This window comes from Trabulsiella odontotermitis (genome assembly GCF_001297775.1).
GTDB classification, from domain to species: domain Bacteria; phylum Pseudomonadota; class Gammaproteobacteria; order Enterobacterales; family Enterobacteriaceae; genus Trabulsiella; species Trabulsiella odontotermitis.
The window spans coordinates 114,613-229,142 of record NZ_LIFX01000008.1 but is presented as its reverse complement, the minus strand read 5'-3'; the positions used below and the strand labels follow the sequence as shown (position 1 = coordinate 229,142).

The window sequence follows — 114,530 nt, the reverse complement described above, 5'->3', positions numbered from 1 at the left end:
GAGTTGCGTGAGAAAGTGAACGGCGCGCTGAAAACACTGCATGAAAACGGTACGTACAACGAAATCTATAAAAAATGGTTCGGTTCAGAACCTAAATAATTCTGCCTGAATTCAGGTTTGTAACGCCCGGTGGCGCTTGCGCTTACCGGGCCTACGTTTTTCGATTTTCACCACGGTATACAGGAACTTATCATGCAGTTTGACTGGAGTGCCATCTGGCCTGCCATTCCGCTTTTGATGGAAGGCGCCAAAATGACGCTGTTGATCTCTGTTGTCGGCCTGATTGGCGGCGTGATCATCGGTCTGGCAGCGGGTTTTGCGCGCTGCTTTGGCGGATGGATTTCCAACCATCTCGCGCTGGTCTTCATCGAAGTGATCCGCGGCACCCCGATCGTCGTGCAGGTGATGTTTATCTACTTCGCCCTGCCGATGGCGTTTACCGACCTGCGTATTGACCCGTTCAGCGCCGCTGTCGTCACCATTATGATTAACTCCGGCGCCTACATCGCGGAAATCACCCGCGGCGCGGTGTTGTCTATTCACAAGGGCTTTCGCGAAGCCGGTCTGGCGCTGGGGTTGTCCCGCCGCGAAACCATTCGCCATGTGATCCTGCCGCTGGCGTTGCGCCGTATGCTGCCACCGCTCGGCAACCAGTGGATCATCAGCATTAAAGATACCTCGCTGTTTATTGTTATCGGCGTTGCCGAACTGACCCGTCAGGGCCAGGAGATCATTGCGGGTAACTTCCGTGCGCTGGAAATCTGGAGTGCGGTCGCCGTGTTCTATCTGATCATCACCCTGGTGCTGAGCTTCATTCTGCGTCGTCTTGAAAGAAGGATGAAAATCCTGTGATTGAATTTAAAAACGTCTCCAAGCACTTTGGCCCGACCCAGGTGCTGCATAACATCGATCTGAACATCAAACAGGGCGAAGTGGTGGTGATTATCGGTCCGTCAGGCTCCGGTAAATCGACGCTGCTGCGCTGTATCAACAAGCTGGAAGAGATCACCAGTGGCGAGCTTATTGTTGACGGTCTGAAGGTCAACGATCCGAAAGTGGACGAACGCCTGATTCGCCAGGAAGCGGGCATGGTGTTCCAGCAGTTCTACCTGTTCCCGCATCTGACGGCGCTGGAAAACGTCATGTTTGGCCCGTTGCGTGTGCGTGGCGCGGACAAAGCCACTGCCGAGAAACAGGCGAAGGAGTTGCTGGCGAAAGTGGGGCTTGCCGAACGCGCGCACCACTATCCGTCTGAACTTTCCGGCGGTCAGCAGCAGCGCGTCGCCATTGCCCGCGCGCTGGCAGTAAAACCGAAAATGATGCTGTTTGATGAGCCGACCTCGGCACTGGATCCGGAACTGCGTCATGAAGTGCTGAAAGTGATGCAGGATCTGGCCGAAGAAGGCATGACGATGGTGATTGTGACCCACGAAATCGGCTTTGCTGAGAAAGTGGCTTCCCGTCTGATCTTCATCGATAAAGGCCGCATCGCGGAAGATGGCGACCCGCAAGTGTTAGTCAAAAACCCGCCGAGCCAGCGCCTGCAGGAGTTCCTGCAGCACGTTTCCTGATTGTCCGCCCTGCTCTCTCCCCGCCGGGGAGAGAGTGATTGCCTCACCAGATTGTTCTCAAAACCCGCGCGCTTCCGCCTGCCTTCTATACTTATCATTTTGTTGGACATTTTTGATGGAGGTTATCGTGCCGTGGGTTTTCCTCTTCCTTTTCGCCCTGTTCAGTGCGCCGCTACAGGCAGTGACGATCCCGGGCGTAACCACCAGCACTTCGTCCGACACCAGCCAGGCGTCCACTCAGGAGCCTGATCTGGCGCAGAAAAAAGCGGCCTATGCGGCGCTGGCGGATGTTCTGGAAAACGACACGTCACGTAAAGAATTGATCGACCAGCTGCGGCAGGCGGCAGCCACACCGCCTGCGGAACAGGTGCCAAAAATCACCCCGCCGGAAGTCGCTGAACAAAAAACGGTGCTCGAAAACGTCACCGATCTCAGCCGTCACTATGGCGAGCAACTGTCGTCGCGCTTCGCCCAGCTGTGGCGCAACATTACCGGCTCGCCACACAAGCCGTTTAACCCGCAGACCTTCACCAACGCCCTGACCCATTTTCTGCTGCTGGCTGCGCTGGTGTTCGCCATCTACGGCCTGTTACGCCTCTGTGCGTTGCCGCTGTACCGCAAAATGGGGCAATGGGGGCGAAGGAAAAACCGCGAGCGCAATAACTGGCTGCAATTACCGTCGATGATTGTTGGTGCGTTTATTATCGACCTGCTGTTGCTGGCGCTTACGCTGTTCATCGGCCAGATGCTGAGCGATAACCTGAACGCCGGCAGTCGTACCATCGCCTTTCAGCAGAGCCTGTTTCTCAACGCCTTTGCGCTGATCGAGTTTTTCAAAGCCATTCTGCGGCTGGTCTTTTGCCCACGGGTCGCCGAGCTGCGTCCGTTTAATACCCAGGATGACGTCGCGCGTTACTGGAACCTGCGGCTGAGCGCGCTGAGCAGTCTTATCGGCTACGGGCTGATTGTGGCGGTGCCGATTATCTCCAACCAGATTAACGTGCAGGTAGGCGCGCTGGCGAACGTGGCGATTATGCTGGTGATCACGCTCTGGGCGCTGCGGTTGATTTTCCGCAACAAACAGAACATCACCCATAGCCTGCAGCAACTGGCTGACCATTCGCTGCCCTTTTTCAGCCTGTTTATCCGCGCCTTTGCGCTGGTGTGGCACTGGGTGGCGAGCGCTTATTTCATCGTGCTGTTCTTTTTCTCGCTGTTCGACCCCGGCAACAGCCTGAAATTTATGATGGGCGCGACGGTGCGCAGTCTGGTGATCATCAGCATTGCGGCTTTCGCTTCCGGCATTCTCTCCCGCTGGATCGCGAAAACCATCACCCTGTCGCCGGAAACGCAGCGCAGTTATCCTGAACTGCAAAAGCGGCTGAACGGCTGGATCTCCGCATCGTTAAAATTTGCCCGCTTTCTGATTGTCTGCGTCGCCGTCATGATGCTGCTCAGCGCCTGGGGGCTGTTCGATTTCTGGCAATGGCTGCATTACGGCGCGGGAGAGAAAACCGTCGATATCCTGATCCGCATTGCGCTGATCCTCTTTTTCTCTGCGCTGGGCTGGACGGTGCTCGCCAGTCTTATCGAAAACCGCCTCGCGTCAGATATTCATGGCCGCCCGCTACCCAGCGCGCGCACCCGCACATTGCTGACGCTGTTTCGCAATGCGCTGGCAGTGGTGATCAGTACCATCACAGTAATGATTGTGCTGTCGGAAATTGGCGTCAATATCGCCCCGCTGCTGGCAGGGGCCGGGGCACTGGGTCTGGCGATTTCGTTCGGTGCGCAGACGCTGGTGAAAGATATTATTACCGGGATCTTCATTCAGTTTGAGAATGGCATGAATACCGGCGACCTGGTGACCATCGGGCCGCTGACCGGAACGGTGGAACGGATGTCGATTCGATCTGTCGGCGTGCGTCAGGATACCGGTGCGTATCACATCATTCCCTGGTCGTCGATCACCACCTTCGCCAACTTTGTGCGCGGTATTGGCTCGGTGGTGGCGAACTATGACGTCGACCGCCAGGAAGATACCGACAAAGCCAATCAGGCACTAAAAGATGCGGTTGCCGAATTGATGGAGCAGGAGGAAATCCGCGGGCTTATCATCGGCGAACCGTCGTTTGCCGGGCTGGTAGGGCTGACCAATACCGCGTTTACTCTGCGCGTCTCCTTCACCACCCTGCCGCTGAAGCAGTGGACCGTGCGCTTTGCGCTCGACACGCAGGTGAAAAAACATTTTGACCGCGCGGGGATTCGCGCCCCGGTGCAGACCTACCAGATGCTGCCTGTCAGCGGCGCCGCACCCGAAGGCCAGCCACCGCCGCAGGAGCCGACGCTTTAGCGCGAGCGGGAGGCGAAACGACGACGCTGCTCGTCATTCATAAAGGTCCAGGCGATAAAGCGGCTCTGCTTTTGCCCCTGGGCCATCTCTTTTTTCACGACTTTCACGGCGCCTGCCTGCGTCAGCGCGCGGTACAGTTCCGGCAGATTATCGCCACGGGAAACCAGCGAGGTGAACCACATCACCTGGCGCGCGAACGACTGGCTTTCGGCGATCATTTTACTGATGAATGCCACTTCGCCACCCTCGCACCACAATTCCTGTTGCTGGCCGCCAAAGTTGAGTGCGTCGTGTTTGTCCTGCCCCAGATTGCGACGCTTGCGCTCACTGCCCTGACGCGCCGCGGCGGCAGAATCATGGAACGGCGGATTGCACAGCGTGGCGTCATATTCTTCATTCTTATGAATGATGCCATTGAAGATCTGCTCCGGGTTTTTCTGCCTGCGCAGACGGTTCTGGCGGCTCAGCCCGGCATTGCCGCTGACAATCGCCTGCGCGCTGGCGAAGGCGTCAGCATCTACTTCACTGCCGGTAAAGCGCCAGCCATATTCATGTGCGCCAATCAGCGGATAAATGCAGTTGGCACCGATGCCGATGTCAAGAACAGTGGCATTACGCGGGATCTCGCCAGTCGTTTCACCCAGCAGATCCGCCAGATGGTGGATGTAATCAGCGCGCCCCGGCACCGGCGGGCAGAGAAAGCCGTCGGGAATGTCCCAGTGCTCAACGCCATAAAAATGCGCCAGCAACGCTTTGTTCAGCGCCTTTACCGCCAGCGGATCAGCAAAATTGACCGTCTGCTCCCCTGCCGGGTTGAGCGTTAAAAAGGGCGCCAGCTGCGGGCTGGTCTGGCTCAGCGCGGTGAGATCGTAGCGAGTGTTATGACGGTTACGCGGGTGCAGTCCCGGCTTCTGGGCTTTCATGGCTTTCTCCTGTGTTCCGCGGCGTAAGATACCCGTTGACGGCGGCCGGGTAAATAAGTGAGGCTGGAGAAAATCATGACGACAACAAGGTGCGCTATGTATTTCTATCAACCTTCGCAGGGACACGGACTGCCACACGACCCGCTGAACGCCATTATCGGCCCGCGCCCCATCGGCTGGATCGCCTCCCTCGACGCAAAAGGAAGGCGTAACCTGGCGCCCTACAGCTTCTTCAACTGTTTCAACTATCGCCCGCCAATTATCGGTTTCGCCAGCAGCGGCTGGAAAGACAGCGTGCAAAACATCGTGGAGACGAAGGAATTCGTCTGGAATCTGACCACGCGAGAGCTCGCCAGCGCCATGAATGAAACCTCCGCCAGCCTGCCCCACGGCGAGGACGAGTTCGCCGTCGCCGGGCTGACTCCGGCAGCAAGCCGCTTTGTCACCGCGCCACGCGTGGCGGAAAGCCCGGTCAACTTCGAATGCAAACTGTCGCAGTGCATCCAGCTCACCGCCGCCGACGGCACCCCGGTTGATACCTGGCTGGTGCTCGGAGAAGTGGTCGGTATTCATATTGATGAAACCCTGCTGGAGAACGGTATTTATCAGACCGCCAAAGCCAACCCGGTGCTGCGCGCGGGCGGCCCTACGGCGTATTACACTATCAGCGACAGTCACCGGTTTGATTTAGTGCGGCCGGATGCGCGGTAATTCCTCATAAAACAGTCACTTCCAGGTGGCTGTTTTGTCAGTGAAACGTCAGTTTATGTCATTCAAAAAATACGCTTTTTACCATCAATTTTTTGCGCGATTCCTCGCTTCGTGACCACCTACACTTTTAAGGTATTCCGTCGAAACAGCGAGGTTGTCACCATGAAAAGAAGTCTTGCGTTGATTGCTGCTGGCGCGCTCGCCGCCTTCTCTTTCGCGTCACAGGCGGAGCCGCAGCAACTGAATCCGGGTCAAACCGGGCAGCTACGTCCGGCAGGCACGGTGTCTGCAAGCGGTGCCAGCAGCCTGGATGATCTGCAGGCTAAACTGGCAGAAAAAGCGCATGAAGAAGGGGCATCAGGTTTTGTGATTAACAGTGCCAGCGGTGAAAACAAAATGTTCGGTACTGCCACCATCTATAAATAACGCCCTTTTCTTCCCCCGTCAGAATGCACTCACACCGTGGGTGCATTATTTTTTTCGGTCTCTTGTTTGTTTAATTTTTGACCGCATATAATAGATTTCAATGATGTGACAATGTCGGAGGTGAGACATGGCTTCAGGATGGGCAAGTGATGACGCCGTCCAGCAACAAATCGACAGCACCGTTGATGATGCCGTTGCGCGCGTGAGAAATGCCATTTCAGGCGGCGAGAGCCTCAAATTTTGTGATGAATGCGGAGAGGCTATTCCGGAAGCACGCAGAAAGGCCGTTCCGGGTGTGCGATACTGCGTCAACTGCCAGCAGCAGAAAGATTTACATAACTCTACATTTTCGGGATATAATCGTCGAGGCTCAAAGGACAGCCAGCTTCGCTGACAAATCATTACCGGTTTACACAGAATAACCCAACGTCTTTACGACCACGATTTACGGCGAAATAAGTCGCATTCCGTGCCTTTTTCGCCAGGTGATCGCCGTCACACTTCTTTTCGATTTGCTTTCTGAAAATAATTTATTAATAATCAATAAATTAATATTGATTCAAATTATTTGATGAACACTGTCAATTATGTTCGATTTTCTCCATCGACAAAAACCGTGATACTCATCACATCGACAGAACATCGTCCCTACAAACCACCTGCGAGAATCTGAACATGAAAAACGTTAAATATGCTGTTGCCGCCATCGCTCTTTCTACTCTCTCTTTCGGTGCTTTCGCTGCTGACGCCGTTTCTCCGACGCAAGCGCAGGGCATGAACAAAATTGGTGTGGTTTCCGCTGAAGGCGCAAGCACGCTGGACGGTCTGGAAGCAAAACTGGCTGAGAAAGCGGCGGCTGCAGGCGCAACGAGCTACAGCATCACCTCCGCTAACACCAACAACAAAGTGAGCGGTACTGCCGTTATCTACAAGTAAGACATTTACCCTCTGTGTTGATTAACCCTCATTAACCCTGTTTGTTACCCTTGCTTGCCCGTCCTCGCCACTGGACGGGCTTTTTTTATCTTCTGGCGACAGTTACCAGCATTCCGCCACACGGGCCAGGCCCGCTTCCAGGCTTTCGACTTCACCCGTCGCCAGTAAACAGCAGGCGAGCTGAATTTTCAGCGACTGCGGCACCGGCTCGCTGCCCGCCACACAGCGCTCAATCCAGCGCGCGGTCACCATCGGATCTTTCGACGCAGGCAGGATAACGTCCTGGTTCTCGTCACTCTGACGCTCAGCCAGCACCTGCACTCCGTTTTCATCAATCAGATTAAGCTGCGGGCAGCGCTGCGGGCTGGCATACACCTCGCCTTCCGTGCCGTGCAGCAAAATGCCGCGCCCGCCGATATCCGTAAAAAAGCGGGCGACGCGGGTGACATATTCCGGGTGAGAGACGCTCGACAGGCGCAGCGCGGCGCTTTCCTCAAACGGCGTTGCCAGCTTCGCCAGCGTGTGCGCGCTGTTACGTACGCCCATCCGCCAGCGCATCGCCAGCTGTTTTTCCATTGGCGGGCACAGCGCGCTGACCGGCATATAAACCGGCTGATGACCTTCCAGTTTTGCCTGCGCCTGCCCGGCGTGGCGCGTGGCGTCGATGCCAATCATCTCAAAAATGGTTTCCGTCAGGATGCGAGTGGGATCTTCGCTCACACCATGCACTACCACCGGAAAGCCGAGTTTGTGCAGCAACATGGCGAGGAGTGGCGTCAGGTTGGCCTGCTTGCGCGCGCCGTTATAGCTGGGAATGACGATTGGCATCGGCTTTCCCACTGGCGGCGTCAGACGGATGGTTTGCTGCTGCATTGCCTCATAGAAGCCGCGCATTTCCGCTTCGCCTTCGCCTTTAATCCGCAGCGCAATGAGAATACCGCCCATTTCGAGATCCGGTACGTCACCCTCCAGCATTCGCGTATACAGGGCACGCGCAGTATCGAAATCGAGGTCGCGGGCATGATTCTTTCCTCGCCCGACTTCTTTGATGATGGTGCGATAATCCATGTTAACTCCTTGCCTGCGGCTATCGTCGTTTACGACGGCTCTGTTTTGCTTTGCTCTTTACTATAACGTCTGGCACATCGGGTTGCTCGATAGGAAACACCGGCAGCGCATTAAGTAAGCGCTTACCATAACTCTTGCTCAGCAGACGCTTATCATAGATCACCACTTCACCCCAACAACTGTGGCTGCGGATAAGACGCCCGACCTGCTGGATCAGGTTAAACGAGGCGCTCGGCAGGCTCTGCACTTCGAACGGATAACGGTTGAGGCTTTTCAGCCATTCGCCTTCGGTGATCACCACCGGGCTGTCGATGGGCGGAAAGGCGATTTTATGAATATGCACCTGGCTTAACAGTTCGCCTTTCAGATCCAGCCCTTCCGCGAACGACTGCAACCCCACCAACACGCTCCGCTCACCGCTTGCCACGCGCTTGCGGTGCAGTTCCACCAGCCGGTAGCGCGGCTGGTCGCCCTGTACCAGCAGCATCAGACGCAGGTCAGTGACATATTCAAGAAAGCGCTGCATCGCCCGCCCGCTGGCAAACAGTACCAGCATGCCAAGATGTTTTTTGCTTTCCAGCGACTGGCGAAAGAAGGCGGCCATTTCGGCGATATGCTGCTCTTCGTTTTCCATCAGCGGCTCATAGCGCATCTGTGGGATCACGATTTTGCCCTGCTCGACATGATTGAAGGGAGAATCCAGCGCCACAAAGCGGTCGCCCGCGACTTCTTTCAGGCCGCTCATCTCCTGCAGGCGTGAAAAGCTGTTCAGCGAACGCAGTGTGGCGGAGGTGACGACAATATGCGGCACACTACGCCACAGCAGCTTTTCCAGTTGATCGCTGACGCGGATGCCAACGCAATGGAACATGACATGTACCTGTCCGTCACGGATTTCCCGCGTCGCCCATTTGCTCACCGGCGCGCCGGATGCCTGCACCATCGCCGCCAGTCGCCACAGTTTGCTCTGGCTTTCGAACATGCCAAGGGCGCGATTCATCTGCAACAACACGCGATGTAAACGCACGATATCGTGGCTGCCGGTTTTTTCGCTGAGATCATTGAGAAACAGCTCTGACAGCCCGCGCAACTGTTCGGTGAGCTTCGCCAGCCGCTGGCAAATCGCCATTACCTCGTCAGGCAACTCGCCCATCGTGAAACGGTGCTCGGCCTCCTGAGTGGCAGGCATGTAGTGATTAAGCAAAGTATTCAGCGATGAAATCAGTTCGTACAACTCTTCGCAGTGCGCATTCAGCCGTTCCGGTATCGCCAGCGGCGGCGTGGTTTTCGGGCGAAACTGTTCGAGACAGGTCGCCACCAGTTTGGTGAACATATCCAGTTGCAGCCGGTACCAGGGCGCGCTGATCTCTGCGCTCATCTCCAGCGCATCACGTGCAACGTCCGGCAAGTGATGGCCTTCGTCGAGCACCAGCAGCAGGTTTTTCGGTTCCGGCAGCACCGCTTCGCTCTCCATCGCGGCCATCACCAGCGCATGGTTGGCGACCACCACTTCTGCCTCCTGAATTTCCCGCCGGGCGACAAAAAACGGACACTCGCGATAATAATGGCAGTTGCGGTTCAGACAGCTGGCTTTATCTGTGCTCAGCCGCCGCCAGAGATTGTCGTCTATGGCGAGGTCGGTGTGATCGCGCAGGCCATCCCATTTATAACCATCGAGATCTGCTTTCAGCTTCGCGCAGCGCTTCTGTTCTTCCTGATTGTTAGGGGTTAATTCGTCGTCAAGAAAGGCGAGCAGATCCTGTTGCGTCGGTTCGGTACTGGCGAGCGCCGTCAGGTTGCGCGGGCAAACATAGCGCCCACGGCCAAAGGCCGCGGTAAAGCGGAGGTCAGGGATGATTTTTTTCAGCAGCGGCAAATCTTTGCTGTAGATCTGATCCTGCAAGGCGACGTTAGCAGTGCTGACCACCAGCGTTTTCTGCTCTTCGCGGGCGATGGCGATACCAGGAATTAAATAAGAGAGGGTTTTCCCGACGCCGGTAGGAGCTTCGATGGCCAGGTGCCGCCCTTCTTCTCCGGCGAGGGTCTTCGCCACATCAGCAATCATCTGCCGCTGCGGAGGTCGCGGGATAAAGTCGGGGATCTGCTCCTGAAGCGCCTTATACCAGGCGGCAATCTGCGCCTTCAGCGCGGCGGTAAGTGACATCGGGACAACCTGAATACTGTATAAACAGCCACTATTGTGGCACTTTCCAGGCCGGTGGGCAAAGTAAAAGCCCAGCTTTTCGGCCGGGCTCGCAAATTACTCTGCAATCTTACGCGGACGGCGGCGACGCGGCTTTTCTCCGGTCGGTTTGTCGTCCTGACGGCGTGGCGCTTTTGGCTTCGCACTGCCGCCGTCATTACGGCGCGGTTGCTGTTGCCCGCGCCCCGGATTCTGCCCCTGGCCCTGACTGCGACCACTGCGCCCCTGGCGACCATTCTGGATAGGTTCCGCTTTGATGGACGGGTCCGGCTCGAAGCCCGGCAACGCAATGCGTGGGATCTCTTTTTTCAGCAGACGTTCGATGTCACGCAGCAGTTTATGTTCATCAACACACACCAGTGACAGTGCTTCGCCGGTGGCCGCCGCACGACCGGTACGGCCGATACGGTGCACGTAATCTTCCGGGACGTTTGGCAGTTCGTAGTTCACCACATGCGGCAGTTCTTCGATGTCGAGACCACGCGCGGCGATGTCTGTCGCCACCAGCACGCGGAGATCGCCGGATTTAAAATCCGCCAGTGCCCGGGTACGCGCGCCCTGGCTTTTATTGCCGTGGATTGCCGCGCTGCGGATGCCGTCTTTATTCAGTTGTTCCGCCAGGTGGTTGGCGCCGTGTTTGGTACGGGTAAAGACCAGCACCTGCTGCCAGTTGCCCTGACCAATCATCAGCGACAGCAGTTCCCGCTTGCGTTTCTTATCGACAAAATGGACGTGCTGCGTCACCTGTTCAGAAGCCGTATTGCGGCGCGCCACTTCGATTTCCAGCGGATTGCGCAGCAGTTTTTCGGCAAGGGCTTTGATGTCGTCAGAGAACGTCGCGGAGAACAGCAGGTTCTGACGCTTCGGCGGCAGTTTCGCCAGCACGCGACGGATATCGTGGATGAAGCCCATATCCAGCATGCGGTCGGCTTCATCGAGGACGAGGATTTCAATGCTGTCGAGCTTCAGCGCGTTCTGATGTTCGAGGTCGAGCAGACGCCCCGGCGTTGCCACCAGCACATCAACGCCGCCTCGCAGTTTCATCATCTGCGGGTTAATACTGACGCCACCGAACACCACCAGCGAGCGGATATTGAGATATTTACTGTACTCACGCACGTTTTCGCCTATCTGCGCCGCCAGTTCGCGGGTCGGGGTCAGGATCAGCGCACGGATCGGGCGACGGCCTTTAGCGTGAGGTTCTTTAGAAACTAAGTGCTGCAACAGCGGTAAGGTAAAACCGGCGGTTTTCCCGGTGCCGGTCTGGGCGCTGGCCATCAGGTCACGGCCTTCCAGCACCGCAGGGATCGCCTGCTTCTGGATAGGGGTAGGCTCGCGGTAACCCTGCTCTGCAACAGCGCGCAGGATCTCCGGATTCAGGCCAAGGGTATCAAACGACATAACAACTCCGCACCGCCCCGACCATCGCAGGTGTAGTTTTCAGGGTGATAGTAAACAAACAGATGACAAAAACCACAATGTCAGAAAGAGGCGGAGTGTAGCAGCTTTTGTGACGTAGCGCATAAATTATCCCTTCATGCCGAAAGTCTCCCCGCCTGACTGGACAAGGTGCAAAAACAGACATAATCTTAATCAATCGATTGATTAATTTTTGAATGCGCGATGAATACAACTCCCACCACCAGCAAAGGTGAACAGGCCAGAAGCCAGCTGATTGCCGCCGCCATCGCCCAATTTGGCGAGTACGGGCTGAACGCGACCACCCGCGAGATTGCCGCGCAGGCCGGGCACAACATCGCCGCCATCACTTACTATTTTGGCTCGAAAGAAGACCTTTACCTCGCCTGCGCCCAGTGGATCGCTGATTTTATCGGCGGGAATTTCCGCCCGCACGCTGAAGCCGCCGAAAAGTTGCTGGCGCAGCCCACGCCGGATAAAACCGCCATCCGCGCGCTGATCCTCAGCGCCTGCCGGAATATGATCCTGCTGCTGACCCGTGACGAAACGGTGAACCTGAGCAAATTTATCTCCCGCGAGCAGTTGTCGCCGACGCAGGCGTATCAGCTGATTCACGATCAGGTGATTTCCCCGCTGCACAGTCATTTCACGCGGCTCATCGCGGCGTACACCGGGTGCGACGCCAGCCAGACCGGGACCATTTTGCATACCCACGCGTTGCTCGGTGAGGTGCTCGCCTTCCGTCTGGGTCGGGAAACCATTCTGCTGCGCACCGGCTGGGCGCAGTTTGATGAGCAAAAAACCGAACAGATCTACCAGGTCATTACCAGTCATCTCGATTTTATCCTGCAAGGATTAACGCAAAGGAGTCTGACGTCATGAAGAAGCCTGTGGTCATCGCGCTGGTTGTCGCGGTGGTGGTCGCCGTCATCGGTGCTGGCACCGCGTGGTACCAGAGTCGTCAGGATCAAGCCCTGACCCTCTACGGCAATGTGGATATTCGCACCGTCAATATGAGCTTCCGCGTCGGAGGACGTCTGCAGGCACTGCAGGTCGATGAAGGCGATGCGATCAAAGCCGGGCAGACGCTCGGCGAGCTTGACCGCGCGCCTTATGAAAACGCGCTGATGCAGGCGAAAGCGAACGTCTCCACCGCCCAGGCACAATATGATCTGATGATGGCGGGCTACCGCGCCGAAGAGATTGCCCAGGCTGCGGCGGCCGTGCGTCAGGCGCAGGCAGCGTATGATTACGCACAGAACTTCTACCAGCGTCAGCAGGGATTGTGGAAAAGCCGCACCATTTCCGCCAACGATCTGGAAAACGCCCGTTCATCACGCGACCAGGCGCAGGCCAGCCTGAAATCCGCGCAGGACAAACTCAGCCAGTACCGGGCCGGTAACCGTCCGCAGGAAATCGCCCAGGCGAAAGCGAATCTGGAACAGGCGCAGGCGCAACTGGCGCAGGCGCAGCTGGATCTGCACGATACCACGCTGATCGCACCGTCTGACGGCACGCTGCTCACCCGTGCTGTTGAGCCGGGCAGCATGCTGAATGCGGGCAGTACCGTACTGACGCTGTCACTGACGCGTCCGGTGTGGGTGCGGGCGTATGTCGATGAAAAAAATCTCAACCAGGCGCAACCGGGCCGTGAACTGCTGCTCTATACCGATGGCCGCCCGGATAAACCGTATCACGGCAAAATCGGCTTCGTCTCGCCGACCGCCGAATTTACGCCAAAAACCGTGGAAACACCGGATCTGCGTACCGATCTGGTGTATCGCCTGCGCATCATCGTGACGGATGCCGACGACGCGCTGCGCCAGGGCATGCCGGTTACCGTGCGCTTCCCTGACGGAGAGTAAGATGACGGAAGCGGTGATTACCCTCAACGGGCTGGTCAAACGCTTCGCGGGCATGGATAAACCCGCCGTGGCGCGACTGGACTGCACCCTTCAGGCCGGGTATGTGACCGGGCTGGTCGGCCCTGACGGCGCCGGAAAAACCACCCTGATGCGCATGCTCGCCGGTCTGCTGAAGCCCGACGAAGGCAGTGCGTCGGTGCTGGGGTACGACCCGGTGAAAGATGACCGCGCGCTGCATGCGGTGCTCGGCTACATGCCACAGAAGTTTGGTCTGTATGAAGATTTGACGGTGATGGAAAACCTCACGCTGTATGCCGATCTGCGCAGTGTGGTGGGGGAAACTAGGGAAAAAACGTTTGCCAGGCTGCTGGAGTTCACCTCGCTGGGGCCGTTTACCGAGCGGCTGGCCGGGAAGCTCTCCGGCGGCATGAAACAGAAACTGGGGCTGGCCTGTACGCTGGTCGGCGAGCCGAAAGTGCTGCTGCTCGACGAGCCTGGCGTTGGCGTTGATCCTATCTCCCGCCGTGAACTGTGGCAGATGGTGCATGAGCTGGCAGGCGACGGCATGCTGATCCTGTGGAGCACCTCCTATCTCGACGAAGCCGAGCAGTGTCGCGATGTGTTGCTGATGAATGAAGGCGAAATGCTCTGGCAGGGCGAGCCGACCGTGCTGACGCAAACCATGGCCGGACGCAGTTTCCTGATGCACAGCCCGCAGCTCAACAACCGGCAGTTGCTGCAACGCGCCCTCACCCTGCCGCAGGTCAGCGACGGTGTGATCCAGGGGAAATCGGTACGCCTGATCCTGAAAAAAGAGGCCAGTACCGACGATGTGCTTTCCGCGCCCGGTATGCCGTCGTCCATTGAATGTAATGAGACCGCGCCACGTTTTGAGGATGCGTTTATTGATTTACTCGGCGGCGCCGCGACGTCGGAATCCCCGCTCGGAGCGATTCTGCATACCGTGGACGGCGAGTCCGGCGAAACGGTGATTGAAGCCAAAGCGCTGACCAAAAAATTTGGTGATTTCGCCGCTACCGATCATGTGGATTTTGCCGTGACGCGTGGTGAAATTTTCGGCCTGCTCGGCCCCAACGGCGCCGGGAAATCCACCACCTTTAAGATGATGTGCGGCCTGCTGGTGCCGACCTCCGGTAAAGCGCTGGTGCTGGATATGGATCTCAAAGTCAGCTCCGGCAAAGCCCGCCAGCACCTCGGCTATATGGCGCAGAAATTCTCGCTCTATGGCAACCTGACTGTCGAACAGAATCTGCGTTTCTTTTCCGGCGTCTATGGGCTGCGCGGTAAAGCGCAGGATGAAAAAATCGCCCGCATGAGCGACGCTTTCGGCCTGAAAAGCATCGCCAGTCATACCACCGATTCTCTGCCCCTCGGCTTTAAACAGCGGCTGGCGCTGGCCTGCTCGCTGATGCATGAGCCGGATATTCTGTTTCTTGATGAACCCACTTCCGGCGTCGATCCCCTGACCCGCCGCGAGTTCTGGCTGCACATCAATAGCATGGTGGAGAAAGGCGTGACGGTGATGGTCACCACTCACTTTATGGATGAGGCCGAATACTGTGACCGTATCGGGCTGGTGTATCGCGGTAAGCTTATCGCCAGCGGCACGCCGGATGACTTAAAAGCGCAGGCCGCCGACGACAGCACGCCGGATCCGACCATGGAGCAGGCCTTTATCACGCTGATCCACGACTGGGATAAGGAAAACGCCGATGCCCAATAACAGCCTGATCTCCTGGCGGCGCGTGCGCGCCCTGTGCGTGAAAGAGACGCGGCAAATCGTTCGTGACCCGAGTAGCTGGCTGATTGCGGTGGTGATCCCGCTGATGCTGCTGTTCATTTTTGGCTATGGGATTAACCTCGACTCCAGCAAGTTGCGCGTCGGGATTTTGCTCGAACAACAAAGCAACGAGGCGCTGGACTTTACCCACGCCATGACGGGTTCGCCCTACATTGACGCCACCATCAGCGATAACCGCCAGGCGTTGATTCAGAAAATGCAGGCGGGGCAGATCCGAGGCCTGATAGTGATCCCGGTGGATTTTGCCGCGAAGATGGCGCGGGACAACGACACCGCACCCATTCAGGTGATCACCGACGGCAGCGAGCCAAACACCGCGAACTTTGTGCAGGGTTATGCCGAAGGGATCTGGCAGGTGTGGCAGCATCAGCGCGCGGAAGACAGCGGGGAAAGCTTTGAACCGCTGATTGACGTGCAGACGCGCTACTGGTTTAACCCGGCCGCCATCAGCCAGCACTTTATTATTCCTGGTGCGGTGACCATCATCATGACGGTCATCGGCGCCATTCTGACCTCACTGGTGGTGGCGCGCGAGTGGGAACGCGGCACCATGGAAGCGCTGCTATCTACTGAAGTGACGCGGGTCGAGCTGTTGCTGTGCAAGCTGATCCCCTACTATTTCCTTGGCATGCTGGCGATGCTGCTGTGCATGCTGGTGTCGGTATTTATTCTCGGCGTGCCATACCGTGGCTCGCTGCTGGTGCTGTTTTTGATCACCAGTCTGTTTTTGCTCAGTACGCTGGGCATGGGACTGCTGATTTCCACCATCACCCGCAACCAGTTTAACGCGGCCCAGGTGGCGCTCAACGCGGCGTTTCTGCCGTCGATTATGCTGTCCGGTTTTATTTTCCAGATAGACAGCATGCCCGCGGTGATCCGCGCGGTGACCTATATTATTCCGGCGCGTTACTTCGTCAGCACGCTGCAAAGCCTGTTTCTGGCGGGAAATATCCCCATTGTGTTGCTGGTTAATGTGCTGTTTTTGATTGCCTCGGCGACGATGTTTATCGGCCTGACGTGGCTGAAAACCAAACGGCGGCTGGACTAACCAACGTGCCCGGATTTCGCCCGGCGGCGCTTCGCTTGCCGGGCCTACAGGAAATAGCGCCACCCGACACGAGGATGACACCGATATGTTTCATCGTTTATGGACGTTAATTCGTAAAGAGCTGCAATCCCTGCTGCGCGAACCGCAGACCCGGGCGATCCTGATTTTACCGGTGTTGATTCAGGTGTTTCTGTTCCCCTTCGCCGCGACGCTGGAAGTGACCAACGCCACCATCGCGATTTACAACGAGGACAGCGGCAAACACGCCATCGAACTGACCCAACGTTTCGCCCGCGCGAAAGCCTTTACCCATATTCTGCTGTTGAAAAGTCCGCAGGAGATCCAGCCGACTATCGACACCCAGCGCGCCCTGCTGCTGGTGCGTTTCCCGGCGGATTTTTCGCGCAACCTCGATACTTTCCAGCCCGCGCCGATGCAGCTCATCCTCGACGGGCGCAACTCCAACAGCGCGCAGATTGCCGCCAACTATCTGCAGCAGATTGTGAAGGAGTATCAGCAGGAACTGATGGAAGGCAAAGCGAAGCCGAATAACAGCGAACTGGTGGTGCGCAACTGGTATAACCCGAATCTCGATTACAAGTGGTTCGTGGTGCCGTCGCTGATCGCCATGATCACCACCATCGGCGTGATGATCGTGACATCGCTGTCGGTGGCGCGCGAACGTGAGCAGGGAACACTGGATCAACTGCTGGTGTCGCCGCTTTCCACCTGGCAGATTTTCGTCGGCAAAGCGGTTCCGGCGCTGATTGTCGCGACATTTCAGGCGAGCATCGTGCTGGCGGTGGGCATCTGGGCCTATCAGATCCCGTTTGCCGGGTCGCTGCTGCTGTTCTATTTCACGATGGTGATTTACGGGCTGTCGCTGGTGGGGTTTGGTCTGTTGATCTCATCGCTTTGTTCGACTCAGCAGCAGGCGTTTATCGGCGTGTTCGTCTTTATGATGCCCGCCATTTTGTTGTCGGGGTATGTGTCGCCGGTGGAGAATATGCCGGTCTGGCTGCAGGATCTGACGTGGATAAACCCCATCCGCCACTTTACGGATATCACCAAGCAGATTTACCTGAAGGATGCGAGTCTGGAAATTGTGTGGGGAAGTTTGTGGCCGCTACTGGTGATAGCGGCCACGACGGGCTCAGTGGCGTACGCGATGTTCCGGCGGAAGATCCTCTAGCTTTGTCTTTTCTTTCGCCAGTAACGACACCACGGCAGGGCCAGCGAGCATCACGGCCCCTGCCATCGCTAACAGCAAATTGTTATGCAGCACGCGTGACAGTAGCCACAGCACAATCATTGCCGCACCAAAATACCAGGTGGTGGTGAGCTCTTCGAGCGCATCACCCACATTCCGCCAGCGTTCTTCCTGGTGACGCTGCAAAAAGAGCATCATCACCACGGCGACGCCATACAGCACGCACAGGCCTGAGCCGACGCGCACCAGCGCACCGCTGGCCCACCCCATGACCAGTACCGCCACTACCAGCAAATGCAACATTATCTGCCAGCAACTGAGGCCAGTGGTGACACGAACGCGTTGTTGCCACTTCATGGCTTCTCTCCTGGGAAATTTTCAACTGACTATTCAGAGTATCGAACTTTACGGAAAATTCCGTTACACCGCATCTTTTTGTGACGCCGACTACACTATTTCAATCAGGAAAGTGACGTTGACGGGAGAATCATGACGCAACAAACACCACCATTTTCAATAAAAGTGCTCACGATTAACACACATAAAGGCTTCACGGCACTCAACCGCCGCTTCATTTTGCCTGAGCTGAGAGACGCGGTTCGCACCGTCAGCGCGGATATCGTCTGCCTGCAGGAAGTGCTCGGCGCGCATGAGGTGCATCCGCTGCACGTCGAGAACTGGCCCGACACCAGCCACTACGAATTTCTGGCGGATACCATGTGGAGTGATTTTGCCTACGGCCGCAACGCCGTCTACCCGGAAGGCCACCACGGTAACGCCGTACTGTCACGCTATCCTATCGCCTCCTACAAGAATCTGGATATTTCCGTCGGCGAAAGCGAGAAGCGAGGCGTTTTGCACTGCCAGATAGCGCCGCCGCATCTTGACCATCCTATCCATGTGTTGTGTGTGCATCTGGGCCTGAAAGAGATCCACCGTCAGCAGCAGCTTTCGCTGCTCTCGGATTACGTCAACGAACTGCCGGAAGGCCAGCCAGTGGTGGTGGCGGGCGATTTCAATGACTGGCGGCAGCGGGCGAATCATCCGCTGAAAGTCCAGGCCGGGCTGGAAGAAATTTTTACCCGCGCTACCGGGCGCCCGGCGCGTACTTTTCCGGTGCGCTTTCCCCTGCTTCGTCTCGACCGTATTTATGTTAAGAACGCCAGCGCCTCCAGCCCGACGGCGCTGGCGCTCAGCAACTGGCGGCATCTGTCCGATCATGCCCCTCTCAGTGCGGAGATCCATCTATGAAATGTAGCTGGCGCGACGGCAATCGTATTGAACTGCTGGAAAATGGCGATAACTACTACCCCGCCCTGTTTAACGCTATCGACAGGGCGGAAAGCAAAGTCATCCTCGAAACCTTCATCTGGTTCGAAGACGAGGTGGGTAAACAACTACATAGCGTTCTGTTGCGTGCCGCACAGCGCGGCATTCAGGTCGAGGTGCTGCTCGACGGCTACGGCTCGCCGGATCTCAGCGATGATTTCGTCGAAACCCTGACGTCTGCAGGCGTTATTTTTCGCTATTACGATCCGCGTCCACGGCTGTTCGGCATGCGCACCAACCTGTTCCGCCGCATGCACCGCAAGATTGTGGTCATCGACACCACCGTCGCGTTTATTGGCGGCATCAACTACTCCGCAGAACATATGACCGATTACGGCCCGGAGGCGAAACAGGATTACGCCGTGCGGGTGGAAGGACCGGTGGTGCTTGATTTTGTGCAGTTCGAACTGGAAAACCTGCCGGGCAACGAAACGCTGCGCCGCTGGTGGAAACGCCGCACCCGCGCGGAAGAGAACCGCGCGCCGGGCGAGGCGCAGGCGTTGTTTGTCTGGCGCGATAACGGCGAGCATCGCGACGACATCGAACGCCATTACCTGAAAATGCTGGCGAATGCGCGGCGCGAGGTGATTATCGCCAATGCCTATTTCTTTCCTGGTTACCGCCTGCTGCACGCCATGCGCAACGCGGCCCGTCGCGGTGTCACCGTGAAGCTCATCGTGCAGGGCGAGCCGGATATGCCTATCGTGAAGGTCGGCGCACGGCTGCTGTACAACTATCTGGTCAAAAGCGGTGTGCAGATTTACGAATATCGCCGCCGCCCCCTGCACGGTAAAGTCGCGCTGATGGATGATCACTGGGCGACGGTCGGCTCCAGTAATCTTGATCCGCTCAGTCTGTCGCTTAATCTTGAAGCCAATCTGATCATTCACGATCGCCAGTTTAATCAGACCCTGCGCGATAACTTAATGACCATCCTGCACCAGGACTGCCGCCGGGTTGATGAAACGATGCTGCCGAAACGTACCTGGTGGAACCTTGGGAAAAGCGTCGTCGCCTTCCACTTTTTGCGCCACTTCCCGGCCTGGGTCGGCTGGTTACCCGCCCATACGCCGCATCTGGCGCAGGTGGCGCCACCAGTGCAGCCCGAACTGGAAACGCAGGATCGGGTTGAGGCGGAGAATCAGGAGGTAAAATCCTGATGAGCCATTCACATCCGCGCTGGCGACGGGCGAAAAAAATCCTTACCTGGCTGTTTTTCATCGCGGTGGCGGTGCTGCTGGTGGTCTACGCTCAAAAAGTGGACTGGGGGGACGTCTGGAACGTGGTGCGTAATTACAACCGCACCGCGTTTTTCAGCGCCATTGGACTGGTTATCGTCAGTTATCTGCTCTACGGCTGTTACGATCTGCTGGGGCGCGTCTACTGCGGCCACAAGCTGGCGAAACGCCAGGTGATGCTGGTATCGTTCATTTGTTACGCCTTTAACCTGACGCTCAGCACCTGGGTCGGCGGCATTGGCATGCGTTACCGGCTCTATGCCCGGCTTGGCCTGCCGGGCGCGACCATCACCCGCATCTTCTCGCTCAGCATTACCACCAACTGGCTTGGCTATATTCTGCTCGGCGGGCTTATCTTCACCTTTGGCGTGGTGCAGCTCCCTGAACACTGGTATATCGACGAACAGACGCTGCGCATCCTCGGCATCGTGCTGCTGGCCATTATCGTTATTTATCTCTCGGCCTGCGCCTTCGCCCGTCGCCGCAGTCTGACCATCAAAAAGCAAAAACTGGTGCTACCGAAATGGCGCTTTGCCTTGTTGCAGATGGCGATTTCCAGCGCCAACTGGATGGTGATGGGCGCGATTATCTGGATCCTGCTGGGTCAGTCTGTCGACTACTTTTTCGTGTTAGGCGTGTTGCTGGTCAGCAGTATTGCAGGGGTTATCGTCCATATTCCGGCCGGAATTGGTGTGCTGGAAGCCGTTTTTATTGCGTTGCTGGCGGGGGAGCATACGTCACAGGGCACGATTATTGCCGCCCTGCTCGCCTACCGCGTGCTGTATTATTTTATTCCGCTGTTGCTGGCGTTGATCTGCTATTTGTGGCTGGAAAGCCGGGCGAAGAAACTGCGGGAGAAAAACGAAAAGGCGCTGGCAAAGTGATGTCCCCCTCCCGTGCGGGAGAGGGAACAGCGCGAGAATTAACGACGGTTGCCGAAAATACGCAGCAGCATCAGGAACAGGTTGATGAAGTCGAGATACAGCGTCAGCGCGCCAAGAATGGCGTATTTGCGCAGATTACTGCTGTCGCGGGTATCAATCTGCTCGCCGATGTTTTTCAGCTTCTGAGTGTCATACGCCGTCAGGCCGACAAACACGATCACCCCGATATAAGTCACCGCCCACATCAGCGCTTCACTCTTCAGCCAGAAATTCACCAGTGACGCCAGAATGATGCCAATCAGCGCCATAAACAGCATATTGCCGAAACCGCTGAGGTCGCGTTTGGTGGTGTAGCCGTAGAGGCTCATCACGCCGAACATGCCGCCGGTCACCACAAAGGTGCTGGCGATGGAGGAATAGGTGTAAACCACGAAAATGCTCGACAGCGTCAGCCCGGTGAGCGCCGAGTAGAGCATAAAGAGCGTGGTCGCCATGCCTGCGCTCAGGCGCTGCACCATGGCGGAAAGGGCAATCACCAGCCCCAGTTGTACGATAATCAGCCCGAAAAAGGTGATTTTGCTGGAGAAGACGAACATCATTACCGCCGGGGTGTTGGCGGCATACCAGGCGATAAACGCTGTCAGCAACAGGCCGCAGGTCATCCAGCCATACACCTGCGCCATGTACGTCTGCAGGCCGGAACGCGCCTGTACGATGGAATCCGAACGTGGGAATCGATCCATGATACTAACCTCAGAAATTGATAGTGTGTGATGGTAAGACTAACACATCCTGCACAGGCCGCGAGTGTCCTGCAACAGACTTACCAGCGTTCCGCGGCCTGTTTGTCGCTGTCACGCGATTCCACCCAGCGATCCCCTTCCGGCGTGGCTTCCCGCTTCCAGAACGGCGCACGGGTTTTCAGGTAATCCATGATGAACTCGCCAGCCGCGAACGCGCTACTACGGTGGGCGCTGGTCACGCCAACAAAGACGATTTCTTCACCGGGCCACATTTCACCAATGCGGTGGATCACCGTCACGCGACCCAACGGCCAGCGGTGACGAGCTTCATCGACGATCTCCGCGAGGGATTTTTCGGTCATGCCGGGATAGTGCTCCAGTGTCAGCGCCTTAACGCTGTCGCCCAGATTGTGATTGCGCACCTTACCGGTGAAGGTCACCACCGCGCCGTCTTCATCACGCTCGGCCAGCCAGCAGTACTCGTCGCCCACGTTAAAGCGTGCGGGCTCGACGCGAATACGCGTTTCGCTCATTTCAGCCTCCGGTAACCGGCGGGAAAAACGCCACTTCATCACCGGCGACGACCGGATGGTCAAACCCGACCAGCGTCTGATTCACCGCCGCCAGCAGTTTGCCCTCTTCCAGCGCCAGCGCCCAGCGATCGCCGCGCGTCGCCAGATGCTGACGTACGGCTTCCACCACCGGAAAGTCGGCGTCAATCGACAGGCTGTCAGTGCCCACCAGTTCGCGCACCTGCGCAAAAAATAAGACTTTAATCATCGGTATCTACCCTGAAATCGCCAGATTTGCCGCCGCTTTTCGCCAGCAGGCGAACCGGGCCAATCACCATATCTTTTTGCACCGCTTTGCACATATCGTAGATAGTCAGCGCCGCGACAGAGGCCGCGGTTAACGCTTCCATTTCCACGCCGGTTTTGCCGGTCAGACGGCACAGCGATTCAATGCGTACGCGATTGTGTTCGGGCTGCGCCAGCAAATTCACTTCCACTTTGCTGAGCATCAGCGGGTGGCACAGCGGGATGAGATCCCACGTACGTTTCGCCGCCTGAATCCCGGCAATTCGCGCGGTCGCAAAGACGTCGCCCTTGTGATGGCTGCCGTCGATAATCATCGACAACGTTTCCGGCAGCATGGTGACAAAGGCTTCCGCCCGCGCTTCGCGCACGGTTTCCGCTTTGGCGGAGACATCCATCATATGCGCTTCACCGGCGGCGTTGATATGGGTCAGTTGCGACATAATCTATTTCTTTAAATGAGGATGAAAATTACAAGGACGCGTCCGCGCATCCAGTTGTGGTGCAATAATATTTTCCCAGGCCGTGCGGCAGGCTTTGGTCGAGCCTGGCATCGCAAAGATCAGAGTATTATTGGCGATACCCGCTACCGCGCGGGATTGCAGCGTGGCTGTGCCGATCTCTTCAAATGACAGCATGCGGAACACTTCACCGAAACCTTCGATTTCTCGGTCAAACAGCGGCAGCAGCGCTTCAGGCGCCTGATCGCCCTCTGTCAGCCCGGTGCCGCCAGTGATCAGCACCACCTGCACGTCATCGCTGGCGATCCAGTGCGACACCTGCGCACGAATGGCATAGCGGTTTTCTTTCACGATCGCCTTATCGACAATCTTGTGCCCGGCTTCGTGCGCCTCGTCGCGAAGATAGTGACCGGAGGTATCGTCCTCTTCGCCACGACGATTAGAAACAGTAAGAATGGCAATACGCGTCGGAATAAATTCTGCGCTTACCTGGCTCATCATAGTCTCCCTATGTCTGATAACGGTTACCCGCGATTATCCACCAATGTAGGACAGATTTTGGGTAATGCCGGTGTTGCCCTGATGCAGGAAATGAGTTTGCTTTTTATGCGTCAGCGCGGCGGCAATGCGCGTTTCCAGCGCCTGCTGTTGAGACTCTGACGCCAGTAAATCGCGCAGATCAACACCGCCGTCGCCAAACAGGCATAAATGCAGCTTGCCGATGGAGGAGACGCGCAGCCGGTTGCAACTGGCGCAGAAATCTTTCTCGTACGGCATGATGAGGCCGATTTCGCCGTCGTAATCGGGGTGGCAAAAGACCTGTGCCGGGCCGTCGCTGTGGTGTCTGAGCTGGTGGATCCAGCCGCGTCTGAGCAGTTCATCGCGCAGTACCATGCCGGAAATATGGTGCTTGCGGAACAGCTCGCTGCCCTCGCCGGTTTCCATTAACTCGATAAAACGCAGCTGGATGCGGCGCGGTTTGATCCACGCCAGAAAGGTGTCGAGCTGGTGATGGTTCACATCGCGCATCAGCACAGTGTTAACCTTCACTTTTTCAAAGCCCGCGGCAAACGCGGCATCAATGCCATCCATCACCTGACGGAATTTATCCTGCCCGGTGATGGCATGAAACTGACGGGCATCGAGGCTGTCGACGCTGACGTTTACCGCCGTCAGTCCGGCGTCGCGCCAGGTGGCGGCATCCCGCGCCAGACGGTAGCCGTTGGTGGTCACCGCAATCTGGCGGATATCCTGGTTTTCGCGAACGGCCGCTATAATGTCGGTAAAATCACGACGCAGCGACGGTTCGCCACCGGTAAGACGCACTTTTTCGGTACCGAGCGCGGAAAACGCCCGGGTCACCCGACGCACTTCGTCGACCGTTAAAAAGCCGTTATTGTTGACGCCGCTGGGCTTGTAGCCATCGGGCAGACAGTAGGTGCAACGAAAGTTGCACACATCGGTAATTGACAGGCGCAGGTAATAGAACTTGCGTGCATAAGCATCAGTCAGTTGTGTGGCCATGTACACCTTTCCAAATACGGGAGGCACAGTCATTTCTTCCTGTACCCTGGTGGCTTTCGCCACGGCCAGAGCACCATATCCGGGGGGACGTAGGCACAAAGGCTAGAGTGTTTTTCCTTAGCATTATGCTAAGACTGGTATGCCGATAGTAGCGCGTCAGGATGACTTTCGCCAGACGCGCCTTCGCTATATAATTATGTATATAGCGACATGATCGTGCATTTTTACTACAGAATACGTAAAAAGCCCCCTTTTGCATTGACATGCATCATTTTAGCTCAGGCGAAATATCGTCTTTTAGAGGTAGATCAGGTATTTTATGGCACTCACTGACGGAAGGAATGGATATGCGCACTCGCACTCTGGCGGATCTTGATCGTGTTGTCGCACTGGGCGGAGGCCATGGGCTCGGGCGCGTAATGTCTTCTCTGTCATCATTAGGTTCCCGCTTAACCGGTATCGTCACCACCACCGACAACGGCGGCTCTACCGGGCGTATTCGCCGCTCCGAAGGCGGTATTGCGTGGGGCGATATGCGCAACTGCCTGAATCAGTTAATCACCGAACCGAGCGTCGCTTCGGCCATGTTTGAGTATCGTTTTGGCGGTAATGGCGAACTTTCCGGTCATAACCTCGGAAATCTGATGTTAAAAGCGCTGGATCACCTGAGTGTCCGGCCTTTAGAGGCGATCAATTTAATCAGAAATCTCCTCAAAGTAGAGGCTTCGCTGATCCCGATGTCAGAAACCCCCGTCGACCTGATGGCGCTTGACGACGAAGGCCATGAAATCTACGGCGAAGTGAATATTGATCAGCTAAAAATACCGCCTAAAGAGCTGATGCTTTACCCGAATGTGCACGCCACCCGCGAAGCGGTGCAGGCCATTGCGGAAGCGGATCTGATCCTCATCGGCCCCGGCAGCTTTTACACCAGCCTGATGCCGATTTTATTAGTGGAAGAACTGGCCCAGGCGCTGCGCCGTACGCCCGCCCCGATGGTCTATATCGGGAATCTCGGTCGCGAACTGAGCGTTGCCGCCGCCAGTCTGACACTCACCGACAAGCTTGAACTGATGGAGCATTACGTCGGCCGCAAAGTGATCGACGCGCTGGTGGTCGGCCCGAAAGTTGACGCCTCGGCCATCACTGACCGCATTGTTATCAAAGACACCCTCGAAGCCAGCGACATCCCCTATCGTCATGACCGCCATCTGCTGCACCTGGCGCTGGAGAAAGCGATTCAGGCGTTGGGTTGAATCATCATCATGACGAATGAGTGAAGGATTTATTAAGGTCTTAAGGTTGTCTTAAAAAACCGCCACTACCATGACGAGCATCGTTATCAGCAGGATCTTGTCATGCGCTTACTGTCACGGCGCCCGGTGCTTGGGCGACTAACCTTTATTATTTTGTTCGCGCTCTACATTGCGCTGTTTCTTAACATTGCTTTTTACAAGCAGGTCTTTACGGAACTGCCGGTAGATAATCTGCATAACTGGCTGGTATTTTTAACCATGCCGGTTGTGGCGTTCTGTGTGATCAATATTGTTCTGACGCTGGTGTCGTTCTTATTCCTTGAACGTTTGTTCATTACGCTGTTTGTGCTGGTCAGCGCCGCCGCGCAATATTTCATTCTGACGTTCGGGGTGATTATTGACCGCTCGATGATCACCAACATTTTTGATACCACCCCGGCAGAAAGCTATGCGCTGATGTCGACCAAAATGGTGGTGACGCTGATACTTTCCGGCATACTGGTGGTGTTCTTTGCCTGGTGGTTCAAAACTCAAAATTCCGCGCCCGCCTGGCGAAGCATTCTGCGCCGCGTTAGTAATATCGTGGTTTCCGCGCTGTTGATTGTGATCGTCGCGCTGCTGTTTTACAAAGATTACGCCTCGGTGTTTCGTAATAATAAAGAGCTGGTAAAAGCGTTAAATCCGTCGAACAGTATTACGGCGGTGAACTCCTGGTATGCGCACAACAGGCTGGATAACCTGCCGCTGGTCCGCATTGGCGAAGACGCAAAACAACGCCCAGTAATGCAAAACGGGCCGCGTAAAAATCTGACGATTTTGATCGTCGGCGAAACGTCGCGTGCGGAAAACTTCTCGCTCGGCGGTTATTCCCGCGACACCAACCCGCGTTTAGCCAAAGATAACGTGGTCTATTTCCCGCAAACTGCTTCCTGCGGGACCGCCACCGCGGTTTCTGTGCCGTGCATGTTCTCGAATATGCCGCGGGCGAAATATGACGAAGAGCTGGCGCATCATCAGGAAGGGTTGCTCGATGTACTGCAACGCGCAGGCATTCAGGTGCTGTGGAATGAAAACGACGGTGGCTGCAAAGGCGTCTGCGATCGCGTACCGCACCAGGATATAACGAAATTAAACCTGCCGGGGCAATGTATTGACGGGGAATGTAATGACGAGGTGCTGTTCCACGAACTCGACAATTACATTAATAACCTGCAGCACGATGGCATTATTGTTTTGCATACCATTGGCAGCCACGGTCCGACCTATTACAACCGTTATCCGGCGCAGTTCCGTCAATTTACGCCGACCTGCGATACCAATGAAATTCAGACCTGTTCGCAGCAGCAACTGGTGAATACGTACGATAATACCATTCTGTATGCGGATTATATTATCGACAAAGCCATCACCTTGCTGAAATCCAAACAGGATAAATTCACCACCAGCCTGGTTTATCTGTCTGACCATGGCGAATCACTGGGTGAAAATGGCGTCTATCTGCACGGCTTGCCCTATTCCATCGCCCCGGAAACACAAAAGCATGTGCCAATGCTGCTCTGGCTGTCGGATGATTATCAGCAGCGCTATGGCATTAATTACCCGTGCCTGAAAAAACGGGCTGCCGCCAATCACTATTCGCAGGATAACCTCTTCCCGACGATGTTAGGTATACTTGGGGTCGATACCCGGGAATATCAGGCTGCGGACGATATTCTTGCGCCATGCAGAGGAGAAAGCCGATGAAAATATTAGTCATTGAAGACGATGAGCTGTTACTACAGGGGCTGATCCTGGCGATACAGAGCGAGGGTTACGCCTGTGATGGCGTGGCTACCGCCCACGACGCCGCGCTGTCGATTGCGAACGGCCATTACAGCCTGGTGGTGCTCGATTTGGGTTTACCGGACGAAGACGGTCTGCATTTCCTGGCGCGACTGAGACGCGAGAAATTCACCCAACCGGTGCTGATCCTCACTGCGCGTGACACCATCAGCGATCGCATCGCGGGTCTTGATACCGGCGCGGATGACTACCTCGTGAAGCCGTTTGCGCTCGAAGAACTGAACGCCCGCATCCGCGCTCTGCTCCGCCGTCACCACAATCAGGGCGACAGCGAAGTGAAAGTGGATAACCTGCGCCTCAACGTCACCCGCCGCCAGGTCTGGTTAAGCGATGTGGCGCTGGAACTGACGCCAAAAGAATATGCTCTGCTTTCCCGTCTGATGCTGAAAGCCGGCAGCCCGGTGCATCGCGAAATTCTCTACAACGACATCTACAGCTGGGACAACGAACCCGCCACCAACACCCTGGAAGTGCATATTCACAACCTGCGCGACAAAGTGGGCAAATCCCGCATCCGTACCGTGCGGGGCTTTGGTTACATGCTGGTTACCGGGCCTGAGGCGGAATAATGGCGCTGTTTACAACGCAAAAATGGACGATGCGCAGCAAGCTGCTGCTGACGATTGGTATTATCCTGGTGGTATGCCAGCTCATCAGCGTGTTCTGGCTCTGGCATGAAAGCGAAGAACAGATCCAGTTGCTGGTACAAAGCGCCATTGAAGGTCATAACAACCGCAAACATATCCAGCATGAAGTGCGTGAGGCGGTGGCCAGCCTGCTGATCCCCAGTCTGTTAATTATCGGGCTGGCGCTGTTTATCTGCGTACAGGCGGTAAAACGCATTACCCGTCCGCTCGCCGATCTGCAAAAAGAGCTGGAAACCCGCACACCGGATAATCTGCAACCCATTTGTATCGCCAATAACGTCAGCGAAGTGGAAGCCGTTACGTCAGCCATTAACGATCTGGTTTCGCGTCTGACCCAGACACTGGAGCGCGAACGCCTGTTTACCGCCGACGTCGCCCATGAGTTGCGTACGCCACTGGCCGGGCTGCGTTTGCACCTTGAGCTGATGGCAAAATCCCACGCCATTCAGGTCGCTCCGCTGTTGCAGCGTCTTGATCAGATGACGGAAAGCATCGCCCAGTTGCTACAGCTGGCGCGCGTCGGCCAGTCCTTTTCGGCTGGCAGTTATCAGCAGGTGGATCTGGAAAACGATGTGGTGCAGGCGGAACGCCCGGAACTGGAACGCATTCTCGCCCTGCGCCAGCAGACACTGGTCATTAACCCCGCGACACGGGAAGCGGCGGTTCAGGGTGATGCCACGCTACTGCGCGTACTGCTGCGCAATCTGGTGGAAAACGCGCACCGTTACAGCCCGGAAGGCTCCACCATTACGCTCAGCGTTGACTATGACACCGGTCCGGTTCTGGCGGTGGAAGATGAAGGTCCGGGGATCGATGAAGCGAAAAGCGGTGAGCTTAGCAAAGCCTTTGTGCGGATGGACAGCCGTTACGGCGGCATCGGGCTTGGGTTGAGTATCGTCTCCCGCATTGCGCAACTTCACGATGCAAAATTCTTTCTCAACAACCGAAAACCCGCCGCCGGGGCGCGCGCGTGGGTCAGATTCCACGCGCTACAGCGCTAATCAGTAGGTGATGGTCCAGTGGTAAGCAAAACCGGCGACCAGCAGCAACGAAACCAGCACGGCGAAATATTCACGAAGGTGTAATTTTGGCATGAACACTATCCTCATTAAACTGAGGACAGTGTCGCCGAAAATTATTAAGCCAACATTAAGGGCCTTGCGTTGCTTAACAAATCACGATGCCGCAATAAACAGGTCACGCAGTTGATGGAGCTGATCGCGGATGGCCGCCGCCTCTTCGAATTCGAGGTTCTGCGCATGCTGCATCATCTGCCCTTCCAGCTCGTGGATTTTCTGCTGCAGCGCTTTCGGCGTTAACGCAACGCTGTCTTCCTCAACGATACGCAGTTTACCGCGCCCTTTCGCTTTGGTTTTCGCAATGCCCGCGCCGAGCGCCAGGATATCCACCACTTTTTTGGTGAGCCCTTGCGGCACAATGCCGTTTTCTTCGTTGTAACGCTGCTGTTTCTCACGACGACGTTCCGTTTCGCCAATCGCTTTCGCCATCGACGGGGTGATCTTATCGCCGTACAGAATCGCTTTACCGTTGATGTTACGCGCCGCACGACCGATGGTCTGAATCAGTGACCTTTCGGAACGCAGGAAGCCTTCTTTGTCGGCATCGAGAATAGCCACCAGCGACACTTCCGGCATGTCCAGCCCTTCGCGCAACAGGTTGATCCCCACCAGCACGTCGAACTCGCCGAGACGCAAATCGCGGATGATCTCCATGCGCTCTACGGTGTCGATGTCCGAGTGGAGATAGCGCACGCGCTCGCCGTGCTCTTCCAGATATTCGGTTAAGTCTTCCGCCATACGCTTGGTGAGCGTCGTCACCAGCACGCGCTCATTAATGGCGGCGCGGATACGGATTTCAGAGAGCAGATCATCCACCTGTGTGGCCACCGGCCGGACTTCGATGATCGGATCAAGCAGCCCTGTCGGACGCACGACCTGATCCACCACATCGCCACCTGATTTTTCCAGCTCATAGTTGCCCGGCGTCGCGGAAACGTAGATCGACTGCGGCGCCAGCGCTTCAAATTCTTCAAACTTTAACGGGCGGTTGTCCAGCGCGGACGGCAAACGGAAACCGTATTCCACCAGCGTCTCTTTACGGGCACGGTCACCGCGGTACATCCCGCCGATCTGCGGGATGGTGACGTGGGATTCGTCAATCACCAGCAGACCGTCGGCAGGCAGGTAATCAAACAGGGTCGGCGGCGGCTCGCCTGGCCCGCGCCCGGAGAGGAAGCGCGAGTAGTTTTCAATGCCGGAGCAGTAGCCAAGCTCGTTCATCATCTCCAGATCAAACTGTGTCCGCTGGCTCAGACGCTGCTCTTCAAGCAGTTTATTGTTCGCCAGCAGCACTTTCCGGCGATCGACCAGTTCGTCTTTGATATCTTCCATCGCCTGCACGATACGCTCGCGGGGGGTGACGTAGTGCGTTTTCGGGTAGACGGTGAAGCGCTGAATGGTTGATTCAATATGCCCGGTTAACGGGTCAAACAGCGACAGGCGCTCGACCTCTTCATCAAACAGCTCAATACGCAGTGCGATGTCGTCAGATTCCGCCGGGAACACGTCAATCACCTCGCCGCGCACCCGGAAGGTACCGCGCTGGAATACCTGGTCGTTACGCGTGTACTGCAGTTCGGCGAGACGACGCAGGATAGAACGCTGATCGACAATCATGCCGACCGTCAGGTGCAGCATCATTTTCAGGTACAGATCCGGGTCGCCGAGGCCGTAAATCGCTGACACCGACGCCACGACGATGACATCGCGCCGTTCCAGCAGCGCTTTGGTGGCCGACAGTCGCATCTGTTCGATGTGCTCGTTCACCGAAGCGTCTTTTTCGATAAAGGTGTCCGAGCTGGGCACGTAGGCTTCCGGCTGGTAGTAATCGTAGTAGGAGACGAAATACTCCACCGCGTTCTCGGGGAAGAATTCCTTCATTTCGCCATACAGCTGCGCTGCCAGTGTTTTGTTGGGCGCCAGCACCATCGTCGGCCGCTGGAGGTCAGCAATCACGTTGGCAATGGTGAACGTCTTACCTGAGCCTGTTACGCCAAGCAGCGTCTGGTGAGCCAGACCATCTTCCAGCCCCTCTTTCAGTTTGTCGATGGCCGCAGGCTGGTCACCTGACGGTCGAAAAGCGGAATGCAGCTTGAACGGTTTACTCATGAATGGCGACCTGTGAAGGAATGGACGGCAGGAGAGTAATTTTACTCGCCACGCTCCATTTTGCCAACTAAAAATACTGGATATAAAAACAGTAACATATTATCGTATCTCTGATACACCCCCCTTAAAGGGCGAGAGTCAGCGCTTAATTTTCACCGTAACGATATAAAACACCAGACAACCCAGGTTATCCCCAGAATTTTTTCTCCTTTAACATTTGTCAAGTCAGGTCATGAAACTTTTATGGCAAGGCATGACACTTTTCTTACAACCATTGCTTTTATCTAACTTGCTAATTTAAAACATAAATTCTAAAAAGTCGTCTTTCGCAGCAATTAAGGCGTAACCCGCGTGGTCTCTCGTTTGCCGCAGGTTTTCTAACTCTAATGCACAAGGTTATCCACAGGAATAGTGGATAACTGCGCCCAGGCCATATCCGGGGCTTAACGGCGAAATAACACCAGCAACGAAACGTCGACGAGAAAAAATATTTATCACTATTTTTTGACGTTTTTTCGCTAACGAGAGGGTCAGAATAAGATCAGATCCTTATCACAATTCCGATCTTTTCCCTGATCCAGCCGACCGGGATCGAGATATTTTCCTAAATCGTAAGAATCGACCTCGCCTTCCAGCCAGGGAATTTCCCCCAGCAGCGGCGCAGGCAGCATTCGCGTTAACGTCGCCATGTATTCCTGATGACGTCGCCCCGGCGGTGTCACATCATTCGCTATCCAGCCTGCCAGACGCAATCCCGCCTGTTGCACTGCCTGCGCGGTCAGTAACGCATGGTTGATGCACCCCAGTTTGACGCCCACCACCAGGATCACCGGCAGACGCTCTGCGGTCACCCAGTCGGCGAAACTGAGCGACGGCGACAGCGGCGTATACCAGCCGCCTGCCCCTTCCACCAGTACCCAGTCAGCCAGCGTTTCCAGCTCACGCAGACCCGCAGAAAGGGTGTTCGCGTCGATGGGCCGTTGTTCATCCGCGCTGACGATGTGCGGCGATGTCGGCTCTTCAAAGGTGTAGGGATTCACCTGTTCATAGCGCAGGGAGACGGCGCTGTTGCGCTGTAATGCCAGCGCGTCGCTGTTACGCAGCCCCGCCGGGGTGATCTCGCTCCCGGATGCCACCGGTTTGTAGCCCGCAGTGCGCAACCCCAGACGATTCGCCGCCTGCAACAGCGCACAGCTGGCGACGGTTTTCCCGACTTCGGTATCCGTACCGGTTAAAAAATAACGTTCAGACACGTTCAATCACTCCCCAAAAAAGATGGTATGTCAGCGGACAGACGCCCGCCTGTTGCGGCCATGCCAGCTGTAGCGCTTTGAGCCTGCCGCGGGTTAACAAGTGCGCCGTACGCCCTTCATGAAGATGCGTGGCGCCAATGCCCTTCAGCGAGCGCATCGCGCTCAGTGCGTCGGGGAAGGACAAGGTGATGGATTCCACCCGGGAGCGCCCCTGCCAGCGGGACAGCGCCGTACAGAGGGTTTCTTCGGGAAGGAAACGGTTGGCATGCGGACGATCGTCCACCGCCTGCCAGGCCTGATTCAGCTCCGGCATCGAGCCTGCCGCCAGGGTGGTAAACGCCAGCACACCACCAGGGCGTACCACGCGATACAGCTCACCCAGCGCAGCATGAAGATCGTCGCACCACTGCACGGCGAGGTTGCTCCATACCAGATCAAACTGCGCATCGGCGAGCGGCAGGGCTTCGATATCCGCCGCCACGTAGTGATGCGCTACCCGGTTCAGGCGCGCCTGCGAGAGCATCTGCGGCGACAGATCCAGCGCCGTGACCTCACTGCCGCTGGTTTTCCAGTAGCGACTGGCCGCTCCCGGCCCGCAACCGGCGTCCAGCACACGGTCAAACGTACGCGCCGGTAACTGCGCCAGCAGCCGTTCTGCGCTGCGGCGCTGCAGTTCATCATGCTGCTGATAATGCGATGCCGCGCGGCCAAACGCGGCAGCGACAGCCTGCTTATTGACCGGCGGCATGCAGCACCTCCAGCAGGTGTTCGATATCCTGAGCCTGATGCGCCGCCGTCAGCGTCAGCCGCAGCCGCGCCGTCCCGGCGGGCACCGTGGGCGGGCGGATCGCCGTCACCCAACAGCCCTGCTCGCGCAGGCGTTGCGCCAGTGCCAGTGCCCGATCGTTTTCGCCAATAATCAGCGGCTGGATCGCGCTTTGCGAATCGGTCAACGTCAGCCCCAGCGTCTGCGCCCCGCGGCGAAACGCGCGAATGTGCCCGGCCAGGATCTCCCGCCGTTGCTGACCGTCATCGCTGCGGATGATCTCCAGCGCCGCACTCAGTGCCACGGCCTGCGCTGGAGGCATCGCGGTGCTGTAGATCAGATGACGGGCAAACTGCAGCAGATAATCTGCCACCGCCTCACTGCACAGCACCGCCGCACCGCTCTGGCCAAAGGCTTTGCCAAAGGTCACCACCAGCAGTTCAGGACGAACGTTATGCGCATTGCAGCTCCCGCGCCCCTGCGCGCCGGTCACACCGATACCGTGGGCGTCGTCGACCATCAGCCAGGCGCCGGACGCCCGGGTTGTCTCGTGAATGGCCGCCAGCGGCGCGGCATCGCCGTCCATGCTGAAAATGCCTTCGGTGATCGCCAGTTGTTGCCCGTCAGGCGCGGTCGCCAGCAGCCGTTGCAGGTGGGAAACATCGTTGTGGGTAAAGCGCCGGAGTTGCGCCGGGCTGAGGCTGGCAGCCTCCAGCAGCGAGGCATGACTGAGACGGTCAGCCACCAGCCGATCGTCTTTTCCGGCCAGTGCGGCAATCACCGCCTGGTTGGCGGCGAAGCCAGAAATAAACAACAGCGCGCGCGGGTAGCCGAGCCACTCCGCCAGCGTCTCTTCCAGCTGTTGATGCGCGACGGTGTAGCCGCTGACATGTCCGGAGCCGCCGCTGCCGACGCCATAGCGCGCCGCGCCCTCCTGCCAGGCTGCAACCGCCTGCGGATGCTGGCTCAGCCCCAGATAGTCGTTGCTGGAGAAATTAAGCCAGTGCTGGCCGTCACGTTGCAGCCAGCGCCCCGCGCCGTGCTCTACCGCCAGACGGCGGCGAAAAGCATCTGCCGCACGCCGTTCATTCAGCGCAGCGTCGATGCGTTGTTGCCAGCTCATACTGCTGCCGCGTTGTAATACTGTTCGGTATCCGGCGAGCGCAGCGCCTGCTCCAGTCGCTGTTGTTGTTCGTTATCGCCCGCAGTAACTTCCGTCTGCTCCGGGTTCAGCCCCAGCTTGCGGAACAGCAGCAGATCTTTGTCCTCTTCCGGGTTCGGCGTGGTCAGCAGTTTGCAGCCGTAGAAAATGGAGTTGGCGCCCGCCATAAAGCACATTGCCTGGGTCTGCTCGTTCATCTGCTCACGACCGGCGGACAGGCGCACGTGCGAGGTCGGCATCATGATGCGCGCCACCGCGATGGTGCGGATGAAATCAAAAGCGTCAACGTCGTCGTTATCCGCCAGCGGGGTGCCTTTCACCTTCACCAGCATGTTGATCGGCACACTTTCCGGCGGCACCGGCAGATTCGCCAGTTGCAGCAGCAGACCCGCCCTGTCTTTCTCAGTTTCGCCCAGCCCGACGATGCCGCCGGAACAGACTTTGATGCCCGCATCACGCACTTTGCCGAGGGTATCGAGACGCTCCTGATAACTGCGGGTAGTGATGATGTTGCCGTAAAATTCCGGTGAGGTGTCGAGGTTGTGGTTGTAGTAATCCAGCCCGGCGGTGGCCAGTCGTTGCGCCTGATCGTCAGTAAGCGTGCCGAGCGTCATGCAGGCTTCCAGCCCCATCGCCTTCACGCCCTGCACCATCTGCTCGAGATACGGCATGTCGCGCTCGTGCGGGTTTTTCCATGCCGCGCCCATGCAGAAACGGGTTGAACCGGCATTTTTCGCTTTCCGCGCCGACTCCAGCACCTGCTCCACTTCCATCAGACGCTCCGCTTCCAGCCCGGTTTTGTAGCGGGCGCTCTGCGGGCAGTATTTGCAATCTTCCGGGCAGGCGCCGGTTTTGATCGACAGCAGCGTACTGACCTGAACCTGGCGCGGGTCGAAGTGCTGACGATGTACCTGTTGCGCTTCAAACAGCAGTTCCAGAAAAGGCTTCTCAAATAACTCAGTAACTTGCGACATTGTCCAGCGTGCGTGGTGAGCCATTGGCGTCTCCAAAAGGGTTTTGTTAATTTTTGCTTCGGTGTAAACTCGTAAACCTAAAACTTTTCAAAATGGTTTACAAGTCGATTATGACAATGGACGATCTCGCCTTCGATCAGCGCCACATCTGGCACCCCTACACCTCGATGACCCAACCGCTGCCGGTGTACCCGGTGGTTTCTGCGCACGGCTGCGAGCTGGAACTGGCTAACGGTGAGCGTCTGGTGGATGGCATGTCGTCATGGTGGGCGGCGATTCACGGCTACAACCATCCGCGCCTTAATGCGGCGATGAAAACGCAAATTGACCAGATGTCGCACGTGATGTTCGGCGGCATTACTCACCCGTCTGCCGTCGCGCTATGCCGTCGTCTGGTGGCGATGACGCCGGAAGCACTTGAGTGCGTGTTCCTCGCCGATTCCGGTTCAGTCGCGGTTGAAGTGTCGATGAAAATGGCGCTGCAGTACTGGCAGGCGAAGGGCGAGCCGCGTCAGCGATTTCTCACCTTCCGCAACGGTTATCACGGCGATACGTTTGGCGCGATGTCGGTGTGCGATCCGGATAACTCGATGCACAGCCTGTGGAAGGGGTATCTGCCGGAAAACCTGTTCGCTCCCGCGCCGCAAAGCCGGTTTGACGGCGAGTGGGACGAGCGTGACATGGTGGCTTTTGCCCGTCAGATGGCCGCCCATCGCCATGAAATCGCGGCGGTGATCCTCGAACCCATTGTGCAGGGCGCAGGCGGAATGCGTATGTACCATCCGCAGTGGCTGAAGCGCATCCGGCAGATGTGCGATCGCGAAGGGATCCTGCTGATTGCCGATGAGATCGCTACCGGGTTTGGCCGTACCGGTAAGTTGTTCGCCTGCGAGCACGCCGAAATCACGCCGGATATTCTCTGCCTTGGCAAAGCCCTGACCGGCGGCACAATGACCCTTTCCGCCACACTGACCACCCGCGACGTCGCGAACACCATCAGCAACGGCGAGGCCGGTTGTTTTATGCACGGCCCAACGTTTATGGGTAATCCACTGGCCTGCGCCGTCGCCAGCGAAAGCCTGGCAATGCTTGACGATGGCGCCTGGCAGACGCAGGTGGCCGCCATTGAGGCGCAGCTTAACCGCGAGCTGTCGCCGCTTCGGGGCAATGAACAGGTTGCTGACGTGCGCGTGCTGGGTGCCATTGGTGTGGTGGAAACGCATCAGCCGGTCAATATGGCGCGACTGCAAAAGTTCTTTGTCGAACAGGGCGTGTGGATCCGTCCGTTTGGCCGCCTGATTTACCTGATGCCGCCGTACATTATTCGCCCGGAACAGCTGACCCGCCTGACTGACGCGGTCAAGAGCGCCCTTAACGACAACACGTTGTTTGCCCGGTGATCTACACTGAGGCGTTAGTGGGTTAATCAGGAGCTGCAATGAAACTTATCAGTCACGATCTCAAAGACGGCGAAAAATTGCCAGCCCGCCAGGTCTTTAATGGCATGGGCTACAACGGCGACAATATTTCCCCGCATCTGGCATGGGACGATGTCCCGGCAGGCACCAAAAGTTTTGTGGTGACCTGTTACGATCCCGATGCGCCAACCGGCTCCGGCTGGTGGCACTGGGTGGTGGTGAATCTGCCAGCCGATACCCGCGTATTACCGCAGGGTGCCGGTTCCAGTATCTCTGACTTACCGGAAGGCGCACTGCAAACGCGAACGGATTTCGGTAAAGCCGGTTATGGCGGCGCGGCACCGCCGAAAGGGGAAACGCATCGCTACATCTTTACCGTTCACGCGCTCGATGTGGACAAAATCGACGTCGATGCCGATGCCAGCGGCGCGATGGTCGGTTTTAACGTTCACTTCCACAGCCTGGCCAGTGCGTCCATTACCGCCCTGTACAGCTAAAAAATCGCCCGGTAAACCGGGCGATTTTCTCAGTATTCCGTCACCGCGGCTTCCGCCCGCTTTTTGGCGCGGGTAAACCATACCACGGTCAACAACGCCAGCCAGACCAGCCCGGCAATCAGCGCGACCCGCGTCTCTTCCACCCAGCCGAGTACCACGATCACCAGCCCCATTAACAGCAGCGTCAGCAACGGCGCCAGCGGCCAGAACGGCAGCGGGAAGGCGATCTCGTCACGCTCCTGCGGCGTCAGACTGCGACGCATGGCGAAATGCGACAGCAAAATCATTAGCCACACCCAGATGGTGGCGAAGGTCGCCAGCGACGCAATCAGCACGAAGATCTGCTCCGGGATCAGCCAGTTAAGGACGACAGCCACCAGCAACGCACCGCCCATCACCACGACAGTCATCCACGGCACGCCATTGCTGGCGATACGCAGAAAGCTTTTTGGCGCCAGCCCTTCTTTCGCCATCCCGTACATCATGCGGCCTGCGCCGAAGATGTTGCTGTTAATCGCCGAGATGGCGGCGCTAATCACGATGACGTTGAGAATATTCGCCGCCGCCGGAATGCCCAGCCCGCTGAAAATCAGGACGAACGGACTGCCCGCCTGACCGATGCTGTTCCACGGGAATATCGCCATCAGGATCATCAGCGTGCAGATGTAAAACAACACAATACGCAGAGGAATGGTATTGATGGCCTGCGGGATCACTTTTTGTGGATCCTGCGCTTCTGCGGCAGTAATACCGATAATTTCAATTCCGCCGAAGGCAAACATCACAATGCCGAGCGACGCGATCACCCCGCCCCAGCCGTTGGGTGCAAAGCCACCGTGCGACCAGAGATTCGACAGCCCGGTTGCCGGGAAAGCATGACCAAAACCGAAGAACATGATCCCGGCACCTGCAGCAATCATGGCGATGATCGCCGCCACTTTGACCAGCGACAGCCAGAATTCCATTTCACCGAAGATCCGCACGTGGCAGAGATTCAGGGCGCCAATAAAGCAGATGATGCTCATCACCCAGATCCAGCGCGGCACGTCGGGGTACCACAGCCCCATATAAATGCCGAAGGCGGTGACGTCAGCAAGACAGACGATGACCATTTCAAAGGTGTAGGTCCAGCCGGTAATAAACCCGGCCAGCGGCCCGAGATAGTGACGGGCGTAACTGCCGAACGACCCGGAGATGGGATTGCGCACCGCCATTTCGCCGAGGGCGCGCATGACGATAAATACCGCCGCGCCGCCGATCAGGTACGCCAGCAGCACGGCAGGCCCGGCGGTCTGGATCGCCGCCGCGGAGCCGTAGAATAGCCCGGTACCGATGGCGGAACCGAGTGCGATGAAACGAATATGACGGGCATTCAGCCCGCGCAGCAGATGAGGCTTATGTTGTTGTTGCATTTGCGATTGTCCTGCTCGTTATTATGTGACAGCAAAAATGCGCGTAGGGCGGTCAGGGGGCGGAACGCCCCCCTGACACGGGTACAGAAACAACAGAGATTAGATCTGACTGGGTAAGACAGGAGGTAACAGTGTCGCCAGGTGGCGTTCTGCCAGTAATGTTGTGGCGTTATCAATGTCTGGTGCGAAATAGCGGTCTTTGTCATAGTGCGACACGCGTTCGCGCAGCAGATGGCGCGCCTGCTCCAGCAGCGGGCTGGTGGTCAGCCCTTCACGCATATCCATCCCCTGACAGGCCGACAGCCATTCCACCGCGATCACCCCGCGGGTGTTGGCGGCCATTTCCCACAGACGACGACCGGCGGCAGGCGCCATCGACACGTGGTCTTCCTGGTTGGCAGAAGTTGGCAGGCTGTCAACGCTGTGCGGATGCGCCAGCGCTTTGTTCTCGCTCGCCAGCGCGGCAGCGGTCACCTGCGCAATCATAAAGCCGGAGTTCACCCCGCCGTTTTTCACGAGGAATGGCGGCAACTGCGACATGTGACTGTCCATCAGCAACGCGATGCGGCGCTCCGACAGCGAACCGATTTCGGCAATCGCCAGCGCGATGTTATCCGCCGCCATCGCCACCGGTTCAGCGTGGAAGTTGCCGCCGGAAATGACGTCGTTTTCCGCTGCGAATACCAGCGGGTTATCGGAAACGGCGTTGGCTTCGGTCAGCAACACTTCCGATGCGTAACGCAACTGGGTCAGACACGCGCCCATCACCTGCGGCTGGCAGCGCAGCGAGTACGGGTCCTGCACTTTGCTGCAGTTTTCATGGGACTGCGATACCGCGCTGGTATCGGTCAGCACATGGCGATACAGCGCCGCGGCATCAATTTGCCCGCGCTGACCACGCACGTCATGAATACGGGCGTCGAACGGACGACGCGAGCCCAGCGCCGCTTCCGTGGTTAACGCGCCGCACACCACCGCCGAGGCGAACAGATCTTCCGCTTCGAACAACCCACGCAGGGCGAACGCTGTAGACGTTTGCGTGCCGTTGAGCAGCGCCAGCCCCTCTTTCGCCGCCAGCGTCAGCGGCGCCAGCCCGGCTTTCTCCAGCGCGTCCGCGGCGGGCAACCACTCGCCCTGCCAGCGCGCTTTGCCTTCACCCAGCAGCGTCAGTGACATGTGCGCTAGCGGCGCCAGGTCGCCGGATGCGCCGACCGAACCTTTCGCCGGGATCCACGGATAAACCCCGGCGTTCACCATCGCCACCAGCGTCTGGATCACCTGCAGGCGAATGCCGGAGAAACCGCGTGCGAGGCTGTTGATCTTCAGCACCATAATCAGACGCACCATCGCGTCATCCAGCGGTTCGCCAACACCCGCCGCGTGGGACAGCACCAGCGAGCGTTGCAGATTTTCTAAGTCTTCATTCGCAATACGAGTCGACGCCAGCAGGCCAAAGCCCGTATTAATGCCATAGGCCGTGCGTCCTTCCGCCATAATGGCGTTGACACAGGCCACACTCTCGTTGATAGCGGCGAACGCGCCGTCATCCAGTGTCAGTTGCAGCGGCTGGCTGTAAACATCGCGCAGCTGCGACAGCGTCAACTGGCCGGGAATAAGCGTTAATGTTTTCATGATTAGCGATTCCCCTGCGTTGCGGAGATCATAGGAAGATTGAGCCCCTGCTCTGCGGCGCAGTCAATCGCGATATCGTACCCGGCGTCAGCATGGCGCATGACGCCGGTCGCCGGATCGTTGTGCAGCACGCGGGCGATGCGCGCGGCGGCTTCGTCAGTGCCGTCACAGACAATGACCATTCCGGAATGCTGGGAGAAGCCCATTCCCACGCCGCCGCCATGGTGCAGCGACACCCAGGTCGCGCCGCTGGCGGTGTTGAGCAGGGCGTTCAGCAGCGGCCAGTCGGAGACCGCATCGGAGCCGTCACGCATTGCTTCGGTTTCACGGTTCGGACTGGCGACAGAGCCAGAGTCGAGATGGTCACGGCCGATAACGATCGGCGCGGAGACTTCACCGCTACGCACCATTTCGTTAAACGCCAGGCCGAGCTTCTGACGCCACTCCAGCCCCACCCAGCAGATACGCGCTGGCAGGCCCTGGAAGCTGATGCGCTCGCGCGCCATATCCAGCCAGTGATGCAGATGCTTGTCATCTTTGATGATCTCTTTCACTTTAGCATCGGTTTTGTAGATATCCTGCGGATCGCCGGAGAGCGCAACCCAACGGAACGGACCGATGCCACGGCAGAACAGCGGACGAATATAGGCCGGTACGAAGCCCGGGAAGTCAAACGCATTGTCGACGCCCATCTCTTTCGCCATCTGACGGATATTGTTGCCGTAGTCAAACGTCGGAATACCCATCTCGTTGAAAGCCAGCATTGCGCTGACGTGTTCCGCCATCGCGCGTTTGGCGGCCTGTACCGTGCCCTGCGGGTCAGATTCCGCTTTTTGCTGATACTCTTCCCACGTCCAGCCCTTCGGCAGATAACCGTGCAGAGGATCGTGAGCGCTGGTCTGGTCGGTCACCATGTCCGGGCGCACGCCGCGTTTCACCAGTTCCGGCAGAATTTCTGCCGCGTTGCCGCACAGGGCGATGGAGACTGCTTTGCCTTCTGCGGTGTACTTTTTTATGCGCGCCAGCGCGTCGTCCAGCGAGGTGGCCTGTTCGTCGACGTAACGGGTACGCAGACGGAAATCGATACGGCTCTGCTGACATTCAATGTTCAGCGAGCAGGCTCCGGCCAGTGTCGCTGCCAGCGGTTGCGCGCCGCCCATGCCGCCGAGACCGGCGGTTAACACCCAGCGCCCCTGCAGGTTGCCGTTATAGTGCTGACGGCCTGCTTCGACGAACGTTTCGTAAGTGCCCTGCACAATCCCCTGGCTGCCAATGTAAATCCAGCTCCCGGCGGTCATCTGGCCGTACATCGCCAGCCCTTTGGCGTCGAGTTCGTTAAAGTGTTCCCAGGTCGCCCAGTGCGGTACCAGGTTGGAGTTGGCGATCAGCACGCGCGGCGCGTTGTCGTGGGTTTTGAACACGCCGACCGGCTTGCCGGACTGTACCAGCAGGGTTTCATCGCTTTCCAGTTTCGTTAACGCCCTGACGATCGCGTCATAACATTCCCAGTTGCGTGCCGCACGACCGATCCCGCCGTAGACCACCAGCTCATTCGGGTTTTCCGCCACGTCCGGGTCCAGATTGTTCATTAACATGCGCAGCGGCGCTTCGGTCAGCCAGCTCTTTGCAGTCAGCGCTGTGCCGCGCGGGGCGCGGATCTCCTGCTGGCGATATTTGGTTTGCGACATCGTGGGTCTCTCCTGATTTGAAGTATGACGGGTACAGATACATATACTTGTCTATACATCTATGCACAAGATGAGATTTAACAGAAATGATACAATTTTGTTATATTGCGTCAGCAATCACGCTTTTTGCTGACGCCGGGGATCAGGAGCTGAAATGGCCCTGCAGACGGTAGCGGCTGCCGGGGAACAGCAGACTGGCGTGTGAGACGATATGCGAGGTGGACCAGGTGCGGCGGCGGATCAGCAGGCACGGGTCATGCTCTTTGATATGCAGCAGGCGGCACTCGGCCGGGGTCGCCGCCACAGCTTCGACAATATGCTCCCCTTCGGTCAACGGCGCAATCAGCGACAGATAAGCGTGTGGTGTGGTGGTGGTGTAATCCTGCCGCAGATAGTCCGGCACCACCGTGGCATTAACGCTGCGATCCTCAATCTGCACCGGCACATCATTTTCAAAATGCACCATTCGCGAATGAAAAATCCGCGTGCCCTCTTCAACGTCCAGCGCCGCGGCCTGGGTGAAATCAGCACGGGTCTCTTCCAGCAGCAGCACTTCGCAGCGGTGCTGATGGTGTCGGGCGGCGATCTCATCGGCAATACTACGAATTTCAAACAGCGCTGACTGCCCTTTCGGCTCGGCCACGAACGTGCCCACACCCTGCAGGCGCACCAGCAGCCCTTCGTCGGTCAGTTCGCGCACTGCGCGGTTGATGGTCATCCGGCTGAAGCCAAACTGCGCCACCAGTTCAGCTTCCGATGGAATGCGGTCGTGGGGGCGCCAGATACCGGCATAAATCTTTTCGCTGATAGCCTGCTTCACTTTTTCATAAAAAGGCACCGGCGCGCTGGCAGGGGCCGGTCGGGGACGAGGCGAATACATGGCGCTGGCGTTCCTTATGTCAGTCAATGTCGGCGATGTAACGGCAGTATATCCCGGGGGTTACCATTGCCACCAGTGGGTAATCTGCCAGGCGAGACGGGCGGCAACTTTCGCGCCCTGCCCTTCACGATCGTACATCGGGTTGAACTCGACCAGATCGACCGCCTGCAGCTTGCCGCTACGGCACAATGGCTCAACGATGCGCAGCAATAGCGCCAGCGGTACGCCTAACGCCGCAGGCGCTGATACGGCAGGCATTTCCGTAGCGGGCAGCACATCCAGATCGATGGTCAGGTAGATCCGGTCATAACTTTCAATGCAGCGGGCGATCTCCGGCAACACCCGCGCCTCCAGCGCGTTCAGCACATCAAGATCCTCAATGACCGTGACGTGACGCCGTGCGGCCTCATCCCATAGTGCAGCCGTGTTGGCAGCCATACTGGCACCAATGCAACTGTAATGAAAACCGCGCTGCTGCGCGTCACAGTGCAGCGCCAGCTGGCGAAACGGCGTGCCTGAGCTGGCGCGCGGGGCGTGACGTAAATCGAGGTGTGCATCAAGGTTGATGATCCCCACCCGCTCATCAGGAAACGCGTCAAGGATCGCCGAGCCATGCCCGAAGGCAGTTTCATGGCCGCCACCCAGCACCAGAGTGCGCATCTTCGCCTGTTGGCAGGCAAGCACCGCGTCGTGCAACGCCTGCTGGGCCGCTTCCAGTGCTTCAGGTTGCGCGCGAATATTGCCCATCTCCACCAGCCGATCGTGACCGGCGTGGCTGGCCATATTCGCCAGCGCTTTACGCAGCGTGTCCGGCCCCTGCGCGGCGCCGGGTCGCCCCTGATTACGTTTGACGCCTTCGTCGCACTCAAAACCTAACAGGGCGATTTTGCCGTCATGACGTTGCGGCGCGAATTCACCGCTGTTGTCGATGGTCTGAAACAGGCGCAGCGCGTTTGGTGCTTCGGCGCTGTCATCGCGCCCCTGCCAGAGCGCGCGGTCTGCCGGATGCCATAAATTCATGCTGTCACCTCGCCACGGAAAATACGCTGCCAGAGCGGGTTACGCATCGGTTCATACACCATCTCGACCGGATGTTCCGCATCCCAGACGACGAAATCCGCGACATAACCGACCGCCAGCTGACCATGGCTTTTCGCCCGTCCGAGCGCCTGCGCGGCATGTCGGGTGACGCCTGCCCACGCCTCTTCCGGCGTCAGGCCGAATTTGACGCAGGCCATGTTCATCGACAAATGCAGGCTGGTGAACGGACTGGTGCCGGGGTTAAAGTCGGTGGCGACCGCCATCGGCACCTGTTGCTGGCGCAGCAGTTCCACCGGCGGTTTGCGGGTTTCGTTAAGGAAATAGAATGCACCTGGCAGCAGTACGGCGACCGTGCCGCTGTTACGCATGGCGGCGACGCCCTCTTCGCTCAAATATTCAATGTGGTCGGCGGAAAGCCCTTTATAACGGCTGACCAGTTGCGCCCCGCCCAGCGACGAGAGCTGTTCAACATGCCCTTTTACCGGAATGCCGAAATCACGGGCGGTACGAAAGACCCGCTCGGTTTGCGCCGGGCTGAAACCGACGTTTTCACAAAAGACGTCAACCGCATCGAACAGCCCTTTTTTCCACAATGCAGGCAGGATGGTTTCGCAAACCAGCGAGATATAGCCGTCCGGATTGTCTTTATATTCCGGCGGCGTGGCGTGCGCTGCGAGCAGCGTGCGGCTGACCTCAACCGGGTTCGCCTGCGCCAGCGCCCCGGCAACCTGCAGCATTTTCTCTTCGTTTTGCAGGTCCAGCCCGTAGCCGGACTTGATTTCAAGCGTGGTGACCCCTTCACGCATCAGCCGTTCCAGCCGTTGCTGCGCAAGTGCGGTCAGCGTGTCAATACTGCTCTCACGCGTGGCACGGACCGTGGCGTTAATGCCGCCGCCACGGGCGCTGATCTGCTGATACGAAACGCCGTTCAGGCGCTGTTCCCACTCCTGCGCACGGCTGCCGCCGAAAATCAGATGGGTGTGGCAGTCGATAAGCCCGGGCGTAATCAGACGGCCCTGGACATCGGTCACATTGCGCGTGTTCGCAGGAATATCCGCGTCCGGGACAATCGCGTGGATGCGCCCGTGACGAACCACCAGCGCATGCTGTTCCAGCAGGCCATAAGCCTGCGGTTGTGAGGGATCAAGGGTGGCGAGACGCGCATTGCGCCAGATGTAATCTTCAGCGGTCAGTTCAGTCATAATCTTCACTTGTCATAGATTGTATAGACATTTATTTTCATTCCGCCCGGATTGTCAACAAAGGCTTATGTAAATGTTGATTTTTTGTGACTACTTACCCGCCTGCTTCCCTGTGTTTTCCGCAAAGTGACGAACTTTTTACCGATCCTGCTTCCCGTTTCGCTCAACTTAGTATAAAAAGCAGGTTTTGAAGGACTCATCCTCTACTTAACAGCTCTGGAGTAACATGAACACATTCTCGGTTTCTCGTCTGACGCTGGCACTGGCTTTTGGCGTGACACTGACCGCCTGTAGCTCAACGCCGCCGGATCAACAGCCCTCCACGCAAGAAGCGCCAGGGACCACGCTTCGCCCGATCCTTTCCGCCGCTGAAGCGAAAAACTTTGTGCAGGCTCATTATTTTTCTACCCTGGATCCTAACGCTGCGCCGTGGTCGCCGTCAGCGATCAGCATTCCCGCTCAGCCTGATTTCGTGGTCGGCCCGGCGGGCGCTCAGGGCGTGACGCACAGCACCATTCAGGCAGCGGTTGACGCGGCCATCGCGAAGCACTCCAGCAGTCGTCTGTTCATCGCGATCATGCCGGGTGAATATCAGGGCACCGTGTATGTTCCCGCAGCACCGGGCAGCCTGACGCTGTACGGCACTGGCGAGAAAGCGTCTGATGTGAAAATCGGCCTGGCGATCGACTCTGAGATTGACCCGAACAGCTGGCGTCGTCTGGTTAACCCGGCCGGTAAATACATGCCGGGTAAACCAGCGTGGTACATGTTTGACAATTGCCAGAGCAAACGCACGGCAACGGTTGGCGTGATGTGTTCAGCGGTATTCTGGTCGCAGAATAACGGTCTGCAACTGCAGAATATGACGATTGAAAACAACCTCGGCGACAGCGTTGACGCGGGTACCCACCAGGCGGTGGCGCTGCGCAGCGACGGCGACAAGGTGCAGATCAACAACGTCAACATTCTTGGTCGCCAGAACACCTTCTTCGTGACCAACAGCGGCGTGCAGAACCGTCTGCAAAACGACCGTCTGACCCGTACACTGGTGACGAACAGCTACCTCGAAGGTGATGTCGACATCGTTTCCGGACGTGGCGCGGTGGTGTTCGATAACACCGATTTCCGTGTTGTGAACTCCCGCACGCAGCAGGAAGGTTACGTCTTCGCCCCGGCAACCCAGTCCAATCTCTTCTATGGCTTCCTCGCCACCAACTCACGCTTTAACGCAGCGGGTGACGGCGTCGCACAACTGGGCCGTTCGCTGGATGTTGACAGCAACACCAACGGTCAGGTGGTGATCCGCGACAGCGCGATCAACGAAGGCTTCAACCTGGCGAAACCGTGGGCGGATGCCGCGATTTCCAAACGTCCGTTCAGCGGCAACACTGGCGCTAAAAACGATAAAGGCGAAGTCCAGCGCAACCTGAACGACGCGCAGTTCAACCGCATGTGGGAATTCAACAACCGCGGCGTGGGCAGCGAAGTGGTGGCTGTACCTAAGCAGTAATCTGCAGAAAAAGAAAAAACCTCGCAATCGCGAGGTTTTTTTTATGGTGGATAATCAGTGCGCGTTAACCACGACCCACATCGGTCCCTGGCCTACCGCATAACGACCTTTCTCTTCCAGTAGCCCCTGCTCGCCTTTGATTTCATACACCGCGATGTGGTGTGATTTCTGCCCGGCGGCAATGACATATTTCCCGCTGTGATCGACGTTAAAGCCGCGCGGCTGGGTTTCGGTCGGCTGGAAGCCTTCCAGACTCAGCACACTGCCGTCTTCGGAGACGCTGAACACGGTGATCAGACTGGAGGTGCGGTCACAGGCGTAAAGGTGACGACCATCAGGCGTCAGATGGATATCCGCCGCCCAACGTACACCTTTGAAGTCACCCGGCATCATATCGAGCGTCTGCACGCATTCGATTTTGCCGTACGGATCTTTCAGCTCCCAGACATCCACGGTGCTGTTGAGTTCATTGACGCAGTAGGCATACTGCTGGTTCGGGTGGAATGCCATATGGCGTGGGCCTGCGCCTTCGACAGTCGTCACTTCGGCAGGCTCCTGCGCCACCAGTTGACCATCATCGCTCAGGGTAAACAGGCAGATGCGATCCTGTTTCAGCGCCGGTACCCACAGCGTGCGGTTGTCCGGGGAGATATTGGCCGAGTGGCAACCTTCGAGCCCCTCAACTTTATCCACCACGTCAACCGGCAGGCCTGCATCCAGACGCGTCACACTGACACAGCCCGCATTGTAGGAGCCGCTGAACAGGAATTTGCCCTGATGATCGGTAGAAATGTGGGTCGGACTTCCCGGCAACGGGGATTCCGCCGTATAGGTCAGCGCACCATCATCAGGCGCAATACGATAGGCCAGCACACGAAATTCAGGACGAACACCAACGTACAGATAACGCTTATCCGGACTGACGACCATCGGCTGCACCTGACCCGGGACGTCAACCACCTGCACGAGCGTTAATGCGCCGTCGTGTTTCAGGCTCCAGACGTGGATCTGCTGACTTTCCGGGCTGGCGGTATAAACGGTTTGTTTCATGAAAACTCCTTTCCTTACTGCACGTGGAAGCAAAATACCAGGATAGACGGTTTTAGCGGTCAATGCTGTATAAATTTGTCTCACTGCCGTATCGGTGTACCATCACCCGCAATGACATGTTCAACATCAACCTGGAATAACACATGACCTCTCGCGTGATCGCCCTTGATTTAGACGGAACTCTACTGACGCCACAGAAAACATTGCTTCCCTCTTCAGTAGAAGCGCTGAAACGCGCCAGGGAAGCGGGTTTTCAGCTTCTCATCGTCACGGGTCGGCATCACGTTGCCATTCATCCTTTTTATCAGGCACTGGCTCTCGATACACCTGCAATTTGCTGTAATGGCACTTATTTGTATGATTATCATGCAAAAAAGGTACTGGAAGCCGATCCCATGCCTGTTGATAAGGCGCTAAAGGTCATTGATCTGTTGAATGAGCATAGCATCCACGGTCTGATGTATGTCGACGATGCGATGCTTTATGAACGCCCTACCGGGCATGTTGTTCGCACCAGCAACTGGGCGCAGACACTGCCGCCGGAACAGCGTCCGGTGTTCACGCAGGTGCCGTCGCTGGCACAGGCGGCGCAGGACGTCAACGCGGTGTGGAAGTTTGCGCTGACCGATGAAGACATGCCGAAGCTGCGCGAGTTCGTCAGCCACGTTGAAACATCGCTGGCGCTGGAATGCGAATGGTCGTGGCACGATCAGGTCGATGTCGCGCGTCAGGGTAACAGCAAAGGTTACCGTCTGAAACGCTGGGTGGAGTCGCAGGGATTATCGATGAAAGACGTGGTGGCCTTTGGCGACAACTTTAACGACATCAGTATGCTGGAAGCCGCAGGCACCGGTGTCGCGATGGGCAACGCCGATGATGCGGTTAAAGCCTGTGCGGACGTGGTGATTGGCGATAACACCACTGACAGCATCGCCAGTTATATCTATCACCACCTGCTGTAATTACGAGGTAATTGAGACGCTCTTAATCTGCGCATACAGCCACTGGCCTGGCTTAATCCCCAGGTCATCTCTCGCCCACGGGCTGATGCGCGCCCACAGCGTGCGGCCGCCGACGTCAAGCTGCACTTCCACCTGGCCGTTGTTGTCGTAACACTCCACCACTTTGACGCGCAGAATGTTGCGGATGCTGGTCTGCGTCGGCGGCTGCAACACCAGCGACACATCCGAGGCCTGAACGCGCACGCGCACAGCGGCCTGTACCGGTTTGTCGAGTTTATTGACCCATAAATGCTGGTCACCGAGCGCCAGCGCGGTCATTGCATAATGTGGATGGTGTTCCAGCACCGTAACTTTCAGGATGCTGCTCTGCTGCTCCTGCGGCAGCCACGGGTGCATGACGCTACTGCTCCACACCTCTTCAAGATTGCCGAACGCTTTAACGCGACCGTCTTCCAGCACCAGCACTTTGTCCGCCAGATGCAGTATTTCATCCAGCGAATGGCTGACGTAAAGCATAGGGATGTTGATTTCACGCGCCAGACGCTGCAGATACGGCAGCAGTTCGCGCTTGCGCGGGATATCCAGTGACGCCAGCGGCTCGTCCAGAAGCAGCAGTTCCGGCGCAGTCAACAACGCACGGCCAATCGCCACGCGCTGTTTTTCGCCACCAGAAAGGCTGCCCGGCAGACGATCCAGCAACGGCGCGATCCCCAGCAGTGCCACCAGCTTGTCGAACTGCCCGGCCATATTTTTCGCCATGCCGTAGCGCAGATTGCCGCGCACTTTGTAGTGCGGAAACAGACGCGCATCCTGAAAGATGTACCCCACACGGCGTTTTTCTGGCGTTAAACAGATCCCTTTTTCGACGTCATTAAGAACCCGTCCGTTGAGGACAATGCGCCCGGCTTCCGGCTGAGTTAAGCCACTGATAGCATTAATGAGCGAGGTTTTTCCCGCCCCGGAGACGCCAAACACCGCCGTGATACCGGAGGTGGGCAGCGTTTCGTGAATGTCCAGGCGATGCGTACCCAGCGTCTGCGTAAAGTTGAGTTCCAGCATGGTCACTTCCCTGTCCGTTCACGGCTAAGGCGCGCCAGCCATTCGGACACCAGCAGCGACACCAGCGCCAGCACGATAGAAATAATGCATAGCCGCGCGGCAGCGCCTTCGCCGCCGGGCATCTGAATCAGCGTATACATTGCTGAAGGAATGGTGCGCGTCTCCCCCGGAATGTTGGAGACGAAGGTGATGGTCGCGCCGAACTCGCCGAGGGAACGGGCAAACGCCAGCACCGTGCCGACGATAATTCCCGGCAACATCAACGGTAACGTGATAGTGAAAAAGACACGCCAGCGACCGGCACCCAGGGTGCGGGCCGCCTGTTCCAGTTTGATATCGACCCCTTCCAGCGCGAGACGAATCGCCCGCACCATTAGCGGAAACGACATCACCGCCGCGGCCAGCACCGCGCCGCGCCAGCTGAAGGCGAAGGTGATGCCAAACCAGTCATACAGCCAGGAACCAATGAACCCGCGTCGCCCCATGGCGATGAGCAACAGATAGCCCACCACCACCGGCGGCAACACGAGTGGAAGATGGATCACGCTGTCGAGCAGCGCTTTGCCCGGAAAATTACGCCTGACCAGCAGCCAGGCCATGAAGACCCCAAAGGGCAAGCTGAAAACCACTGCCAGGGATGAAACTTTCAGGCTCAGCAGTACCGCCTGCCATTCGGGATCCGTCAATATCATCAGTGCGTCGTAAATCCGTAGTGTTTAAAGATTGCAGAAGCCTGCGGCCCTTTCAGATAATCATAAAAGGCGCTGACGGTGGCGTTTTTATGTCCGTCAACGATAGCCATCGGATATTCCACTTTTTGATGTGAACTTTCAGGGAAGGTACCGACAACTTTTACCCCTTTACTGGCAACCGCGTCAGAACCGTAAACGATGCCCAGCGGCGCTTCGTTACGCTCTACCAGCGCCAGCGCACCACGCACATCTTCAGCCGGGGCCAGCTTCGGCGACAGCGTATCCCATGCGCCCAGTTTTTGCAGCGCTTCTTTCGCATAGATCCCCGCCGGAACGTGATCCGGATCGCCAACCGCCAGACGTCCGCCTTTTAAAAGGCTGGTCCAGTCAGTTTTCGCATCAATGGCGATTTCACCCTGTGCGCTGGCTTTCGGGGCGACCACGACCAGGCTGTTGCCGAGCAGTGTTTCGCGTGTGGCGGTGTCGATTGATTTCTTATCGACGGCATAATCCATCCACTTCTGATCAGCAGAAATGAAGAGATCAGCAGGCGCGCCGGCTTCAATCTGGCGAGCCAGCGTAGAGGAAGAGGCAAATGACGAGACCACCTCGACATTTTTCTCTTTTTTGTATTCTTTAGCGATATCCTGCATCGCGTTGGTCAGCGACGCCGCCGCGAAGACCGTAATTTTTGCATCATCCGCCAGGGCATGACCTGCAACTGAAAGCGTCAGTGTTGCCCCTGCAAAAAGGCGTAACCATGTACGTGCCATTTGTAACTCCTGTGTGTGTCGTTATATATCGGATAATATAACGACAACAGTGGGGTTTTCAAAGCGCTTACTGGTACCACAATGTGGGTAATGTGATGATTATCGGCTAAAAACGAAGGAACTTAAAAGACAAACACCCGGCAAAACCGGGTGCTTTTCTCGAAATAATTCATTGATTCTGGTGATTCTGATGGGGGCGGTCTCTGTGACCGACATTAGAAAGGACGTTAAACACTTCACCCAGACCGTAGATTAACCCCAGGATGACGGCCATCACCACGGGAACCATGATTACGGCAAAGACCAGACTTTTCAACAACTCTAACATGGTCGACTCCAGATATTGTGATTCTTTTATTGTAACCTGATAATCAGGAAAAACACGCCCCTTTTGTGCGATGCCCGTTGACCGCGCATTCAGATGCGCCACATTCGCTTTTTTGATCAGGATTTTGTTATGCAAGCCGAAATTCTTCTTACCCTCAAGCTTCAACAACGCCTGTTTGCCGACCCGCGCCGCATCGCGTTGCTTAAGCAAATCGACCTGACCGGCTCTATCAGCCAGGGGGCGAAGAACGCAGGCATCAGCTATAAAAGCGCCTGGGATGCGATCAACGAAATGAACCAGCTCAGCGAACAGACGCTGGTCGATCGCGCGACCGGCGGTAAAGGCGGTGGTGGCGCAGTGCTGACCCGCTACGGTCAGCGGTTAATTCAGCTTTATGATCTGCTCGCGCAGATCCAGCAAAAAGCGTTCGATGTGCTGAGTGACGACGACGCGCTGCCGCTCAACAGCCTGCTGGCGGCCATCTCCCGTTTTTCTCTGCAAACCAGCGCCCGTAACCAGTGGTTCGGTACTGTCATCGCCCGCGATCACGACCAGGTTCAGCAGCATGTTGACGTGTTGCTGGCCGATGGCGAAACCCGCCTGAAAGTGGCGATCACCGCGCAGAGCGGCGAACGGCTGGGGCTCGACGAAGGCAAAGAAGTGCTGGTGCTGTTGAAAGCGCCGTGGGTGGGCATCACCCAGGATAAACGCCTCGCCGCCGGTGCGGATAACCAGCTGGCCGGGCGAATCAGCCATATCGAATGCGGTGAAGAGCAATGCGAAGTGCTGATGACATTGCCTGACGGGCAGACGCTTTGCGCCACGGTCCCACGCGACGACGCTAAGGATCTGGCAGAAGGTGCTGAGGTCACAGCATATTTTAATGCTGATCGCGTGATCATCGCCACGTTGTGCTGATGCGTTCCCCCGTCATTGACATTGCTGGCAGGAAAACGTATCCCTGTGCATATTGATGCGAAAAACGGGATATATCATGTCATTGTTGCAAATTTTGCAAGGCACGTTTCGTCTTAGTGATACCAGAACACTGAAAATCGATGCACTGACGCTGCGCGCCGGTGAAAGCTGGGCGTTCGTGGGCAGTAACGGCAGCGGTAAATCTGCCCTCGCCCGCGCGCTGGCGGGTGAGCTTCCACTGCTCTCCGGCTCGTGCCAGTCTGATTTTACGCGAGTCACGCGCCTGTCCTTTGAGCAATTGCAAAAACTGGTCAGTGACGAGTGGCAACGCAATAATACCGATCTGCTGAGCCCAGGCGAAGATGACACCGGTCGCACCACCGCTGAGATTATTCAGGATGAGATCCGCGATCCGCAACGCTGCGCCCTGCTCGCTGAGCGTTTCGGCATCACCGCCCTGCTCGACCGCCGCTTTAAATACCTCTCCACCGGGGAAACACGCAAAACCCTGCTTTGCCAGGCGCTGATGGCAGAGCCGGACTTGCTGATCCTTGACGAGCCTTTTGACGGCCTGGATGTGGCATCGCGTCAGCAACTGGCGGAACTGCTGGCGACGCTCAACGGCGAAGGTTATACCGTAGTGCTGGTGCTGAACCGCTTTGATGAAATCCCTGCGTTTGTGCGCTTTGCCGGGGTGCTGGCGGACTGTACGCTCAGCGATGTGGGCGAGAAAAAAACGCTGCTTGAACAGGCATTAATTGCCCAACTGGCGCACAGCGAAAAGCTCGACGGCATCACCCTGCCGGAGCCGGACGCGCCTTCCGCCCGGTTATCGCTGCCGGATGACGCTCCGCGCATTGTGCTGAATGACGGCACGGTGTCTTATAATGACAGGCCCATCATCAGCCACCTGAGCTGGACGGTGAATCCAGGTGAGCACTGGCAGATTGTCGGCCCGAATGGCGCCGGGAAGTCGACGCTGCTGAGCCTCGTCACCGGCGATCACCCTCAGGGTTACAGCAATGACTTAACGTTGTTCGGCCGTCGTCGCGGCAGCGGTGAAACCATCTGGGATATCAAAAAACACATTGGCTACGTCAGCAGCAGCCTGCATCTCGACTATCGCGTCAGCACCACAGTGCGCAACGTGATCCTGTCGGGCTATTTTGACTCCATCGGGATCTACCAGGCGGTGTCGGATAAGCAGCAGAAACTGGTGCAGGCCTGGCTTACTATTCTGGGCATCGACAGCCGTACCGCTGACGCGCCGTTTCATAGCCTGTCGTGGGGGCAGCAACGACTGGCGCTGATCGTGCGGGCGCTGGTGAAACACCCCACGCTGTTGATCCTTGATGAGCCGTTACAAGGGCTGGATCCGCTGAATCGCCAGTTGATCCGCCGTTTCATTGACGTGTTGATTGGCGAAGGTAAAACCCAGTTGTTGTTCGTTTCCCATCATGCCGAAGATGCCCCGGACTGCATTACGCATCGGCTGGAATTTGTGCCTGACGGCGACGGCTACCGTTACGCCATCGGCAGACGTTAATCCCCTTCCCTGACGGAGGTTTTGCCTCCGTTTTTCAGATAAATGGCATCGTCTCTTCGCATCGCCCTTGTTTTATAATGGGAAAAAACAGCGCCCCTCACAATATGTCAGGCGTGTAAACGATTCCACTAGTTTATCCCATGTCACACTTTTGACTTCTCTGTTATGCTAAGGTTATTACATACCATAAGCCTAATGGAGCGAATCATGAGAGTACTGGTCACAGGTGGTAGCGGTTACATAGGAAGTCATACCAGCGTGCAATTGCTGCTGCAGGGTCATGACGTCATCATTCTTGATAACCTCTGTAACAGTAAGCGCAGCGTGTTGCCGGTGATTGAACGTCTGGGCGGTAAACAGGCAACCTTCGTGAAAGGCGATATTCGCAATGAAGCGCTGATGACGGAAATTCTGCACGATCACGCCATCGATACAGTGATCCATTTCGCTGGTCTGAAAGCGGTGGGCGAATCCGTCACCAAACCGCTTGAATACTATGATAACAACGTTAACGGTACGCTTCGCCTGATTTCCGCGATGCGCGCCGCGAACATCAAAAACTTCATCTTCAGTTCTTCTGCCACCGTCTATGGCGATCAGCCCAAAATTCCTTACGTTGAAAGTTTCCCGACCGGGACGCCACAAAGCCCGTATGGCAAAAGCAAACTGATGGTCGAACAAATCCTCACCGACCTGCAAAAAGCACAGCCGGAGTGGAGCATTGCGCTGCTGCGCTACTTCAACCCGGTTGGCGCGCATCCGTCAGGCGATATGGGTGAAGATCCGCAGGGCATTCCGAATAACCTGATGCCGTACATCGCGCAGGTGGCGGTCGGTCGTCGCGAATCGCTGGCGGTGTTCGGCAATGATTACCCAACGGCAGACGGCACGGGCGTGCGTGATTACATCCACGTGATGGATCTCGCTGATGGCCACGTTGCCGCCATGGAAAAACTGGCCGGTAAACCGGGCGTGCACATTTATAACCTCGGTGCAGGCATCGGCAGCAGCGTGCTGGACGTGGTCAATGCGTTCAGCAAAGCCTGCGGCAAACCGGTGAATTATCATTTTGCCCCTCGTCGTGATGGCGATCTTCCCGCTTACTGGGCCGATGCCAGCAAAGCCGATAAAGAGCTGAACTGGCGCGTGACCCGCGATCTTGACCAGATGGCGCAGGACACCTGGCACTGGCAGTCCCGTCATCCTCAGGGCTATGCAGACTAAGGAACTACATGTAATGGAGCGCTTTAATCCCGTCGACCACCCGCATCGTCGTTATAACCCGCTGACCGGGCAATGGATCTTAGTTTCTCCGCATCGCGCGAAACGCCCCTGGCAAGGGGCGCAGGAAACGCCGGCTAAGCAGACGCTGCCAGCTCACGATCCCGACTGTTTTCTCTGCCCGGGCAATACCCGCGTAACCGGGGATAAAAACCCGGACTACCCCGGCACCTACGTCTTTACCAACGATTTCGCGGCGCTGATGGCAGACACACCTGCCGCGCCGGAAAGCGATGATCCGCTGATGCGTTGCCAGAGCGCGCGTGGCACCAGTCGGGTGATCTGCTTCTCACCGGATCACAGCAAAACGCTGCCGGAACTGAGCGTCAGCGCGCTGGAAGAGGTGGTCAGAACCTGGCAACAGCAAACCGCTGAGCTGGGGGAAACGTATCCGTGGGTGCAGGTGTTTGAAAACAAAGGCGCGGCGATGGGCTGCTCCAACCCGCATCCGCATGGCCAGGTGTGGGCAAACAGTTTTCTGCCGAACGAAGCCGAACGCGAAGACCGGCTGCAACGTGAGTATTTTCAACAGTACGGTTCGCCGATGCTGCTGGATTACGTTCAACGTGAACAGGCGGACGGCAGCCGCACGGTAGTGGAAACCGAACACTGGCTGGCGGTAGTGCCCTACTGGGCGGCGTGGCCGTTTGAAACGCTGCTGCTGCCGAAAGCGCACGTTCTGCGGATGCCTGATCTCAGCGACGCACAACGCAGCGACCTGGCGCTGGCGCTGAAAAAACTGACCAGCCGTTACGACAATCTGTTCCAGTGCTCATTCCCCTACTCGATGGGCTGGCACGGCGCGCCGTTTACCAACGACGAACACTCGCACTGGCAGTTACATGCCCATTTCTATCCGCCCTTATTGCGTTCGGCTACCGTCCGCAAATTTATGGTCGGTTATGAAATGCTGGCGGAAACCCAGCGCGACCTTACGGCAGAACAGGCGGCTGAACGTCTGCGTGCCGTCAGCGATATTCATTTTCGCGAATCCGGAGAATAACAATGAGTCTGAAAGATAAAACCCAATCCCTGTTTGCTGAAAAATTTGGCTACCCTGCCACCCACGTTATCCAGGCGCCAGGCCGCGTGAATTTGATCGGTGAACACACCGACTATAATGATGGTTTTGTGCTGCCGTGCGCTATTGATTACCAGACGGTGATCAGTTGCGCGGCGCGTAACGACCGCACGGTGCGCGTCATTGCCGCCGACTATGACAATCAAATCGACGAGTTCTCGCTGGACGCGCCGATTGTGACCCACGACAGCCAGCAGTGGTCAAACTACGTGCGCGGGGTGGTGAAACACCTGCAAAAACGCGACCGCAACTTTGGCGGCGTGGATATGGTGATCAGCGGCAACGTGCCGCAGGGCGCGGGCTTAAGCTCATCCGCCTCGCTGGAAGTGGCGGTCGGTACTGTTCTCCAGCAACTGTATCACCTGCCGCTCGACGGCACGCAAATCGCGCTGAACGGTCAGGAAGCGGAAAACCAGTTTGTCGGCTGCAACTGCGGCATTATGGATCAGCTGATTTCCGCACTCGGTAAGAAAGATCATGCATTACTGATCGACTGCCGCACACTTGGCAGCAAAGCGGTATCGATGCCAAAAGGCGTCGCGGTGATCATCATCAACAGTAACTTTAAACGTACGCTGGTCGGCAGCGAATATAACACCCGTCGCCAGCAGTGCGAGACCGGGGCGCGTTTCTTCCAGCAACCCGCGCTACGCGACGTTACACTGGCACAGTTTAACGCCGTGGCGAATGAACTCGATCCGCTGGTAGCGAAACGCGTGCGCCACGTGCTGACCGAAAACGCCCGTACGGTGGAAGCCGCCGATGCGCTGGAAAAAGGCGATCTGCAACGCATGGGGAAACTGATGGCCGAATCCCACGCCTCAATGCGTGATGATTTCGAAATCACCGTGCCGCAAATCGACACGCTGGTTGAGATTGTAAAAGCAGCCATTGGCGATAAAGGCGGTGTGCGCATGACTGGCGGCGGCTTCGGCGGCTGCGTCGTAGCGCTGGTACCGGAAAATCTGGTTGATACCGTGCAACAAGCGGTAGCCGCGCAGTATGAATCCAGAACCGGCATCAAAGAGACCTTCTACGTTTGCAAACCTTCACAAGGAGCAGGCCGTGCTGAATGAGACACCTGTGCTGGCCCCGGATGGTCAGCCCTTTCGACTGCTGACGCTGCGTAACCGCGCCGGGATGGTCGTCACGCTGATGGACTGGGGAGCCACGCTGCTTTCCGCCCGCATACCCCTTTCTGACGGCGGCGTACGTGAAGCGCTGCTCGGCTGCGCGAGCCCGGAACAGTATCCGCAACAGGCGGCCTTTCTTGGCGCGTCGGTAGGACGTTACGCCAACCGCATCGCTGACAGCCGCTACACGCTGAATGACAACACCATTGAACTGGTGCCGAGTCAGGGCGCCAACCAGCTTCACGGCGGCCCGGACGGATTCGACAAACGTCGCTGGCAGATCCTCAGCCAGAACGACGACGAAGTCCTGTTTACGCTGGTCTCTGACGATGGCGATCAGGGCTATCCCGGCAACCTCACCGCCCTGGCGCGGTATCGTCTGACAGACGACTGCCGGATTTCCATTGAGTATCGTGCCACAGTCGACAAAGCCTGCCCGATCAACCTGACTAATCACGTCTACTTTAACCTCGATGGCGTGCAGGGTGACGTGCGACAGCATAAGTTGCAGATCCTCGCCGATGATTATCTGCCGGTGGACGAGATGGGCATTCCGCGCGAGGGGCTGAAAAGCGTGGCGAATACCAGCTTTGATTTCCGCACGCCAAAACGCATTGCGCAGGATTTCCTCAGCGATGACGACCAGAAAAAAGTGAAAGGCTACGACCACGCGTTTCTGTTACAGGCAAAAGGTAATGTGCGTGAACCGGTGGCCCGCGTCTGGTCGCAGGATGAAAAACTGCAACTGGCGGTATACACCTCTGCGCCTGCCCTGCAATTCTACTCCGGTAATTATCTCGGCGGCACGCCGTCGCGTGAAGCTGAGCCCTACAGCGACTGGCAGGGTCTGGCGCTGGAGAGCGAATTCCTGCCCGACAGCCCGAACCACCCGGAATGGCCGCAGCCCGACTGTATTCTGCTTCCCGGTGAGGAGTACATCAGCCTCACGGAATATCAGTTCATCCCCCGCTAATCCCGAACCCTCCTGATGGAGGGTTTTTTCATCGCAATTTGCTGAAAATAGCGCCATTCGCAGACAAAATCATAACCCCGGATTCACAAGCATCTTACACTCAGGCGCTATTTTCGCTATGGTTATGGATAAGCGTTGCTGCGGGTGTTGTCCGGGCAATATAATGAGAATTGTTATCATTCAAAATAAAAGCTTGAGGAGTAGGATATGGCTGTAACTAAGCTGGTTCTGGTTCGCCACGGCGAAAGCCAGTGGAACAACGAAAACCGCTTCACCGGTTGGTATGACGTTGACCTGTCTGAGAAAGGCGTGAGCGAAGCCAAAGCGGCGGGTAAACTGCTGAAGGAAGAAGGCTTCAGCTTTGATTTTGCTTATACCTCTGTGCTGAAACGTGCCATCCACACCCTGTGGAACGTGCTGGATGAACTGGATCAGGCCTGGCTGCCGGTTGAAAAATCCTGGAAACTGAACGAGCGTCATTACGGTGCGTTGCAGGGTCTGAACAAAGCGGAAACCGCCGAGAAATACGGTGACGAGCAGGTTAAACAGTGGCGCCGTGGTTTTGCGGTGACCCCGCCGGAGCTGACCAAAGATGACGAGCGTTATCCGGGCCACGATCCACGCTATGCGAAACTGACCGAAAAAGAGCTGCCGCTGACTGAAAGCCTGGCGCTGACCATCGATCGCGTAGTGCCATACTGGAACGAAACCATTCTGCCGCGCCTGAAAAGCGGCGAGCGCGTGATTATTGCCGCTCACGGCAACTCCCTGCGTGCGCTGGTGAAATACCTCGACAAGATGGGCGAAGATGAAATTCTTGAACTGAACATCCCGACCGGCGTCCCGCTGGTGTATGAATTCGACGAGAACTTCAAGCCGATCAAACACTACTATCTGGGTAACGCCGACGAAATCGCTGCGAAAGCGGCCGCGGTGGCGAACCAGGGTAAAGCGAAGTAATAAAAAAGGCCCGGAACCGGGCCTTTTTTCTGTCCACCACGCGCTTAACCGCGACGCGCTTTCACTGCGTTCGACAACTGACGCAGAACGATTTCGGTATCATCCCAGCCGATGCAGGCATCCGTCACGCTTTTGCCGTAGACCAGCGGCTCACCGCTTTCCAGACTCTGATTGCCTTCAACCAGATGGCTTTCAATCATCACGCCGATGATCGCTTTCTCACCGTTAACAATCTGCTCGCAGACATTCTGCGCGACATCCATCTGTTTTTTAAACTGCTTGCAGGAATTGGCATGACTGAAGTCGATCATCACCTGCTCTGGCAGGCCCGCTTTTTTCAGCCCCGCTTTAACCTCTGCAACATGCTCCGCACTGTAGTTCGGCGCTTTACCGCCGCGCAGAATGATGTGGCAGTCGCCGTTACCGCCGGTATTCACAATGGCGGAATGGCCCCACTTGGTGACTGACAGGAAGCAGTGCGGCGCTCCGGCGGCGTTAATGGCGTCGATCGCCACTTTGATTGTGCCGTCAGTGCCGTTTTTAAAACCTACCGGGCAGGAAAGACCAGACGCCAGCTCGCGGTGTACCTGAGATTCCGTGGTTCGCGCGCCGATAGCGCCCCAGCTCATCAGATCGGCAAGATACTGCGGCGTGATCATATCCAGAAACTCGCCCGCTGCGGGCAGGCCGCTGTCGTTAATCTCCAGCAGCAGTTTGCGCGCGATACGCAGACCGTCGTTGATCTGGAAGCTGTTATCCATGTGCGGATCGTTAATCAGCCCTTTCCAGCCCACGGTAGTACGCGGCTTTTCAAAATAGACGCGCATGACGATTTCCAGCTCGCCTTTCAGCGCCTCACGCAGCGCCAGCAGGCGGGACGCATACTCTTTCGCCGCAACCGGATCGTGAATGGAGCATGGGCCAATTACCACCAGCAGACGATCGTCATTGCCTTTCAGGATCTGGTGAATCGCTTTACGGGCATGTGAAACCGTGTTCGCAGCATTTTTCGTAGCGGGGAATTTTTCAAGGAGTGCGACAGGGGGCAATAACTCGTTGATCTCTTTAATGCGTAAATCGTCGTTCTGATAATTCATCATCTTTCCAGCGTTGCCATACTTATCTGATTGAGTGCAATCCTTTCAATCTAACTTGTCGGTCAGAAAGTGTAAACGGGCTTTTACACTCAGGACGGATAATTCCTGGAATTCCAGATAAATTCGCCACAAAGTAGCGAAAAGTGAGATCGCGTCTACAATTTTTACTTTGAAACACTCTGTTTTTGCCACTTAATAAAATTCCATGCTGAGTTAAATCAGGCAGATGGAATTTTTAACCTCATTGAGGGCGTATAGCCTTCGCGCATGCACTGTTGGAAGAAGTTATCCGACGTAACGACCAGAACAGGAGCATCTTTATGAAAATGAATAAATTAGCCTCACTTTTCCTGACGGCAACCCTCTCTCTGACCAGCGGCGCAGCGCTGGCCGCCTCGGCCAGCAACGGCGATGCCAACGCGGCGGCAGAAGCCGGTCAGGTGGCGCCTGACGCGCGTCAGAACACCGCGCCGAATAATGTTGATAACAGCCAGATCAACACCGGCGGCACCATGCTTCATCCCAATGATTCCTCCAGCAATATGAATCAGGAAGGGATGACCAAAGACGAAGTGCACAAGAATACGATGTGTAAAGACGGTAAATGTCCTGACATCAACAAGAAAGTCCAGACGGGTGACGGCATCAATAACGATGTTAACACCAAAACGGACGGTACCACGCAGTAACCCTCCCCTTCTGCACACGTCAATGGAGAGCTTCGGCTCTCCTTATTTGTATGCGCAATCAGCAAAGATCTGTAATGATGTCTGACATAAAGTTTAAATAATCAGGACGACGTTATGGCGCACTCCCATTCGCACTCACCTGCCCCACAATCACAGGACGACAATGCCCGTCGGCTGCTGCTGGCTTTTGCGATTACTGCGGGCTTTATGGTTATCGAGGTTATCGGCGGCCTTATCTCTGGCTCGCTGGCGCTGCTGGCTGATGCCGGGCACATGCTGACGGATGCCGCCGCGCTGTTGTTTGCCCTGCTGGCGGTCCATTTCGCCCGTCGCCCGCCTAATAACCGTCATACCTTTGGCTGGCTGCGTCTGACCACGCTTGCGGCGTTTGTGAATGCAATTGCGCTGGTAGTGATTACCTTTCTGATTGTCTGGGAGGCCATCCAACGTTTTTACCATCCGCAACCGGTCGCCGGGGTGACCATGATGGTGATCGCTGTGGCCGGATTGCTGGCGAATATTTTTTCGTTCTGGATTTTGCATCGTGGCAGCGAAGAGAAGAATCTCAACGTGCGCGCCGCGGCGCTGCATGTGCTGGGAGATTTGCTGGGTTCGGTCGGTGCAATTGGTGCGGCGATTGTGATCCTGCTGACCGGCTGGACGCCGATTGACCCGATCCTGTCGGTGCTGGTGTCGTGCCTGGTGCTTCGCAGCGCCTGGCAATTACTGAAAGAAAGCGTTAACGAACTGCTCGAAGGGGCGCCGCGCGCCATCGACGTTGGCGAACTGAAGCGCAAACTGAACCGCGCATTACCGGAAGTCCGCGATGTGCACCACGTTCATGTCTGGATGGTGGGCGAGAAACCGATCATGACACTGCATGTTCAGGTGATCCCGCCACATGACCACGATGCGCTGCTCGAACGCATCCAGCATTTCCTTGAGCATCACTACAGCATTGAGCATGCCACGATACAAATGGAGTACCAGCCCTGTAGCGGCCCGGAATGCCGCCTTAACGAGCTGCACGCCGGGCATGGACATTCACACCATCATTAGCTGGAAAGCGCGTGAGAGCCTCGCTCACGCGCGCTGTTAATCCACATCCGGCTACCGTTGAGCGCGATGAAGGTCAGCAGCAGATATTCCAGCGACATCGCGTAGACGCCCTGCAACGCAAAAATAGCGACGCTGATAACGTTGATGATCACCCACAGCAGCCAGTTTTCGACATACTTGCGGGTCATCAGGATCATCGCCACAATCGACAGCACCATCATGCAGGAGTCCCAGAACGGGAAGGCATCCGGTTGCAGGTCTGGCATAACGACGTTCAACCCCAGCGCCTGCATGACAGACACCGCAATGCGCGTCAGGAAAGCAAAGACCGGATTGATAAACACCGTCATCAGCCCAATCGCCACCACGCACACGACAAGCCAGGTGATCGCTTTTGGTAGCGGCAGCCAGCGAATTTGTAGTTCGGCCTCATGCTGACTGGTTTGCCGTGACCACGCATACCAGCCATAGATATTAGCGGCGAAGAAAAAGAGCTGTAACAGCAGGCTGGCATACAGCTGGATCTGAAAGAAAATGATGGCGAACAACGTGACGTTGATCAGGCCAAAAAAGTAATTGCTGATTTTTTCGAGGCTGGCGAGCCAGATACACAATAAGCCTGCCAGTGTCCCGACGGCTTCTATCCATGACAGATCGTATCCGCCTGCGCCAATCGGAATGTGTACCAGAATGTTCTGCGTGCTGAAGAAGTCCATTTATAACCCCGCAAGGTAACGTCAATTGTTAAGAACGAAGTGTAGCCGCAAAATCGAGCATCCGGTTGAGCGGCAGCAATGCACCTTCCCGCAACGCGGCATCAACGTGAATTTCGTGCGCCGCACCGCCGTTCTCCAGCCCTTCGGCAATCGCTTTTAAGCCGTTCATCGCCATCCACGGACAATGCGCGCAACTGCGGCAACTGGCCCCCTCGCCCGCAGTCGGCGCTTCCAGCAGTTCTTTTTCCGGTACCGCCTGCTGCATTTTGTAAAAAATCCCGCGATCGGTCGCCACAATAAGTTGCTGATGAGGCAGCGTTCGGGCCGCGGCAATCAGCTGGCTGGTTGAACCCACCGCATCCGCCATATCAACAATAGCCTGCGGTGATTCCGGGTGAACGAGGACCGCGGCATCCGGGTACAGCGCTTTCATACGGGTCAGCGCCTGCGTTTTGAATTCGTCATGAACAATACAGGCGCCCTGCCAGCACAGCACATCGGCCCCGCTCTGCTTTTGCACATAACGACCGAGGTGGCGATCCGGCGCCCAGAGAATTTTCTCGCCCAGGCTGTCGAGATGCTCAATCAGCTCGACGGCGATACTGGAGGTCACAACCCAGTCTGCCCGCGCTTTTACCGCCGCTGACGTATTGGCGTAGACCACCACCGTGCGGTCCGGGTGCGCATCGCAAAACGCATTAAACGCGTCGCTGGGGCAGCCGAGATCCAGCGAGCATTCAGCCGCCAGCGTCGGCATCAGGATAGTCTTTTCCGGACTGAGGATTTTGGCGGTTTCGCCCATAAAGCGCACGCCAGCGACCAGCAGCGTGGATGCCGGATGCTTCGCACCGAAACGCGCCATTTCCAGCGAATCAGAAATGCAACCACCCGTTTCTTCCGCCAGTTGCTGGATTTCCGGATCGGTGTAGTAATGCGCCACCATCACCGCATCGCGCGCTTTCAGCAGACGCTTGATTTTTTCGCGGTAGAAATGCTTTTCCTCCATGCTTAACGGCGCAGGTTTCGGCGGAAAAGGATAAATGGCGGTTTCGGGGTCAAACATTACGCTCATCTTGCAATCTCGTTTTACAGGCTTAACAAAATGCCGTTATGGTCGCTGAGATGCAGCTACTGACGGCTTATGTGTTTTGTATGCTAAACAAGATAGCAGATTGCGCATGTCAGGGGTATATCGCAGATAGCAAAAAAGAACCTTGAGAGAGTTTTTTATACTGACAGGCGGATATCACAGACAGCAAAAAGGCGCCTTTAGGGCGCCTTTCTACACTGGTGGGTCGTGCAGGATTCGAACCTGCGACCAATTGATTAAAAGTCAACTGCTCTACCAACTGAGCTAACGACCCCTTGCGGGATTGTTCTTCGAAGTGGTGGGTCGTGCAGGACTCGAACCTGCGACCAATTGATTAAAAGTCAACTGCTCTACCAACTGAGCTAACGACCCCTACGGGTCATGACTTCGAAGATATTTTTTACGTTTAACATCTGAGTGGGATGCTAAATTGGTGGGTCGTGCAGGATTCGAACCTGCGACCAATTGATTAAAAGTCAACTGCTCTACCAACTGAGCTAACGACCCGAGTGGTGGGTGATGACGGGATCGAACCGCCGACCCCCTCCTTGTAAGGGAGGTGCTCTCCCAGCTGAGCTAATCACCCGATACTACGCTGGATATTGCTAAGTGGTGGGTCGTGCAGGATTCGAACCTGCGACCAATTGATTAAAAGTCAACTGCTCTACCAACTGAGCTAACGACCCACTTGCGCTGCTTCGGAGATGTTTGATATCCCTCGGCAACGGCGGCATATATTACTGGTTTAAGATTTCAGCGCAACAAAAATTTCGATGAAGATCACTTAACTGCTTACGTTTCAGGCGACACGACCAGAAAAAACACGATTCCTGGTCATGCCGTCATCATTGCAGCGATCCGAGTCGTTTTTGCGCCAGTTTTGCGCCTTCGGTACCAGGATATTTACTGACCACTTGCTGGTAGACCGCTTTCGCTTTTGCCGTGTCCCCTTTGTCCTGCATGATCACACCGACCTTGTACATCGCGTCAGAGGCTTTGGGTGATTTCGGGTAGTTTTTTACGACAGAAGCAAAATAATAGGCTGCATCATCTTTTTTACCCTTGTTGTAATTCAACTGACCGAGCCAGTAGTTAGCGTTCGGCTGGTAAGTGGAATCCGGGTATTTTTTGATGAAGTTCTGGAATGCGGCAATTGCGTCGTCCTGGCGAGAGGAATCCTTCACCAGCGCGATAGCCGCATTGTAATCGGTATTGGCGTCACCGCTTTGCACCGGTGCGCCGGACGTGGCTGCACCAGCCGCAGGCGCCGTGGTGGATGCGCCAGCACTGCTGTTTTGATCGCCCCCGGCCTGCTGCGTTGGCGTTGCCGCCCCGCCGCTGGTAAGGCTGTCAATCTGCAGCTGCACTTGTTTCTGGCGTTCAACAACCTGATTCAGCTGGTACTGACTCTCCTGAATCTGTCCGCGGAGGGCGTCAATATCGGCCTGGTTATCAGAAAGTTGCTGCTGGAGTTGGGTTAAAAGCTGGCTGTGAGCATTTGAAATACGCTCGAGTTGAGTAACGCGGTCTTCGACCGAGCCTGAGCCGACACTACTGATTGGTGCCTGAGCAAAAGCGGCCCAGGGGGCCGCTATTCCAACCAGTAACGACAGACTCAACAGGTGATGTCTGAAGTTACTGTTCATGCGATTCTCTTAGTAAACCAGTACGGCGCGACGGTTTTTAGCGTAAGCCGCTTCGTCGTGACCCAGTACTGCAGGTTTTTCTTTACCGTAAGAAACGATGGAGATCTGATCAGCAGAAACGCCTTTACCCTGCAGGTACATCTTAACAGCGTTAGCACGACGTTCGCCCAGAGCGATGTTGTACTCAGGAGTACCACGTTCGTCCGCGTGACCTTCTACGGTAACTTTGTAAGACGGGTTGCTACGCAGGAAGTTAGCGTGCGCGTCCAGCATTGCAGCGAATTCAGAACTTACGTCGTACTTGTCGAGACCGAAGTAGACGATGTTGTTCTGCTGCAGCTGTTGCATCTGCAGACGAGCCTGTTCTTCAGAAGACATGTTGCCGTTAGCGTTCATACCAGTGCCGGCGCCCATCATGCCTTCGCCGCTCTGGTCATTGCTGGCGTTCTTGTTGGAAGAACATGCCGCGATTGCCATTACCGGCAGAGCCAGCATCAGTCCTTTCAGCACTTTGTTCAGTTGCATTTCTTTGATTCCTATATAACTAATTATTTATTATTACAGATACGGAGACCAGGCAGGGAATTTGACCTGTCCATCAGTCGCCGGAAGACGCGCTTTGAAACGCCCATCTGTAGAAACCAGGTTCAGCACGGATCCCATCCCCTGAGAAGAGCTGTAGATAACCATAGTGCCGTTAGGTGCCAGACTTGGCGTTTCATCCAAAAACGTTGACGACAGAACCTGCACGCCACCCGCTTCCAGATCTTGTTTGGCAATGTGCTGCTCACCATTAGCCGAGCTTACCATTACCATAAATTTACCGTCAGCGCTCACATCAGCATCCTGGTTTTGATTGCCTTCCCAGGAAATACGTTGCGGAGTACCGCCGTTAACGTTGACTTTATATACCTGCGGACGACCGGCCTGGTCAGAGGTGAAGGCCAGATTCTGGCTGTCCGGGAACCAGCTTGGTTCGGTGTTATTGCTGCGACCGTTAGTCACCTGACGGATCTGGCCAGAGCCGATATCCATCACATACAGGTTCAGGCTACCGGTTTTAGACAGCGCAAAGGCCAGTTTGCTGCCATCCGGTGAGAACATCGGCGCACCGTTGTGCTGCGGGAAAGAAGCAACCTGACGCACCGCACCGTTCGCCAGCGTCTGGATAACCAGCGCGGAACGACCGCTTTCGAAGGTGACGTAAGCCAGTTTAGACCCGTCCGGAGACCATGCCGGAGACATCAGCGGCTGCGGAGAACGGTGTACCACGAACTGGTTGTAACCATCGTAATCAGAAACGCGCAGTTCATACGGGAACTGGCCGCCATTGGTCTGCACCACATAGGCGATGCGGGTACGGAACGCACCTTTAATACCGGTCAGCTTCTCGAACACTTCATCACTGGCAGTATGACCGGCATAACGCAGCCACTGCTTATTCACTTTGTACGTGTTCTGCGCCAGTACGGTGCCCGGTGCGCCGCCGGTATCAACCAGCTGATAAGCGACGTTGTAAGAACCGTCCGGGTTAGGCGTTACCTGGCCGATGACGACAGCGTCAATCCCCAGCGCAGACCATGCTGCGGCCTGAACTTCTTGCGCGGAACCCGGCTGCTGAGGCAGGCGAGAACGATCCAACGGATTGAATTTACCGCTGTTGCGCAGGTCAGCCGCAACGATACCGCCGATATCTTCAGGTGCAGCACCCGGCCCGGCCCACTGGAAAGGCACAACGCCAATCGGGCGCGCCGAGTCCACCCCCTGGGTGATCTCGATACGTACTTCTGCGTGCAGCACCGCTGCCCACAGCATCAGAAAACCAAATGCTACTCGTAATGCCTGCTTCATCATATCTCCCTTATCCGGATACAAAATCCACGATAATTTAGCAGAATGTTAACAAACTCAAATACACAAAACTACCAAAACCCTGAGACTACCGTAGTTTGTTTTTCTCCCCTTATCACAGGGAGAAAACCATTAAGGTTTGAAGTCCAGCGGCGCATTCTTGAATACTTCGTATACTGCCTGTGATGGCGGTTTTGGATACTTCGCCTGACGGGCTGCGGAGAGCGCCGCGCTACAAAGCGCAGGGTCGCCACCTTCAGACTGAATATCCAGAAGCATGCCATCTGGCGCCATTTTGATACGTAATGTACATGTCTTACCGGCATAAGAGGAAGCGTCATAAAAACGGCTTTCGATCGCTGCTTTTATCTGCCCGGCGTAGTTACTGATATCCGCCCCTGATGCACCGTTATTTTTATTGTTACCGCTTCCGGCGGGTGAAGCATTGTTCCCTTTCGCTCCTCCACCAGTTTTCGGCGCATTCTTACCTGAACTCAGGTCACCGAAAAGATCGTCAACATTGGCTTCAGACGCTTTTGCTGCGGCGGCTTTTTTGGCGGCGGCAGCTTTAGCGGCTTTATCAGCAGCCGCTTTCTCTGCGGCTGCTTTTTCCGCAGCCGCTTTCTTCTCGGCGGCAGCGGCTTTGGCGGCAGCGGCTTTTTCGGCTGCGGCTTTCTCCGCGGCGGCTTGCTTAGCCTCAGCGGCCGCTTTTTTCTCTGCGTCCTGCTGGGCTTTCTTAGCCGCGTCGGCTTCTGCTTTCTTCTTCGCGTCGGCAGCGGCTTTTGCTGCTTCAGCTTCCGCTTTCTTCTTCGCATCAGCGGCGGCTTTTGCCGCATCAGCTTCGGCTTTTTTCTGCGCGTCGGCAGCGGCTTTCTTCGCCGCATCAGCCGCTGCTTTGGCGTCAGCTTCCGCTTTGGCTTTGGCATCTGCCGCCGCTTTCGCCGCAGCCTCTTCAGCCTGCTTTTGCTTCTCCTGCGCGCTCTTCGCCGCTTCCTGTGCGTCTAAACGTTCTTTTTCCAGTTGCTTCAGACGTTCCTGCTCCGCGGCCTGCTTCTCACGCAGTTCTTCCGCCTGCTGCTGCGCTTGTTTATCACGCTGCTCCTGAGCACGTCTGGCGCTGGCCTGTTGCTGCTGCTGCCTGTCGTAGTTCTGGACGACCGCACCCGGGTCAACCATCACGGCGTCAATGGCTGAACCACCGCCGCCGCCAGCAGAAGCATCTATATGCTCATCGAACGAACTCCAGATCAGCAGTGCGATCAATATGATATGCAGCACTACTGAAATGATGATCGCGCGTTTAAGCTTGTCGTTTTGTTCGGTTGCCTTCGACACTCTCGGTTCCCAAAAACTTTGTACCTGTTTCACCGGTTAAATCGGCTGGGTCATCAGACCGACCGACTTCACACCGGCGCTGTGTAACAGGTTCAGCGCTTTAATAATTTCATCATATGGCACATCTTTTGCGCCACCGATTAAGAAGACCGTTTTCGGATTCGCCTCAAGACGACGCTGCGCTTCAGCAACAACCTGCTCCGGCGGCAATTGCGGCATCTTGTCCTGGCCAACGTTCACGCTGTACTGACCCACGCCGGAAACTTCAACGATAACCGGGGGATCGTCATTGGTGCTGACCGTTTGCGAATCCGTCGCATCAGGCAGATCCACTTCCACGCTCTGTGTAATGATTGGCGCAGTCGCCATGAAGATCAGCAGCAGCACCAACAACACATCCAGCAGCGGAACAATATTAATCTCGGACTTCAGTTCGCGACGCCCGCGTCCACGTGCTCTGGCCATGGCTTACCCCTTGTTGCTCTCGCTGCTGGTAAACGCCTGACGATGCAGAATCGCGGTGAACTCTTCCATAAAGTTGTCGTAGTTCAGTTCCAGTTTATTGACCCGCTGATTCAGGCGGTTATACGCCATGACCGCAGGGATTGCCGCAAACAGGCCGATGGCGGTGGCGATCAGCGCTTCCGCGATACCCGGTGCTACCATTTGCAGCGTGGCCTGTTTCACCGCGCCGAGCGCGATAAAGGCGTGCATGATCCCCCAGACGGTACCAAACAGACCGATGTACGGGCTAATGGAGCCGACCGTGCCGAGGAACGGAATATGGGATTCCAGCGTTTCCAGTTCACGATTCATGGAGATACGCATCGCACGCGACGCTCCTTCCACGATAGCCTCTGGCGCATGGCTGTTAGCGCGATGCAGTCGGGCGAACTCTTTGAAACCGCTGTAGAAAATTTGCTCGGAGCCGGTCAGGTTATCGCGACGCCCCTGACTTTCCTGATACAGGCGAGAAAGCTCAATACCAGACCAGAATTTGTCTTCAAACGCTTCGGCCTCACGCCCTGCCGCATTGAGAATGCGGGTACGCTGAATAATGATGGCCCAGGAGGCGATTGAAAAACCAATCAAAATCAACATGATAAGTTTAACCAGAAGGCTAGCCTTCAGGAACAAATCAAGGATGTTCATGTCAGTCACTGCTTAAACTCCGCGACAATAGACTTGGGAAGCGCACGAGGCTTCATTAAGAGAGGATCAACACAGACAATCAAAACTTCTGCCTGGTTAAGCAGTTGATTCTCCGCGTTGACGATCCGCTGCGTGAAAACCAGTGAGGTTCCGCGCATCGATGTTATTTCCGTTTGGACTTCGAGCATGTCGTCGAGTCGGGCGGGCGCAAAATACTCCAGCGTCATTTTGCGTACCACGAAAGCTACGCGCTCTGCCAACAGCACCTGCTGGCTAAAGTGATGGTGGCGCAGCATCTCGGTGCGTGCTCGCTCATAAAAAGCGACATAACTGGCATGGTAAACCATACCACCGGCGTCTGTGTCTTCGTAATAGACACGAACCGGCCACTGAAATAGCGTTGTATTCACTTTACATCCCGGTAATACAAAAAAGTTTAGAGCATTCAAACTTCGCTACTATACGCGCGGTCAAGAGGGTTTGGAATGGGTGTAAGTAAACGGAGAGTAAATTTTTATGGGCCTGCGTCAGCCCATAAAAGATTGCGGAGGATTCTTAATCAGGCAAAGAAGAAAATCAGCCCGGCGAGCAAGACCAGATCAGCGATCAGCGGGCAGAAAATGCCCTGCCAGTGAAGGGCTTTCGGTCGAAAACCAACGCCATGGATAACCCCTGCGCATACAGCCCATATCAGCAGCAAACCCTGCCAGATGGAAAGTACACTGGTTTTCGCCGCAAAACGTGATGGATCCCAGAACATGCAGCCTGCCAGCACCAGTGCCATCAGTAAGGAAAGGGCCCTTAACGGGCCCTTGTCCATTACCGCATATAACATTGCGATAATATTTTTCATTAATGATCTTCTTGTCCGGATTCAACATGCTCCAGAGCCAGCGCGGTGACCACCCCAAAGGCACAAGCCAGAAGCGTCCCCAGAATCCATGCAAAGTACCACATAATTTGCTCCTTACTTAGTACAGAGAGTGGGTGTTGCTTTCGATATGTTCTTTGGTGATGCGACCAAACATCTTCCAGTAACACCAGATGGTGTAAGCCAGAACAATCGGAACGAAGATGATTGCAACGTAGGTCATCAGGTTCAGCGTGATATGGCTGGACGTCGCATCCCACATGGTCAGACTGGCGTTCATCATCGTGCTGGACGGCATCACGAACGGGAACATCGCCACACCGGCAGTCAGAATAATGCAGGCCAGCGTCAGCGAAGAGAACAGGAACGCCCAGGCGCTTCTGTCCATACGCGCGGTCAGGATGGTCAGCAGCGGCAGGACCACACCCAGAGCCGGAATCAGCCACAGGATCGGCGCGCTGTTAAAGTTCGCCATCCACGCACCCGCTTCACGCGCCACTTCTTTCGTCAGCGGGTTAGAGGCCGCGGAGTGGTCGATGACGGATTTAACGACATAGCCGTCAATTCCGTAAACCACCCAGACACCTGCCAGCGCGAAGCAAACCAGAGTAACCAGCGCAGTGACCTGTGCGGTCGCTTTCGAACGCAGATGCAGTTCGCCAACGGTACGCATTTGCAGATAGGTCGCACCCTGCGTCAGGATCATGGCGACGCTGACAATCCCTGCCAACAGACCAAACGGGTTCAGCAACTGGAAGAAGTTACCGGTGTAATAGAGACGCAGATACTCGTCCACATTAAACGGTACGCCCTGCAGCAGGTTGCCGAACGCCACGCCAATGACCAGCGGCGGGACGAAGCTACCGAGGAAAATGCCCCAGTCCCACATGTTACGCCAGCGGTTTTCTTCAATCTTCGAACGGTAATCGAAACCGACCGGACGGAAGAACAACGACGCCAGAACAAGGATCATCGCCACATAGAAGCCGGAGAACGCTGCGGCATAGACCATCGGCCAGGCCGCAAACAGCGCGCCACCGGCGGTGATCAGCCACACCTGGTTACCGTCCCAGTGCGGAGCGATTGAGTTGATCATGATTCGACGCTCGGTGTCATTACGACCGAGGAAACGGGTGAGCATGCCCACCCCCATGTCGAAACCGTCTGTGACGGCAAAGCCAATCAGCAGTACACCGACCAGCAGCCACCAGATAAAACGTAATACTTCATAATCGATCATTTGATGACTCCTGTCTTAGCGTGCCGGCTGAGTCGTCGAAAGCGACTGCTCATAGTGATAGCGACCGGTTTTCAGGCTGCTTGGGCCAAGGCGCGCGAACTTAAACATCAGATAAAGTTCAGCCACCAGGAACAGGGTATACAAGCCGCAGATCAGTATCATCGAGAAGAGAATATCGCCTGCGGTCAGCGACGAGTTCGCCACTGCCGTCGGCAGCACTTCACCGATAGCCCACGGTTGACGGCCATACTCGGCGACGAACCAGCCCGCTTCTACAGCAATCCACGGCAGCGGAATACCATAGAATGCCGCGCGCAGGACCCATTTCTTGTCACCGATGCGGTTACGTATAACGGCCCAGAAAGACGCCGCAATGATGAACAGCAACAGGATGCCGCACGCCACCATGATACGGAAGGCGAAGTACAGCGGCGCAACGCGAGGAATGGAATCTTTCGTCGCCTGCTGGATTTGTGCATCGGTCGCATTCACCACGTCCGGCGTATAGCGCTTCAGCAACAGGCCGTAGCCCAGGTCTTTCTTCACGCTGTTGAACTGATCGCGGACCGCCTGATCAGTAGAACCCGCGCGCAACTCTTCCAGCAGTTTGTACGCGGTCATCCCGTTACGGATACGGTTTTCATGCTGCACCATCAGGTCTTTCAGACCGACAACCGGCGTATCGACGGAACGGGTAGCGATGATCCCCAGTGCATAAGGGATTTGAATCGCGAAATGGTTTTGCTGCGCATCCTGATCAGGAATACCGAACAGCGTAAAGGCGGCTGGCGCAGGCTGCGTTTCCCATTCAGCTTCAATAGCGGCGAGTTTAGTTTTTTGTACGTCGCCCATTTCGTAACCGGATTCATCACCCAGAACGATAACGGACAGCACTGCCGCCATACCGAAGCTTGCCGCAATGGCAAAGGAACGTTTCGCAAACGCGAAATCACGACCTTTCAGCATATACCAGGCGCTGATACCGAGGATGAACATCGCCCCGGTGACATAACCTGATGCTACGGTGTGAACAAACTTCACCTGAGCAACCGGGTTCAGTACCAGCTCAGAGAAGCTCACCATTTCCATACGCATGGTTTCAAAGTTGAAATCCGAGGCGATCGGGTTTTGCATCCAACCGTTCGCGACAAGGATCCACAACGCGGAGAGGTTAGAACCCAGCGCAACCAGCCAGGTTACCGCCATATGCTGGACTTTGCCCAGACGGTCCCAACCAAAGAAGAACAGACCTACAAAGGTGGATTCGAGGAAGAACGCCATCAGACCTTCAATGGCCAGCGGCGCACCGAAGATGTCTCCCACGTAGTGAGAATAATAAGACCAGTTCGTCCCGAACTGGAACTCCATGGTCAAACCGGTGGCAACACCCAGAGCGAAGTTGATCCCAAACAACTTGCCCCAGAACTTAGTCATATCTTTATAAATCTGTTTGCCGGAAAGGACATACACGGTTTCCATGATGGCCAGCAGGAACGCCATACCGAGCGTCAGCGGCACAAACAGGAAGTGGTACATCGCGGTCAAGGCAAACTGTAAGCGCGACAGTTCGACTATATCTAACATCTTGACTCCTTGCTCATCGCATGAAGACTCCGAGAATGAACCCGTCTGAGCGGTTCACACACATGCCCCAATACAATTAATTTGCATCCAACGTCGTTGCTGACTTCCTACAAGAGGAAACGACAATCATTAAAGGTTACAAACACGTTAATAAAAAAACCAATTTGATCCGCAATTATATTACGCCGCAAAACCCTTACAATAAACAGGTTTTTGCAGTACAAAATTTACGTTTTTGGACATTGATCAATTTATAGCTAAAACGCGTCGGGACAGCCAACTTGATCTGCGACAATTTAACCCTTTACCAGGAATTTTCCAATCATTAAACATTTATTTATATCAATTTCATCAAATCCTGTTAATGGTGTTTAAATGCGGTAAACGTTGTGCTGTTTTTGTTAAACATATGTAGCAATCAAAGGCTGCATCGTTACCGTGTAGCAAAAATAATATTAGTAAAAAATTTATTATTTAACATGGATTCTCCCCTGCCTGACTCGGTTGGCGAAATTGTTAATGTTAACTGCTTCACATTATTTTTCTATCGTGCCTTTGTCGTAGAACACATGACATTATTTTGATTTTTATTAGCGCCCTAATAAACACGGCAGGTAAGCAGTATGTGCAGGCTTACAAACGCCAGGTTGAAGGTTTGAGGTGGCCGATGTTTATCCACACTAACAACGCCACAGTAAGTGCTCACAGCAGTATAAAAATAAATGACAGGGGGATTATTAAGAAATGCTGCCATGCTTCCCGCAGAGCAGATAGCTTACTGTTCTCTGTTTCACGCGATATGATTAACAGAAAGACTAACAACACATAACAAATTGTATTTCCACATGTTCTTTTTTGTAAGACGACTTCTTCCATCTATTTCTCAGCTCAATACATTCAGGTGAGTAATCTCACAAAATGACATTATTACCTTTAACGCTAATAACAATCTGGCCTGCGTAACGCTGACGTTCAGGTCTTATTCATGACTCCAATTAATTATATTATCTGCGCCACATATACTTCGCGCATGTGTATTTTATTTTTATTACGCCTTAATAATACGCCTGTTTTTTGGTTATGGACCACAGGTGTTCAATCAGGAGGCGAAAATGTTTAAACCGCTATTGCTGTTCGGCTCACTTGCCCTGCTGCCCGCCATCGGCCTGGCAGACGAGCCCGATGCCATAGAGAAAGCCACCAACCCGCTACATTTATCCACCTCAGTTGCCCTTCAGGATTACTACACGCCTGAACTGTATGGCTGCGACCGCCATCTCAACGACGCCCTGTTTCGCGCCACCGTACCGGTTGCCGCCGGAGACTGGGTGCCGGTTCCGCAAATCTTGCGCATGACCGTCCCGCTGGCGACCCGCCCGCAACCTGGCGGCTACAGCACCGGGCTTGGCGATATCAATCTGTTTGATATTTTCCTGCTCAAACAGGATGGCGTCAAAATCGGCGTCGGCCCGCTGATCACTGCCAGCTCTGCGTCAGAGGATGAACTCGGTAGCGGAAAATGGCAGGCCGGGTTATCGGCCATCGCGATTAAATCCACACCGCAGTGGATGGCGGGTACGCTGGTGCAGTGGCAAAAAAGTTTCGCGGGAGATGAAGCACGCCGCGATGTCGAGACCGCTACTTTTCAACCCATCGTTATCTACAAATTGCCGAAAGGATGGTATGTGCGCACTTCAGGGATCTGGACATGGGACCGGGAAAGTGACGATTACTACATTCCTGTCGGGTTGGGCGGTGGTCGCGCCTGGAAAGCGGGAGATAAAGTGGTAAGCGCGTTTATTGAACCGCAGTGGACAGTCGCGCATAAAGGCGATGGTGCGCCTGAGTTTACGCTGTTCGCGGGTGTCAGTATTGTGATGTAAAAAAGGCCGCTTTTCAGCGGCCAACCATGTCGAAATCGGACATTAAAGCTCCCCTGCGCAGGGGAGCAGAGAGGATTAATTACTTAATGATGGTCTGCAGGGCTTCGCCGATGTCGGCCAGGCTGCGAACGGTTTTCACGCCTGCCGCCTCAAGGGCCGCGAATTTCTCATCTGCAGTACCTTTACCACCGGCGATGATGGCGCCTGCGTGACCCATACGCTTGCCTTTCGGCGCGGTCACACCCGCGATGTAACCCACTACCGGTTTGGTCACATGATCTTTAATGTACGCTGCCGCTTCTTCTTCCGCGCTGCCGCCGATTTCACCGATCATTACGATCGCTTCCGTCTGCGGGTCTTCCTGGAACATCTTCAGGATATCGATGAAGTTAGAGCCTGGGATCGGGTCACCGCCGATGCCCACACAAGTGGACTGGCCGAAGCCGTAATCGGTGGTCTGCTTAACCGCTTCATACGTCAGCGTACCGGAGCGGGAAACGATGCCCACTTTACCCGGCTGGTGAATGTGACCCGGCATGATGCCGATTTTGCACTGACCCGGCGTGATAACGCCCGGGCAGTTCGGGCCGATCATGCGCACGCCAGCTTCATCCAGTTTCACTTTCACGGTCAGCATATCCAGCGTCGGGATGCCTTCAGTGATGGTGATGATCAGTTTGATGCCCGCGTCGATAGCTTCCAGGATGGAGTCTTTGCAGAACGGTGCCGGAACGTAGATAACCGTCGCGGTCGCACCGGTCGCTTCTACCGCTTCACGCACGGTGTTGAACACCGGCAGGCCCAGATGTGTGGTGCCGCCTTTGCCTGGCGTTACGCCGCCAACCATCTGCGTGCCGTAGGCAATCGCCTGTTCAGAGTGGAACGTCCCCTGGCTACCGGTGAAACCCTGGCAGATAACCTTGGTATTCTTATCGATTAAAATGGACATTATTTCCCCTCCACTGCGGCAACTACCTGCTGAGCGGCATCCGTCAGACTTTTCGCTGCAATAATATTCAGGCCGCTGTCAGCCAGTTTCTTCGCGCCCAGTTCGGCGTTGTTACCTTCCAGACGCACGACCACCGGAACGTTAACGCCCACTTCTTCTACCGCACCCATGATGCCGTCGGCGATCAGGTCGCAACGCACGATGCCGCCGAAGATGTTAACCAGTACCGCTTTTACATTGTCATCGGAGAGGATGATTTTGAACGCTTCGGTCACGCGCTCTTTGGTCGCGCCGCCGCCCACGTCAAGGAAGTTTGCCGGTTCGCCGCCGTGCAGTTTAACGATGTCCATGGTGCCCATTGCCAGGCCCGCACCGTTAACCATGCAGCCGATGTTGCCATCCAGCGCCACGTAGTTCAGTTCCCACTGTGCCGCCTGCGCTTCACGCGGATCTTCCTGAGACTGGTCGCGCATTTCGCGCAGTTCAGACTGGCGGAACAACGCGTTACCGTCAGCGCCCAGTTTGCCGTCGAGGCAGATCAGGTCGCCCTGTTTGGTGATCACCAGCGGGTTGATTTCGATCAGCGCCAGGTCGCGCTCAAGGAAAATGGTCGCCAGGCCCATGAAGATTTTGGTGAACTGCTGAACCTGTTTGCCTTCCAGACCCAGTTTGAACGCCAGCTCGCGTCCCTGATATGGCATCGGGCCAGCCAGCGGATCGAGCGCGACTTTGTGGATCAGGTGCGGGGTTTCTTCCGCCACTTTTTCGATTTCCACGCCGCCTTCGGTGGAAGCCATGAAGACCACACGGCGGGAGCTACGGTCAACTACCGCGCCCAGATACAGTTCTTTATCGATATCGGTCGCCGCTTCCACCAGGATCTGGTTGACTGGCTGGCCGTTAGCGTCTGTTTGATAAGTCACGAGGCGTTTGCCCAGCCAGTGCTCAGCAAAAGCGCGAATTTCTTCTTTGCTCTTAACAACTTTCACACCGCCCGCTTTACCGCGGCCACCAGCGTGAACCTGACATTTCACAACCCACGGACCCGCACCAATTTTAGAGGCGGCTTCTTCAGCTTCACGCGGCGTGGTACAGGCGTAGCCCACTGGCGCAGGTAAACCATAGCGGGCAAACAGTTGTTTTGCCTGATATTCATGTAAGTTCATGCGTTCTATCCATTCTTAGTAATGGTTATCATTAAGCCTGTAGTCCGGTCGCTGTTTGCGCCGGGTGACGCTACGCTTACCCGGCCTACAGGGCAGGTGATGCTTTTAACTATGACGACTACACGTCCAGCAGCAGACGAGTCGGATCTTCCAGCAGCTCTTTAATCGCCACCAGGAAGCCTACAGACTCGCGACCGTCGATCAGACGGTGATCGTAGGACAGCGCCAGGTACATCATTGGCTGAATCACGACCTGACCATTCACCGCCATCGGCCTGTCTTTAATGGCGTGCATACCCAGAATCGCGCTCTGCGGCGGGTTGATGATCGGCGTGGACATCAGGGAGCCGAAGACACCGCCGTTGGTAATGGTGAAGTTACCGCCAGTCAGATCCTCAACAGTCAGTTTGCCGTCACGGCCTTTCACTGCCAGCTCTTTGATGTTTTTCTCGATGTCAGCCATACCCAGCAGATCAACGTCACGCAGAACCGGGGTCACCAGGCCGCGCGGCGTGGAAACCGCCATGCTGACGTCGAAATAGTTGTGATAAACCACATCATCGCCATCGATAGACGCGTTCACTTCCGGGAAGCGTTTCAGGGCTTCAACCACCGCTTTCACGTAGAAGGACATAAAGCCCAGACGGATGCCGTGACGTTTTTCGAACGCTTCGCCGTACTGCTTACGCAGATCCATAATCGGCTTCATGTTGACTTCGTTGAAGGTCGTCAGCATGGCGGTGGAGTTTTTCGCTTCCAGCAGACGCTCGGCCACGCGCTTACGCAGGCGGGTCATCGGAACGCGTTTTTCGCTGCGGGAACCCAGCGCAGGCTGAGCGGCTGCAGGTGCCGCTGCCGCAGGCGCTTTGCTTTCTGCTTTCGCCGGGGTTTTCGCCAGATGCTTTTCCACATCTTCACGGGTGATGCGACCACCCACACCGGTGCCTTTGATGGCGCTGGCGTCGAGGCTGTGCTCAGCCAGCAGGCGACGGATCGCCGGGCTCAGCGCATCGTTGTTTTGCTCTTCCAGAGACGCCTGCTGGCGCTGTGCCGGAGTAGATTCTTTCGCTTCGGATTTAGCGCCAGACTCTTTACCAGAGCTGTTGCCTTCACGCAGGCGGCCGAGGATCTGGCGAGAGGTCACGGTGGTGCCTTCGTCTTCCAGCACTGCGTCCAGAATGCCGTCCGTCGACGCAGGTACTTCCAGTACCACTTTGTCAGTTTCGATTTCTACCAGCACTTCATCACGGGTTACCGCATCGCCTGGTTTTTTATGCCAGGTCGCAACGGTCGCGTCTGCAACGGATTCAGGCAGGTCGGGAACAAGAATATCTACGCTACTCATTATTTATCCTTTAATTAATCGACGTTCAGCGCGTCATTAACCAGATCTTGCTGTTGTTTCTGGTGAACGGACATATACCCTACCGCCGGAGAGGCGGAGGCCGGGCGACCTGCATAACGCAGAGCGGACCCAAACGGAATCACTTCACGGAAATGATGCTGGCTGCAGTACCAGGCGCCCTGGTTGAGCGGCTCTTCCTGGCACCAGACAAAATCATGTACGTGAGCATATGGTTTCAGCGCTTCCTGCATCGCCTGATGCGGGAACGGATAGAGCTGTTCGATACGCACAATGGCGACATCTTTCTGATCATTTTTGCGGCGCTGTTCCAGCAGGTCGTAATAAACCTTACCAGAGCACATCACCACACGCTTAACGGCTTTCGGATCCAGCTCGTCGATTTCACCAATCGCGGGCTGGAAGGTGCCGTTTGCCAGTTCATCCAGTGACGATACGGCCAGCGGATGACGCAGCAGCGATTTCGGCGACATCACCACCAGCGGACGACGCATACCGCGCAGCGCCTGGCGACGCAGCATGTGGTAAACCTGCGCCGGGGTCGACGGAACGCACACCTGCATGTTCTGCTCGGCACAGAGTTGCAAATATCGTTCCAGACGTGCCGATGAGTGTTCCGGTCCCTGCCCTTCATAGCCGTGCGGCAGCAGCATCACCAGACCACACATACGGCCCCACTTCTGTTCGCCGGAGCTGATGAACTGGTCGATAACCACCTGCGCGCCGTTGGCGAAGTCACCGAATTGCGCTTCCCAGATAGTCAGGGTACGCGGTTCTGCGGTGGCATAACCGTATTCAAACGCCAGCACTGCCTCTTCAGAGAGCACGGAATCCCAGACTTTGAACTCGCCCTGCCCGTTATGCACATGCTGCAGAGGAGTATAGGTTGAGCCGTTGGCCTGGTTGTGGATCACCGCATGACGGTGGAAGAAGGTGCCGCGACCGGAGTCTTCTCCGGACAAACGCACGGAAACACCTTCGTCAACCAGTGTAGCGTACGCCAGGTTTTCCGCGCCGCCCCAGTCGAACAGTTTCTCACCGGCAGCCATCGCCTGACGGTCACTGTAGATTTTCGCCACACGGGACTGCATTTCGATCGCATCCGGTACGGTGCTGATGCGTTTAGCCAGTTCCTGCACACGCTTCATTTCCACCTTGTTCGGGTAGCTCTCATCCCACTCGTGGTTGAGGTACGGCGACCAGGTGAAAGAGTGCATGTTCATCGGACGCCACTCTTCAACCACACATTCACCGGCATCCAGCGCGTCGCGGTACAGATTGACCAGTTCGGTCGCATCTTCCAGCGTCGCCACTTTGTCCTGCTCCAGCTTGTCAGCGTAGAGCTTACGCGGCGTCGGGTGTTTTTTGATTTTCTGGTACATCAGCGGCTGGGTTGCGCTCGGCTCGTCGGCTTCGTTATGGCCGTGACGGCGGTAGCACACCAGGTCGATGAACACATCGCGTTTGAAGGTGTTACGGAAGTCCAGCGCGACGCGGGTGACGAAAGCCACTGCTTCCGGGTCGTCCGCGTTAACGTGGAATATCGGCGCCTGAACCATTTTACCGATATCGGTGCAGTACGGCGTGGAGCGCGCATCCAGCGGGTTCGAGGTCGTGAAGCCCACCTGGTTGTTGATGACGATACGAACGGTACCGCCCACTTCGTAGCCGCGAGCTTTCGACATGTTCAGGGTTTCCTGAACCACGCCCTGGCCGGTCACCGCCGCGTCACCGTGGATGGTGATAGGCAGCACCATGTTGCTGCTCGGGTTGTCGAGGCGGTCAAGACGCGCACGAACGGAACCGATAACCACCGGGCTGACGATTTCAAGGTGCGACGGGTTAAACGCCAGCGCCAGGTGGACCAGGCCGCCTTTGGTTTCGAAATCAGAAGAGAAGCCCATGTGGTACTTCACGTCGCCGGTGCCGAGGTGTTCTTTATGCTTACCGGAGAATTCGTCGAACAGATCCTGCGGCTTTTTACCCAGCACGTTAATCAGGACGTTCAGACGACCACGGTGCGCCATGCCCAGTACCACTTCGCGGGTACCGTTGTTACCCGCATGGCGGATAAGCTCTTTGAGCATCGGGATAAGCGCATCGCCCCCTTCAAGGGAGAAACGTTTGGCGCCCGGGAACTTCGCGCCCAGATAGCGCTCCAGCCCTTCGGCGGCGGTCAGTTCGCTCAGAAAACGTTTTTTCTCATCCGCCGAGAAGGTGGCGTGACCGACCACGGATTCGATACGCTGCTGGATCCAGCGTTTTTCTTCCGTGGAGGTAATGTGCATATATTCCGCGCCGATGGAGCCGCAGTAGGTTTGCTTCAGCGCCTCAATCAGGTCGCCGAGCTGCATCGTATCTTTACCGATGGCAAAAGAGCCTACGTTAAAGCTTTCCTGGAAATCGGCCTCGGTCAGATCGTGATACGCCGGATCCAAATCCGCAACACGATCCTGTTTCCACAGCCCCAGCGGATCGAGATTCGCATGCTGGTGACCACGGAAGCGATAAGCGTTGATGAGCTGCAGGACTTTTACCTGCTTCACATTGGTGTCAGGGTCGGAAATCGAGGAAGTATAACGTGAGGCATCCTTCGCCAGACGACGGAAATAATCACGTGTTTTGGAATGAAATTGATCGGGTTTGACTCCGGTACCAGGCAGTTGCTGGAACATAGAACGCCAGTTAGCGTCAACTGAGTCAGGATCGGTTAAGAAGTCTTCATAGAGCTGTTCTATCCAGCTCTGGTTGGAACCAGAGAGGTAAGAAGAGTCCAGCCAGGCTTTCATTGCGCCGTTCTGCATCGTGATCCCTTAAGCATTTAATGCTTATTTCGCCGTAGAAACTACCACATACACCAGGTGCATGTGCCGGGGTTCACTTACGAGCTCTTATTGGCTCGCGAAGGAACCTTTAAAAACTGTCAAAACAATGTCGGGGGCAGTTTTTAGAGGTTTCCTGTTTGTTGCCCGGTGGCGTTACGCTTACCGGGCAACAATCACTACTTACGCACTACGTTGCAGCAGCATCGACTTAATATGACCGATGGCGCGCGTCGGGTTCAGCCCTTTAGGACATACACTGACGCAGTTCATGATGCTATGGCAGCGGAATACGCTGAAAGCATCGCTTAACCCTTCCAGACGGCTGTCGGTTTCGGTATCGCGGCTGTCGATCAGGAAACGATACGCTGCCAGCAGACCGGCCGGGCCGATGAACTTGTCCGGGTTCCACCAGAACGACGGACAAGACGTTGAACAACATGCACAAAGAATGCACTCGTACAGGCCATCGAGTTTTTCACGCTGCTCTGGCGACTGTAAATGCTCGCGAGCCGGTGGATTCTTCTCATTATTCAACAAGTAAGGCTTAATCTTCTCATATTGTGCATAGAATTGCCCCATGTCTACCACCAAATCGCGTACCACCGGCAGCCCTGGCAGAGGACGGATGACAATTTTCTGGCCCGGGCGATTGAGCGCCGAGATCGGCGTGATGCACGCCAGGCCATTTTTGCCGTTCATGTTCAGGCCGTCGGAGCCACAGACCCCTTCACGGCAGGAACGACGAAACGACAGTGTCGGATCTTTTTCTTTCAGCTGGATTAACGCATCCAGCAGCATCATGTCACGACCTTCTTCCGCTTCCAGGGTGTAATCCTGCATGTGCGGAGCATCGTCGATATCCGGGTTATAACGATAAACTGAGAATTCGAGTTTCATTGTCCTGTCTCCGCATTAATAAGTACGAATCTTCGGCGGGAACGCCGGACGCAGTTTCGGTTCCATGTTGACGCTACGACGCGTCATGGTTTCCGACTCTGGCAGATACAGGGAATGGCACAGCCAGTTTTCGTCATCACGATCCGGGAAGTCGAAGCGGCTATGCGCGCCACGGCTTTCGGTACGGTAATTTGCAGACTGGGCAGTGGCGTACGCGGTTTCCATCAGGTTATCCAGCTCCAGACACTCAACACGCTGGGTGTTGAACTCGCTGGAGGTGTCGTCCAGACGGGCATTTTTCAGCCGTTCGCGGATCACTTTCAGCTGCTCAAGCCCTTTGTGCATCGCATCGCCTTCGCGGAAGACCGAGAAGTTATGCTGCATGCATTCCTGCAGCGCTTTGCGGATTTCCACCGGATCTTCACCGCTGCGGGTGTTGTTCCAGCGGTTGAGACGATCCAGAGAGCCTTCAACATCGGATTCGCTGGCATCGCGCAATGCGCCCTGCTCAGCGATGGATTCCTGCAGATGCAGACCCGCCGCGCGACCGAATACCACCAGATCCAGCAGCGAGTTGCCGCCGAGGCGGTTGGCGCCGTGAACCGATACGCAGGCGATTTCGCCCACGGCGAACAGGCCCGGGATCACCACGTCTTCGCCCTTCTCGTTCACGGTCAGCGCCTGGCCGGTCACTTTGGTCGGAATACCACCCATCATGTAGTGGCAGGTCGGAATGACCGGGATTGGCTCTTTCACCGGATCGACGTGAGCGAAGGTACGGGACAGTTCCAGAATGCCCGGCAGACGGGATTCCAGAACCTCTTTACCCAGGTGGTCGAGTTTCAGTTTGGCATGCGGACCCCACGGGCCGTCGCAGCCGCGACCTTCACGGATTTCGATCATGATGGAACGCGCCACCACATCACGACCCGCCAGGTCTTTCGCGTTCGGGGCATAACGCTCCATAAAGCGCTCGCCGTGTTTGTTCAGCAGGTAACCACCCTCACCGCGGCAACCCTCGGTTACGAGAACACCGGCACCGGCGATACCGGTCGGGTGGAACTGCCACATTTCCATATCCTGCACCGGCACGCCAGCGCGGATCGCCATTCCCACGCCGTCACCGGTGTTGATGTGGGCGTTGGTCGTGGACTGATAGATACGGCCTGCACCGCCGGTCGCCAGCACGGTTGCGCGGGCTTTGAAGTACACCACTTCACCGGTTTCGATACACAGCGCAGTACAACCCACCACCGCGCCATCCTGGTTTTTCACCAGATCCAGCGCATACCACTCGGAGAAAATGGTGGTGTGGTTTTTCAGGTTTTGCTGATACAGCGTGTGCAGCAGCGCGTGACCAGTACGGTCAGCCGCCGCCGCGGTACGTGCCGCCTGCTCGCCGCCGAAGTTTTTCGACTGGCCGCCAAACGGACGTTGGTAAATTTTGCCATCGTCAAGACGGGAGAACGGCAGCCCCATGTGTTCCAGCTCCAGAATCGCTTCCGGGCCGGTCTTACACATATATTCAATCGCGTCCTGATCACCGATGTAGTCTGACCCCTTCACGGTGTCATACATGTGCCATTCCCAGTTATCTTCATGGGTATTACCGAGCGCCACGGTGATGCCACCCTGCGCGGATACGGTATGGGAACGGGTCGGGAACACTTTAGAGAGCAGCGCACAGGTCTGGCCGCTCTGGGAAATTTGCAGCGCAGCGCGCATACCTGCGCCACCTGCACCGATGACAACAGCATCAAATTCTCTGACTGGCAGTTTCATTACACACCCCACACCACAACGAATCCATAAATCACGTAAACCACCAGCGCCACCACGATGAGCAGTTGCAGAATCAGGCGTACAGCCAGCGGTTTAACGTAGTCGGTCAGTACCTGCCATATGCCGATCCAGGCATGAATCAAGATGGAAAACAGCGCCAGCAGGGTAAAGACTTTCGTGAACGAGGATGAGAAGAAACCCGACCAGACTTCCCAGGTCAGCGTGCCGCTTGTCGCGAAAAAGCCAACCATGTAGATGATATAGAGGGTCAGAACGATAGCGGTAGCACGGACCAGGATGAAGTCATGTACGCCGTTGCGTCCTAATGCTGAGGCGTTGCTTACCATACGAGGACTCCTGCGAGAAGTGAAAGCACGACAGTAATAACAAAAGAGATAACGGCGGAGCGTTTCCCTGCTTCGAGGGTTTCGTCCAGGTAGCCAAAGTCCATCAGCAGATGGCGAATACCGACCACAGTGTGGTATGCCAGCGCGGTGAGGATGCCCCACATAATGAACTTAACGAAGAAGCTGCTCATGATTGAGCTGGCGACGAGGAAACCTTCAGGAGAAGAGAGGCTGGTGCCCAGCAACCACAGCAGAATACCGACGGCCACGAACGTGATCACACCGGAGACGCGATGGAGAATGGACGCTATCGCCGTTACAGGAAACCGGATCGTTGCAAGATCCAGATTGACAGGTCTTTGTTTTTTCACATTTCTTACCATGAATAACGCCCACATGCTGTTCTTATTATTCCATCCTCCGGTCTGCGTGCGGGTCAAGCAGCGTCCTTACTATAACTAAGCGTCATATAAAACTCCCTTGCAGAAGCAAAAACGACACAAAACAACGCTGGGTGGCTCGGGATTAGCAGGGTGTTCCGGAGACCTGGCGGCAGTATAGGCCGTTCACAAAATCATTACAATTAACCTACATATAGTTTGTCGGGTTTTATACGGAACAGTGATCAATATCACGATAACAACATTTTTTTAAATTTTAATCAGCTGATTTGACAAATATTAAACATTACTGTTACAACCATCACCAGAAAAGTCATATAATGCGTAAAAGTTATGAGGTCATGCTTTCACCTGAATATAAGTTATGTAACAGTGTGTCGGTATTGACCGAAGTGATCAGGACAGTTATTAGTGTTATACAGGTTTGAATGATACGGACTGCTAAGACCCTGATTTGCTGTTGTTTCGCTGTAAATTAACCGTCTGCCACCCAGCGCCCCTTGCTCTGTACCCTGGTTTCTCCTCTGAAACAGAGCGGCGAGCCAAATAACAATTTTGGTAACGGTTATGCACAGTCTGAATGCGAATCCGGCATCCGGCAGTCTCACGCACAAGGCGCTAAGGAGACCGTAATGGCTGATACTAAGGCAAAGCTCACTTTAAACGGTGATACTGCTATCGAACTGGATGTGCTAAAGGGCACGCTCGGTGAAGATGTTATTGATATCCGTAAGTTAGGTTCACAAGGGATGTTTACTTTTGACCCTGGCTTCACCTCTACCGCATCCTGCGAATCCAAAATCACGTTTATTGATGGTGATGAAGGTATCCTGCTGCATCGCGGTTTTCCCATCGATCAGTTAGCGACTGAGTCTAACTATCTGGAAGTGTGTTACATCCTGCTGAACGGCGAAAAACCGACGCAGGCGCAATATAACGAATTCAAAACCACCGTCACCCGCCATACCATGATCCATGAGCAGATCACCCGTCTGTTCCATGCTTTCCGTCGCGATTCACATCCGATGGCAGTCATGTGCGGGATCACCGGTGCGCTGGCAGCGTTCTATCACGACTCGCTGGATGTGAATAATCCGCGCCATCGTGAAATCGCCGCATTCCGTCTGCTCTCCAAAATGCCGACGATGGCCGCGATGTGTTACAAATATTCTATCGGTCAGCCGTTTGTTTATCCGCGCAACGATCTCTCCTATGCGGGTAATTTCCTGAATATGATGTTCTCCACACCGTGTGAAACCTATGAAGTTAACCCGGTACTGGAACGTGCGATGGACAGGATCCTCATCCTGCACGCTGACCACGAACAGAACGCGTCAACCTCTACGGTACGTACCGCAGGCTCGTCGGGCGCGAACCCGTTTGCCTGTATCGCGGCAGGTATTGCCTCCCTGTGGGGACCGGCACACGGCGGCGCCAACGAAGCAGCGCTGAAAATGCTGGAAGAAATTAGCTCGGTTGAGCATATTCCGGAATTCGTCCGTCGCGCGAAAGACAAAAACGACTCTTTCCGCCTGATGGGCTTCGGCCACCGCGTGTACAAAAACTACGATCCGCGCGCAACAGTGATGCGTGAAACCTGCCACGAAGTGCTGAAAGAACTGGGCACCAAAGATGATCTGCTGGAAGTGGCGATGGAGCTGGAAAACATCGCGCTGAACGACCCGTACTTCATCGAGAAGAAACTCTACCCGAACGTCGATTTCTACTCTGGCATTATTCTGAAAGCGATGGGCATTCCGTCTTCCATGTTCACCGTGATCTTCGCCATGGCACGTACCGTTGGCTGGATTGCGCACTGGAATGAAATGCATACAGAAGGGATGAAAATTGCACGTCCGCGTCAGCTGTACACCGGCTACGAGCAGCGTGAATTTGAATCCGAAGTGAAAAAACGCTAAGCCATTAGCGGTCTGAATACACCGGGGATGCGGCAACGCTCCCCGGTTTTTTTTTTATCACGCGGCGCTGACGGTAATGTGATGTTCCGCAAACGCCGCACGCAGACGGCGGGCAAACGCCAGTGCCTGTTCGCCATCACCATGCAGACAAACGGTTTGCGCGCGCACCAGCGCCCATTCACCGGTAATACTCTGCACACGGCCGCGCTGCACCATCTCCAGCGTCTGCGCCAGCGCCTTCTCTTCATCAACAATAAGCGCGCCCGGCTGCGTGCGCGGCACCAGGCTGCCGTCCGCCAGATAACCACGATCGGCAAACACCTCTTCCCGCGTGGTCAGGTGATAACGCTGCCCGGCGCGGATCAGTTCGCTGCCCGCGAGCCCGACCAGAATCAGCTGCGGGTCGGCATCACGCACCGCGCGGGCAATCGCGTCTGCCAGTTCCGCCGATTTCGCTGCCTGGTTGTAGAGCATGCCGTGCGGTTTAACATGCCGTAAGACACCGCCTTCCGCGCGAACAATCGCCGCCAGCGCGCCCGTCTGATACAGCGTTTGCGCGTACACCGTTTCGGCCGGGAGCGACATCGCCGTACGGCCAAAATTTTCCCGGTCAGGAAAGCTGGGGTGCGCGCCGATGGCCACGCCGTTGCGAATGGCTTCCCGCACGGCGGTACGCATCATCACCGCGTCACCGGCATGAAAGCCGCAGGCGATATTGGCCGAGGAGACCAGTTGCAGCAGTTGCGCGTCACTGGCGCCCCCTTCCCCGAGATCGGCATTCAAATCAATGTTCATCGTTAAGCCGCCACGCCAGTTGTTCAAAGTAACGTTGCTGATCGCTGCGCGCTTTCAGCGCCTCTTCCAGCGAACAGGGCACAAAATGCACCGGCTGCCCGAGCGGGATCTGCGCCAGCTGGTACATATCCGCGTCGATAATACAGGCAATGCGCGGATAACCACCGGTGGTCTGCGCGTCGCTCATCAGCACAATGGGCTGGCCGTTGTGCGGCACCTGCACCACGCCCGGCAACAGACCATGCGACAGCAGTTCCCGGTGTGTTGTGCGCACCAGCGGCTGCCCCTTCAGGCGATAGCCCATGCGGTTGCTCTGCGGGCTCAGTTGCCACGGCGAGCGCCAGAACGCCTCCTGCGAGGCGGAATCAAACTCATGATATTCCGGGCCGGGCAGCGCGCGAATGCGGTTGCTGGTCAGCAGTTGCTTCACGCCCGTCGGGTGGCTAAATGTATGCGTTGACGGGCCAATTGCCAGCCGGTCACCATCCTCCAGCCTGCGCCCTTCCAGACCGCCGATCCCTACTTTCAGATCAGTGCTACGGGAGCCCATTACTTCCGGCACATCAATCCCGCCCGCCACCGCCAGGTAGCTGCGAATGCCGTGCAGCGGGCGTTTCAGCACCAGACGCTGCCCGGCGTACGCCTGCTGTCGCCAGCCGCTCCACACCGGTTTTCCGTCGAGCTGCGCTTCACACCCTGCGCCGGTTAACGCAAACCAGACGTCGCGTTCAAACTCCACGGTCATCTGCCCGAGGGTAATTTCGATGGCCGCCGCATTCGCCGGATTTCCCACCAGCAAATTGGCGGTGATCAGCGCGGGCATATCGAGCGCACCGCAATGGCTGACGCCGGACTGACGCAGACCATAACGGCCCGTATCCTGAATGGAGGCATACAGCCCGGCACGAATAATATTCAGCATACGCCCTCCCGCTGCGGGATAAAGCGCACGACATCGCCGGGGCGCAGAAGTGCAGGTTCGGCCCGCGTCGGGTCAAACAACCGCAGCGCGGTGTGGCCAATGAGTTGCCAGCCACCCGGCGTCTCCAGCGGATAAATACCCGTCTGCGCACCGCCGATCCCCACGGTTCCGGCGGGTACGCTCAGGCGCGGCTCGCCACGGCGCGGGGTGATGAGTGACTCCGGTAGCCCGCCAAGATACGGGAACCCGGGCTGAAAACCGAGAAACCACACCACGTACTCCACCGAGGCGTGCAGCTCCACGACCTGCTTTTCAGTAAGCCCGCAATGCTGCGCCACCACGCCGAGATCCGGCCCGGCATGTTTGCCATACACCACCGGAATTTCAACGTAGCGGGAGTCCGGTTGTAGCGCCTCACTCTCTTCCCACCAGCGCTGAAGGCGTTCGATGGCGTCCAGCGCCAGTGACTGCGGATCCTGCAACACCACGGTAATGTTATTCATTCCCGGAATGGCTTCCACCACCTCGGGAAGATCCGCCAGCCGCTGGGTCAACCGCCAGATCCGCTTCTGGCTCTCCAGCGTCACCGGCGGCTCCAGCTCCAGCACGACGGCGGTTTCACCCAACAGATAACAACGCGCTCGCTGCACTTTTCTCTCCACTCAGGCAGGATTCGGGATATCGATAAACGTCACGTCCAGATCAGTAGTCTCGTTCAGCCATTCGCTGAGCGCACGGATCCCGCCACGTTCGGTCGCGTGATGCCCGGCGGCATAGAAATGCAGCCCCTGCTCCCGCGCGGAGTGAATAGTTTGTTCGGACACTTCACCGGTAATAAACGCATCCACGCCAAAACGGGCGGCGCTGTCGATGAACCCCTGACCGCCACCGGTACACCAGGCGATGCGGATGACTTTTTCCGGCCCGGTGTCGCCACTCCACAGCGGTTTACGGCCAAGGCGGGCTTCGATCCACGAGGCCAGTTCGAGACCAGGCACGGCCATAGAGAGTTCCCCCCACGGCACCAGCGGCTCGATTTCGCCCATAATGTTAATGCCCAGCAACCCCGCGAGCTGGGCGTTGTTACCCAGCTCCGGGTGCGCATCCAGCGGCAGATGCCAGCCATACAGGTTGATGTCGTTTTCCAGCAGCGTTTTCAGGCGACGGCGCTTCATGCCGCTGATCACCGGTGATTCCCCTTTCCAGAAATACCCGTGATGCACGATGACCGCATCCGCCCGCAGACGAACGGCTTCATCCAGCAGCGCCTGGCTTGCCGTGACGCCAGTGACAATCTTACTGACTGTCTCGCGTCCTTCCACTTGCAGACCGTTAGGTGCGTAATCGCTGAACGCCCCGCTGTTAAGCTTTTCGTTAATCAGTTGCTCAAGCTCGGTGTTTTTCATCGTTACTCCTCTATCCACAAAACGATCCAAAATAAAAAAGTTTCACAGGCACACCATAGCGATCTCAGTCGTCCGCGACAACGGTTCGCGTCCCCTTTCTGGCGGCATCGTACGCCGCAAGCGTCGCCTCGCGCGCCCGTTTGTGATCGACGATTGGGCGAGGATAGTCAAGCGCCACCTGCGCGTTATCCGCCCACTGCCACGGCGTATGAATTGACACCGTCGGCACCGCCGCCAGTTCCGGGATCCAGCGGCGAATAAATTCACCCGCTTTATCAAATTTCTCCCCCTGAGTGGTGGGGTTAAAAATGCGGAAATAGGGTGCGGCGTCAGTGCCTGTGGAGGCCGCCCACTGCCAGCCGCCATTGTTTGCCGCCAGATCGCCGTCGATCAGTTGCGACATAAAATAGCGTTCCCCTTCCCGCCAGTCGATCAGCAGGTCTTTCACCAGAAAACTGGCGACGATCATCCGCAGGCGGTTATGCATCCAGCCCGTCGCATTTAGTTGGCGCATAGCCGCATCAACGATCGGAAACCCGGTCTCGCCGTTCTGCCACGCGGTGAACGCCGCATCGGGCGTTTTCCACTGTACGCTGTCCGTCCAGTCGATAAACGGCTGGTGTTTACATAACTGAGGATAACGGGTGATCAGATGGCGGTAGAACTCCCGCCAGATCAGCTCATTGAGCCAGACCGATCCTGTTCCCCCGTCCAGCGCGTCCGGGTGTGTTTTCAGCAGGCGATGCAGACACTGGCGCGGCGATAACACCCCCAGCGTCAGGCAGGCGGAAAGCCGACTGGTGCCGTCGATAGCCGGGAAATCGCGATCGGCCTCATAACGCGCCAGTGCGTGCTGGCAAAAATAACGCAACCGGGCCAGCGCGTGTTGTTCGTTAACCGGGAACGAATCGGCATCAAACGGCTGCTGCGGGTAATCCACCGTCACCGGCGCAAGCGTCCCGTTAAGTGCCCCACCCGCCCGGACTCCCGGGGCGTGATGGCAAAGCGGGAGATCATCGTGCAGGCGGCGCAAAAAGGCGTTTTTGAACGGCGTAAACACTTTGTACATCTCGTGATTGCCGGTGGTGACGCTGCCGGGCGCAAGCAGGACGCTGTCGTCAAAACCCTGACAGGTCACCTTTTCCAGCGCGCGCTCCACGGCGGCATCCCGCTGCCGTTCGTTGAATTCATACTGATAATTATAGAAAAGCGCGCTGACGTCGTGCGTAGCGCACAGGTCCTCAATCACCGTGACGCTGTCTGCAAAGGTGTCAGCCGTTTTCACCATCAGCGGAATGCCTCTTTCCGCCAGCGCCTGCTGTAGTGCGTTCAGATGGCTGACCAGAAAGGCGGCCTGGCGTGGTGCCATCTGATGTTGCCGCCACTGCGCCGGGGTGGCGATATACAGTGCCAGCACCCTGGCATCCTGTTGGCGGCAGGCGGCGGTGAGCGCCAGATTGTCATGCACGCGCAAATCCGCGCGAAACCAGACCAGATGAGTGGTCATACAACTCCTGAATTAGTGTTCATCGTGTAACCAGAACTCAAAATAGCGCTGGCTGCTCAGGTAAGCGTCAGGAAATTCAGACATATAGTGTTGAATGAGGGTGACGGGTGCAAGCAGCGGTTGCGTTCCCTGCCGGTAGTCGTCAATCACGGCGGCCAGCGTCTGACGCTGCGGCGAACTGAGGTGCGGACGAAAATAACCCTGCACATGCATCAGTACGTTGGTGTGATTATTGCGGGTGGCGGGAAGGGACAGGAGATCACTCAGGCGCTGGCGGTACTGGTGATAAAAATCGTCCAGCGAGGACCACTGCGCGATATCCGCAATAAAACGCCCGAGCTGTCGGTACGCTGGCTGTGAATGCGCCAGCAGCACCAGCTTGTAGCGGCTGTGAAAAGCCACCAGCGCGCCGCGCGTTAATCCCTGTTCCCTGAGCTCGTTAAGCTCCTGAAGCGCATAAGTACGCGCGTAAAAATTCTCACACATAGCGGCTCCCTTTCGGTGGTTACCCTAAGTGTAAACCGGGAAATAAAAAAAGCCGCCACCTGAGGTGACGGCTTTTGCATTGCTGTGTGTATCTTCGCTTAGTAAAAATCGCAGGTCGCTTTTTCGGCCTGATCCATCCACACCGGTTTATCACTGGTTTTTGACCAGACGCGATGCAGATAGCTGTAAAAACGGGCACGGTCTTTCCAGAACAGCATGACCGGCAGCGCAACAATCCCCGCCACCACGGCGAAAGTGCGACGCAGAAAAACAATATGTGCAGGATAGTCTTTATACAGTTCCATGATTCTCTCCCCTTTGGCTGTCCGGTAATGTTCACCGGTAAATGGGCTAAATGGTATCTGGCTAAAATAGTATCGCTTTGCCTGTAATTTTACTACTCATCCGACCACTTTTTTTTTGCGCGTTTAGCCTTTATTTACATTATTCCCGTAAATAAGTTACATAAAAGTTAAATTAATACTAACCATTAGTTAAATTGTGGTTTTTGTCATTTTTATACTTTTTTTACACCCGCCCCCGCGATTTTTGCGACATCTTTGCGCCGTGATTTCTACCATTCGGGTAATAACTCAAAGCCCCCGGAGGTGGATTGTGACTACAGGTGTAATAGCCGGCGTTGTGCTGGTTTTCCTGTTACTGGCGTATCTGGTGTATGCCTTAATTAATGCGGAGGCATTCTGATGGCCGCTCAGGGATTTTTACTGATTGCCGGTTTTTTACTGGTGCTGTTTATACTGTCGCGCCCGCTCGGTACGCTGCTGGCGCGCATGATCAACGATACCCCGCTGCCAGGGGTTGCCGGTGTGGAACGCGGGCTCTGGCGCCTGCTTGGCATTCGTTCACAGGAGATGGGCTGGCGCCAGTATCTGACCGCCCTGTTGCTGCTCAATATCTTTGGCATGACCATTCTGTTCTTGCTGCTGATGTTTCAGGGCGTGCTGCCGCTGAACCCGCAAAACCTGCCGGGCCTTTCCTGGCATCTGGCGCTCAACACCGCCGTTAGCTTTGTCTCGAATACCAACTGGCAGTCCTACTCTGGTGAAACCACCATGAGTTACCTGAGCCAGATGGCGGGACTGACGGTACAAAACTTTCTCTCTGCGGCCACCGGGATATCCGTGATCTTCGCCCTGACGCGTGCGTTTGCCCGCCACAGCGCAACCACACTCGGAAATGCCTGGGTGGATTTAACCCGCATCACGCTGTGGGTGCTATTGCCGTTGTCGCTTGTCATCGCGCTGTTTTTTATCCAGCAAGGCGCGCTGCAAAACCTCCTGCCGTACCAGCCATTCACGTCGCTCGAAGGGGCAAAACAGCTGCTGCCGATGGGCCCGGTCGCTTCGCAGGAAGCGATAAAAATGCTGGGGACCAACGGTGGCGGCTTCTTTAACGCGAACTCAGCGCACCCGTTCGAAAACCCGACGGCGCTGACCAACTTTGTGCAGATGCTGGCGATTTTCCTGATCCCCGCCGCGCTGTGCTTCGCCTTTGGCGATGCCGTGGGTGATCGCCGTCAGGGGCGCACCCTGCTGTGGGCAATGTCGATCATTTTCGTCGCTGCCGTGGCCGTGGTGATGTGGGCGGAAACGCAGGGTAACCCGCACCTGATGGCGCTGGGTGCGGACAGCAACATCAATATGGAAGGTAAAGAGAGCCGCTTTGGCATCCTCGCCAGCAGCCTGTTTGCGGTAATCACCACCGCCGCGTCCTGCGGTGCGGTGAACGCCATGCACGATTCCTTTACCGCGCTGGGCGGCATGGTGCCGATGTGGCTGATACAGATTGGCGAAGTGGTCTTCGGCGGCGTTGGCTCCGGGTTGTACGGCATGCTGCTGTTTGTGCTGCTGGCGGTGTTTATCGCCGGGCTGATGATCGGCCGTACGCCGGAATATCTCGGTAAAAAAATCGACGTGCGCGAAATGAAAATGACCGCGCTGGCGATTCTGGTGACGCCTGCACTGGTGCTGATCGGTACGGCGCTGGCAATGATGACCGATGCAGGACGCAGCGGCATGCTCAACCCCGGCACGCACGGTTTCAGCGAAGTGCTGTACGCCGTCTCTTCTGCCGCCAACAACAACGGCAGCGCCTTTGCCGGTCTGAGCGCCAACACCCCGTTCTGGAACTGTCTGCTGGCCTTCTGCATGTTCTTCGGTCGTTTCGCCGTCATTGTGCCGGTGATGGCGATTGCCGGTTCGCTGGTGACGAAAAAAATACAGCCGACCAGCACCGGGACGCTCCCGACGCACGGCGCGCTTTTTGTGGGGTTGTTGATCGGCACCATCCTGCTCGTGGGCGCGCTGACCTTCATTCCTGCGCTGGCGCTGGGGCCGGTCGCTGAACATCTCTCGTTATTTTAAGTCGTACGGAGCCTTATTTTATGAGTCGCAAACCCATGGCCCTGTTTGAACCCTCACTGGTTCGCCAGGCGCTGATCGATTCTGTTAAAAAACTGAGCCCTGCTGTCCAGTGGCGCAATCCGGTGATGTTTATCGTCTGGATCGGCAGCGTACTGACGACCGTACTGGCGATCGCCATGGCCACCGGCCATCTCACCGGCGACGCCTTCTTTACCGGCGCCGTCAGCCTGTGGCTGTGGTTTACCGTGCTGTTCGCCAACTTTGCGGAAGCGATGGCTGAAGGTCGCAGCAAGGCGCAGGCCAACAGCCTGCGCGGCGTGAAGAAAACCGCGTTCGCCCGTAAACTGCGCGCGCCACATCATGGCGCTCAGGTCGATCATGTTCCGGCGGGCGAGTTGCGTAAAGGCGACGTGGTGCTGGTCGAAGCCGGGGATATTATCCCCTGCGATGGTGAAGTCATTGAAGGCGGCGCCTCCGTTGACGAGAGCGCCATCACCGGGGAATCAGCACCGGTGATCCGCGAATCCGGGGGTGATTTCGCCTCGGTGACCGGCGGCACGCGCATTCTCTCCGACTGGCTGGTGGTGCAGTGCAGCGTTAACCCTGGCGAAACCTTCCTCGACAGAATGATCGCCATGGTCGAAGGCTCACAGCGACGCAAAACGCCGAACGAGATCGCGCTGACCATTTTACTGGTGGCGCTGACCATCGTCTTCCTGCTGGCGACCGCCACCATCTGGCCGTTCTCCACCTGGGGCGGCGCGGCGGTCAGTGTCACCGTGCTGGTGGCACTGCTGGTGTGTCTGATCCCGACCACTATCGGCGGTCTGCTGTCGGCGATTGGCGTCGCCGGGATGAGCCGGATGCTTGGCGCAAACGTGATCGCCACCAGCGGTCGCGCCGTAGAAGCCGCAGGTGACGTCGACGTTCTGCTGCTGGATAAAACCGGCACCATCACCCTCGGCAACCGTCAGGCCTCTGATTTTCTGCCCGCCAGAGGCACCGATGAACGCACGCTGGCCGATGCCGCGCAACTGGCGTCGCTGGCGGACGAAACGCCGGAAGGCCGTAGCATCGTGGTGCTCGCCAAACAGCGCTTTAACCTGCGTGAGCGCGACGTGCAACAACTGCACGCTACGTTCGTACCCTTCACCGCCCAGACGCGGATGAGCGGCATTAACATCGACAACCGCATGATCCGTAAAGGCTCTGTCGATGCGATTCGCCGCCACGTTGAAGCCAATAACGGCCACTTCCCGGCAGATGTTGATCAACTGGTGGAAAGCGTGGCGCGTCAGGGGGCGACGCCGCTGGTGGTCGTGGAAGGGGCGAATGTGCTTGGCGTGATCGCGCTGAAAGACATCGTCAAAGGCGGCATTAAGGAGCGTTTTGCCCAGTTGCGCAAAATGGGTATCAAAACGGTGATGATCACCGGCGACAACCGGCTGACCGCTGCGGCTATCGCCGCTGAAGCCGGGGTCGATGATTTTCTGGCCGAAGCCACACCGGAAGCCAAACTGGCGCTGATTCGCCAGTATCAGGCGGAAGGACGACTGGTAGCGATGACCGGTGACGGCACCAACGATGCGCCCGCGCTGGCGCAGGCCGATGTGGCGGTGGCGATGAACTCCGGGACCCAGGCGGCCAAAGAAGCGGGCAACATGGTGGATCTCGATTCCAACCCGACCAAGCTGATTGAAGTGGTGCACATCGGCAAACAGATGCTGATGACGCGCGGCTCGTTAACCACCTTCAGTATTGCCAACGACGTGGCGAAATACTTCGCCATTATTCCGGCAGCGTTCGCGGTGACTTACCCGCAACTGGGCGTACTGAACGTGATGCATCTGCACTCCCCGGCGTCAGCGATTTTAAGCGCTGTGATCTTTAACGCGTTGATCATCGTGTTCCTGATCCCGCTGGCGCTGAAAGGGGTGAGTTACAAACCGCTGACCGCGTCGGCAATGCTGCGCCGTAACCTGTGGATTTACGGTCTCGGCGGTCTGCTGGTGCCGTTTATCGGCATCAAAATTATCGATCTTCTGTTAACCCTGCTGGGTCTGGTGTGAGGAAATTACCATGTCATTAATACGACCGGCTTTTGTTTTACTGATTTTCCTGACGCTTATCACCGGCGGGCTCTACCCGCTGCTGACCACCGCGCTGGGTCAGTGGTGGTTTCAGGATCAGGCCACTGGTTCACTGATCCGTCAGGGGGATGTTCTTCGCGGCTCGCGGCTGATTGGTCAGAACTTCACCTCACCGGGCTATTTCCACGGGCGTCCGTCTGCCACGGCGGAGGCTCCCGATAACCCGATGGCTTCCGGCGGCAGCAATCTGGCGGTCAGCAATCCGGCGCAGGACAGCGCCATCGCCGATCGCGTGAAAGCGCTGCGTCTCGCCAACCCGGACGCTGCGGATCAGGTCCCGGTAGAACTGGTCACCGCCTCCGCCAGCGGGCTGGACAGCCAGCTCACACCTGACGCGGTGCTGTGGCAGGTACCGCGTGTTGCTCACGCGCGCCACCTTTCCGCAGAGCAACTCACGAAACTGGTGAAGAGCATGACCGAAGAACCGCTGGTCGGCGTTCTCGGGCAATCTGTGGTAAATATTAATGAGCTGAATATGGCACTGGATGCCCTGAAGGAAGAGTGAAATGACCGAAGAGCCACTGCGCCCGGATCCCGACCGTTTACTGGAGCAGACCGCCTCCCCCCATCGCGGTAAGCTGAAGATCTTCTTTGGCGCCTGCGCCGGGGTGGGGAAAACCTACGCCATGCTGGCGGAGGCACAACGGTTACGGGCGCAGGGGCTGGACATTTTAACTGGTGTCGTCGAAACCCATGGTCGCAAGGAAACCGCGGCCATGCTGACGGGGCTGGCGACGCAGCCGTTAAAGCGCATCGCTTACCGCGGGCGCTATGTCCTTGAATTCGATCTCGACGCCGCCCTTGCGCGGCGTCCGGCGTTAATTCTGATGGACGAACTGGCCCACAGTAATGCGCCGGGTTCCCGTCATCCGAAACGCTGGCAGGATGTGGAAGAACTGCTGGAAGCCGGTATCGACGTCTTCACCACCGTTAATGTTCAGCATCTGGAAAGCCTCAACGACGTGGTCAGCGGCGTGACCGGTATTCAGGTGCGCGAGACCGTGCCCGACCCGTTCTTTGATGCCGCCGACGAGGTGGTGCTGGTCGACTTACCGCCGGACGATCTGCGTCAGCGCCTGAATGAGGGCAAAGTGTATATCGGCGGTCAGGCTGAACGGGCGATTGAAAATTTCTTTCGCAAAGGCAACCTGATTGCCCTGCGCGAGCTGGCGCTGCGTCGTACCGCCGATCGCGTCGATGATCAAATGCGCGCCTGGCGAGACAGGCAGGGGCAGGAAAAAGTCTGGCATACCCGCGACGCCATCCTGCTGTGCATCGGTCATAACACCGGCAGCGAAAAACTGGTGCGTACTGCGGCGCGGCTGGCGGCGAAACTCGGCAGCGTCTGGCATGCGGTGTATGTGGAAACCCCTGCCCTGCACCGCCTGCCGGAAGAGCAGCGGCGGGCGATCCTCAGCGCGCTGACGCTGGCGCAAGAACTGGGGGCGGAAACCGCCACGCTTTCTGATCCTTCTGAAGATCGCGCTGTACTGCGCTACGCCCGCGAACATAATCTTGGCAAAATCGTTATTGGCCGCTACAGCAAACGCCGCTGGTTTAACCGCAGCGGCTTTGCCGACCGGCTTGCCGCGCATGCGCCGGATCTGGATCTGATGGTAGTGGCGCTGGACGAGAAGCCCGCGAATGTGCCGTCGCGCGCCAGCGATACCCGCCCCTGGCGGGAGAAATGGCGGGTACAACTGCGCGGTTGCGCGGTAGCGGTGGCCCTCTGCGCCATCATCACACTGGTGGCGTCGCAGTGGCTGACGACATTTGACGCCACAAACCTGGTGATGATCTACCTGATGGGCGTGGTGCTGGTCGCCCTGTTTTTCGGCCGCTGGCCGTCGGTGCTGGCGACCGTCATCAACGTCATGAGTTTTGACCTCTTCTTTGTGGCGCCCCGCGGCACGCTGGCGGTCTCGGATGTACAGTACCTGCTGACTTTCGGCGTGATGCTGACCGTCGGGCTGGTGATCGGTAACCTGACGGCAGGCGTTCGCTATCAGGCGCGTGTTGCCCGCTATCGTGAACAGCGCACCCGTCATCTGTATGAGATGTCAAAGGCGCTTGCCGTCGGTCGGAGCGTGACGGACATCGCCATCACCAGCGAGCAGTTTATTCAGTCCACCTTTGATGCCCGCAGCCAGGTACTGTTGCCGGATGCGAACGGGAAAATTGTGCCGCTGACACAGCAACAGGGCATGACGCCGTGGGACAGCGCCATCGCACGCTGGAGCTTTGACAAAGGGCTGCCCGCCGGAGCCGGGACGGATACGCTGCCCGGCGTGCCGTATCAGATTTTACCGCTCATCAGCGCCAACAAAACCCACGGGCTGGTGGTGGTCGAGCCGAGCAATCTGCGCCAGTTGATGATCCCGGAACAGCAACGTCTGCTGGAAACCTTTACCCTGCTGGTGGCGAACGCGCTGGAGCGGCTGTCGCTGACTGCCAGCGAAGAGCAGGCCCGCCTTGCCAGCGAGCGTGAAAGCATTCGTAACTCGTTGCTGGCGGCGCTGTCGCACGATTTACGCACCCCGCTGACGGTGCTGTTTGGTCAGGCGGAGATCCTGACGCTGGATCTCGCCAGCGAAGGCTCAAAACATGCGCCGCAGGCCAATGAAATTCGCCAGCATGTGCTGAATACCACCCGACTGGTGAACAATCTGCTCGACATGGCGCGCATCCAGTCCGGCGGGTTTAATCTGCGCAAAGAGTGGCTGACGCTGGAAGAAGTTGTAGGCAGCGCATTAAAAACGCTGGAGCCGGGTCTTGGTGGGCGTCATATCAACCTTTCCCTGCCTGATCCGCTGATGCTGGTTCACGTCGACGGGCCGCTGTTTGAACGCGTGCTGATAAACTTACTGGAAAACGCGGTGAAATATGCCGGGCACCATGCGCAGATGGGGATTACGGCAAAAACCGAAGGCAATAAGCTGCTGCTTGATGTGTGGGACGACGGTCCCGGCATTCCCGAGGGGCAGGAACAGGCGATTTTTGACAAGTTTGCCCGCGGCACGAAGGAGTCGGCGATCCCCGGCGTCGGGCTTGGGCTGGCTATCTGCCAGGCGATTGTCGATGTGCATGGCGGCACCATTTCGGCATGGAACCGTCCTGAAGGCGGCGCCTGTTTCCGTGTTACACTGCCGCTGGAGTCTCCTCCCGAACTGGACGATTTTCAGGAAGAACTGTGATTAACGTACTCATTGTTGAAGATGAACAGGCTATCCGACGCTTTCTGCGCACCGCGCTGGAAGCCGAAGAGATGCGCGTGTTTGAGGCCGACACTTTACAACGGGGTCTGATTGAAGCGGCAACCCGCAAGCCCGATCTGGTGATCCTTGATCTTGGCCTGCCGGATGGCGACGGCATCGACTTTATCCGCGACCTGCGCCAGTGGAGTCAGATCCCGGTGATTGTCCTGTCGGCCAGGGTGGAAGAGACGGACAAAATCGCCGCGCTGGATGCCGGAGCGGATGATTATCTCAGCAAACCGTTTGGCGTCGGAGAATTGCAGGCGCGTCTGCGCGTGGCGCTGCGTCGTCATGCCGGAGGGCAACAGAGCGAGCCGTTGATTCATTTCGCTGATGTCGAGGTCGATCTCGTCTCGCGGCATATTGTCCGTGGCGGCGAAGAAATTCACCTCACCCCCATTGAGTTTCGTTTGCTTGCGGTTTTACTCAATAATCCGGGAAAAGTGTTGACCCAACGCCAACTGTTAAATCAGGTCTGGGGACCCAATGCGATTGAACATAGCCATTATTTGCGTATTTATATGGGTCACCTGAGACAGAAACTGGAAGCTGATCCCGCACGGCCACAGCATTTATTGACAGAAACCGGCATCGGCTATCGTTTTATATTTTGAATAACTATTCATTTTAATCATCGATCACCTTCTTTTTTATTTCATTCTAAATTCACTCACCGCTCAAATTAATTTTTGTCGCAGTGAGTTATCATATTAAATAGATAAAAGAACAATCTATTTACAAAAAAGTCACAATACAGCAGATTGACCTGCGATATGCATAAGTAGTGACTAATTATTTCTGCAATGATCGATATTTATTGATCTCGTTCACAGATTAAGCCGCGTTCCTGGATAAAATGGCTATACCTTCAGTTAATCAGTGAAAGGTACATATCATGGAAAACAATAACCGAATGATGCCCCACATAAGGCGGACAACACATATTATGATGTTTGCCCACCGTAACAGCTTTGATTTTCACTTCTTTAATGCCCGGTAGTCATCCGACTACGACGGGCGCTTCAGCATACAGGTCATCCTGAATCCTCGTTAATGCAGGCACACGCCTGTAGCTCACTGCGCTCATCCGAATAGATCCTTTATTTCCAGCAACCGGGCTGGCGGGATTTATTGCATCTAAAAAAAAGCAACCTACTGATTTATTCATCAGCGGAGTGGTATTGCTTTTTTCCGGAATAATCAGTTTCTCATTAGGGAAATTGAGGACCTGTTATTACCTGAAATTAAAGAGATTAAAAATGACTGAATTAAAAATCGCGGTTAGCCGTACTTGCCCTGACTGTTTTTCAACTCAGCGCAGCATTGTAAATACTTCTGAAACCGATTTTATCGACGTAGCCGCCGTGGTACTGACTATCGAAGATGTCGAATGTGGCATGCTCGATAAATTAAATTCCACTGGCTATAACATCCCGGTATTTATTTCTATTAATAGAGATGAAGTGGTCCCGTCAGAATATCTGTCACGTGTCCAGGGCGTGTTCGAACACGACGAGACCCGCAACGAGTTTTATGGTCGCCAGCTGGAAGCGGCGGCAGTGAAATATGAAACTCAGCTGCGCCCGCCGTTCTTCCGTGCGCTGGTCGATTACGTGAAGCAAGGCAACAGCGCCTTTGACTGCCCGGGGCACCAGGGCGGCGAATTCTTCCGTCGTCACCCGGCCGGTAACCAGTTCGTTGAATTCTTCGGCGAAACTCTGTTCCGCTCTGACCTGTGCAACGCTGACGTGGCAATGGGCGACCTGCTAATTCACGAAGGTGCGCCGTGCATCGCACAGCAGCACGCGGCAAAAGTATTTAACGCCGATAAAACCTACTTCGTACTGAACGGCACCTCCTCCTCAAACAAAGTGGTACTGAATGCGCTGCTGACCCCGGGCGACCTGGTGCTGTTCGACCGTAACAACCACAAATCCAACCACCACGGTGCGTTGCTGCAGGCTGGTGCGACACCGATTTACCTGGAAACTGCACGTAACCCGTACGGCTTCATTGGTGGTATCGATGCGCACTGCTTTGAAGAAGAGTATCTGCGTAATCTGGTCAACGAAGTGGCGCCGAAACGTGCACACGATGCCCGTCCGTTCCGCCTCGCGGTGATCCAGTTAGGTACCTATGACGGCACCATTTATAACGCCCGTCAGGTGGTGGATAAAATTGGTCACCTCTGCGACTACATCCTGTTTGACTCCGCGTGGGTGGGCTACGAGCAGTTCATCCCGATGATGGCGGATTGTTCCCCGCTGCTGCTGGATCTGAACGAAAACGATCCGGGTATCCTGGTAACGCAGTCCGTTCACAAACAGCAGGCTGGCTTCTCGCAGACCTCGCAGATCCATAAAAAAGACAGCCATATCAAAGGCCAGTCCCGTTACGTTCCGCATAAACGCCTTAACAACGCCTTTATGATGCACGCGTCCACCAGCCCGTTCTACCCACTGTTTGCCGCCCTGGATATCAACGCCAAAATGCATGAAGGCGAAAGCGGCCGCAACATGTGGATGGACTGCGTGGTTAACGGCGTCAATGCCCGTAAGATGATCCTCGACAGCTGTAAACACATTCGCCCGTTCGTACCGGCGATGGTCGACGGCAAACCATGGCAGTCTTACGATGCCGCGACCATTTCCAGCGACCTGCGTTTCTTCCAGTTTGGTCCTGGCGAACGCTGGCATGCCTTTGAAGGTTATGCCGCGAATCAGTACTTCGTTGATCCATGCAAACTGCTGCTCACTACCCCTGGCATCAATACCGCCAGTGGCGAATATGAGTCGTTTGGCGTTCCGGCGACCATCCTTGCCAACTTCCTGCGTGAAAATGGCGTGGTTCCGGAAAAATGCGACCTCAACTCCATCCTGTTCCTGCTGACCCCGGCTGAAGATATGGCCAAGTTGCAGCAACTGGTCGCGCATCTGGTTCGTTTCGAGAAACTGCTGGAATCCGATGCGCCGCTGAAGGATGTTCTGCCGTCTATCTATAATCAACACAAAGAGCGTTATGCCGGTTATACCCTGCGCCAGCTGTGTCAGGAGATGCACAATCTGTACGCTCGTCACAACGTTAAGCAGTTGCAAAAAGAGATGTTCCGTAAATCACACTTCCCGCGCGTCAGCATGAATCCACAGGAAGCCAACTACGCCTACCTTCGTGGCGAAGTTGACCTTGTGCCGCTGCCGCAAGCCGAAGGACGCATTGCCGCTGAAGGCGCACTTCCTTACCCGCCGGGCGTGCTGTGTGTCGTCCCGGGCGAAGTCTGGGGTGGTGCCGTTCTGCAGTATTTCACAGCTCTGGAAGAAGGTATCAACCTGCTGCCTGGCTTCGCGCCAGAACTGCAAGGGGTCTATATCCAGGAACATGAAGGTCGCAAAGCGGTGTGGTGCTACGTCATCGCACCTCGCGACACCAAAGGGGAAAAATTATGAGTGGTAAATCCAATAAGATGGGCGTTATACAGCTCACGATCCTGACGATAGTGAACATGATGGGCTCCGGCATCATCATGTTACCCACCAAGCTGGCAGAAGTGGGGACCATCTCCATCATCTCCTGGCTGGTGACTGCGGTAGGATCGACGGCGCTGGCGTATGCTTTCGCAAAATGCGGGATGTTCAGCCGCAAATCCGGCGGGATGGGCGGTTATGCCGAGTATGCTTTCGGCAAATCCGGTAACTTTATGGCGAACTACACCTATGGCGTATCTCTGTTGATCGCCAACGTGGCTATCGCCATCTCCGCTGTAGGCTACGGCACCGAATTGTTCGGTGCCACCCTGTCGCCGGTGCAGATTGCACTGGCCACTATCGGGGTGCTGTGGCTGTGTACTGTCGCTAACTTCGGCGGTGCGCGCATCACCGGTCAGATCAGTAGCGTGACCGTGTGGGGGGTTATTATCCCGGTTGTGGGTCTGTGCGTTATCGGCTGGTTCTGGTTCAGCCCGACCCTGTACGCCAACTCCTGGAACCCGCATAACGTGCCGTTCTTCAGTGCTGTGGGCTCGTCCATCGCCATGACGCTGTGGGCTTTCCTCGGTCTGGAATCCGCCTGTGCCAACATGGACGTGGTGGAAAACCCGGAACGTAACGTGCCGATCGCTGTACTGGGCGGTACGCTGGGTGCGGCGGTGATTTACATCGTCTCCACCAACGTAATTGCCGGTATCGTGCCGAACATGGATCTGGCGAACTCTACCGCACCGTTCGGTCTGGCGTTCGCGCAGATGTTCACCCCGGAAGTCGGTAAAGTGATCATGGGTCTGATGGTAATGTCCTGCTGCGGCTCACTGCTCGGCTGGCAGTTCACCATCGCGCAGGTATTTAAATCTTCTGCGGATGAAGGCTACTTCCCGAGAATCTTCTCCCATGTTTCTAAAGCGAATGCACCGCTGAAGGGGATGCTGGCTATCGTTATCCTGCAGTCTGTGTTGTCACTGATGACCATTAGCCCGTCGTTGAACAGCCAGTTCAACGTGCTGGTTAACCTGGCGGTGGTGACTAACATCATTCCTTACATTCTGTCGATGGCCGCACTGGTCATTATCCAGAAAGTGGCGAATGTGGATGCAGGTAAAGCCCGTACCGCAAACGTGGTGGCATTTATCGGTGCCCTGTACAGCTTCTACGCACTTTACTCTTCCGGCGAAGAAGCCATGCTGTGGGGCGCGCTGGCGACCTTCCTCGGCTGGACCCTGTACGGCCTGGTGTCCCCGCGCTTCGAACTGAAAAACAAACACAGTTAATCTGTTCCCCCGGTAGCGGCAATGCCGCTGCCGTCATCACATAAAACAAAACAGGCTCCTTGCGGAGCCTGTTCTTTTTTACGCGTTTTTCAGCACTTCGCTGACAATTTCTACCGCTTCTTTCTCAATTTTGCGGCGATGTTCTTCGCCGAGGAAACTTTCGCAATAGATTTTGTACGCATCTTCCGTGCCTGACGGACGCGCGGCAAACCAGCCGTTGTCAGTCATCACTTTCAGACCGCCGATGGACGCCCCGTTGCCCGGTGCCGCCGTCAGACGTGCGGTGATCGGGTCACCGGCCAGCGTGCTGGCGCTCACCATTTCCGGCGACAGTTTAGACAGCGCGGCTTTCTGCGCGGACGTTGCCGCCGCCTGCAGACGGTTGTAGCTCGGCGCACCAAAACGCTGGGCCAGTTCATCGTAATGCTGCTGCGGGTTCTTACCGGTTACCGCGGTGATTTCAGCCGCCAGCAGACACATGATGATGCCGTCTTTATCCGTCGACCATGGCGTGCCGTCGAAACGCAGGAAAGAGGCCCCTGCACTCTCTTCGCCACCGAAGCCGAAGCTGCCATCGAACAGGCCGTCAACGAACCATTTGAAACCGACCGGCACTTCCACCAGTTTGCGGCCCAGGTCGTTGACCACGCGGTCAATCATTGCAGAAGAGACCAGCGTCTTACCGACAGCCACCTCTTTGCCCCACTGCGGGCGATGCCGGAACAGGTAGTTAATCGCCACCGCCAGGTAATGGTTCGGGTTCATCAGCCCTGCCGGGGTGACGATGCCGTGACGGTCATAATCCGGGTCATTAGCAAACGCCAGGTCGAACTTGTCGCGCAGTGCCAGCAGACCCGCCATCGCGCACTCGGAGGAGCAGTCCATACGGATAGCGCCGTCTTTGTCGAGGTGCATAAAGCGGAAGGTCTGATCGACCTGATCGTTAACGATGGTCAGATCAAGCTTGTAGTATTCAGCAATGCGTTTCCAGTATTCGATCCCGGAGCCGCCGAGCGGATCAACGCCCAGCTTCAGGCCCGCTTTCTGGATAGCCGCCATGTCGACGATATCCGCGAGACCTTCAACAAACGGCTGCACCAGATCCAGCGCCTTCACGCGACCGCTTTTCCAGGCTTCATCCAGCGTAACGCGTTTCACGTCTTTCAGACCGTTCGCCAGCAACTGGTTTGCGCGGTCTTCAACCACTTTCGTGACGTTCGTGTCCGCCGGGCCGCCGTTTGGCGGGTTGTACTTGATGCCACCGTCTTCCGGTGGGTTATGTGACGGCGTAATCACGATACCGTCCGCCTGCGCGCCACCTTTTTTGTTGTGAACCAGAATGGCGTTAGAGACGGCAGGCGTCGGCGTAAAGCCGTTCTCTTCCTGCACGATGATATCAACGCCGTTCGCGGCCAGCACTTCAAGCACCGAAATGAACGCCGGTTCCGACAGCGCGTGTGTGTCCTTACCCACAAAGCACGGTCCGGTGATACCATTTTTAGCGCGATCTTCAGCGATAGCCTGAGCAATCGCCAGAATATGCTGTTCGTTAAAGCTGTGACGCCCGGCGCTGCCACGGTGGCCGGACGTACCGAATTTCACCGCATGTTCAACATTGTTAACATCCGGTTTCAGCACATAGTACTGAGATGTCAGCTGAGCGACGTTAATCAAATCACTCTGTTGTGCAGGCTGACCTGCACGCGGATGGTTTGCCATTGCCTGGTCCTTCTTATGCAAGGGTTAAATTGTGCCGCAAACCTTTTCAATCAATTCCGCGGGGAACTGCATTGATTGCATGATGTGTTCTATCATGCTGCATTTACGGCCCGTATTGGTGTTGGTTATCACCCAGTATGGCGTATCAGGAACCTGTTTGGGTTTTGTTTGATTGCCATTTTTCAGCAGCGTTTGCTCGTCCGCGGCGAAATACACCCGGGTACGACCGTGGAGCGATTCCGTTGCATCGGTAAACGCGTTGTTGTCCAGCGACCAGAGCGTGGAGAGCACCAGCATAAAGCGGTTTACCGCTTTCTTTTGTTCTGCGTATTCATCAGAAAGCAGCAGCTCGCGCATGGCGCGGACCTTGTCTTTCGTCAGGCTGGCAGGCTTAGCGTCGGTGACCGGCGCCGGAGCGGTTGCGGGTGCTGAAACCGTGTGGGTGGCAGGAGCAGCAGTTTGCGTTACGGCGGAAAACTTGAGCATACGCCGTAAAATGTCGGATGCGGTCTCGCCAATGTGCTGCGTGTGGCTGGCAATATAGCGATAGAGTTCGTCATCAACTTCGATCGTTTTCATCTTAATCCAGTGATATATCTTTTCTGAATACAAGTCGTTGGGATTATAAGTACAAAACCCAACCGCGGATAGCGTCAAACCAGGATGGCGGCAAAAATCCAGATTAGTTACTGATCTTGCCGCCGGGCGGCAGAATGTTCACCATGATACCCTAACCCGACAGAGCGAAATAAAGAACTTTACTATGATTTTGAATACCCGAGCGCAAACTGCACAGAACCCGCACAAGAATTCTCCCCTCCTCCTGGTACATGGCCTGTTTGGCAGCCTCGACAACCTTGGCGTGCTGGCGCGCGACCTGGTGAGCGACCATGATGTTTATCAGGTTGATATGCGCAACCACGGCCTGTCGCCACGGTCAGAGGTCATGGATTACCCGGCAATGGCACAGGATCTGCTCGACACGCTGGACGAGTACCATCTGGAAAAGGCGATTGTTGTCGGCCATTCGATGGGCGGCAAAGCCGCGATGGCGTTGACTGCGCTGGCCCCGTCGCGCGTGGAAAAGCTGGTCGCCATTGACATTGCGCCAGTGGATTATCAGGTGCGTCGCCATGATGAGATCTTCGCCGCCATTAATGCGGTTACCGATGCAGGCGCCACAACGCGCCAGCAGGCAGCCAGCGTGATGCGCGAGCAGTTAAAAGAAGAAGGCGTGATTCAGTTTCTGCTGAAATCCTTTGTCGATGGCGAGTGGCGGTTCAACGTGCCGGTGCTGTGGCAGCAGTATCCGCATATCGTCGGCTGGGAAACCATTCCGGCGTGGGATCACCCGGCCCTGTTCATTCCCGGCGGCAACTCGCCTTACGTTACCGAAGCCTACCGCGAGGCATTACTCTCTCAGTTCCCGCAGGCGCGGGCGCATGTGATTGCCGGTGCGGGCCATTGGGTACATGCGGAAAAACCTGACGCGGTGCTGCGTGCCATTCGCCGCTACCTTGCCGACGCCTGAATGCTTAAAAACTCAGCGACCGCGCGCCAGAATGGCTGCGGTCGTTGGCGTGGGGGTTTCGCTGATGTATGATGGCGCGCTATCCATCCGGGCAATGGCCTGGTTGTTTGTTTCCCCGAAGTCACTCTGAATCATGGCAAAAGAACAAACGGACCGTACGACATTAGATTTGTTCGCAAATGAGCGTCGCCCGGGAAGACCGAAAACCAATCCGCTCTCGCGTGACGAACAGTTACGCATCAATAAGCGCAATCAGCTCAAACGCGATAAAGTTCGCGGCCTGAAGCGTGTTGAGCTCAAGCTCAACAGCGATGCCGTGGACGCGTTAAATGAACTGGCCGACGCCCGCAATATGAGCCGCAGCGAACTCATTGAAGAGATCCTGTTAAGCCAGCTTGCCAGCCTGCATCGCCAGGAAAACCGCTGAAAACGAGCAAAAAACACATTTTCATGTAGCAGAGAGTGCAGTCCGGCATGATTGCTGTTTCCGTGCACTTCTCTGTTCTGCTATGATTGCCCTTATCTGTGGGCAATATGCCACTACCATATCATTTAGTTTCAAGAGGTTATTTTACTCATGGCAATCGTAGGCATCTTTTTCGGCAGCGACACCGGTAATACCGAAAATATCGCGAAAATGATTCAAAAACAGCTTGGTAAAGACGTTGCCGACGTGCATGACATTGCAAAAAGCAGCAAAGAAGATATCGAAGCGTTCGATTTGCTGCTGCTGGGCATTCCGACCTGGTATTACGGTGAAGCACAGTGCGACTGGGACGACTTTTTCCCGTCGCTGGAAGAGATAGACTTTACCGGCAAACTGGTGGCCCTGTTTGGCTGTGGCGACCAGGAAGACTATGCTGAATATTTCTGCGACGCGTTGGGTACCATCCGTGACATCATCGAACCACGCGGCGCGATCATTGTCGGTCACTGGCCGACAGCCGGTTATCATTTCGAAGCCTCGAAAGGGCTGGCAGATGACGACCACTTTGTTGGTCTGGCCATTGACGAAGATCGTCAGCCGGAACTGACTGCCGAACGCGTTGAGAAGTGGGTCAAACAGGTTGCTGAAGAGCTTAATCTGGAAGCCATTAAGAACGCGTAAGGCATGAGCGGTGCGGTGAATAAATCGCACCGTATTAATAGATAAAAGCAATCAAATTTATCGCTACAAATTTTTAACTTTTAAGCGCATGCCTGTACAATGACAGCTGATTTAACGAGGTTCGTTCATTAGCTTTGCTGGTAGTGCCTCGTTTTTGAAAGCATAGTATGCCAGGCGCTTGCAGTTTTCATTTATACATGGCAGTTCTATAATTGAGACGCATTCTACCGGGCGCATTCTCTGTGAGACTTCCGCTTAAGGAAGTGAATCGTTTAGCAACAGGACAGATTCCGCATGACTGACAACAATACCGCATTAAAGAAGGCCGGCCTGAAAGTCACGCTTCCACGGTTAAAGATTCTGGAAGTCCTCCAGGAACCGGATAATCACCATGTCAGTGCGGAAGATCTATATAAGCGTCTGATTGACATGGGTGAAGAGATTGGGCTGGCAACGGTCTATCGCGTGCTCAACCAGTTTGATGACGCCGGTATCGTAACCCGCCACAATTTTGAAGGCGGCAAATCGGTTTTTGAACTGACGCAGCAGCACCACCACGATCATCTGATCTGCCTGGATTGCGGCAAAGTGATCGAGTTCAGCGATGACTCTATCGAAGCGCGTCAGCGTGAAATTGCTTCACGCCACGGCATCCGCCTGACCAACCACAGCCTGTACCTGTATGGTCACTGCGCTGAAGGCGACTGCCGCGAAGATGAACACGCGCACGACGCCGTGGAAAAATAATCTTCAGCTACCACAAGAGCCAGCCTCCGGGCTGGCTTTTTTATTACCGTTTTTCAGCCAAAAAAAAGACCCGCAGCGCGGGCCTTATCTGACGGTCAAAACCGTTATTGTTTGTTGTTGCTGCGGATTTCCTGCCAGATGCGATCGCAATTCGCTTTGACCGCCTGGTCGTTGCCGGTACGTGTTGCCTGAATGCACTGCTGGTAATCCAGCGTACGCACGGTTTCCTGAGTGGCGAACTGCTCGTGGGCCTTCTCTTTTTTCAGCACGTTCAGCACGCTCTGACAGGCTTCGATTTTGTCCGGGTTACCTTCCGCCGTATTAATGCAGGCGCTGTAGGCTTCTCTCAGGTGGCTGTCTTCTTTCGGCGCTGTCGTCGTCGGCTGCGCACAAGCCACCAGACCCGATGCCATGATAGCGATAAGAATGAGTTTCTTCATTATGTCGTCCTTATGTCAGGAGCGGGTTGCCCCGCCCCTGCTGGCATCAGAAAATGGTGAACGGTGCGATGACGATGAATTTCACGTCGCGCTCATCCTGGAAGATGTTGCCGTAACCACCGCCCCAGCTCGGGATATCGGAGTGGTTGTCGTACTGCGTGAAGTGAAGTTTGAGCATCGTGCCTTTGGCACGGCCTTCCTGCACGGTGTACATCGCATCCAGGCTGTAGGCAGATTCTTTGATTTTGTTGGAAGCCATGTCTTCACGCTGGCCCGCACCGTTGATAAACCAGTCAGACGGTTTCGCATCCCACGCGTAGACGTAAGAAGCACCGACCGCCCAGCCAGGCAGATCCCAGTTTTTCAGGTCATACATCGCGCCGAAGAAGACCGCTTTTTCGCCGTTGGCGTTGAAGTCTGAGCGGTTATCCCACCAGATATCCAGACGACCGTTAGAGGAGGCGTAGGTCGGTGTCATACGCTGCAGGAAGTAACCCTGCTGGCCTTCCGCGCGTACCCAGGTCCCTTCCAGTCGCAGGTCAACCACATCCGCCACTTTGTAGCCGAAGGTCAGCGCCTGTAACCATGCGGTGCCGTCGTAGATATCGTTGATGGTGCTATTGTCCGCTTTGTCGCGAGCGCCATAGAACTGATAGCTGGTGGAGAGCGGAGAACCGGCGACATCAAATTTGTAACTGGCTTTTGCGAAGTACTGATCGACAAACCCTTCAGACTGACCAAACGCTGCTTCCAGCACCAGATCGTTTTTGAAATCGTATTTGGCGCCGAGAGAATGCAGGTAATCGACTTTGGTTTTCTTGTCGTTCTGGTAGAACTTGTCGGTTTCAATGTGCCACGGCGCTTTGTACTCGTTGGTCCACATGTAGGAGAAGCTCAACGCGCCCGCGTCACCGTAATCAAAGTTTGCCCCGGCTTCCGCGCCCTGGTAAGTACCCGGCATGAAGCTCCAGTGCGGCGCTAACAGGGTCTGCCCGGTCGGCTGAATGTAACCCGCACGCGCCCATACCGGACCATATTTGAATTTTGCTGCCGCTTTATACAGGCTGATCCCGCTCTTATCACCGGAGTAGTCTTCGTCATACCCTTTGTTGACAGAGGAGAATGCAATTTCGTTCGGGTGTCCGCTTTCAGCGGATTCCGCCATTTCAATCGCGGTGAAGGCGGCGATATCCAGACCGAACATATCGGCGGCATAGCCAGACTGGAAGTCGAGGTTGGCGTTCCAGGTGGAGTGAGAAAGGTTGGTTTTGTATTTGTCGCCGTCGGTCACGTCTTTACGGTCACGCTCACGCTGCCAGTAATAGATACCGCCGGTTAAGGTTGAATCATCGATGAAGCCTGCTGCACTGGCCTGCGGAACCGCAACCCAGCCCGACAATGCGGTGACGCCTGCAATAGCCAGCGCCAGCGTACTACGTTTGCCACTGAACGTACGCATGTGTATATCCTCTTTGACTTTTAAAAACGCCACTCATAAGGCGAGCAGCGATAAAAATAAAAATGTGAAAAGTAGTCGGGGAAATTCCCGTGTATCTACTGATGAATAGACTATTTTTCGCGACGCGAATTATCAATCACTTTATGGCACGAAATGACAAGACTATGACAAAGCGCACATAATTGATTGCACTTTGTAACAAAGCGCATTGCGCGCAGAATGTGGCAGAAATCGCTACGGATTCAGGAAAATGCGTGCGGCAGAGAAGAAAAGTTAAAATTTTCCTGGCAAATCAGATCTGAAAAATGAGATACGTAAATAGTATTAATTCGCATCGCGAATGTTAATTAAATGTAACGCCATGATTGATAAGCGAAAAAAAACGCCGCGCTAAGCGGCGTCTTTACTGGAATGACGAATTACTCGCCGATTTTCGCCCAGGTGTCGCGCAGACCGACAGTGCGGTTAAACACCAGTTTGTCCGCGGTAGCGTAACGACTGTCGAGGCAGAAATAGCCTTCACGTTCAAACTGGAACGCTTTACCCACTTCTGCGGCCTTCAGACCCGGCTCCGCGAAACCGTGTTTAATCACCAGCGATTCCGGGTTAATGGTCGCGAGGAAATCATCGGCTGCGCCCGGGTTCGGCACGCTGAACAGGCGATCGTACAGACGAATTTCAATCGGCAGCGCATGTGCCGCGCTGACCCAGTGGATCACGCCTTTGACTTTACGGCCGTCAGCCGGATCTTTGCTCAGCGTATCCGCATCGTAGGTGCAGAAAATGGTGGTGATGTTGCCTTCGGCATCTTTCTCAACACGCTCCGCCTTGATGACGTACGCATTACGCAGACGCACCTCTTTACCGAGCACCAGGCGCTTGTACTGCTTGTTGGCTTCTTCGCGGAAGTCAGCACGGTCGATCCAGATTTCACCGCTGAACGGCACTTCACGGCTGCCCATTTCCGGTTTGTTCGGATGGTTAGCCATGGTCACCATTTCGCTTTCGCCCTGCGGGTAGTTTTCGATAACCAGTTTCACCGGATCGATAACCGCCATCGCACGCGGCGCGTTTTCGTTGAGATCTTCACGAATGCAGGATTCCAGCGAAGCGATCTCGATGGTGTTGTCCTGTTTGGTCACGCCGATGCGTTTGCAGAACTCGCGAATTGACGCCGGGGTGTAGCCACGACGACGCAGACCAGAAATAGTCGGCATACGCGGGTCATCCCAGCCTTCCACGTGCTTGTCGGTCACCAGCAGGTTCAGCTTACGCTTGGACATGACGGTGTATTCCAGGTTCAGACGAGAAAACTCGTACTGACGCGGATGAACCGGGATTGAGATGTTGTCCAGCACCCAGTCGTACAGGCGGCGGTTGTCCTGGAATTCCAGCGTACACAGCGAGTGAGTAATACCTTCCAGCGCATCGCTGATGCAGTGGGTGAAGTCATACATCGGATAGATGCACCACTTGCTGCCGGTCTGGTGATGATCGGCAAACTTAATGCGATACAACACCGGGTCGCGCATCACGATGAACGGCGATGCCATGTCGATCTTCGCACGCAGACAGGCTTTACCCTCTTCAAATCCACCAGCACGCATTTTTTCGAACAGCGCCAGGTTCTCTTCCACGCTGCGATCGCGGTACGGGCTGTTTTTACCTGGCTGCGTCAGTGTGCCGCGGTATTCACGAATTTCGTCCGCAGAGAGTTCGTCAACATAGGCCAGACCTTTGTTGATCAGTTCAACCGCATAGTGATGCAGTTGATCGAAATAATCCGACGAATAGCAGACTTTGCCTGCCCAGTGGAAACCTAACCATTGCACGTCATTCTGGATGGACTCGACGTATTCGATGTCTTCTTTTACCGGGTTCGTGTCATCGAAACGCAGATTGCACAGCCCGTTGTAATCCTGGGCGATGCCGAAGTTCAGGCAGATAGACTTCGCATGACCGATGTGCAGATAACCGTTCGGTTCAGGCGGAAAACGCGTGTGGATCGTGGTGTGCTTACCACTGGCCAGATCCTCATCAATGATCTGACGAATAAAGTTTGTCGGGCGGGCTTCAGCCTCACTCATCGTGGGTTCCTCAAGGCGTAAACAACGTATAACGGCATATGATCTTATAAGCCAGTCGAAGAGACAACCATTAGTTGCGGAAAATACGTCTCTGAAGAACTATCTGGGGGCTGATTGCTGCAAAAAAAAGCGGCGGAGGAGATCCCCCGCCGCATGAGGCATGCAGTTGCTTGCTCAGGAGCGATTACTTGCCTTTAATCTCATACAGCGCGGTTTCGCCTGCAACGACGTGACCCTGCGCCTT

At 56.0% G+C, this 114,530-nt stretch carries 109 protein-coding genes, 5 tRNA genes, 2 pseudogenes and 1 riboswitch (2 of these 117 only partly in view); of the genes and pseudogenes, 49 read left to right on the top strand and 67 right to left on the bottom strand.

Annotated elements, in window-relative coordinates; genetic code table 11:
• The 4 genes from glnH to ybiO form a co-directional block, all read left to right on the top strand.
• Positions 1–99: the 3' portion of a glutamine ABC transporter substrate-binding protein GlnH gene (glnH, locus tag AOY23_RS12845; RefSeq protein ID WP_054180002.1), read on the top strand. The gene continues 648 nt to the left of window position 1, outside the view; 99 of the gene's 747 nt are visible here — the last part of the coding sequence; its start codon lies off the left edge, out of view; it ends in the stop codon at positions 97–99.
• A gap of 93 nt (positions 100–192) precedes the next feature.
• The gene (glnP, locus tag AOY23_RS12840; RefSeq protein WP_054180001.1) at positions 193–852 is read left to right on the top strand and encodes a glutamine ABC transporter permease GlnP; all 660 of its coding nucleotides are present in this window, start codon (positions 193–195) and stop codon (positions 850–852) included.
• Positions 849–1,571, top strand: a complete 723-nt coding sequence (gene glnQ / locus AOY23_RS12835; RefSeq protein ID WP_054180000.1) for a glutamine ABC transporter ATP-binding protein GlnQ — start codon at positions 849–851, stop codon at positions 1,569–1,571. Before glnP ends, glnQ begins: the two co-directional genes overlap by 4 nt.
• A gap of 127 nt (positions 1,572–1,698) precedes the next feature.
• Positions 1,699–3,924, top strand: coding sequence for a mechanosensitive channel protein (ybiO, locus tag AOY23_RS12830; RefSeq protein ID WP_054179999.1), 2,226 nt, complete (start codon positions 1,699–1,701; stop codon positions 3,922–3,924).
• Here the strand turns inward: ybiO and rlmF are convergent.
• Positions 3,921–4,847 carry a 23S rRNA (adenine(1618)-N(6))-methyltransferase RlmF gene (gene rlmF / locus AOY23_RS12825; RefSeq protein WP_054179998.1) on the bottom strand — a complete coding sequence of 309 codons (927 nt, stop codon included), beginning with the start codon at positions 4,845–4,847 and terminating at the stop codon, positions 3,921–3,923. The two genes, ybiO and rlmF, sit on opposite strands and share 4 nt — an antisense overlap.
• Before the next feature lie 96 nt (positions 4,848–4,943).
• Between rlmF and AOY23_RS12820 the strand changes: the two genes are divergently transcribed.
• From AOY23_RS12820 to ybiJ, 4 genes are all read left to right on the top strand, one after another.
• Positions 4,944–5,558: a flavin reductase family protein gene (locus AOY23_RS12820; RefSeq protein WP_054179997.1), complete on the top strand. Its 615-nt coding sequence runs from the start codon at positions 4,944–4,946 to the stop codon at positions 5,556–5,558.
• Between the two features lie 162 nt (positions 5,559–5,720).
• Positions 5,721–5,984, top strand: a complete 264-nt coding sequence (gene mcbA, locus AOY23_RS12815; RefSeq protein WP_054179996.1) for a DUF1471 family periplasmic protein McbA — start codon at positions 5,721–5,723, stop codon at positions 5,982–5,984.
• A 127-nt stretch (positions 5,985–6,111) separates the two neighbouring features.
• Positions 6,112–6,378, top strand: coding sequence for a DksA/TraR family C4-type zinc finger protein (locus tag AOY23_RS21815; RefSeq protein ID WP_072170996.1), 267 nt, complete (start codon positions 6,112–6,114; stop codon positions 6,376–6,378).
• Between the two features lie 281 nt (positions 6,379–6,659).
• Positions 6,660–6,920 carry a DUF1471 family protein YbiJ gene (ybiJ, locus tag AOY23_RS12810; RefSeq protein WP_054179995.1) on the top strand — a complete coding sequence of 87 codons (261 nt, stop codon included), beginning with the start codon at positions 6,660–6,662 and terminating at the stop codon, positions 6,918–6,920.
• A 102-nt stretch (positions 6,921–7,022) separates the two neighbouring features.
• On the opposite strand, the gene ybiB is transcribed toward ybiJ, so the two are convergent.
• The 3 genes from ybiB to rhlE form a co-directional block, all read right to left on the bottom strand.
• The gene (ybiB, locus tag AOY23_RS12805; protein ID WP_054179994.1) at positions 7,023–7,988 is read right to left on the bottom strand and encodes a DNA-binding protein YbiB; all 966 of its coding nucleotides are present in this window, start codon (positions 7,986–7,988) and stop codon (positions 7,023–7,025) included.
• A 19-nt stretch (positions 7,989–8,007) separates the two neighbouring features.
• A complete protein-coding gene (gene dinG, locus AOY23_RS12800; protein WP_054179993.1) occupies positions 8,008–10,152 on the bottom strand; it encodes an ATP-dependent DNA helicase DinG in 2,145 nt (714 codons plus the stop codon).
• Positions 10,153–10,248: 96 nt separating this feature from the next.
• Positions 10,249–11,592 carry an ATP-dependent RNA helicase RhlE gene (rhlE, locus tag AOY23_RS12795; RefSeq protein WP_054179992.1) on the bottom strand — a complete coding sequence of 448 codons (1,344 nt, stop codon included), beginning with the start codon at positions 11,590–11,592 and terminating at the stop codon, positions 10,249–10,251.
• A 222-nt stretch (positions 11,593–11,814) separates the two neighbouring features.
• Here rhlE and cecR point away from each other — a divergent pair, with 222 nt between their 5' ends.
• The 5 genes from cecR to AOY23_RS12770 all read left to right on the top strand — a co-directional run bounded on the left by cecR (position 11,815) and on the right by AOY23_RS12770 (position 17,537).
• Positions 11,815–12,492: a transcriptional regulator CecR gene (gene cecR / locus AOY23_RS12790; RefSeq protein WP_054179991.1), complete on the top strand. Its 678-nt coding sequence runs from the start codon at positions 11,815–11,817 to the stop codon at positions 12,490–12,492.
• Complete coding sequence (gene hlyD, locus AOY23_RS12785) at positions 12,489–13,475, top strand: secretion protein HlyD (protein ID WP_054179990.1); 987 nt, start codon at positions 12,489–12,491, stop codon at positions 13,473–13,475. The genes cecR and hlyD overlap by 4 nt, the downstream gene beginning before the upstream one ends.
• A gap of 1 nt (position 13,476) precedes the next feature.
• The gene (locus AOY23_RS12780) at positions 13,477–15,219 is read left to right on the top strand and encodes an ATP-binding cassette domain-containing protein (RefSeq protein WP_054179989.1); all 1,743 of its coding nucleotides are present in this window, start codon (positions 13,477–13,479) and stop codon (positions 15,217–15,219) included.
• Positions 15,209–16,345, top strand: a complete 1,137-nt coding sequence (locus AOY23_RS12775; protein WP_054179988.1) for an ABC transporter permease — start codon at positions 15,209–15,211, stop codon at positions 16,343–16,345. Before AOY23_RS12780 ends, AOY23_RS12775 begins: the two co-directional genes overlap by 11 nt.
• Before the next feature lie 85 nt (positions 16,346–16,430).
• Positions 16,431–17,537 carry an ABC transporter permease gene (locus AOY23_RS12770; protein ID WP_054179987.1) on the top strand — a complete coding sequence of 369 codons (1,107 nt, stop codon included), beginning with the start codon at positions 16,431–16,433 and terminating at the stop codon, positions 17,535–17,537.
• On the opposite strand, the gene AOY23_RS12765 is transcribed toward AOY23_RS12770, so the two are convergent.
• A complete protein-coding gene (locus AOY23_RS12765) occupies positions 17,499–17,912 on the bottom strand; it encodes a YbhQ family protein (protein ID WP_054179986.1) in 414 nt (137 codons plus the stop codon). The two genes, AOY23_RS12770 and AOY23_RS12765, sit on opposite strands and share 39 nt — an antisense overlap.
• Before the next feature lie 132 nt (positions 17,913–18,044).
• On the opposite strand from AOY23_RS12765, the gene AOY23_RS12760 reads away from it, so the two are divergent.
• The 3 genes from AOY23_RS12760 to AOY23_RS12750 are packed head-to-tail and all read left to right on the top strand — an operon-like array spanning position 18,045 to position 21,006.
• Positions 18,045–18,806 carry an endonuclease/exonuclease/phosphatase family protein gene (locus AOY23_RS12760; RefSeq protein WP_054179985.1) on the top strand — a complete coding sequence of 254 codons (762 nt, stop codon included), beginning with the start codon at positions 18,045–18,047 and terminating at the stop codon, positions 18,804–18,806.
• The gene (gene clsB / locus AOY23_RS12755; protein ID WP_054179984.1) at positions 18,803–20,044 is read left to right on the top strand and encodes a cardiolipin synthase ClsB; all 1,242 of its coding nucleotides are present in this window, start codon (positions 18,803–18,805) and stop codon (positions 20,042–20,044) included. The genes AOY23_RS12760 and clsB overlap by 4 nt, the downstream gene beginning before the upstream one ends.
• Complete coding sequence (locus tag AOY23_RS12750) at positions 20,044–21,006, top strand: lysylphosphatidylglycerol synthase domain-containing protein (RefSeq protein ID WP_054179983.1); 963 nt, start codon at positions 20,044–20,046, stop codon at positions 21,004–21,006. Before clsB ends, AOY23_RS12750 begins: the two co-directional genes overlap by 1 nt.
• A 38-nt stretch (positions 21,007–21,044) precedes the next feature.
• On the opposite strand, the gene AOY23_RS12745 is transcribed toward AOY23_RS12750, so the two are convergent.
• The 6 genes from AOY23_RS12745 to moaA all read right to left on the bottom strand — a co-directional run bounded on the left by AOY23_RS12745 (position 21,045) and on the right by moaA (position 24,549).
• Positions 21,045–21,749 carry a Bax inhibitor-1/YccA family protein gene (locus tag AOY23_RS12745; protein ID WP_054179982.1) on the bottom strand — a complete coding sequence of 235 codons (705 nt, stop codon included), beginning with the start codon at positions 21,747–21,749 and terminating at the stop codon, positions 21,045–21,047.
• A gap of 80 nt (positions 21,750–21,829) precedes the next feature.
• Positions 21,830–22,282, bottom strand: coding sequence for a molybdopterin synthase catalytic subunit MoaE (gene moaE, locus AOY23_RS12740; protein WP_054179981.1), 453 nt, complete (start codon positions 22,280–22,282; stop codon positions 21,830–21,832).
• Between the two features lies 1 nt (position 22,283).
• Entirely contained in the window at positions 22,284–22,529 is a 246-nt protein-coding gene (gene moaD / locus AOY23_RS12735) for a molybdopterin synthase sulfur carrier subunit (RefSeq protein WP_054179980.1), read from the bottom strand.
• Entirely contained in the window at positions 22,522–23,007 is a 486-nt protein-coding gene (gene moaC, locus AOY23_RS12730; RefSeq protein WP_054179979.1) for a cyclic pyranopterin monophosphate synthase MoaC, read from the bottom strand. Before moaC ends, moaD begins: the two co-directional genes overlap by 8 nt.
• A gap of 3 nt (positions 23,008–23,010) precedes the next feature.
• Positions 23,011–23,523 carry a molybdenum cofactor biosynthesis protein B gene (gene moaB / locus AOY23_RS12725; RefSeq protein WP_054179978.1) on the bottom strand — a complete coding sequence of 171 codons (513 nt, stop codon included), beginning with the start codon at positions 23,521–23,523 and terminating at the stop codon, positions 23,011–23,013.
• A 36-nt stretch (positions 23,524–23,559) separates the two neighbouring features.
• Positions 23,560–24,549 (bottom strand): GTP 3',8-cyclase MoaA, encoded by a 990-nt coding sequence (gene moaA / locus AOY23_RS12720; protein WP_152958539.1) that lies wholly within the window; start codon positions 24,547–24,549, stop codon positions 23,560–23,562.
• Positions 24,537–24,671: riboswitch (molybdenum cofactor riboswitch) on the bottom strand. Its footprint overlaps the gene before it by 13 nt.
• 225 nt (positions 24,672–24,896) lie before the next feature.
• Between moaA and yvcK the strand changes: the two genes are divergently transcribed.
• The 4 genes from yvcK to pmrB all read left to right on the top strand — a co-directional run bounded on the left by yvcK (position 24,897) and on the right by pmrB (position 29,295).
• Positions 24,897–25,805 (top strand): uridine diphosphate-N-acetylglucosamine-binding protein YvcK, encoded by a 909-nt coding sequence (gene yvcK / locus AOY23_RS12715; RefSeq protein WP_054179976.1) that lies wholly within the window; start codon positions 24,897–24,899, stop codon positions 25,803–25,805.
• Positions 25,806–25,907: 102 nt separating this feature from the next.
• Complete coding sequence (eptA, locus tag AOY23_RS12710; RefSeq protein WP_054179975.1) at positions 25,908–27,548, top strand: phosphoethanolamine transferase EptA; 1,641 nt, start codon at positions 25,908–25,910, stop codon at positions 27,546–27,548.
• Positions 27,545–28,216: a two-component system response regulator PmrA gene (gene pmrA, locus AOY23_RS12705; protein WP_054179974.1), complete on the top strand. Its 672-nt coding sequence runs from the start codon at positions 27,545–27,547 to the stop codon at positions 28,214–28,216. Before eptA ends, pmrA begins: the two co-directional genes overlap by 4 nt.
• Positions 28,216–29,295 (top strand): two-component system sensor histidine kinase PmrB, encoded by a 1,080-nt coding sequence (gene pmrB / locus AOY23_RS12700; RefSeq protein ID WP_054179973.1) that lies wholly within the window; start codon positions 28,216–28,218, stop codon positions 29,293–29,295. Before pmrA ends, pmrB begins: the two co-directional genes overlap by 1 nt.
• A 174-nt stretch (positions 29,296–29,469) precedes the next feature.
• Here the strand turns inward: pmrB and uvrB are convergent, their stop codons facing one another.
• The 5 genes from uvrB to bioB form a co-directional block, all read right to left on the bottom strand.
• The gene (uvrB, locus tag AOY23_RS12695; protein ID WP_054179972.1) at positions 29,470–31,482 is read right to left on the bottom strand and encodes an excinuclease ABC subunit UvrB; all 2,013 of its coding nucleotides are present in this window, start codon (positions 31,480–31,482) and stop codon (positions 29,470–29,472) included.
• Positions 31,483–32,012: 530 nt separating this feature from the next.
• Positions 32,013–32,735, bottom strand: coding sequence for a dethiobiotin synthase (gene bioD, locus AOY23_RS12690; RefSeq protein WP_054179971.1), 723 nt, complete (start codon positions 32,733–32,735; stop codon positions 32,013–32,015).
• Entirely contained in the window at positions 32,728–33,483 is a 756-nt protein-coding gene (gene bioC / locus AOY23_RS12685) for a malonyl-ACP O-methyltransferase BioC (RefSeq protein ID WP_054179970.1), read from the bottom strand. Before bioC ends, bioD begins: the two co-directional genes overlap by 8 nt.
• On the bottom strand, positions 33,467–34,624 hold the full coding sequence (gene bioF / locus AOY23_RS12680; RefSeq protein WP_054179969.1) for an 8-amino-7-oxononanoate synthase: 1,158 nt from the start codon (positions 34,622–34,624) through the stop codon (positions 33,467–33,469). The genes bioC and bioF overlap by 17 nt, the downstream gene beginning before the upstream one ends.
• A complete protein-coding gene (gene bioB / locus AOY23_RS12675) occupies positions 34,621–35,661 on the bottom strand; it encodes a biotin synthase BioB (RefSeq protein WP_054179968.1) in 1,041 nt (346 codons plus the stop codon). The genes bioF and bioB overlap by 4 nt, the downstream gene beginning before the upstream one ends.
• Positions 35,662–35,747: 86 nt before the next feature.
• On the opposite strand from bioB, the gene bioA reads away from it, so the two are divergent.
• The gene (gene bioA, locus AOY23_RS12670; RefSeq protein WP_054179967.1) at positions 35,748–37,037 is read left to right on the top strand and encodes an adenosylmethionine--8-amino-7-oxononanoate transaminase; all 1,290 of its coding nucleotides are present in this window, start codon (positions 35,748–35,750) and stop codon (positions 37,035–37,037) included.
• 38 nt (positions 37,038–37,075) lie between these two features.
• Positions 37,076–37,552 (top strand): kinase inhibitor, encoded by a 477-nt coding sequence (locus AOY23_RS12665; protein ID WP_054179966.1) that lies wholly within the window; start codon positions 37,076–37,078, stop codon positions 37,550–37,552.
• A 29-nt stretch (positions 37,553–37,581) separates the two neighbouring features.
• Here AOY23_RS12665 and AOY23_RS12660 read toward each other — a convergent pair whose 3' ends face one another.
• From AOY23_RS12660 to hutI, 6 genes and pseudogenes are all read right to left on the bottom strand, one after another.
• Entirely contained in the window at positions 37,582–38,964 is a 1,383-nt protein-coding gene (locus AOY23_RS12660; RefSeq protein ID WP_054179965.1) for an amino acid permease, read from the bottom strand.
• 99 nt (positions 38,965–39,063) lie between these two features.
• Positions 39,064–40,596 carry a histidine ammonia-lyase gene (gene hutH, locus AOY23_RS12655; protein ID WP_054179964.1) on the bottom strand — a complete coding sequence of 511 codons (1,533 nt, stop codon included), beginning with the start codon at positions 40,594–40,596 and terminating at the stop codon, positions 39,064–39,066.
• A gap of 2 nt (positions 40,597–40,598) precedes the next feature.
• The gene (gene hutU, locus AOY23_RS12650) at positions 40,599–42,284 is read right to left on the bottom strand and encodes a urocanate hydratase (protein WP_054179963.1); all 1,686 of its coding nucleotides are present in this window, start codon (positions 42,282–42,284) and stop codon (positions 40,599–40,601) included.
• Positions 42,285–42,426: 142 nt separating this feature from the next.
• Positions 42,427–43,164, bottom strand: a complete 738-nt coding sequence (locus tag AOY23_RS12645; RefSeq protein ID WP_054179962.1) for a histidine utilization repressor — start codon at positions 43,162–43,164, stop codon at positions 42,427–42,429.
• Positions 43,165–43,224: 60 nt separating this feature from the next.
• Complete coding sequence (gene hutG, locus AOY23_RS12640) at positions 43,225–44,184, bottom strand: formimidoylglutamase (protein WP_054179961.1); 960 nt, start codon at positions 44,182–44,184, stop codon at positions 43,225–43,227.
• Positions 44,181–45,448: pseudogene (gene hutI / locus AOY23_RS12635) on the bottom strand (imidazolonepropionase). The gene hutG and the pseudogene hutI overlap by 4 nt, the downstream one beginning before the upstream one ends.
• A 185-nt stretch (positions 45,449–45,633) precedes the next feature.
• Here hutI and AOY23_RS12630 point away from each other — a divergent pair.
• Positions 45,634–46,917: a putative acyl-CoA thioester hydrolase gene (locus AOY23_RS12630; RefSeq protein WP_054179960.1), complete on the top strand. Its 1,284-nt coding sequence runs from the start codon at positions 45,634–45,636 to the stop codon at positions 46,915–46,917.
• Positions 46,918–46,971: 54 nt separating this feature from the next.
• On the opposite strand, the gene pgl is transcribed toward AOY23_RS12630, so the two are convergent.
• Complete coding sequence (gene pgl / locus AOY23_RS12625) at positions 46,972–47,967, bottom strand: 6-phosphogluconolactonase (protein WP_054179959.1); 996 nt, start codon at positions 47,965–47,967, stop codon at positions 46,972–46,974.
• Positions 47,968–48,110: 143 nt separating this feature from the next.
• Between pgl and AOY23_RS12620 the strand changes: the two genes are divergently transcribed.
• The gene (locus tag AOY23_RS12620) at positions 48,111–48,929 is read left to right on the top strand and encodes a pyridoxal phosphatase (RefSeq protein ID WP_054179958.1); all 819 of its coding nucleotides are present in this window, start codon (positions 48,111–48,113) and stop codon (positions 48,927–48,929) included.
• Here AOY23_RS12620 and modC read toward each other — a convergent pair whose 3' ends face one another.
• The 4 genes from modC to AOY23_RS22340 all read right to left on the bottom strand — a co-directional run bounded on the left by modC (position 48,930) and on the right by AOY23_RS22340 (position 51,781).
• Complete coding sequence (gene modC, locus AOY23_RS12615; RefSeq protein WP_054179957.1) at positions 48,930–49,988, bottom strand: molybdenum ABC transporter ATP-binding protein ModC; 1,059 nt, start codon at positions 49,986–49,988, stop codon at positions 48,930–48,932.
• 2 nt (positions 49,989–49,990) lie between these two features.
• Positions 49,991–50,680, bottom strand: coding sequence for a molybdate ABC transporter permease subunit (gene modB / locus AOY23_RS12610; RefSeq protein ID WP_054179956.1), 690 nt, complete (start codon positions 50,678–50,680; stop codon positions 49,991–49,993).
• The gene (modA, locus tag AOY23_RS12605; RefSeq protein WP_054179955.1) at positions 50,680–51,453 is read right to left on the bottom strand and encodes a molybdate ABC transporter substrate-binding protein; all 774 of its coding nucleotides are present in this window, start codon (positions 51,451–51,453) and stop codon (positions 50,680–50,682) included. Before modA ends, modB begins: the two co-directional genes overlap by 1 nt.
• Before the next feature lie 169 nt (positions 51,454–51,622).
• Positions 51,623–51,781: an AcrZ family multidrug efflux pump-associated protein gene (locus AOY23_RS22340; RefSeq protein ID WP_081005619.1), complete on the bottom strand. Its 159-nt coding sequence runs from the start codon at positions 51,779–51,781 to the stop codon at positions 51,623–51,625.
• 129 nt (positions 51,782–51,910) lie between these two features.
• Here AOY23_RS22340 and modE point away from each other — a divergent pair, with 129 nt between their 5' ends.
• The 7 genes from modE (at position 51,911) to gpmA (ending at position 59,673) form a co-directional block, all read left to right on the top strand.
• Positions 51,911–52,699, top strand: a complete 789-nt coding sequence (gene modE, locus AOY23_RS12595) for a molybdenum-dependent transcriptional regulator (RefSeq protein WP_054179953.1) — start codon at positions 51,911–51,913, stop codon at positions 52,697–52,699.
• Between the two features lie 76 nt (positions 52,700–52,775).
• Complete coding sequence (gene modF, locus AOY23_RS12590) at positions 52,776–54,245, top strand: molybdate ABC transporter ATP-binding protein ModF (protein WP_054180014.1); 1,470 nt, start codon at positions 52,776–52,778, stop codon at positions 54,243–54,245.
• 207 nt (positions 54,246–54,452) lie between these two features.
• Positions 54,453–55,469 (top strand): UDP-glucose 4-epimerase GalE, encoded by a 1,017-nt coding sequence (gene galE, locus AOY23_RS12585; protein WP_054179952.1) that lies wholly within the window; start codon positions 54,453–54,455, stop codon positions 55,467–55,469.
• 13 nt (positions 55,470–55,482) lie between these two features.
• Positions 55,483–56,529: a galactose-1-phosphate uridylyltransferase gene (gene galT, locus AOY23_RS12580; RefSeq protein ID WP_054179951.1), complete on the top strand. Its 1,047-nt coding sequence runs from the start codon at positions 55,483–55,485 to the stop codon at positions 56,527–56,529.
• A 2-nt stretch (positions 56,530–56,531) separates the two neighbouring features.
• A complete protein-coding gene (gene galK, locus AOY23_RS12575; protein ID WP_054179950.1) occupies positions 56,532–57,683 on the top strand; it encodes a galactokinase in 1,152 nt (383 codons plus the stop codon).
• Complete coding sequence (gene galM, locus AOY23_RS12570; protein WP_054179949.1) at positions 57,673–58,713, top strand: galactose-1-epimerase; 1,041 nt, start codon at positions 57,673–57,675, stop codon at positions 58,711–58,713. The genes galK and galM overlap by 11 nt, the downstream gene beginning before the upstream one ends.
• Positions 58,714–58,920: 207 nt before the next feature.
• On the top strand, positions 58,921–59,673 hold the full coding sequence (gpmA, locus tag AOY23_RS12565) for a 2,3-diphosphoglycerate-dependent phosphoglycerate mutase (RefSeq protein ID WP_054179948.1): 753 nt from the start codon (positions 58,921–58,923) through the stop codon (positions 59,671–59,673).
• Between the two features lie 44 nt (positions 59,674–59,717).
• On the opposite strand, the gene aroG is transcribed toward gpmA, so the two are convergent.
• Positions 59,718–60,770 carry a 3-deoxy-7-phosphoheptulonate synthase AroG gene (gene aroG / locus AOY23_RS12560; RefSeq protein WP_054179947.1) on the bottom strand — a complete coding sequence of 351 codons (1,053 nt, stop codon included), beginning with the start codon at positions 60,768–60,770 and terminating at the stop codon, positions 59,718–59,720.
• Between the two features lie 320 nt (positions 60,771–61,090).
• Here aroG and AOY23_RS12555 point away from each other — a divergent pair, with 320 nt between their 5' ends.
• Complete coding sequence (locus tag AOY23_RS12555) at positions 61,091–61,459, top strand: YbgS-like family protein (RefSeq protein ID WP_054179946.1); 369 nt, start codon at positions 61,091–61,093, stop codon at positions 61,457–61,459.
• A 114-nt stretch (positions 61,460–61,573) separates the two neighbouring features.
• Positions 61,574–62,518 (top strand): CDF family zinc transporter ZitB, encoded by a 945-nt coding sequence (gene zitB, locus AOY23_RS12550; protein ID WP_054179945.1) that lies wholly within the window; start codon positions 61,574–61,576, stop codon positions 62,516–62,518.
• Here zitB and pnuC read toward each other — a convergent pair.
• The 18 genes from pnuC to cydA all read right to left on the bottom strand — a co-directional run bounded on the left by pnuC (position 62,515) and on the right by cydA (position 74,003).
• A complete protein-coding gene (gene pnuC, locus AOY23_RS12545) occupies positions 62,515–63,234 on the bottom strand; it encodes a nicotinamide riboside transporter PnuC (RefSeq protein WP_054179944.1) in 720 nt (239 codons plus the stop codon). The two genes, zitB and pnuC, sit on opposite strands and share 4 nt — an antisense overlap.
• A 28-nt stretch (positions 63,235–63,262) precedes the next feature.
• A complete protein-coding gene (nadA, locus tag AOY23_RS12540) occupies positions 63,263–64,306 on the bottom strand; it encodes a quinolinate synthase NadA (protein ID WP_054179943.1) in 1,044 nt (347 codons plus the stop codon).
• A 216-nt stretch (positions 64,307–64,522) separates the two neighbouring features.
• A tRNA-Lys gene (locus AOY23_RS12535) sits at positions 64,523–64,598 on the bottom strand.
• A gap of 22 nt (positions 64,599–64,620) precedes the next feature.
• A tRNA-Lys gene (locus tag AOY23_RS12530) sits at positions 64,621–64,696 on the bottom strand.
• Between the two features lie 59 nt (positions 64,697–64,755).
• Positions 64,756–64,831, bottom strand: a tRNA-Lys gene (locus AOY23_RS12525).
• A gap of 3 nt (positions 64,832–64,834) precedes the next feature.
• Positions 64,835–64,910 (bottom strand) — tRNA-Val (locus AOY23_RS12520).
• 24 nt (positions 64,911–64,934) lie between these two features.
• Positions 64,935–65,010, bottom strand: a tRNA-Lys gene (locus AOY23_RS12515).
• Positions 65,011–65,169: 159 nt separating this feature from the next.
• Complete coding sequence (gene cpoB, locus AOY23_RS12510; RefSeq protein WP_054179942.1) at positions 65,170–65,970, bottom strand: cell division protein CpoB; 801 nt, start codon at positions 65,968–65,970, stop codon at positions 65,170–65,172.
• A 9-nt stretch (positions 65,971–65,979) separates the two neighbouring features.
• Positions 65,980–66,495 carry a peptidoglycan-associated lipoprotein Pal gene (pal, locus tag AOY23_RS12505; RefSeq protein WP_054179941.1) on the bottom strand — a complete coding sequence of 172 codons (516 nt, stop codon included), beginning with the start codon at positions 66,493–66,495 and terminating at the stop codon, positions 65,980–65,982.
• A 33-nt stretch (positions 66,496–66,528) separates the two neighbouring features.
• Complete coding sequence (tolB, locus tag AOY23_RS12500) at positions 66,529–67,821, bottom strand: Tol-Pal system beta propeller repeat protein TolB (RefSeq protein WP_054179940.1); 1,293 nt, start codon at positions 67,819–67,821, stop codon at positions 66,529–66,531.
• Positions 67,822–67,953: 132 nt separating this feature from the next.
• Positions 67,954–69,156 (bottom strand): cell envelope integrity protein TolA, encoded by a 1,203-nt coding sequence (gene tolA, locus AOY23_RS12495; protein ID WP_054179939.1) that lies wholly within the window; start codon positions 69,154–69,156, stop codon positions 67,954–67,956.
• A 36-nt stretch (positions 69,157–69,192) separates the two neighbouring features.
• Positions 69,193–69,621: a colicin uptake protein TolR gene (gene tolR, locus AOY23_RS12490; RefSeq protein ID WP_054179938.1), complete on the bottom strand. Its 429-nt coding sequence runs from the start codon at positions 69,619–69,621 to the stop codon at positions 69,193–69,195.
• Between the two features lie 3 nt (positions 69,622–69,624).
• The gene (gene tolQ / locus AOY23_RS12485) at positions 69,625–70,317 is read right to left on the bottom strand and encodes a Tol-Pal system protein TolQ (protein ID WP_124965809.1); all 693 of its coding nucleotides are present in this window, start codon (positions 70,315–70,317) and stop codon (positions 69,625–69,627) included.
• Positions 70,314–70,718: a tol-pal system-associated acyl-CoA thioesterase gene (gene ybgC, locus AOY23_RS12480; protein ID WP_038159696.1), complete on the bottom strand. Its 405-nt coding sequence runs from the start codon at positions 70,716–70,718 to the stop codon at positions 70,314–70,316. Before ybgC ends, tolQ begins: the two co-directional genes overlap by 4 nt.
• Before the next feature lie 149 nt (positions 70,719–70,867).
• On the bottom strand, positions 70,868–71,161 hold the full coding sequence (gene ybgE / locus AOY23_RS12475) for a cyd operon protein YbgE (RefSeq protein WP_054179937.1): 294 nt from the start codon (positions 71,159–71,161) through the stop codon (positions 70,868–70,870).
• Positions 71,161–71,265, bottom strand: a complete 105-nt coding sequence (cydX, locus tag AOY23_RS21805; protein WP_072012006.1) for a cytochrome bd-I oxidase subunit CydX — start codon at positions 71,263–71,265, stop codon at positions 71,161–71,163. Before cydX ends, ybgE begins: the two co-directional genes overlap by 1 nt.
• 14 nt (positions 71,266–71,279) lie before the next feature.
• Complete coding sequence (gene cydB, locus AOY23_RS12470; protein WP_054179936.1) at positions 71,280–72,419, bottom strand: cytochrome d ubiquinol oxidase subunit II; 1,140 nt, start codon at positions 72,417–72,419, stop codon at positions 71,280–71,282.
• Between the two features lie 15 nt (positions 72,420–72,434).
• The gene (cydA, locus tag AOY23_RS12465) at positions 72,435–74,003 is read right to left on the bottom strand and encodes a cytochrome ubiquinol oxidase subunit I (RefSeq protein WP_054179935.1); all 1,569 of its coding nucleotides are present in this window, start codon (positions 74,001–74,003) and stop codon (positions 72,435–72,437) included.
• Between the two features lie 1,112 nt (positions 74,004–75,115).
• On the opposite strand from cydA, the gene AOY23_RS12460 reads away from it, so the two are divergent.
• A complete protein-coding gene (locus AOY23_RS12460) occupies positions 75,116–75,886 on the top strand; it encodes a hypothetical protein (RefSeq protein WP_054179934.1) in 771 nt (256 codons plus the stop codon).
• A 79-nt stretch (positions 75,887–75,965) separates the two neighbouring features.
• Here AOY23_RS12460 and sucD read toward each other — a convergent pair whose 3' ends face one another.
• The 8 genes from sucD to sdhC form a co-directional block, all read right to left on the bottom strand.
• Positions 75,966–76,835 (bottom strand): succinate--CoA ligase subunit alpha, encoded by an 870-nt coding sequence (gene sucD, locus AOY23_RS12455; RefSeq protein ID WP_054179933.1) that lies wholly within the window; start codon positions 76,833–76,835, stop codon positions 75,966–75,968.
• Positions 76,835–78,001, bottom strand: a complete 1,167-nt coding sequence (gene sucC / locus AOY23_RS12450) for an ADP-forming succinate--CoA ligase subunit beta (protein ID WP_054179932.1) — start codon at positions 77,999–78,001, stop codon at positions 76,835–76,837. Before sucC ends, sucD begins: the two co-directional genes overlap by 1 nt.
• A gap of 118 nt (positions 78,002–78,119) precedes the next feature.
• Positions 78,120–79,346 (bottom strand): 2-oxoglutarate dehydrogenase complex dihydrolipoyllysine-residue succinyltransferase, encoded by a 1,227-nt coding sequence (gene odhB / locus AOY23_RS12445; protein ID WP_054179931.1) that lies wholly within the window; start codon positions 79,344–79,346, stop codon positions 78,120–78,122.
• 14 nt (positions 79,347–79,360) lie between these two features.
• Positions 79,361–82,168 carry a 2-oxoglutarate dehydrogenase E1 component gene (sucA, locus tag AOY23_RS12440; protein WP_054179930.1) on the bottom strand — a complete coding sequence of 936 codons (2,808 nt, stop codon included), beginning with the start codon at positions 82,166–82,168 and terminating at the stop codon, positions 79,361–79,363.
• 201 nt (positions 82,169–82,369) lie between these two features.
• The gene (sdhB, locus tag AOY23_RS12435) at positions 82,370–83,086 is read right to left on the bottom strand and encodes a succinate dehydrogenase iron-sulfur subunit SdhB (protein ID WP_054179929.1); all 717 of its coding nucleotides are present in this window, start codon (positions 83,084–83,086) and stop codon (positions 82,370–82,372) included.
• Positions 83,087–83,101: 15 nt separating this feature from the next.
• Positions 83,102–84,868: a succinate dehydrogenase flavoprotein subunit gene (gene sdhA / locus AOY23_RS12430; RefSeq protein WP_054179928.1), complete on the bottom strand. Its 1,767-nt coding sequence runs from the start codon at positions 84,866–84,868 to the stop codon at positions 83,102–83,104.
• Entirely contained in the window at positions 84,868–85,215 is a 348-nt protein-coding gene (gene sdhD / locus AOY23_RS12425; protein ID WP_054179927.1) for a succinate dehydrogenase membrane anchor subunit, read from the bottom strand. The genes sdhA and sdhD overlap by 1 nt, the downstream gene beginning before the upstream one ends.
• Positions 85,209–85,613 (bottom strand): succinate dehydrogenase cytochrome b556 subunit, encoded by a 405-nt coding sequence (sdhC, locus tag AOY23_RS12420; protein ID WP_054179926.1) that lies wholly within the window; start codon positions 85,611–85,613, stop codon positions 85,209–85,211. Before sdhC ends, sdhD begins: the two co-directional genes overlap by 7 nt.
• Positions 85,614–85,936: 323 nt before the next feature.
• On the opposite strand from sdhC, the gene AOY23_RS23295 reads away from it, so the two are divergent.
• Both AOY23_RS23295 and AOY23_RS12415 read left to right on the top strand, forming a co-directional pair.
• A complete protein-coding gene (locus tag AOY23_RS23295; protein WP_456154867.1) occupies positions 85,937–86,044 on the top strand; it encodes a hypothetical protein in 108 nt (35 codons plus the stop codon).
• A gap of 204 nt (positions 86,045–86,248) precedes the next feature.
• A complete protein-coding gene (locus tag AOY23_RS12415) occupies positions 86,249–87,535 on the top strand; it encodes a citrate synthase (protein WP_054179925.1) in 1,287 nt (428 codons plus the stop codon).
• Positions 87,536–87,592: 57 nt separating this feature from the next.
• On the opposite strand, the gene pxpA is transcribed toward AOY23_RS12415, so the two are convergent.
• From pxpA to AOY23_RS12380, 7 genes and pseudogenes are all read right to left on the bottom strand, one after another.
• Entirely contained in the window at positions 87,593–88,330 is a 738-nt protein-coding gene (pxpA, locus tag AOY23_RS12410; RefSeq protein WP_054179924.1) for a 5-oxoprolinase subunit PxpA, read from the bottom strand.
• On the bottom strand, positions 88,320–89,252 hold the full coding sequence (pxpC, locus tag AOY23_RS12405) for a 5-oxoprolinase subunit PxpC (RefSeq protein ID WP_054179923.1): 933 nt from the start codon (positions 89,250–89,252) through the stop codon (positions 88,320–88,322). Before pxpC ends, pxpA begins: the two co-directional genes overlap by 11 nt.
• Entirely contained in the window at positions 89,246–89,902 is a 657-nt protein-coding gene (pxpB, locus tag AOY23_RS12400) for a 5-oxoprolinase subunit PxpB (RefSeq protein ID WP_054179922.1), read from the bottom strand. The genes pxpC and pxpB overlap by 7 nt, the downstream gene beginning before the upstream one ends.
• A gap of 12 nt (positions 89,903–89,914) precedes the next feature.
• Positions 89,915–90,658, bottom strand: a complete 744-nt coding sequence (locus AOY23_RS12395; protein ID WP_054179921.1) for a type 2 GTP cyclohydrolase I — start codon at positions 90,656–90,658, stop codon at positions 89,915–89,917.
• 64 nt (positions 90,659–90,722) lie between these two features.
• Entirely contained in the window at positions 90,723–92,165 is a 1,443-nt protein-coding gene (gene phrB, locus AOY23_RS12390) for a deoxyribodipyrimidine photo-lyase (RefSeq protein WP_054179920.1), read from the bottom strand.
• 12 nt (positions 92,166–92,177) lie between these two features.
• Positions 92,178–92,654: pseudogene (locus AOY23_RS12385) on the bottom strand (DUF1722 domain-containing protein); the annotation flags it as partial.
• Positions 92,655–92,749: 95 nt separating this feature from the next.
• Entirely contained in the window at positions 92,750–92,956 is a 207-nt protein-coding gene (locus tag AOY23_RS12380; RefSeq protein ID WP_054179918.1) for a YbfA family protein, read from the bottom strand.
• Positions 92,957–93,266: 310 nt separating this feature from the next.
• Here AOY23_RS12380 and kdpF point away from each other — a divergent pair, with 310 nt between their 5' ends.
• The 9 genes from kdpF to potE all read left to right on the top strand — a co-directional run bounded on the left by kdpF (position 93,267) and on the right by potE (position 105,195).
• Positions 93,267–93,356: a K(+)-transporting ATPase subunit F gene (gene kdpF, locus AOY23_RS22335; protein ID WP_081005628.1), complete on the top strand. Its 90-nt coding sequence runs from the start codon at positions 93,267–93,269 to the stop codon at positions 93,354–93,356.
• Positions 93,356–95,035: a potassium-transporting ATPase subunit KdpA gene (gene kdpA, locus AOY23_RS12375; protein ID WP_054179917.1), complete on the top strand. Its 1,680-nt coding sequence runs from the start codon at positions 93,356–93,358 to the stop codon at positions 95,033–95,035. The genes kdpF and kdpA overlap by 1 nt, the downstream gene beginning before the upstream one ends.
• A 20-nt stretch (positions 95,036–95,055) precedes the next feature.
• The gene (gene kdpB, locus AOY23_RS12370) at positions 95,056–97,104 is read left to right on the top strand and encodes a potassium-transporting ATPase subunit KdpB (RefSeq protein WP_054179916.1); all 2,049 of its coding nucleotides are present in this window, start codon (positions 95,056–95,058) and stop codon (positions 97,102–97,104) included.
• A gap of 10 nt (positions 97,105–97,114) precedes the next feature.
• Positions 97,115–97,690 (top strand): potassium-transporting ATPase subunit KdpC, encoded by a 576-nt coding sequence (kdpC, locus tag AOY23_RS12365; protein WP_054179915.1) that lies wholly within the window; start codon positions 97,115–97,117, stop codon positions 97,688–97,690.
• A gap of 1 nt (position 97,691) precedes the next feature.
• Positions 97,692–100,379, top strand: coding sequence for a two-component system sensor histidine kinase KdpD (gene kdpD, locus AOY23_RS12360; RefSeq protein WP_054179914.1), 2,688 nt, complete (start codon positions 97,692–97,694; stop codon positions 100,377–100,379).
• On the top strand, positions 100,376–101,053 hold the full coding sequence (gene kdpE, locus AOY23_RS12355) for a two-component system response regulator KdpE (protein ID WP_054179913.1): 678 nt from the start codon (positions 100,376–100,378) through the stop codon (positions 101,051–101,053). The genes kdpD and kdpE overlap by 4 nt, the downstream gene beginning before the upstream one ends.
• Positions 101,054–101,334: 281 nt before the next feature.
• The gene (gene speFL / locus AOY23_RS22585; protein WP_006819052.1) at positions 101,335–101,439 is read left to right on the top strand and encodes a leader peptide SpeFL; all 105 of its coding nucleotides are present in this window, start codon (positions 101,335–101,337) and stop codon (positions 101,437–101,439) included.
• A gap of 259 nt (positions 101,440–101,698) precedes the next feature.
• Positions 101,699–103,882: an ornithine decarboxylase SpeF gene (gene speF / locus AOY23_RS12350; protein ID WP_054179912.1), complete on the top strand. Its 2,184-nt coding sequence runs from the start codon at positions 101,699–101,701 to the stop codon at positions 103,880–103,882.
• Positions 103,876–105,195 carry a putrescine-ornithine antiporter gene (gene potE / locus AOY23_RS12345; protein ID WP_152958543.1) on the top strand — a complete coding sequence of 440 codons (1,320 nt, stop codon included), beginning with the start codon at positions 103,876–103,878 and terminating at the stop codon, positions 105,193–105,195. Before speF ends, potE begins: the two co-directional genes overlap by 7 nt.
• Positions 105,196–105,273: 78 nt before the next feature.
• Here the strand turns inward: potE and pgm are convergent, their stop codons facing one another.
• Complete coding sequence (pgm, locus tag AOY23_RS12340; protein ID WP_054179910.1) at positions 105,274–106,914, bottom strand: phosphoglucomutase (alpha-D-glucose-1,6-bisphosphate-dependent); 1,641 nt, start codon at positions 106,912–106,914, stop codon at positions 105,274–105,276.
• Between the two features lie 24 nt (positions 106,915–106,938).
• Positions 106,939–107,493, bottom strand: coding sequence for a replication initiation negative regulator SeqA (gene seqA / locus AOY23_RS12335; protein WP_054179909.1), 555 nt, complete (start codon positions 107,491–107,493; stop codon positions 106,939–106,941).
• Between the two features lie 184 nt (positions 107,494–107,677).
• Here seqA and ybfF point away from each other — a divergent pair, with 184 nt between their 5' ends.
• From ybfF to fur, 4 genes are all read left to right on the top strand, one after another.
• Complete coding sequence (gene ybfF / locus AOY23_RS12330; protein WP_054179908.1) at positions 107,678–108,445, top strand: esterase; 768 nt, start codon at positions 107,678–107,680, stop codon at positions 108,443–108,445.
• A gap of 133 nt (positions 108,446–108,578) precedes the next feature.
• Positions 108,579–108,872, top strand: coding sequence for a LexA regulated protein (ybfE, locus tag AOY23_RS12325; RefSeq protein ID WP_054179907.1), 294 nt, complete (start codon positions 108,579–108,581; stop codon positions 108,870–108,872).
• A gap of 150 nt (positions 108,873–109,022) precedes the next feature.
• Positions 109,023–109,553, top strand: coding sequence for a flavodoxin FldA (fldA, locus tag AOY23_RS12320; protein ID WP_054179906.1), 531 nt, complete (start codon positions 109,023–109,025; stop codon positions 109,551–109,553).
• A 294-nt stretch (positions 109,554–109,847) separates the two neighbouring features.
• Positions 109,848–110,300, top strand: a complete 453-nt coding sequence (gene fur / locus AOY23_RS12315; RefSeq protein WP_004885952.1) for a ferric iron uptake transcriptional regulator — start codon at positions 109,848–109,850, stop codon at positions 110,298–110,300.
• A gap of 104 nt (positions 110,301–110,404) precedes the next feature.
• Here the strand turns inward: fur and AOY23_RS12310 are convergent, their stop codons facing one another.
• From AOY23_RS12310 to nagE, 4 genes are all read right to left on the bottom strand, one after another.
• On the bottom strand, positions 110,405–110,740 hold the full coding sequence (locus AOY23_RS12310; RefSeq protein WP_054179905.1) for a ChiQ/YbfN family lipoprotein: 336 nt from the start codon (positions 110,738–110,740) through the stop codon (positions 110,405–110,407).
• Positions 110,741–110,786: 46 nt separating this feature from the next.
• Complete coding sequence (gene chiP, locus AOY23_RS12305) at positions 110,787–112,199, bottom strand: chitoporin ChiP (protein ID WP_054179904.1); 1,413 nt, start codon at positions 112,197–112,199, stop codon at positions 110,787–110,789.
• 419 nt (positions 112,200–112,618) lie between these two features.
• Positions 112,619–114,286: a glutamine--tRNA ligase gene (gene glnS, locus AOY23_RS12300; RefSeq protein ID WP_054179903.1), complete on the bottom strand. Its 1,668-nt coding sequence runs from the start codon at positions 114,284–114,286 to the stop codon at positions 112,619–112,621.
• Between the two features lie 184 nt (positions 114,287–114,470).
• A protein-coding gene (gene nagE / locus AOY23_RS12295) for an N-acetylglucosamine-specific PTS transporter subunit IIBC (protein ID WP_072170991.1) crosses the window boundary here: on the bottom strand, positions 114,471–114,530 show its final stretch. It continues 1,962 nt past the right edge of the window; the window shows 60 of its 2,022 coding nt (coding positions 1,963–2,022); the start codon falls outside the window, past its right edge; the stop codon is at positions 114,471–114,473.

Bases quoted from the DNA above. Each gene is read 5' to 3' on its own strand.
- glnP (WP_054180001.1), top strand. From the start codon at position 193: ATGCAGTTTGACTGGAGTGCCATCTGGCCTGCCATTCCGCTTTTGATG.
- rlmF (WP_054179998.1), bottom strand. From the start codon at position 4,847: ATGAAAGCCCAGAAGCCGGGACTGCACCCGCGTAACCGTCATAACACT.
- AOY23_RS12820 (WP_054179997.1), top strand. From the start codon at position 4,944: ATGTATTTCTATCAACCTTCGCAGGGACACGGACTGCCACACGACCCG.
- mcbA (WP_054179996.1), top strand. From the start codon at position 5,721: ATGAAAAGAAGTCTTGCGTTGATTGCTGCTGGCGCGCTCGCCGCCTTC.
- AOY23_RS21815 (WP_072170996.1), top strand. From the start codon at position 6,112: ATGGCTTCAGGATGGGCAAGTGATGACGCCGTCCAGCAACAAATCGAC.
- ybiJ (WP_054179995.1), top strand. From the start codon at position 6,660: ATGAAAAACGTTAAATATGCTGTTGCCGCCATCGCTCTTTCTACTCTC.
- ybiB (WP_054179994.1), bottom strand. From the start codon at position 7,988: ATGGATTATCGCACCATCATCAAAGAAGTCGGGCGAGGAAAGAATCAT.
- dinG (WP_054179993.1), bottom strand. From the start codon at position 10,152: ATGTCACTTACCGCCGCGCTGAAGGCGCAGATTGCCGCCTGGTATAAG.
- rhlE (WP_054179992.1), bottom strand. From the start codon at position 11,592: ATGTCGTTTGATACCCTTGGCCTGAATCCGGAGATCCTGCGCGCTGTT.
- cecR (WP_054179991.1), top strand. From the start codon at position 11,815: ATGAATACAACTCCCACCACCAGCAAAGGTGAACAGGCCAGAAGCCAG.
- hlyD (WP_054179990.1), top strand. From the start codon at position 12,489: ATGAAGAAGCCTGTGGTCATCGCGCTGGTTGTCGCGGTGGTGGTCGCC.
- AOY23_RS12780 (WP_054179989.1), top strand. From the start codon at position 13,477: ATGACGGAAGCGGTGATTACCCTCAACGGGCTGGTCAAACGCTTCGCG.
- AOY23_RS12775 (WP_054179988.1), top strand. From the start codon at position 15,209: ATGCCCAATAACAGCCTGATCTCCTGGCGGCGCGTGCGCGCCCTGTGC.
- AOY23_RS12770 (WP_054179987.1), top strand. From the start codon at position 16,431: ATGTTTCATCGTTTATGGACGTTAATTCGTAAAGAGCTGCAATCCCTG.
- AOY23_RS12765 (WP_054179986.1), bottom strand. From the start codon at position 17,912: ATGAAGTGGCAACAACGCGTTCGTGTCACCACTGGCCTCAGTTGCTGG.
- AOY23_RS12760 (WP_054179985.1), top strand. From the start codon at position 18,045: ATGACGCAACAAACACCACCATTTTCAATAAAAGTGCTCACGATTAAC.
- clsB (WP_054179984.1), top strand. From the start codon at position 18,803: ATGAAATGTAGCTGGCGCGACGGCAATCGTATTGAACTGCTGGAAAAT.
- AOY23_RS12750 (WP_054179983.1), top strand. From the start codon at position 20,044: ATGAGCCATTCACATCCGCGCTGGCGACGGGCGAAAAAAATCCTTACC.
- AOY23_RS12745 (WP_054179982.1), bottom strand. From the start codon at position 21,749: ATGGATCGATTCCCACGTTCGGATTCCATCGTACAGGCGCGTTCCGGC.
- moaE (WP_054179981.1), bottom strand. From the start codon at position 22,282: ATGAGCGAAACGCGTATTCGCGTCGAGCCCGCACGCTTTAACGTGGGC.
- moaD (WP_054179980.1), bottom strand. From the start codon at position 22,529: ATGATTAAAGTCTTATTTTTTGCGCAGGTGCGCGAACTGGTGGGCACT.
- moaC (WP_054179979.1), bottom strand. From the start codon at position 23,007: ATGTCGCAACTGACCCATATCAACGCCGCCGGTGAAGCGCATATGATG.
- moaB (WP_054179978.1), bottom strand. From the start codon at position 23,523: ATGAGCCAGGTAAGCGCAGAATTTATTCCGACGCGTATTGCCATTCTT.
- moaA (WP_152958539.1), bottom strand. From the start codon at position 24,549: ATGGCCACACAACTGACTGATGCTTATGCACGCAAGTTCTATTACCTG.
- yvcK (WP_054179976.1), top strand. From the start codon at position 24,897: ATGCGCACTCGCACTCTGGCGGATCTTGATCGTGTTGTCGCACTGGGC.
- eptA (WP_054179975.1), top strand. From the start codon at position 25,908: ATGCGCTTACTGTCACGGCGCCCGGTGCTTGGGCGACTAACCTTTATT.
- pmrA (WP_054179974.1), top strand. From the start codon at position 27,545: ATGAAAATATTAGTCATTGAAGACGATGAGCTGTTACTACAGGGGCTG.
- pmrB (WP_054179973.1), top strand. From the start codon at position 28,216: ATGGCGCTGTTTACAACGCAAAAATGGACGATGCGCAGCAAGCTGCTG.
- uvrB (WP_054179972.1), bottom strand. From the start codon at position 31,482: ATGAGTAAACCGTTCAAGCTGCATTCCGCTTTTCGACCGTCAGGTGAC.
- bioC (WP_054179970.1), bottom strand. From the start codon at position 33,483: ATGCCGCCGGTCAATAAGCAGGCTGTCGCTGCCGCGTTTGGCCGCGCG.
- bioF (WP_054179969.1), bottom strand. From the start codon at position 34,624: ATGAGCTGGCAACAACGCATCGACGCTGCGCTGAATGAACGGCGTGCG.
- bioB (WP_054179968.1), bottom strand. From the start codon at position 35,661: ATGGCTCACCACGCACGCTGGACAATGTCGCAAGTTACTGAGTTATTT.
- bioA (WP_054179967.1), top strand. From the start codon at position 35,748: ATGACAATGGACGATCTCGCCTTCGATCAGCGCCACATCTGGCACCCC.
- AOY23_RS12665 (WP_054179966.1), top strand. From the start codon at position 37,076: ATGAAACTTATCAGTCACGATCTCAAAGACGGCGAAAAATTGCCAGCC.
- AOY23_RS12660 (WP_054179965.1), bottom strand. From the start codon at position 38,964: ATGCAACAACAACATAAGCCTCATCTGCTGCGCGGGCTGAATGCCCGT.
- hutH (WP_054179964.1), bottom strand. From the start codon at position 40,596: ATGAAAACATTAACGCTTATTCCCGGCCAGTTGACGCTGTCGCAGCTG.
- hutU (WP_054179963.1), bottom strand. From the start codon at position 42,284: ATGTCGCAAACCAAATATCGCCAGCAGGAGATCCGCGCCCCGCGCGGC.
- AOY23_RS12645 (WP_054179962.1), bottom strand. From the start codon at position 43,164: ATGTATTCGCCTCGTCCCCGACCGGCCCCTGCCAGCGCGCCGGTGCCT.
- hutG (WP_054179961.1), bottom strand. From the start codon at position 44,184: ATGAATTTATGGCATCCGGCAGACCGCGCGCTCTGGCAGGGGCGCGAT.
- AOY23_RS12630 (WP_054179960.1), top strand. From the start codon at position 45,634: ATGAACACATTCTCGGTTTCTCGTCTGACGCTGGCACTGGCTTTTGGC.
- pgl (WP_054179959.1), bottom strand. From the start codon at position 47,967: ATGAAACAAACCGTTTATACCGCCAGCCCGGAAAGTCAGCAGATCCAC.
- AOY23_RS12620 (WP_054179958.1), top strand. From the start codon at position 48,111: ATGACCTCTCGCGTGATCGCCCTTGATTTAGACGGAACTCTACTGACG.
- modC (WP_054179957.1), bottom strand. From the start codon at position 49,988: ATGCTGGAACTCAACTTTACGCAGACGCTGGGTACGCATCGCCTGGAC.
- modB (WP_054179956.1), bottom strand. From the start codon at position 50,680: ATGATATTGACGGATCCCGAATGGCAGGCGGTACTGCTGAGCCTGAAA.
- modA (WP_054179955.1), bottom strand. From the start codon at position 51,453: ATGGCACGTACATGGTTACGCCTTTTTGCAGGGGCAACACTGACGCTT.
- AOY23_RS22340 (WP_081005619.1), bottom strand. From the start codon at position 51,781: ATGTTAGAGTTGTTGAAAAGTCTGGTCTTTGCCGTAATCATGGTTCCC.
- modE (WP_054179953.1), top strand. From the start codon at position 51,911: ATGCAAGCCGAAATTCTTCTTACCCTCAAGCTTCAACAACGCCTGTTT.
- modF (WP_054180014.1), top strand. From the start codon at position 52,776: ATGTCATTGTTGCAAATTTTGCAAGGCACGTTTCGTCTTAGTGATACC.
- galE (WP_054179952.1), top strand. From the start codon at position 54,453: ATGAGAGTACTGGTCACAGGTGGTAGCGGTTACATAGGAAGTCATACC.
- galT (WP_054179951.1), top strand. From the start codon at position 55,483: ATGGAGCGCTTTAATCCCGTCGACCACCCGCATCGTCGTTATAACCCG.
- galK (WP_054179950.1), top strand. From the start codon at position 56,532: ATGAGTCTGAAAGATAAAACCCAATCCCTGTTTGCTGAAAAATTTGGC.
- gpmA (WP_054179948.1), top strand. From the start codon at position 58,921: ATGGCTGTAACTAAGCTGGTTCTGGTTCGCCACGGCGAAAGCCAGTGG.
- aroG (WP_054179947.1), bottom strand. From the start codon at position 60,770: ATGAATTATCAGAACGACGATTTACGCATTAAAGAGATCAACGAGTTA.
- AOY23_RS12555 (WP_054179946.1), top strand. From the start codon at position 61,091: ATGAAAATGAATAAATTAGCCTCACTTTTCCTGACGGCAACCCTCTCT.
- zitB (WP_054179945.1), top strand. From the start codon at position 61,574: ATGGCGCACTCCCATTCGCACTCACCTGCCCCACAATCACAGGACGAC.
- pnuC (WP_054179944.1), bottom strand. From the start codon at position 63,234: ATGGACTTCTTCAGCACGCAGAACATTCTGGTACACATTCCGATTGGC.
- nadA (WP_054179943.1), bottom strand. From the start codon at position 64,306: ATGAGCGTAATGTTTGACCCCGAAACCGCCATTTATCCTTTTCCGCCG.
- cpoB (WP_054179942.1), bottom strand. From the start codon at position 65,970: ATGAACAGTAACTTCAGACATCACCTGTTGAGTCTGTCGTTACTGGTT.
- pal (WP_054179941.1), bottom strand. From the start codon at position 66,495: ATGCAACTGAACAAAGTGCTGAAAGGACTGATGCTGGCTCTGCCGGTA.
- tolB (WP_054179940.1), bottom strand. From the start codon at position 67,821: ATGAAGCAGGCATTACGAGTAGCATTTGGTTTTCTGATGCTGTGGGCA.
- tolR (WP_054179938.1), bottom strand. From the start codon at position 69,621: ATGGCCAGAGCACGTGGACGCGGGCGTCGCGAACTGAAGTCCGAGATT.
- ybgE (WP_054179937.1), bottom strand. From the start codon at position 71,161: ATGAAAAATATTATCGCAATGTTATATGCGGTAATGGACAAGGGCCCG.
- cydX (WP_072012006.1), bottom strand. From the start codon at position 71,265: ATGTGGTACTTTGCATGGATTCTGGGGACGCTTCTGGCTTGTGCCTTT.
- cydB (WP_054179936.1), bottom strand. From the start codon at position 72,419: ATGATCGATTATGAAGTATTACGTTTTATCTGGTGGCTGCTGGTCGGT.
- cydA (WP_054179935.1), bottom strand. From the start codon at position 74,003: ATGTTAGATATAGTCGAACTGTCGCGCTTACAGTTTGCCTTGACCGCG.
- AOY23_RS12460 (WP_054179934.1), top strand. From the start codon at position 75,116: ATGTTTAAACCGCTATTGCTGTTCGGCTCACTTGCCCTGCTGCCCGCC.
- sucD (WP_054179933.1), bottom strand. From the start codon at position 76,835: ATGTCCATTTTAATCGATAAGAATACCAAGGTTATCTGCCAGGGTTTC.
- sucC (WP_054179932.1), bottom strand. From the start codon at position 78,001: ATGAACTTACATGAATATCAGGCAAAACAACTGTTTGCCCGCTATGGT.
- odhB (WP_054179931.1), bottom strand. From the start codon at position 79,346: ATGAGTAGCGTAGATATTCTTGTTCCCGACCTGCCTGAATCCGTTGCA.
- sucA (WP_054179930.1), bottom strand. From the start codon at position 82,168: ATGCAGAACGGCGCAATGAAAGCCTGGCTGGACTCTTCTTACCTCTCT.
- sdhB (WP_054179929.1), bottom strand. From the start codon at position 83,086: ATGAAACTCGAATTCTCAGTTTATCGTTATAACCCGGATATCGACGAT.
- sdhA (WP_054179928.1), bottom strand. From the start codon at position 84,868: ATGAAACTGCCAGTCAGAGAATTTGATGCTGTTGTCATCGGTGCAGGT.
- sdhD (WP_054179927.1), bottom strand. From the start codon at position 85,215: ATGGTAAGCAACGCCTCAGCATTAGGACGCAACGGCGTACATGACTTC.
- sdhC (WP_054179926.1), bottom strand. From the start codon at position 85,613: ATGTGGGCGTTATTCATGGTAAGAAATGTGAAAAAACAAAGACCTGTC.
- AOY23_RS23295 (WP_456154867.1), top strand. From the start codon at position 85,937: ATGCGTAAAAGTTATGAGGTCATGCTTTCACCTGAATATAAGTTATGT.
- AOY23_RS12415 (WP_054179925.1), top strand. From the start codon at position 86,249: ATGGCTGATACTAAGGCAAAGCTCACTTTAAACGGTGATACTGCTATC.
- pxpA (WP_054179924.1), bottom strand. From the start codon at position 88,330: ATGAACATTGATTTGAATGCCGATCTCGGGGAAGGGGGCGCCAGTGAC.
- pxpC (WP_054179923.1), bottom strand. From the start codon at position 89,252: ATGCTGAATATTATTCGTGCCGGGCTGTATGCCTCCATTCAGGATACG.
- AOY23_RS12395 (WP_054179921.1), bottom strand. From the start codon at position 90,658: ATGAAAAACACCGAGCTTGAGCAACTGATTAACGAAAAGCTTAACAGC.
- phrB (WP_054179920.1), bottom strand. From the start codon at position 92,165: ATGACCACTCATCTGGTCTGGTTTCGCGCGGATTTGCGCGTGCATGAC.
- AOY23_RS12380 (WP_054179918.1), bottom strand. From the start codon at position 92,956: ATGGAACTGTATAAAGACTATCCTGCACATATTGTTTTTCTGCGTCGC.
- kdpA (WP_054179917.1), top strand. From the start codon at position 93,356: ATGGCCGCTCAGGGATTTTTACTGATTGCCGGTTTTTTACTGGTGCTG.
- kdpB (WP_054179916.1), top strand. From the start codon at position 95,056: ATGAGTCGCAAACCCATGGCCCTGTTTGAACCCTCACTGGTTCGCCAG.
- kdpC (WP_054179915.1), top strand. From the start codon at position 97,115: ATGTCATTAATACGACCGGCTTTTGTTTTACTGATTTTCCTGACGCTT.
- kdpD (WP_054179914.1), top strand. From the start codon at position 97,692: ATGACCGAAGAGCCACTGCGCCCGGATCCCGACCGTTTACTGGAGCAG.
- speFL (WP_006819052.1), top strand. From the start codon at position 101,335: ATGGAAAACAATAACCGAATGATGCCCCACATAAGGCGGACAACACAT.
- speF (WP_054179912.1), top strand. From the start codon at position 101,699: ATGACTGAATTAAAAATCGCGGTTAGCCGTACTTGCCCTGACTGTTTT.
- pgm (WP_054179910.1), bottom strand. From the start codon at position 106,914: ATGGCAAACCATCCGCGTGCAGGTCAGCCTGCACAACAGAGTGATTTG.
- seqA (WP_054179909.1), bottom strand. From the start codon at position 107,493: ATGAAAACGATCGAAGTTGATGACGAACTCTATCGCTATATTGCCAGC.
- ybfF (WP_054179908.1), top strand. From the start codon at position 107,678: ATGATTTTGAATACCCGAGCGCAAACTGCACAGAACCCGCACAAGAAT.
- ybfE (WP_054179907.1), top strand. From the start codon at position 108,579: ATGGCAAAAGAACAAACGGACCGTACGACATTAGATTTGTTCGCAAAT.
- fldA (WP_054179906.1), top strand. From the start codon at position 109,023: ATGGCAATCGTAGGCATCTTTTTCGGCAGCGACACCGGTAATACCGAA.
- fur (WP_004885952.1), top strand. From the start codon at position 109,848: ATGACTGACAACAATACCGCATTAAAGAAGGCCGGCCTGAAAGTCACG.
- AOY23_RS12310 (WP_054179905.1), bottom strand. From the start codon at position 110,740: ATGAAGAAACTCATTCTTATCGCTATCATGGCATCGGGTCTGGTGGCT.
- chiP (WP_054179904.1), bottom strand. From the start codon at position 112,199: ATGCGTACGTTCAGTGGCAAACGTAGTACGCTGGCGCTGGCTATTGCA.
- glnS (WP_054179903.1), bottom strand. From the start codon at position 114,286: ATGAGTGAGGCTGAAGCCCGCCCGACAAACTTTATTCGTCAGATCATT.